The 109,579-nt window shown below is 64.7% G+C and carries 116 protein-coding genes and 1 tRNA gene (2 of these 117 only partly in view); 64 read left to right on the top strand and 53 right to left on the bottom strand.

Going from position 1 to position 109,579, the window contains the following annotated elements; translation table 11 throughout:
* Both I3J27_RS05595 and I3J27_RS05600 read right to left on the bottom strand, forming a co-directional pair.
* On the bottom strand, positions 1-493 hold the 5' portion of the coding sequence (locus I3J27_RS05595) for a pirin family protein (protein ID WP_270166205.1). The gene continues 206 nt to the left of window position 1, outside the view; the window shows 493 of its 699 coding nt (coding positions 1-493); it begins with the start codon at positions 491-493; its stop codon lies beyond the left edge, outside the window.
* 36 nt (positions 494-529) lie between these two features.
* On the bottom strand, positions 530-1,282 hold the full coding sequence (locus tag I3J27_RS05600) for an SDR family NAD(P)-dependent oxidoreductase (RefSeq protein WP_270166206.1): 753 nt from the start codon (positions 1,280-1,282) through the stop codon (positions 530-532).
* Between the two features lie 117 nt (positions 1,283-1,399).
* Here I3J27_RS05600 and I3J27_RS05605 point away from each other — a divergent pair, with 117 nt between their 5' ends.
* Positions 1,400-2,335, top strand: coding sequence for a LysR family transcriptional regulator (locus I3J27_RS05605; protein WP_270166208.1), 936 nt, complete (start codon positions 1,400-1,402; stop codon positions 2,333-2,335).
* Positions 2,336-2,457: 122 nt separating this feature from the next.
* On the opposite strand, the gene I3J27_RS05610 is transcribed toward I3J27_RS05605, so the two are convergent.
* Complete coding sequence (locus tag I3J27_RS05610) at positions 2,458-2,715, bottom strand: hypothetical protein (protein WP_270166210.1); 258 nt, start codon at positions 2,713-2,715, stop codon at positions 2,458-2,460.
* A gap of 160 nt (positions 2,716-2,875) precedes the next feature.
* Here I3J27_RS05610 and I3J27_RS05615 point away from each other — a divergent pair, with 160 nt between their 5' ends.
* Both I3J27_RS05615 and I3J27_RS05620 read left to right on the top strand, forming a co-directional pair.
* Positions 2,876-3,862, top strand: coding sequence for a tripartite tricarboxylate transporter substrate binding protein (locus I3J27_RS05615; RefSeq protein WP_270166212.1), 987 nt, complete (start codon positions 2,876-2,878; stop codon positions 3,860-3,862).
* Between the two features lie 95 nt (positions 3,863-3,957).
* Positions 3,958-4,302 carry a hypothetical protein gene (locus I3J27_RS05620; RefSeq protein ID WP_270166214.1) on the top strand — a complete coding sequence of 115 codons (345 nt, stop codon included), beginning with the start codon at positions 3,958-3,960 and terminating at the stop codon, positions 4,300-4,302.
* Positions 4,303-4,362: 60 nt separating this feature from the next.
* On the opposite strand, the gene I3J27_RS05625 is transcribed toward I3J27_RS05620, so the two are convergent.
* The 4 genes from I3J27_RS05625 to I3J27_RS05640 all read right to left on the bottom strand — a co-directional run bounded on the left by I3J27_RS05625 (position 4,363) and on the right by I3J27_RS05640 (position 6,935).
* Positions 4,363-5,196 carry an adenylate/guanylate cyclase domain-containing protein gene (locus tag I3J27_RS05625; RefSeq protein WP_270166216.1) on the bottom strand — a complete coding sequence of 278 codons (834 nt, stop codon included), beginning with the start codon at positions 5,194-5,196 and terminating at the stop codon, positions 4,363-4,365.
* A gap of 59 nt (positions 5,197-5,255) precedes the next feature.
* A complete protein-coding gene (locus tag I3J27_RS05630; RefSeq protein ID WP_270166218.1) occupies positions 5,256-5,723 on the bottom strand; it encodes a YbaK/EbsC family protein in 468 nt (155 codons plus the stop codon).
* 27 nt (positions 5,724-5,750) lie between these two features.
* Entirely contained in the window at positions 5,751-6,482 is a 732-nt protein-coding gene (locus I3J27_RS05635; protein ID WP_270166220.1) for a haloacid dehalogenase type II, read from the bottom strand.
* A 93-nt stretch (positions 6,483-6,575) separates the two neighbouring features.
* Positions 6,576-6,935: a winged helix-turn-helix transcriptional regulator gene (locus tag I3J27_RS05640; RefSeq protein WP_270172577.1), complete on the bottom strand. Its 360-nt coding sequence runs from the start codon at positions 6,933-6,935 to the stop codon at positions 6,576-6,578.
* Between the two features lie 159 nt (positions 6,936-7,094).
* On the opposite strand from I3J27_RS05640, the gene I3J27_RS05645 reads away from it, so the two are divergent.
* Positions 7,095-7,829, top strand: a complete 735-nt coding sequence (locus I3J27_RS05645; RefSeq protein ID WP_270166222.1) for an SDR family NAD(P)-dependent oxidoreductase — start codon at positions 7,095-7,097, stop codon at positions 7,827-7,829.
* A gap of 59 nt (positions 7,830-7,888) precedes the next feature.
* Here the strand turns inward: I3J27_RS05645 and I3J27_RS05650 are convergent, their stop codons facing one another.
* Positions 7,889-8,773 (bottom strand): amidohydrolase family protein, encoded by an 885-nt coding sequence (locus I3J27_RS05650; protein ID WP_246925392.1) that lies wholly within the window; start codon positions 8,771-8,773, stop codon positions 7,889-7,891.
* A gap of 340 nt (positions 8,774-9,113) precedes the next feature.
* On the opposite strand from I3J27_RS05650, the gene ykgO reads away from it, so the two are divergent.
* The 3 genes from ykgO (at position 9,114) to I3J27_RS05665 (ending at position 10,374) form a co-directional block, all read left to right on the top strand.
* Positions 9,114-9,239 (top strand): type B 50S ribosomal protein L36, encoded by a 126-nt coding sequence (ykgO, locus tag I3J27_RS05655; RefSeq protein ID WP_006611362.1) that lies wholly within the window; start codon positions 9,114-9,116, stop codon positions 9,237-9,239.
* A gap of 107 nt (positions 9,240-9,346) precedes the next feature.
* On the top strand, positions 9,347-9,988 hold the full coding sequence (locus I3J27_RS05660; protein WP_270166237.1) for a tetratricopeptide repeat protein: 642 nt from the start codon (positions 9,347-9,349) through the stop codon (positions 9,986-9,988).
* A gap of 125 nt (positions 9,989-10,113) precedes the next feature.
* Positions 10,114-10,374: a hypothetical protein gene (locus I3J27_RS05665; protein WP_270166239.1), complete on the top strand. Its 261-nt coding sequence runs from the start codon at positions 10,114-10,116 to the stop codon at positions 10,372-10,374.
* A gap of 15 nt (positions 10,375-10,389) precedes the next feature.
* Here the strand turns inward: I3J27_RS05665 and I3J27_RS05670 are convergent, their stop codons facing one another.
* A complete protein-coding gene (locus tag I3J27_RS05670; protein ID WP_270166241.1) occupies positions 10,390-10,572 on the bottom strand; it encodes a hypothetical protein in 183 nt (60 codons plus the stop codon).
* Between the two features lie 328 nt (positions 10,573-10,900).
* Between I3J27_RS05670 and I3J27_RS05675 the strand changes: the two genes are divergently transcribed.
* Positions 10,901-11,857 (top strand): alpha/beta fold hydrolase, encoded by a 957-nt coding sequence (locus I3J27_RS05675; protein ID WP_270166243.1) that lies wholly within the window; start codon positions 10,901-10,903, stop codon positions 11,855-11,857.
* Between the two features lie 119 nt (positions 11,858-11,976).
* Here the strand turns inward: I3J27_RS05675 and cycA are convergent, their stop codons facing one another.
* Positions 11,977-12,372, bottom strand: a complete 396-nt coding sequence (gene cycA / locus I3J27_RS05680) for a cytochrome c-550 CycA (protein WP_270166245.1) — start codon at positions 12,370-12,372, stop codon at positions 11,977-11,979.
* A gap of 276 nt (positions 12,373-12,648) precedes the next feature.
* On the opposite strand from cycA, the gene I3J27_RS05685 reads away from it, so the two are divergent.
* Positions 12,649-14,142: an FAD-linked oxidase C-terminal domain-containing protein gene (locus tag I3J27_RS05685; RefSeq protein WP_270166247.1), complete on the top strand. Its 1,494-nt coding sequence runs from the start codon at positions 12,649-12,651 to the stop codon at positions 14,140-14,142.
* A gap of 52 nt (positions 14,143-14,194) precedes the next feature.
* On the opposite strand, the gene I3J27_RS05690 is transcribed toward I3J27_RS05685, so the two are convergent.
* A complete protein-coding gene (locus I3J27_RS05690) occupies positions 14,195-14,530 on the bottom strand; it encodes a putative quinol monooxygenase (protein WP_270166249.1) in 336 nt (111 codons plus the stop codon).
* Between the two features lie 188 nt (positions 14,531-14,718).
* On the opposite strand from I3J27_RS05690, the gene I3J27_RS05695 reads away from it, so the two are divergent.
* The 4 genes from I3J27_RS05695 to I3J27_RS05710 all read left to right on the top strand — a co-directional run bounded on the left by I3J27_RS05695 (position 14,719) and on the right by I3J27_RS05710 (position 19,149).
* On the top strand, positions 14,719-15,957 hold the full coding sequence (locus tag I3J27_RS05695; RefSeq protein ID WP_270166251.1) for an FAD-binding protein: 1,239 nt from the start codon (positions 14,719-14,721) through the stop codon (positions 15,955-15,957).
* Positions 15,954-17,276 carry a glycolate oxidase subunit GlcF gene (glcF, locus tag I3J27_RS05700; RefSeq protein WP_270166253.1) on the top strand — a complete coding sequence of 441 codons (1,323 nt, stop codon included), beginning with the start codon at positions 15,954-15,956 and terminating at the stop codon, positions 17,274-17,276. Before I3J27_RS05695 ends, glcF begins: the two co-directional genes overlap by 4 nt.
* Positions 17,277-17,360: 84 nt before the next feature.
* Positions 17,361-17,738 carry a histone gene (locus tag I3J27_RS05705; protein ID WP_270166255.1) on the top strand — a complete coding sequence of 126 codons (378 nt, stop codon included), beginning with the start codon at positions 17,361-17,363 and terminating at the stop codon, positions 17,736-17,738.
* A 400-nt stretch (positions 17,739-18,138) separates the two neighbouring features.
* Entirely contained in the window at positions 18,139-19,149 is a 1,011-nt protein-coding gene (locus I3J27_RS05710; RefSeq protein ID WP_270166257.1) for a TorF family putative porin, read from the top strand.
* Between the two features lie 359 nt (positions 19,150-19,508).
* Here the strand turns inward: I3J27_RS05710 and I3J27_RS05715 are convergent, their stop codons facing one another.
* A complete protein-coding gene (locus I3J27_RS05715; RefSeq protein ID WP_270166260.1) occupies positions 19,509-21,269 on the bottom strand; it encodes an ABC transporter ATP-binding protein/permease in 1,761 nt (586 codons plus the stop codon).
* A gap of 313 nt (positions 21,270-21,582) precedes the next feature.
* Between I3J27_RS05715 and I3J27_RS05720 the strand changes: the two genes are divergently transcribed.
* On the top strand, positions 21,583-23,247 hold the full coding sequence (locus I3J27_RS05720; protein ID WP_270166262.1) for an L-lactate permease: 1,665 nt from the start codon (positions 21,583-21,585) through the stop codon (positions 23,245-23,247).
* A gap of 138 nt (positions 23,248-23,385) precedes the next feature.
* Positions 23,386-23,784 (top strand): META domain-containing protein, encoded by a 399-nt coding sequence (locus tag I3J27_RS05725; protein ID WP_270166264.1) that lies wholly within the window; start codon positions 23,386-23,388, stop codon positions 23,782-23,784.
* A 126-nt stretch (positions 23,785-23,910) separates the two neighbouring features.
* Here the strand turns inward: I3J27_RS05725 and I3J27_RS05730 are convergent, their stop codons facing one another.
* The 3 genes from I3J27_RS05730 to I3J27_RS05740 all read right to left on the bottom strand — a co-directional run bounded on the left by I3J27_RS05730 (position 23,911) and on the right by I3J27_RS05740 (position 27,301).
* Positions 23,911-25,122, bottom strand: coding sequence for a hypothetical protein (locus I3J27_RS05730; RefSeq protein ID WP_270166266.1), 1,212 nt, complete (start codon positions 25,120-25,122; stop codon positions 23,911-23,913).
* A 143-nt stretch (positions 25,123-25,265) separates the two neighbouring features.
* A complete protein-coding gene (groL, locus tag I3J27_RS05735; protein ID WP_270166268.1) occupies positions 25,266-26,894 on the bottom strand; it encodes a chaperonin GroEL in 1,629 nt (542 codons plus the stop codon).
* Between the two features lie 110 nt (positions 26,895-27,004).
* On the bottom strand, positions 27,005-27,301 hold the full coding sequence (locus I3J27_RS05740; RefSeq protein WP_270166270.1) for a co-chaperone GroES: 297 nt from the start codon (positions 27,299-27,301) through the stop codon (positions 27,005-27,007).
* Positions 27,302-27,616: 315 nt separating this feature from the next.
* Between I3J27_RS05740 and I3J27_RS05745 the strand changes: the two genes are divergently transcribed.
* Complete coding sequence (locus I3J27_RS05745) at positions 27,617-28,138, top strand: hypothetical protein (protein WP_007596953.1); 522 nt, start codon at positions 27,617-27,619, stop codon at positions 28,136-28,138.
* A gap of 202 nt (positions 28,139-28,340) precedes the next feature.
* Here the strand turns inward: I3J27_RS05745 and I3J27_RS05750 are convergent, their stop codons facing one another.
* Positions 28,341-29,126, bottom strand: a complete 786-nt coding sequence (locus I3J27_RS05750) for a protein phosphatase CheZ (protein ID WP_270166273.1) — start codon at positions 29,124-29,126, stop codon at positions 28,341-28,343.
* Positions 29,127-29,440: 314 nt separating this feature from the next.
* Between I3J27_RS05750 and I3J27_RS05755 the strand changes: the two genes are divergently transcribed.
* On the top strand, positions 29,441-30,253 hold the full coding sequence (locus tag I3J27_RS05755) for a L,D-transpeptidase (RefSeq protein ID WP_270166275.1): 813 nt from the start codon (positions 29,441-29,443) through the stop codon (positions 30,251-30,253).
* Between the two features lie 232 nt (positions 30,254-30,485).
* Positions 30,486-30,632, top strand: a complete 147-nt coding sequence (locus I3J27_RS05760) for a hypothetical protein (protein ID WP_027534250.1) — start codon at positions 30,486-30,488, stop codon at positions 30,630-30,632.
* A gap of 42 nt (positions 30,633-30,674) precedes the next feature.
* Here I3J27_RS05760 and I3J27_RS05765 read toward each other — a convergent pair whose 3' ends face one another.
* The 5 genes from I3J27_RS05765 to I3J27_RS05785 all read right to left on the bottom strand — a co-directional run bounded on the left by I3J27_RS05765 (position 30,675) and on the right by I3J27_RS05785 (position 34,303).
* On the bottom strand, positions 30,675-30,812 hold the full coding sequence (locus I3J27_RS05765; protein ID WP_014492018.1) for a hypothetical protein: 138 nt from the start codon (positions 30,810-30,812) through the stop codon (positions 30,675-30,677).
* Between the two features lie 310 nt (positions 30,813-31,122).
* Positions 31,123-31,545 (bottom strand): hypothetical protein, encoded by a 423-nt coding sequence (locus I3J27_RS05770; RefSeq protein ID WP_195800494.1) that lies wholly within the window; start codon positions 31,543-31,545, stop codon positions 31,123-31,125.
* A 325-nt stretch (positions 31,546-31,870) separates the two neighbouring features.
* Positions 31,871-32,797: a hypothetical protein gene (locus I3J27_RS05775; protein WP_270166281.1), complete on the bottom strand. Its 927-nt coding sequence runs from the start codon at positions 32,795-32,797 to the stop codon at positions 31,871-31,873.
* Between the two features lie 384 nt (positions 32,798-33,181).
* Positions 33,182-33,622 carry a nuclear transport factor 2 family protein gene (locus I3J27_RS05780; protein WP_270166283.1) on the bottom strand — a complete coding sequence of 147 codons (441 nt, stop codon included), beginning with the start codon at positions 33,620-33,622 and terminating at the stop codon, positions 33,182-33,184.
* A gap of 228 nt (positions 33,623-33,850) precedes the next feature.
* Positions 33,851-34,303: a nuclear transport factor 2 family protein gene (locus I3J27_RS05785; protein WP_270166285.1), complete on the bottom strand. Its 453-nt coding sequence runs from the start codon at positions 34,301-34,303 to the stop codon at positions 33,851-33,853.
* A 262-nt stretch (positions 34,304-34,565) separates the two neighbouring features.
* Between I3J27_RS05785 and I3J27_RS05790 the strand changes: the two genes are divergently transcribed.
* The 3 genes from I3J27_RS05790 (at position 34,566) to I3J27_RS05800 (ending at position 35,577) form a co-directional block, all read left to right on the top strand.
* Positions 34,566-34,799, top strand: a complete 234-nt coding sequence (locus I3J27_RS05790) for a hypothetical protein (protein WP_270166287.1) — start codon at positions 34,566-34,568, stop codon at positions 34,797-34,799.
* 96 nt (positions 34,800-34,895) lie between these two features.
* Positions 34,896-35,075 carry a hypothetical protein gene (locus I3J27_RS05795; protein ID WP_270166289.1) on the top strand — a complete coding sequence of 60 codons (180 nt, stop codon included), beginning with the start codon at positions 34,896-34,898 and terminating at the stop codon, positions 35,073-35,075.
* 115 nt (positions 35,076-35,190) lie between these two features.
* Positions 35,191-35,577: a hypothetical protein gene (locus I3J27_RS05800; RefSeq protein WP_270166291.1), complete on the top strand. Its 387-nt coding sequence runs from the start codon at positions 35,191-35,193 to the stop codon at positions 35,575-35,577.
* Positions 35,578-35,680: 103 nt separating this feature from the next.
* Here the strand turns inward: I3J27_RS05800 and uvrB are convergent, their stop codons facing one another.
* The 4 genes from uvrB to I3J27_RS05820 form a co-directional block, all read right to left on the bottom strand.
* The gene (uvrB, locus tag I3J27_RS05805) at positions 35,681-38,581 is read right to left on the bottom strand and encodes an excinuclease ABC subunit UvrB (protein ID WP_270166294.1); all 2,901 of its coding nucleotides are present in this window, start codon (positions 38,579-38,581) and stop codon (positions 35,681-35,683) included.
* Positions 38,582-38,674: 93 nt separating this feature from the next.
* Positions 38,675-38,905, bottom strand: a complete 231-nt coding sequence (locus tag I3J27_RS05810; RefSeq protein WP_270166295.1) for a hypothetical protein — start codon at positions 38,903-38,905, stop codon at positions 38,675-38,677.
* 47 nt (positions 38,906-38,952) lie between these two features.
* Positions 38,953-39,180: a hypothetical protein gene (locus I3J27_RS05815; RefSeq protein WP_270166297.1), complete on the bottom strand. Its 228-nt coding sequence runs from the start codon at positions 39,178-39,180 to the stop codon at positions 38,953-38,955.
* A gap of 104 nt (positions 39,181-39,284) precedes the next feature.
* Positions 39,285-40,199: a LysR substrate-binding domain-containing protein gene (locus I3J27_RS05820; protein WP_270172580.1), complete on the bottom strand. Its 915-nt coding sequence runs from the start codon at positions 40,197-40,199 to the stop codon at positions 39,285-39,287.
* Between the two features lie 265 nt (positions 40,200-40,464).
* Between I3J27_RS05820 and I3J27_RS05825 the strand changes: the two genes are divergently transcribed.
* Both I3J27_RS05825 and I3J27_RS05830 read left to right on the top strand, forming a co-directional pair.
* On the top strand, positions 40,465-41,244 hold the full coding sequence (locus I3J27_RS05825) for a sulfite exporter TauE/SafE family protein (RefSeq protein ID WP_270166299.1): 780 nt from the start codon (positions 40,465-40,467) through the stop codon (positions 41,242-41,244).
* Positions 41,241-41,471, top strand: coding sequence for a hypothetical protein (locus I3J27_RS05830; RefSeq protein ID WP_270166301.1), 231 nt, complete (start codon positions 41,241-41,243; stop codon positions 41,469-41,471). The genes I3J27_RS05825 and I3J27_RS05830 overlap by 4 nt, the downstream gene beginning before the upstream one ends.
* A gap of 27 nt (positions 41,472-41,498) precedes the next feature.
* Here the strand turns inward: I3J27_RS05830 and I3J27_RS05835 are convergent, their stop codons facing one another.
* Positions 41,499-42,323, bottom strand: a complete 825-nt coding sequence (locus I3J27_RS05835) for an outer membrane protein (RefSeq protein WP_270166303.1) — start codon at positions 42,321-42,323, stop codon at positions 41,499-41,501.
* A 280-nt stretch (positions 42,324-42,603) separates the two neighbouring features.
* On the opposite strand from I3J27_RS05835, the gene I3J27_RS05840 reads away from it, so the two are divergent.
* Positions 42,604-43,302, top strand: a complete 699-nt coding sequence (locus I3J27_RS05840; protein ID WP_270166305.1) for a glutathione S-transferase family protein — start codon at positions 42,604-42,606, stop codon at positions 43,300-43,302.
* A 173-nt stretch (positions 43,303-43,475) separates the two neighbouring features.
* Here I3J27_RS05840 and I3J27_RS05845 read toward each other — a convergent pair whose 3' ends face one another.
* On the bottom strand, positions 43,476-43,682 hold the full coding sequence (locus I3J27_RS05845) for a cysteine-rich CWC family protein (RefSeq protein WP_270166307.1): 207 nt from the start codon (positions 43,680-43,682) through the stop codon (positions 43,476-43,478).
* Between the two features lie 115 nt (positions 43,683-43,797).
* Here I3J27_RS05845 and I3J27_RS05850 point away from each other — a divergent pair, with 115 nt between their 5' ends.
* The 3 genes from I3J27_RS05850 to hmuQ all read left to right on the top strand — a co-directional run bounded on the left by I3J27_RS05850 (position 43,798) and on the right by hmuQ (position 47,063).
* Entirely contained in the window at positions 43,798-45,354 is a 1,557-nt protein-coding gene (locus tag I3J27_RS05850; protein ID WP_270166309.1) for a DUF1800 domain-containing protein, read from the top strand.
* 2 nt (positions 45,355-45,356) lie between these two features.
* Positions 45,357-46,574 (top strand): DUF1501 domain-containing protein, encoded by a 1,218-nt coding sequence (locus I3J27_RS05855; protein ID WP_270166311.1) that lies wholly within the window; start codon positions 45,357-45,359, stop codon positions 46,572-46,574.
* 165 nt (positions 46,575-46,739) lie between these two features.
* On the top strand, positions 46,740-47,063 hold the full coding sequence (gene hmuQ / locus I3J27_RS05860) for a heme-degrading protein HmuQ (RefSeq protein WP_270166313.1): 324 nt from the start codon (positions 46,740-46,742) through the stop codon (positions 47,061-47,063).
* Positions 47,064-47,075: 12 nt separating this feature from the next.
* Here hmuQ and I3J27_RS05865 read toward each other — a convergent pair whose 3' ends face one another.
* The 6 genes from I3J27_RS05865 to I3J27_RS05890 all read right to left on the bottom strand — a co-directional run bounded on the left by I3J27_RS05865 (position 47,076) and on the right by I3J27_RS05890 (position 50,969).
* Complete coding sequence (locus I3J27_RS05865) at positions 47,076-48,017, bottom strand: aldo/keto reductase (RefSeq protein ID WP_270166315.1); 942 nt, start codon at positions 48,015-48,017, stop codon at positions 47,076-47,078.
* Positions 48,018-48,269: 252 nt separating this feature from the next.
* Entirely contained in the window at positions 48,270-48,725 is a 456-nt protein-coding gene (locus tag I3J27_RS05870; protein ID WP_270166317.1) for a GNAT family N-acetyltransferase, read from the bottom strand.
* A 75-nt stretch (positions 48,726-48,800) separates the two neighbouring features.
* Positions 48,801-49,625: a PAS domain-containing protein gene (locus tag I3J27_RS05875; RefSeq protein WP_270166318.1), complete on the bottom strand. Its 825-nt coding sequence runs from the start codon at positions 49,623-49,625 to the stop codon at positions 48,801-48,803.
* 129 nt (positions 49,626-49,754) lie between these two features.
* Positions 49,755-49,913: a hypothetical protein gene (locus tag I3J27_RS05880; RefSeq protein WP_270166320.1), complete on the bottom strand. Its 159-nt coding sequence runs from the start codon at positions 49,911-49,913 to the stop codon at positions 49,755-49,757.
* A 73-nt stretch (positions 49,914-49,986) separates the two neighbouring features.
* Positions 49,987-50,163, bottom strand: coding sequence for a hypothetical protein (locus I3J27_RS05885; RefSeq protein WP_018318299.1), 177 nt, complete (start codon positions 50,161-50,163; stop codon positions 49,987-49,989).
* A 155-nt stretch (positions 50,164-50,318) separates the two neighbouring features.
* Positions 50,319-50,969 carry a glutathione S-transferase family protein gene (locus I3J27_RS05890; protein WP_270166324.1) on the bottom strand — a complete coding sequence of 217 codons (651 nt, stop codon included), beginning with the start codon at positions 50,967-50,969 and terminating at the stop codon, positions 50,319-50,321.
* Positions 50,970-51,533: 564 nt separating this feature from the next.
* On the opposite strand from I3J27_RS05890, the gene I3J27_RS05895 reads away from it, so the two are divergent.
* From I3J27_RS05895 to I3J27_RS05930, 8 genes are all read left to right on the top strand, one after another.
* Positions 51,534-52,736 (top strand): pyridoxal phosphate-dependent aminotransferase, encoded by a 1,203-nt coding sequence (locus I3J27_RS05895; RefSeq protein WP_270166326.1) that lies wholly within the window; start codon positions 51,534-51,536, stop codon positions 52,734-52,736.
* 386 nt (positions 52,737-53,122) lie between these two features.
* Positions 53,123-53,605 (top strand): DUF992 domain-containing protein, encoded by a 483-nt coding sequence (locus tag I3J27_RS05900; protein WP_270166328.1) that lies wholly within the window; start codon positions 53,123-53,125, stop codon positions 53,603-53,605.
* A 153-nt stretch (positions 53,606-53,758) separates the two neighbouring features.
* Positions 53,759-55,807, top strand: a complete 2,049-nt coding sequence (locus I3J27_RS05905) for an elongation factor G (protein ID WP_270166330.1) — start codon at positions 53,759-53,761, stop codon at positions 55,805-55,807.
* Positions 55,808-56,055: 248 nt separating this feature from the next.
* Entirely contained in the window at positions 56,056-56,328 is a 273-nt protein-coding gene (locus tag I3J27_RS05910) for a helix-turn-helix domain-containing protein (RefSeq protein ID WP_270166332.1), read from the top strand.
* Between the two features lie 109 nt (positions 56,329-56,437).
* Complete coding sequence (locus I3J27_RS05915) at positions 56,438-58,192, top strand: SulP family inorganic anion transporter (protein ID WP_270166334.1); 1,755 nt, start codon at positions 56,438-56,440, stop codon at positions 58,190-58,192.
* 85 nt (positions 58,193-58,277) lie between these two features.
* Entirely contained in the window at positions 58,278-59,117 is an 840-nt protein-coding gene (locus I3J27_RS05920) for a shikimate dehydrogenase (RefSeq protein WP_270172582.1), read from the top strand.
* 56 nt (positions 59,118-59,173) lie between these two features.
* Positions 59,174-59,800 carry a hypothetical protein gene (locus I3J27_RS05925; protein ID WP_270166336.1) on the top strand — a complete coding sequence of 209 codons (627 nt, stop codon included), beginning with the start codon at positions 59,174-59,176 and terminating at the stop codon, positions 59,798-59,800.
* A 76-nt stretch (positions 59,801-59,876) separates the two neighbouring features.
* Positions 59,877-60,503 carry a single stranded DNA-binding domain-containing protein gene (locus I3J27_RS05930; RefSeq protein ID WP_270166338.1) on the top strand — a complete coding sequence of 209 codons (627 nt, stop codon included), beginning with the start codon at positions 59,877-59,879 and terminating at the stop codon, positions 60,501-60,503.
* A gap of 125 nt (positions 60,504-60,628) precedes the next feature.
* On the opposite strand, the gene I3J27_RS05935 is transcribed toward I3J27_RS05930, so the two are convergent.
* Entirely contained in the window at positions 60,629-61,765 is a 1,137-nt protein-coding gene (locus I3J27_RS05935; protein ID WP_270166340.1) for an alpha-hydroxy acid oxidase, read from the bottom strand.
* 105 nt (positions 61,766-61,870) lie between these two features.
* Here I3J27_RS05935 and I3J27_RS05940 point away from each other — a divergent pair, with 105 nt between their 5' ends.
* The 12 genes from I3J27_RS05940 (at position 61,871) to I3J27_RS05995 (ending at position 75,017) form a co-directional block, all read left to right on the top strand.
* A complete protein-coding gene (locus I3J27_RS05940) occupies positions 61,871-62,038 on the top strand; it encodes a hypothetical protein (protein WP_270166342.1) in 168 nt (55 codons plus the stop codon).
* Between the two features lie 218 nt (positions 62,039-62,256).
* Positions 62,257-63,600 (top strand): phosphoglucosamine mutase, encoded by a 1,344-nt coding sequence (gene glmM, locus I3J27_RS05945; protein WP_270166344.1) that lies wholly within the window; start codon positions 62,257-62,259, stop codon positions 63,598-63,600.
* A gap of 254 nt (positions 63,601-63,854) precedes the next feature.
* The gene (locus I3J27_RS05950; protein ID WP_270166346.1) at positions 63,855-65,102 is read left to right on the top strand and encodes an MFS transporter; all 1,248 of its coding nucleotides are present in this window, start codon (positions 63,855-63,857) and stop codon (positions 65,100-65,102) included.
* A gap of 285 nt (positions 65,103-65,387) precedes the next feature.
* On the top strand, positions 65,388-66,218 hold the full coding sequence (locus I3J27_RS05955) for an outer membrane protein (RefSeq protein WP_270166348.1): 831 nt from the start codon (positions 65,388-65,390) through the stop codon (positions 66,216-66,218).
* Between the two features lie 168 nt (positions 66,219-66,386).
* Complete coding sequence (locus tag I3J27_RS05960) at positions 66,387-67,274, top strand: outer membrane protein (RefSeq protein ID WP_270166350.1); 888 nt, start codon at positions 66,387-66,389, stop codon at positions 67,272-67,274.
* 79 nt (positions 67,275-67,353) lie between these two features.
* Complete coding sequence (locus I3J27_RS05965) at positions 67,354-67,944, top strand: glutathione S-transferase family protein (RefSeq protein ID WP_270166352.1); 591 nt, start codon at positions 67,354-67,356, stop codon at positions 67,942-67,944.
* A gap of 16 nt (positions 67,945-67,960) precedes the next feature.
* A complete protein-coding gene (locus tag I3J27_RS05970; RefSeq protein ID WP_270166353.1) occupies positions 67,961-68,425 on the top strand; it encodes a GNAT family N-acetyltransferase in 465 nt (154 codons plus the stop codon).
* 173 nt (positions 68,426-68,598) lie between these two features.
* Positions 68,599-68,805: a hypothetical protein gene (locus tag I3J27_RS05975; RefSeq protein WP_270166355.1), complete on the top strand. Its 207-nt coding sequence runs from the start codon at positions 68,599-68,601 to the stop codon at positions 68,803-68,805.
* 79 nt (positions 68,806-68,884) lie between these two features.
* Positions 68,885-70,057: a phosphoserine transaminase gene (locus tag I3J27_RS05980; protein ID WP_270166357.1), complete on the top strand. Its 1,173-nt coding sequence runs from the start codon at positions 68,885-68,887 to the stop codon at positions 70,055-70,057.
* A 167-nt stretch (positions 70,058-70,224) separates the two neighbouring features.
* Positions 70,225-71,814, top strand: coding sequence for a phosphoglycerate dehydrogenase (gene serA / locus I3J27_RS05985; protein ID WP_270166359.1), 1,590 nt, complete (start codon positions 70,225-70,227; stop codon positions 71,812-71,814).
* A 212-nt stretch (positions 71,815-72,026) separates the two neighbouring features.
* Positions 72,027-73,199, top strand: coding sequence for a thiolase family protein (locus tag I3J27_RS05990; protein WP_211396606.1), 1,173 nt, complete (start codon positions 72,027-72,029; stop codon positions 73,197-73,199).
* Positions 73,200-73,487: 288 nt separating this feature from the next.
* Positions 73,488-75,017, top strand: a complete 1,530-nt coding sequence (locus I3J27_RS05995; RefSeq protein WP_270166363.1) for an FAD-dependent monooxygenase — start codon at positions 73,488-73,490, stop codon at positions 75,015-75,017.
* A 38-nt stretch (positions 75,018-75,055) separates the two neighbouring features.
* Here the strand turns inward: I3J27_RS05995 and I3J27_RS06000 are convergent, their stop codons facing one another.
* Positions 75,056-78,433 carry a PAS domain-containing sensor histidine kinase gene (locus tag I3J27_RS06000; protein ID WP_270166365.1) on the bottom strand — a complete coding sequence of 1,126 codons (3,378 nt, stop codon included), beginning with the start codon at positions 78,431-78,433 and terminating at the stop codon, positions 75,056-75,058.
* Positions 78,434-79,107: 674 nt separating this feature from the next.
* Between I3J27_RS06000 and I3J27_RS06005 the strand changes: the two genes are divergently transcribed.
* Positions 79,108-79,542, top strand: coding sequence for a phasin (locus I3J27_RS06005; protein ID WP_270166366.1), 435 nt, complete (start codon positions 79,108-79,110; stop codon positions 79,540-79,542).
* A gap of 319 nt (positions 79,543-79,861) precedes the next feature.
* A tRNA-His gene (locus I3J27_RS06010) sits at positions 79,862-79,938 on the top strand.
* Positions 79,939-80,011: 73 nt separating this feature from the next.
* Here I3J27_RS06010 and I3J27_RS06015 read toward each other — a convergent pair.
* From I3J27_RS06015 to I3J27_RS06025, 3 genes are all read right to left on the bottom strand, one after another.
* Complete coding sequence (locus I3J27_RS06015; protein ID WP_270166368.1) at positions 80,012-80,479, bottom strand: DUF4411 family protein; 468 nt, start codon at positions 80,477-80,479, stop codon at positions 80,012-80,014.
* A gap of 4 nt (positions 80,480-80,483) precedes the next feature.
* Positions 80,484-81,683, bottom strand: coding sequence for an XRE family transcriptional regulator (locus tag I3J27_RS06020; RefSeq protein ID WP_270166370.1), 1,200 nt, complete (start codon positions 81,681-81,683; stop codon positions 80,484-80,486).
* Between the two features lie 713 nt (positions 81,684-82,396).
* Positions 82,397-82,618, bottom strand: coding sequence for an AEC family transporter (locus tag I3J27_RS06025; protein WP_270166372.1), 222 nt, complete (start codon positions 82,616-82,618; stop codon positions 82,397-82,399).
* 279 nt (positions 82,619-82,897) lie between these two features.
* Here I3J27_RS06025 and tenA point away from each other — a divergent pair, with 279 nt between their 5' ends.
* Positions 82,898-83,560, top strand: a complete 663-nt coding sequence (tenA, locus tag I3J27_RS06030; protein WP_270166374.1) for a thiaminase II — start codon at positions 82,898-82,900, stop codon at positions 83,558-83,560.
* 41 nt (positions 83,561-83,601) lie between these two features.
* Here tenA and I3J27_RS06035 read toward each other — a convergent pair whose 3' ends face one another.
* Positions 83,602-84,006, bottom strand: a complete 405-nt coding sequence (locus I3J27_RS06035) for a nuclear transport factor 2 family protein (RefSeq protein ID WP_270166376.1) — start codon at positions 84,004-84,006, stop codon at positions 83,602-83,604.
* Positions 84,007-84,066: 60 nt separating this feature from the next.
* Entirely contained in the window at positions 84,067-84,402 is a 336-nt protein-coding gene (locus I3J27_RS06040) for a hypothetical protein (protein WP_270166378.1), read from the bottom strand.
* 25 nt (positions 84,403-84,427) lie between these two features.
* On the opposite strand from I3J27_RS06040, the gene I3J27_RS06045 reads away from it, so the two are divergent.
* Positions 84,428-85,195 carry an outer membrane protein gene (locus tag I3J27_RS06045; RefSeq protein ID WP_270166380.1) on the top strand — a complete coding sequence of 256 codons (768 nt, stop codon included), beginning with the start codon at positions 84,428-84,430 and terminating at the stop codon, positions 85,193-85,195.
* A gap of 233 nt (positions 85,196-85,428) precedes the next feature.
* On the opposite strand, the gene I3J27_RS06050 is transcribed toward I3J27_RS06045, so the two are convergent.
* Positions 85,429-86,388, bottom strand: coding sequence for an AEC family transporter (locus tag I3J27_RS06050; RefSeq protein WP_270166382.1), 960 nt, complete (start codon positions 86,386-86,388; stop codon positions 85,429-85,431).
* Positions 86,389-86,694: 306 nt separating this feature from the next.
* Positions 86,695-88,125, bottom strand: coding sequence for an IS30 family transposase (locus I3J27_RS06055; protein ID WP_370691966.1), 1,431 nt, complete (start codon positions 88,123-88,125; stop codon positions 86,695-86,697).
* 145 nt (positions 88,126-88,270) lie between these two features.
* Here I3J27_RS06055 and I3J27_RS06060 point away from each other — a divergent pair, with 145 nt between their 5' ends.
* The 3 genes from I3J27_RS06060 to I3J27_RS06070 all read left to right on the top strand — a co-directional run bounded on the left by I3J27_RS06060 (position 88,271) and on the right by I3J27_RS06070 (position 89,738).
* Positions 88,271-88,624: a hypothetical protein gene (locus I3J27_RS06060; RefSeq protein WP_270166384.1), complete on the top strand. Its 354-nt coding sequence runs from the start codon at positions 88,271-88,273 to the stop codon at positions 88,622-88,624.
* A gap of 26 nt (positions 88,625-88,650) precedes the next feature.
* On the top strand, positions 88,651-88,929 hold the full coding sequence (locus I3J27_RS06065; RefSeq protein ID WP_270166385.1) for a hypothetical protein: 279 nt from the start codon (positions 88,651-88,653) through the stop codon (positions 88,927-88,929).
* Positions 88,930-89,060: 131 nt separating this feature from the next.
* Entirely contained in the window at positions 89,061-89,738 is a 678-nt protein-coding gene (locus tag I3J27_RS06070; protein ID WP_151644041.1) for an AAA family ATPase, read from the top strand.
* A 78-nt stretch (positions 89,739-89,816) separates the two neighbouring features.
* Here I3J27_RS06070 and I3J27_RS06075 read toward each other — a convergent pair whose 3' ends face one another.
* The 5 genes from I3J27_RS06075 to trxB all read right to left on the bottom strand — a co-directional run bounded on the left by I3J27_RS06075 (position 89,817) and on the right by trxB (position 93,710).
* Positions 89,817-89,963 carry a hypothetical protein gene (locus I3J27_RS06075; protein WP_270166388.1) on the bottom strand — a complete coding sequence of 49 codons (147 nt, stop codon included), beginning with the start codon at positions 89,961-89,963 and terminating at the stop codon, positions 89,817-89,819.
* A gap of 123 nt (positions 89,964-90,086) precedes the next feature.
* Positions 90,087-90,233 (bottom strand): hypothetical protein, encoded by a 147-nt coding sequence (locus I3J27_RS06080; RefSeq protein WP_270166390.1) that lies wholly within the window; start codon positions 90,231-90,233, stop codon positions 90,087-90,089.
* Positions 90,234-90,459: 226 nt separating this feature from the next.
* Positions 90,460-91,368, bottom strand: a complete 909-nt coding sequence (locus I3J27_RS06085) for a 4-hydroxy-tetrahydrodipicolinate synthase family protein (protein ID WP_270166392.1) — start codon at positions 91,366-91,368, stop codon at positions 90,460-90,462.
* 447 nt (positions 91,369-91,815) lie between these two features.
* Positions 91,816-92,739 carry a LysR family transcriptional regulator gene (locus tag I3J27_RS06090; protein WP_027534296.1) on the bottom strand — a complete coding sequence of 308 codons (924 nt, stop codon included), beginning with the start codon at positions 92,737-92,739 and terminating at the stop codon, positions 91,816-91,818.
* Between the two features lie 5 nt (positions 92,740-92,744).
* Positions 92,745-93,710: a thioredoxin-disulfide reductase gene (gene trxB / locus I3J27_RS06095; RefSeq protein ID WP_270166397.1), complete on the bottom strand. Its 966-nt coding sequence runs from the start codon at positions 93,708-93,710 to the stop codon at positions 92,745-92,747.
* A 268-nt stretch (positions 93,711-93,978) separates the two neighbouring features.
* Between trxB and I3J27_RS06100 the strand changes: the two genes are divergently transcribed.
* A complete protein-coding gene (locus I3J27_RS06100; protein WP_027547667.1) occupies positions 93,979-94,458 on the top strand; it encodes an Lrp/AsnC family transcriptional regulator in 480 nt (159 codons plus the stop codon).
* Between the two features lie 305 nt (positions 94,459-94,763).
* Here I3J27_RS06100 and greA read toward each other — a convergent pair whose 3' ends face one another.
* From greA to I3J27_RS06115, 3 genes are all read right to left on the bottom strand, one after another.
* On the bottom strand, positions 94,764-95,237 hold the full coding sequence (greA, locus tag I3J27_RS06105) for a transcription elongation factor GreA (protein ID WP_007596674.1): 474 nt from the start codon (positions 95,235-95,237) through the stop codon (positions 94,764-94,766).
* Between the two features lie 226 nt (positions 95,238-95,463).
* Positions 95,464-98,928 carry a carbamoyl-phosphate synthase large subunit gene (gene carB / locus I3J27_RS06110; RefSeq protein WP_270166415.1) on the bottom strand — a complete coding sequence of 1,155 codons (3,465 nt, stop codon included), beginning with the start codon at positions 98,926-98,928 and terminating at the stop codon, positions 95,464-95,466.
* 143 nt (positions 98,929-99,071) lie between these two features.
* On the bottom strand, positions 99,072-100,241 hold the full coding sequence (locus I3J27_RS06115; protein WP_270166417.1) for an MFS transporter: 1,170 nt from the start codon (positions 100,239-100,241) through the stop codon (positions 99,072-99,074).
* A gap of 114 nt (positions 100,242-100,355) precedes the next feature.
* On the opposite strand from I3J27_RS06115, the gene I3J27_RS06120 reads away from it, so the two are divergent.
* A complete protein-coding gene (locus I3J27_RS06120; protein WP_270172584.1) occupies positions 100,356-100,727 on the top strand; it encodes an ArsR/SmtB family transcription factor in 372 nt (123 codons plus the stop codon).
* 248 nt (positions 100,728-100,975) lie between these two features.
* On the opposite strand, the gene I3J27_RS06125 is transcribed toward I3J27_RS06120, so the two are convergent.
* Positions 100,976-101,677: a class I SAM-dependent methyltransferase gene (locus I3J27_RS06125; protein ID WP_270166419.1), complete on the bottom strand. Its 702-nt coding sequence runs from the start codon at positions 101,675-101,677 to the stop codon at positions 100,976-100,978.
* Positions 101,678-101,781: 104 nt separating this feature from the next.
* Between I3J27_RS06125 and I3J27_RS06130 the strand changes: the two genes are divergently transcribed.
* A complete protein-coding gene (locus I3J27_RS06130) occupies positions 101,782-102,306 on the top strand; it encodes a Dps family protein (RefSeq protein ID WP_270166421.1) in 525 nt (174 codons plus the stop codon).
* 128 nt (positions 102,307-102,434) lie between these two features.
* On the opposite strand, the gene I3J27_RS06135 is transcribed toward I3J27_RS06130, so the two are convergent.
* Both I3J27_RS06135 and carA read right to left on the bottom strand, forming a co-directional pair.
* Positions 102,435-102,962 carry a hypothetical protein gene (locus I3J27_RS06135; protein WP_270166423.1) on the bottom strand — a complete coding sequence of 176 codons (528 nt, stop codon included), beginning with the start codon at positions 102,960-102,962 and terminating at the stop codon, positions 102,435-102,437.
* A 116-nt stretch (positions 102,963-103,078) separates the two neighbouring features.
* Complete coding sequence (gene carA / locus I3J27_RS06140; protein WP_270166425.1) at positions 103,079-104,269, bottom strand: glutamine-hydrolyzing carbamoyl-phosphate synthase small subunit; 1,191 nt, start codon at positions 104,267-104,269, stop codon at positions 103,079-103,081.
* 146 nt (positions 104,270-104,415) lie between these two features.
* Between carA and I3J27_RS06145 the strand changes: the two genes are divergently transcribed.
* The 7 genes from I3J27_RS06145 to I3J27_RS06175 form a co-directional block, all read left to right on the top strand.
* Positions 104,416-105,144, top strand: coding sequence for an alpha/beta fold hydrolase (locus I3J27_RS06145; RefSeq protein WP_270166427.1), 729 nt, complete (start codon positions 104,416-104,418; stop codon positions 105,142-105,144).
* 33 nt (positions 105,145-105,177) lie between these two features.
* Complete coding sequence (locus tag I3J27_RS06150; RefSeq protein WP_270166430.1) at positions 105,178-105,633, top strand: GatB/YqeY domain-containing protein; 456 nt, start codon at positions 105,178-105,180, stop codon at positions 105,631-105,633.
* A 98-nt stretch (positions 105,634-105,731) separates the two neighbouring features.
* Positions 105,732-106,871 (top strand): epoxide hydrolase family protein, encoded by a 1,140-nt coding sequence (locus I3J27_RS06155; RefSeq protein ID WP_270166431.1) that lies wholly within the window; start codon positions 105,732-105,734, stop codon positions 106,869-106,871.
* Positions 106,872-106,881: 10 nt separating this feature from the next.
* Positions 106,882-108,492, top strand: a complete 1,611-nt coding sequence (locus tag I3J27_RS06160) for an acyl-CoA synthetase (RefSeq protein ID WP_270166433.1) — start codon at positions 106,882-106,884, stop codon at positions 108,490-108,492.
* A gap of 9 nt (positions 108,493-108,501) precedes the next feature.
* Positions 108,502-108,969 carry a MarR family winged helix-turn-helix transcriptional regulator gene (locus tag I3J27_RS06165; RefSeq protein WP_306417052.1) on the top strand — a complete coding sequence of 156 codons (468 nt, stop codon included), beginning with the start codon at positions 108,502-108,504 and terminating at the stop codon, positions 108,967-108,969.
* A gap of 80 nt (positions 108,970-109,049) precedes the next feature.
* Positions 109,050-109,418, top strand: coding sequence for a YybH family protein (locus I3J27_RS06170; RefSeq protein WP_270166437.1), 369 nt, complete (start codon positions 109,050-109,052; stop codon positions 109,416-109,418).
* A gap of 2 nt (positions 109,419-109,420) precedes the next feature.
* A protein-coding gene (locus tag I3J27_RS06175) for a hypothetical protein (RefSeq protein WP_270166439.1) crosses the window boundary here: on the top strand, positions 109,421-109,579 show its start. The gene runs 285 nt beyond the window's last position; only the first 159 of its 444 coding nucleotides appear in the window; it begins with the start codon at positions 109,421-109,423; its stop codon lies beyond the right edge, outside the window.

Here is a 109,579-nt window from a genome sequence, read left to right on the forward strand (position 1 = left end):
CCCGCGCATCGGCACGGATCGGCAGTGCATCCGCGTCGCCTTCGATCCCGCTCGCGATGGTGACGAGCCTGCCGGAGCGGTCCGATTTCGGAAACGGTTTCGAGCCCCACGTCGGCTGTCCCCCGCGCGTCGTCGGCTCGATCCAGATCTGAAAGATCCGGGTCTGCGTCGGCTCCAGGTTGTACTCGGAGTGGCGGATGCCGCTGCCGGCGCTCATCACCTGCACGTCGCCCGCTTCAGTTCGGCCCTCGTTGCCGAGGCTGTCCTGATGGGTGATCGCGCCCTCGCGCACATAGGTGATGATTTCCATGTTGGCGTGGGGATGGGCGGGAAAGCCGGTGTTCGGCGCGATCTCGTCGTCGTTCCACACCCGCAAGGCGCCATGACCCATGTTGTTGGGGTCATAGTGGCTGGCGAACGAGAAATGATGCCTGGCCTTGAGCCAGCCGTGATCGGCGCCGCCGAGCTTTGCGAAAGGTCTGAGTTCGATCATCTGCGTAATTCCTTGTTTGAGCGGACGGCGCCTTGATCAGGCGCCGAACCCGCCGTCGACATTGAGCACCGTGCCGGTGACGAAGGAGGCTTCCGGGCTCGCGAGGAATACGACGCCCGCTGCGACTTCCTCCGGGCGGCCGAAGCGCTGCAGCGCGTGCTGCTTGCGCTGGGTCTCGGCGAACTCGCCGCCGTCCTTCGGGTTCATGTCGGTGTCGATCGAGCCGGGCTGCACCACGTTCACGGTGATGCCGCGCGGTCCGAGGTCGCGAGCCGCGCCCTTGGTGTAGCCGACCACCGCCGCCTTGGTGGCGACGTAGTCCGCAAGGCCGGGGAAGGAGGCCCGGTCAGCCAGCATCGAGCCGACGGTGACGATGCGGCCGCCTTCACCCATCAATTGCGAGGCGGCGCGGATCGCCGCGATCACGCCATGCACGTTGATCGAATCTTGCCGGGCCAGCGCTTCGGTGTCGGCATTGGCATTGTCGATCGCGCCGCCGGCCGCGACGCCGGCGTTGTTGACGAGGATGTCGAGATGGCCGAACTCCTTCGCCACGTCGTTGACGAGCTGCGTCACATCCTTGGCCGAAGCCTGGTCCGCTCGGAAGGCGCGGGCCTTGACGCCCCTGGCCTTCAATTCGGTGACGACGGCTTCCGCCTTTTCGGGCGAGGCGACGTAGCTGATGGCGACATCCGCGCCTTCTTCGGCGAGAGCGCGGGCCGAGGTCGCGCCGATGCCGCGCGAGCCGCCGGTGACGAGGGCAACCTTGCCTGAGAGCTTCCTGGTCATTTGGATTTCTCCATTCCTGAATGTCTGATGACCCCTTGGATATGCCTCCGCCCGTGGTATAGAAATAGAAACTGTTGAAACGCATTGTTTCCATAAATACCCGATTGGACCGGCTCCATGGCAAAACTCCCGGATTTCGAGGCGCTCGCGATTTTCGCAAAAGTCGTGGAATTACGGTCGTTTGCCGGGGCCGCGAGCGAACTCGCGACGTCGAAGGCGACGGTGTCCAAGGCGGTGACGCGCCTGGAGGAGCGGCTCGGCGCCCGGCTGTTCAACCGCACCTCGCGCCGCCTCGCGCTGACCGATGCCGGGCACAAGCTCGCCGAGCGCGCCACGCGCCTGCTCGCCGACGGTGAGGCCGCGGAGAACGAGGCGCTGGCGCAGTCGGTGGCGCCGCGCGGCCTGGTGCGGCTCGCGGTGCCCATGACATTCGGGATCAAGGCGGTGGCGCCGCTGTTGCCGGAGTTCTTCGAGACCTATCCGGAAGTCTCGGTCGATCTTCACTTGAGCGATGCGACCATCGACCTGATCGGCGAGGGCTTTGACATGGCGGTGCGGATCGCGCGGCTGCCGGACTCGTCGCTGATCGCACGACGGCTGTTCACCATGCCGCGCTTCACGGTCGCCGCGCCGTCCTATCTCAAAAAGCACGGCCGGCCGACGCATCCGATGCATCTGGCCGAGCACAAATGCTTTAGTTACGCCTATCTCTCCACACCCAATGTCTGGCACTACACCAATTCGGCCGGCGAGCAGGCCAGCGTGCGCCCGGGCGGGCAGCTTCGCGTCAACAATGGTGAAGCGGTGATGCCGGCGCTCATCGCGGGCCTCGGCATCGCCGAGCTGCCCGAATTCATCGTCGGCGAGGCGATTTCATCGGGTGAGGTCGAAGTGATCCTGAAGGACTGGAAGCAGGCCGAAGGCGCCGTTCATCTGGTGACCCCGCCCGGCGGCCCGCGCCCCGCGCGCGTCGAGGCGCTCGGCGACTTTCTCGCGGCGAAGCTGCCGGGCACCTGCAAGCGGCGGCCGAAGAAAGGTGCGAAGGTGTCGTGACTCTCTTGGTGGGCACGGCGCGCGAAGAGCGCGCCTTTGCCCACCCTACGGCATCTCGCTAGTCTATCGTCCGAGCAAACTATCGTAAGGTGGGCAAAGCGCTGCGTGCCCACGTCTTTGAACTACGACACCTTCACGCCATTGCGCACGACAACGCGCAAGCTCGGCCTCAGCGTCTCTTCGAGCTGCGACTTCAATTCATGCACGCGCGGGTCGGTCGATCGCGCCGCGCACACGCCGTATTGATGGACGGATTGCGCCAGCGCGTGGCGGGCTTCCGGCGTTCGCGTCATCTCGGGCTTTGACAGACGCAGCACGATCGTGGCGAGATTTACCAGCATCTCGTCCAGGGCGACGTCGATGGTCGCGAGTTTTCCCATAACGCACTCCCACGGCACAGTCCCCGCAAGGGCAACGGAGGGCCGAGGCATGCGTTCCGGACCGGGCTGAACATGGCTAACGCTTCGTAAACGTCTTGTTCTTGCCGACCGCCGCGTTAGGCTGGCCTCGAAACAAGAAAAAATCGGGGAGGGACCTGCCATGGATCGACGCGATGTTCTGCGCGCCGTTGCCGCACTGCCATTGTTGCGCGCAGCGTTACCCGACGAAGCCTTCGCGCAAACCTATCCTGCCCGCAACATCACGCTGATCGTGCCGTTTCCTGCCGGCGGCCAGGCTGATCTCGCCGCGCGTCCCGTCGCACAGGCGCTGGAGCGAATCCTGGGCAAACCCGTCATTGTCGACAACCGCGCTGGTGGCGGCGGCGGATCGGTCGGCAATGCCGCGGCGGCGCGCGCCGAGCCCGATGGTTATACGTTGCTGATGACGCTGTCCTCGCTAGCGGTGCTGCCTGAAGCCGACCGTCTGTTCGACCGTCCCGTCGCCTATGAGGTCTCGCAGTTCATGCCGATCGCGCGCGTGCTTGCCGACCCCACGCTGCTCGCGGTGCCGGCCTCGGCGCCATGGAAGACGGCACAGGAGTTCGTCGCCGACGCGAAGAAGCGCCCGGGCCAGATCACATACGGCTCGTCAGGTCCTTACGGCACGTTGCATGTGGCGATGGAGATGTTCGCGAGCAGCGCCGACATCAAATTGCTGCACGTGCCGTTCCGTGGCGCTGGTCCCGCGCTGACCGCGCTGCTCAGCGGCACCGTGCAGGCGATTGCAGCCGCGCCCGGCACGCTGAAGCCGCAGGTCGAGGACGGCAAGCTGCGCGTGCTCGGCAATTGCGGCGCGCAGCGCATCGCGAGCTTCCCTGACGTGCCGACCTTCCAGGAGCTCGGCTACAAGGATGTCGAGATGTACATCTGGGCCGGCCTGTTCGCGCAGAGCTCGCTGCCGGCACCGATCGCGACCCGCCTGCGCGAAGCCATGGCGCAGGTGATGACGAGTCCCGACGTGCTCAAGGCCTTCGACACCTCGGGCAGTCTCGTCGCCTATCAGGATGCGCCGGCCTTCGCGCAATTCGTCGCGACCGACAGCACGCGGCTGATCGCCGCGGTGAAGAAGATCGGCAAGGTAGAGTAGGTTCCCGCGGCGCTTTCACATTTTGTTGTTGGTCCAGAACCGGCTCCCGCCTCATTGATTGATGAGAATTCGTGGGATTCGAGAAGGATCGAGACATGCGAACAGAGCGGATTGCGCTGGGTGTGGCGCTTGCGATTGGCGGCATCGTCGCGCAGGGCGCCGCGTCCGCCGAAGAGTATCGCGGAACCATGGAACAGCAGATGGCCTGCACGCCGGATGTCTGGCGTCTCTGCAGCGACCAGATTCCGGACGTGAGCCGCATCACGGCTTGCTTGCGAGAGAATACGCCACAGCTCTCGAGCGGCTGCCGCGCCGTGTTCCAATCCAACAACCAGATGCCGCCGCAGCAGGCTCCGCGTGGTCGCGCCGCGCCGCCGCCGCGCTATTATAACGCGCCGCCTCCCGCGGCCCAGCCGCAGCCTTACGATGATGACGATTAGCGCTACCTAGACACGATCCGGAAAAGTGGTCGGCGCAATGATGCGATCGTATCGCTTCGTTCAGCGCTCTCCCTTGCTGTTCGACTCAGGTCGCTGTCGAAGCGCTGTCCGCAACAGCGCGCCGAAGAGAATGGCTGCGACCGGCCAGTGAAACCAGATCCTGTGCATGCCGCTGAAAACATTAATCAGAATCAAAAAGGCCGACACCGTGAGGGCCGCTGCAATGGGGCGGGGCAGCTTCGCCAGCGAATCCGAGACGACATGCGTCCACGAGGATGGCGCGTGCCTGTCGCTGATCCGCGGAGCACGTCTTTTCTCCGGGAAAGTTGGGCTTTCCGCGCTCGGGACGCTCCCTCGCCCGGCGGTTCGGCCGCCCAAGGTCACCCGATAACTGGTCTGGGGCGCGATGTTCTTCATGGGTTGTTGGCCGAGACAGTCGAAGCCAACGGATAATTTGTTGTGCACCTGATCGTAGACGGAGCTCGAGATCACGACGCCGCCGGGCTCGGCGAGCTCTTGCAGACGCGACGCGATATTGACCCCGTCGCCATAGATGTCGGAGCCGTCCACCATCACGTCGCCGAGGTTGATGCCGATGCGAAAGCGCATCGGGCTCGCTTGAGGCGGGTCCGAATCCTGACTGGAGATTTCCTGCTGAATCTCGACCGCGCATTGCACGGCCTCGACGACGCTGGCGAACTCGGCGATCACGGCATCGCCCCAGGTATTCACGATGCGGCCGTCATGGCGCTCGACCAATCGCGCAATGGCTGTGCGATAGCGGCGGAGCGTCTCCAACGTTCCGGTCTCGTCGGCTTCCATGAGACGCGAATAGCCGTACACGTCAGCGCACAGCACGGTGGTCAGTCGTCGTTTCACCTTGTCGTCGGTCATCCTCGCCATGCTAGCCTGCCTGATCGGTAAATGCATCAGGCATCGTACTCGGCGCCGCTTTACGGCCTGACCTCGCAGACATCGACCCACTCGGCGCCGGTCAGCTCGGCCATCCGCTCCGGCGTGATGCGCACGGCGCTGTGGGTCGACCCCGCGGCCGGCACCACCACGTCGAACGCTTTCAGCGACATATCGCAGTAGATCGGCAGCGGTGATTTCAGCCCGAACGGGCAGACGCCGCCGACCTCGTGGCCGGTGATGTCGGCGACTTCTTCCAGCCCCAGCATCTTCGGCTTGCCGCCGAATGCAGCCTTCACCTTCTTGTTGTCCATCCGCGAGGTGCCGGCGGCGACGATCAGGATCACGCGTTCGCCGACGCGCAAGCTCAGCGTCTTGGCAATCATTCCGGGCTCGACGCCATAGGCTTCGGCGGCCAGCGGCACGGTGGCCGAGCTGATCGGGGATTCGATGACGGAGATGTCGGGGGCATTCTCGGCGAAGAAGGCGCGAACGGATTCCAGGCTCATTCACTTCTCACGGGCGGGCAATGATCTCTAGGCAATCCCGGGCAGCTCGGAGAGCGCGCGGACGCGGTGGTCCGGCGCGAAGCCAAGCTCGTCCATCTGGGTGCGGATCGCCTTGAACATGGTGAGCGGTGCCACGAGTTCGTTCTCGACGCAAGCCAGCGCCATCGCTTCCGGTGTCACCCGCTCGATCCAGGCGACGTTCAGGCCGAACGATTTTGCGCCGACAGCGTCCCAGGGATTGGAGGAGACGAACAGCACCTCGTCAGGCGTAGTGTCGAGCGCCGCGCCGATCAGCTCATAGGCTTCCGGGCTCGGCTTGAAGATCTTCTTCGCATCGACGCTGAGCGTGGCGTCGAGCACGCGGTCGAGACCGGAATTGCGCACCAGCGCGTTCAGCATGTCCGGACTGCCATTGGAGAGGATGGCGAGTTTTCGCGGCTTCAACGCCGCGAGCGCAGTCGTCGCATCCGGATAGAGATCGAGATGCAGGTATTTCTCGATCACGCGCTCGAACGCCTCGCTGTCATAGGCGAGGCCGAGCATGCGCAGCGTATAGCCGAGCGAGTCGCGCGTCACGGCGGCGAAATCCTGGTAGCGCCGCATCAGCGAGCGCAACCAGCTGTATTCGAGCTGCTTGATGCGCCAGACCTGCGTGATGATCTCGCCATAGCCCGGAAACGCATCCTCGGTGATCTCTGCGACCGACTGGATGTCGTAGAGCGTTCCGTAGGCGTCGAAGACGACGGCTTTGATGCTCATTGAACGGTTTCCTTGATCGTTTCCTTGGATTTGTTTTCTTCGATCGTTTTCTTGGATCGTTGCAGGCGCGCGGACTATACCTGAACGGTCAGCTTATCGTCCTTTTGCATTCCAGGCCTCGCGCTCGGCGAAGACCCGGCTGACCTCCGCCATATGCTCCGTGCCCCACGAGCAAAGCGGCACGAGGGCCTGCGCCAGGCTGTGGCCCAAGGGGGTGAGGCTGTAGTCCACCCGAGGCGGCACCTCCTTGTAGTCGGTCCGCTTCACGAGGCCGTCGGCCTCCAGCTCCTTAAGCTGCTGGATCAGCACCTTGTCGCTGACGTCGCGTATGGCGCGCCGAAGTTCGCCATAGCGGGTCGGGCCGTCCTGAGCGACGAAGTACAGGATCAGCGGCTTCCACTTGCCGGAGACGACTCGCAAGGTCGCGTCCAGGCCGCAGGTGAAGCCGGGCAGGGTCGGCGTGCAGCTCTGGACCGTTGCTGACGTCCGCGCCGGCGAGGTGGTCGGGTCCGAATGATCTGTCGACATTTTTGGGCACTTACCAAAAGGTGCATACTTGTCGATAGGTGGGTACGCCGCCAGCTCAGTGCAACCCTAATGAAGGAGCACATCATGGGCAGACTACAAGGCAAGACGGCAGTGGTGACGGGCGGCGGAACCGGCATCGGATTTGGAGCGGCGAAACGGTTCGTCGACGAAGGCGCGTTCGTCTATCTCTTCGGGCGGCGGCAGGAGCCGCTCGACGCCGCCGTTGCGAAGCTGGGGTCCTCCGCGCGCGCCGTCAGGGGCTCGGTGACGGACCTGTCCGACCTCGACCGGCTCTACGAGACGGTGAAAGCCGAACGCGGCGGGCTCGACATCCTGTTCGCCAACGCCGGCACCGGCTTGTTCGCGCCGCTCGGCGAGATCACGGTCGAGCATTACGACCAGATCTTTGACGTCAATGTGAAGGGGTTGGTGTTCACGGTGCAGAAAGCCCTGCCGCTGATGAAGCAGGGGTCGTCGATCATCCTGACCGGCTCGAGCACGGGGGTGATGGGGACGCCGCAATTCAGCATCTACAGCGCGACCAAGGCCGCGATCCGCAATCTGGCACGGAGCTGGGCGCTGGACCTGCGCGGCACCGGCATACGCGTCAACGTGTTGTCGCCGGGGCCGACCAAGACCGAGCTGGCGCTGGAGATCGTCGGCGAGGAAGCCTTTGATGCGCTCGGAAGCATGACGCCGATCGGGCGCGTGGGCGACCCGAGCGAGACGGGGGCGGTGGCCGCGTTCCTGGCGTCGTCAGACAGCAGCTTCATGACCGGCGGCGAGGTCTTCGTCGACGGTGGCTTGGCGCAGGTCTGAGACTCGACCGCGTGAGCGCGAGGGCTTCGGTCATTCGATCGAAGCCCTCGATGCGTAGCCTAGATCCCCAGAATCTTCCGCGCGTTGGCCTTCAAGACCTTCGGCCGGATCTCGTCGCGGATGTCGATCTTGGCGAAGTCCGACAGCCAACGGTCCGGTGTGATCACCGGCCAGTCCGAGCCGAACAGCATCTTGTCCTGCAGGATCGAGTTGATGTAGCGCACCAGGATCGGCGGGAAATACTTTGGCGACCAGCCCGAGAGATCGATGTAAACGTTCGGCTTGTGGGTCGCGACCGACAGCGCCTCTTCCTGCCAGGGGAAGGAGGGGTGCGCGAGGATGATCTTGAGGTCGGGGAAATCGGCCGCGACGTCGTCCATGTACATCGGGTTGGAATATTTCAGCCGCATCCCCATGCCGCCCGGCATGCCCGAGCCGACGCCGGTCTGGCCGGTGTGGAACAGCGCGATCGCGCCGCCATTGTTGATCTCTTCGTAGAGCGGATAGGCCATGCGGTCGTTGGCGTAGAAGCCCTGCATGGTCGGGTGGAATTTGAAGCCGCGCACGCCGTATTCCTCGATCAGCTTGCGCGCCTCGCGCACGCCGAGCTTGCCCTTGTGCGGGTCGATCGAGACGAACGGGATGAGGACGTCGAGATGGTCGGAGGCGACCTCCAGCATCTCGTAATTGTTGTAGCGGCGGAAGCCGGTCTCGCGTTCGGCGTCGACCGGGAAGATCACCGCGGCGATGTTCTTGGAGCGGTAGTAGGCAGCGGTCTCCGGCACCGTCGGCGGATGCTTGTTCGGCGACTTGAAATATTCCGCCATCTGCGCCTGGAAATCGTCATAGCCATCGTCCGCGTGGCACCCGCAGGGCTCCTCGGCATGGGTATGGATGTCGATGGCGACGACGTCGTCGATGTTCGGCAGCTTCAGCTTCGGCATTGGTTTCCTCCCGACGGGTTGCCAAATTGATTATATGATATAACGAATTTGGCAAGCGTCGCTGGCGCCGAAACCGCAGCCCGCAAAAGTCTTTGCGGGGCTTGGCCGCGAAGGGACAGATCGGGCCGATCCGGCCGTTTCTACTGTGCATGGGGTTGTTTTCGCGAATTTGCTGGGTGGGAACCGGGCAGTTAACATTGACATGACCTCCTGCCATGCCTTAAGAACCGCCCCGTCCCGGGCGGTCGGTCCGCCAGCGGGAAAAATCTCATTTTGCCACATTCGCGCGTGCCGAAACGGTAGTGCCGAACACGGCCTTTCGAACGTTCAGGATTCTGCCATGAAGGTCCGTAACTCGTTGAAGTCGCTGCGCGGTCGCCATCGCGCCAACCGCCTGGTCCGCCGCAAGGGCCGGGTCTATGTGATCAACAAGGTGCAGCGCCGCTTCAAGGCTCGCCAGGGCTGATCTTTCGCCCTGCCGGACGCCTCACGCGCTCCCGCAATACCACGGTCACACGAGTTTGACGCCGCCTTTGCTTTGCAAGGGCGGCTTTGCGCGTTTAGACTTTCACCATGGCAGTGAGATTCCCGTTCGCACGCACCTTGTGTCTGGCCCTCGTGCTGGGTGCCGCCGGCTTGACGCCAGCCCTGGCTCAGAAAGTTCTGCCGGCCCCTCCCGGCAAGGAGCAGAAGAAGCTCCCCGAAGCGCCGGCCAAGCTGCCCAAGGTCGACCGCAGCAAGAATCTCGATTTCCTGTTCGGCGCGCTGAAGGCTGCGCCCGACGAGGCCAGCGCCAAGCATGTCGAGGCGCGGATCTGGGCGATCTGGATCCAGACCCCGAGCGACACCGCGTCGCTGTTGATGGCGCGGGCCAAGACCGCGGTCGACGCGCAGAAGGTCGACATCGCGATCAAGCTGCTGGATTCGGTCATCAAGCTCAGGCCCGACTACATCGAGGCCTGGAACCGGCGCGCCACGCTCTACTACATGCAGAATGACTACGCCCGCTCGCTTGCCGACATCCGCGAGGTGCTGATCCGCGAGCCCCGCCATTTCGGCGCGCTCGCAGGCCTCGGCATGATTATGCAGGAGGTCGGCGACGAGAAGCGCGCGCTCGACGCCTATCGCAAGGCGCTCGCCGTCAATCCGCACCTCGACAAGATTCCCGACCAGGTCAAGTCGCTGACCGAAAAGGTCGAAGGCCGCGATATTTAGCCTAGAACTCGATCTTTTCCCGAGCGAATGCGGCGCCTTCGGATTAACCAAGATCGGAAGCGCGGCATCTTGAGGGCTATTGCCGGCGCCGCCACAGGCCTACCTGCATGGCAGGAGCGAAAGCCATGAAGCGTCTGATCTTTGCAGGGATCCTGCTGCTCGCGTCGGGGACGGCAAGTCTCGCCGACGGACTGTTCTGGGTGGTCGGCAACCGCGCCACCGGCAAATGCAACATCGTGACCAGCAATCCCGTGATCATCGGCGACATCTGGTTCGGTGACGGCCCCTACAAATCCAAGGCCGACGCCAGGCTTGCCCGCTCGACGATCCGCGCCTGCCCCGCACCGACCCCCGATGAGGAAAAGGCCGAGGACGGCACGAACTAGATCGGCGTCCGCAAGTTAGTGCAGGGCGCTGCCGCCGCGCTCAGCGAGGCCGCGATCGGCGGCGGCTGCGTAAGCCTTCGCAAGTTCCGTCTCGAGATGCTCGTTGATCAGCAGCAGCGCGCGCACGGCGCCGCGCAGGTCACCGTTGCAGCTCGCCACGATCTCGTCGATCGCAGTGTCTTTGGATCTGAAGCTCATCGAAATTCTCCGGTTCAAATCAGGACAAATCCTGCCGGCCTTTCCCGCACCCCTGAGGTTGCGAGCAGGATCGGCGCCCACCCGCGTCTAAGAGGCGGAACCGACCGTGGCGATTATAAGGAAGCCGCGATGACGACCGCATGAAGCTGGTCCGAGGCTTGCGGGTCTTCGGATAATAATATTGATTTCATTGATGTTTTTGACTCGGCAAATATGCACATATCCACAGCCCCGCCATTTCCGGTGGAAATGCGGGAGCTCGCGGGGCGAAACTGCCGCCTGCCGAACCCGTAGCTGCGATGTGCCCTGGATTTCCCGGACCCTCTCCATGATCGTGATGACAGTCGTGACGGCGCTGGTGCTGCTGGCGCTGGTCACGCAGGCCGGAATTGTGGCCCTGCAACGCGCCTTTCCGCCCCAGGGCCGGATGGTCGAGGTCGACGGTGCCGTGCTTCACGTCGTCGATATCGGCCCGCGCGATGCGGGCGTGCCGATCGTGATGCTGCACGGTGCGAGCTCCAATCTCGAAGCGATGCGGCGCCCGCTCGGCGATCTCCTCGCCGGGGATCATCGCGTCATCCTGATCGATCGTCCCGGCCATGGCTGGAGCACGCGTGCACGACGGCAGGATTCGACGCCGCAGATCCAGGCGCGGATGATCGACGAGGCGCTGGGCAAGCTCGGGATCGAACGCGCGGTGTTCGTGGTGCATTCCTGGAGCGGCGCGCTCGGGGCGCGGATTGCGCTCGATCACGCGAGCCGCGTCGCCGGTCTCGTCATGCTGGCGCCGGTCACCCATCCCTGGCGCGGCGGCGTCGGCCGTTACAACGAGATCATCGCAACGCCCGTGATCGGCCCGCTGCTCGCCTATACCATCACGCTGCCGCTGGGTTATTTCGTCGCCGAGGCCGGCGCACGGAGCGTCTTCCTGCCACAAATCATGCCGGATGGTTTCGTGCGGGATTCGGCGACGCCGCTGCTGCTGCGTCCGCGCGAGTTCATCGCCAATGCCTATGATCTTGTGACGCTGAAGGAAGCGGTGATTGCGCAGGCTGCGCGCTATGGCGAGATCAAAGCGCCGGTCACGATCATCGCCGGCGAGCCCGACAAGACCGTGAAGACCGACATCCACGCGCGCCCGTTCGCCGCGACCGTGCCGAATGCAAAGCTGATCGTGCTGCCCGATCTCGGCCACATGGTGCAGAACGCGGTGCCGGATCTCGTGAAGACGGAGATCGAGACGATGATCGGTCAAATCGTCCCGGCGCAGGCGGTCGCCGATTAGAGCGTTTTCGAACGAAGCGGATGCCGGTTCGCGTGAAGACAACGCGTCAAAACAAAACAGCTACAGCGTCGGTTCCGAGTTGATCAGAACCGAAGCTGTAGCGGCCGCCGTTTGGGCGCTTACTGCTTGATTTTCCCGTCCTTGTCGAACTGCGAGACGTAGGTCCAGAGATTGTTGATCTCGGTCTCGTTCTTGATGCCGGCGAACGCCATCTTGGTGCCGGGGATCTTGGCCTTGGGGTCCTTGATGTATTCCTTGAACGTCGCCTCGTCCCAGGTGATGCCGGAATTCTTGTTCGCGTCCGAATAGCTGTAGCCCTCCGCGGTGCCCGATTTGCGGCCGTTGAGGCCGTTGAGCTCGGGGCCGACCTTGTTCTTGGCGCCTTCGCCGATCGCGTGGCAGGCCAGGCATTTGTTGAACGATGTCTTGCCGGCCGCGGCATCCTGCGCCATCGCGGCGGGTGCGGTGGCAATCGCGGTGAGGATCGTCAGTGCGCCAATAATCAGTTTTGTCATCGGGTGCTCTTCGTCTCTTCCCTGGTGGGTCTGGTCAGTCGCCTGCCTGGTCGGCAATGTCAGGACCTGCCCGTTTTGGCAGGCCTGCTCGACTTGGACAAGCGACCAATCCATGACAGGTTTCATGCCTTCCTACTTGTCCCAGAGCGAACTCGCCGCAGATCGCCGCTCCGACTTTCGGATGGCCTACCCAAACCACCGCGGACGTGGTTGATTTGCCGCGACAATTCGATTGTGCGGCGCGAGCCGGAAGGATAATGCCGTGAAGGACGTGTTATGGCCATCATGATGCCTGCAAGCGACCAGGCGGTGCTCGCGCGCCGCGCTGAGATCGTGGCTGCATTGCGCGCAATCGTGCCCGGCGAGGGCGTGATCGATACGCCCGCCGAGATGCGGGCCTACGAATCCGACGGGCTGACGGCCTATCGGCAGCCGCCGATGGTCGTGGTGCTGCCCGATACGACCGAGCAGGTCTCGCTCGTCCTGAAATATTGTGCCGGGCAGGGTATCAAGGTGGTGCCGCGCGGCTCCGGCACGTCGCTGTCGGGCGGCGCGCTGCCGCTCGAGGACGGCGTGCTGCTGGGGCTCGGCAAGTTCAAGCGCATCCGCGAGATCGATTTCGACAACCGCGTCGTCGTCACCGAGCCCGGCGTCACCAATCTCGCGATCAGCCAGGCGGTCGCGCATGCCGGCTTCTACTACGCGCCCGACCCGTCCTCGCAGATCGCCTGCTCGATCGGCGGCAATGTCGCGGAGAACTCCGGCGGCGTGCATTGTCTCAAATACGGCATGACCACCAACAACGTGCTGGGTTGCGAGATCGTGCTGATGAGCGGCGAGATGCTGCGCATCGGCGGCAAATCGGCGGAGAATTCCGGCTATGACCTGATGGGCGTCATCACCGGCTCCGAAGGCCTGCTCGGTGTCATCACCGAGATCACGGTGCGCATCCTGCAGAAGCCGGAGACGGCGCGCGCGTTGATGGTTGGGTTTGCGCAGGTCGAGGCGGCCGGCGAATGCGTGGCGCGCATCATCGGCGCCGGCATCATTCCCGGCGGCATGGAGATGATGGACAAGCCGGCGATCCACGCCGCGGAGGCCTTCGTCCATGCCGGCTATCCGCTCGACGTCGAGGCGCTGCTCATCATCGAGCTCGACGGTCCCAAGATCGAGGTCGACGAGCTGATCACGCGCGTCGAGACCATTGCGAACGCTTGCGGCTCGACCACCTGTCAGATCTCGACCTCGGAAGCCGAGCGCAATCTGTTCTGGGCCGGCCGCAAGGCCGCATTCCCGGCCGTCGGCCGCATCTCGCCCGACTATCTCTGCATGGACGGCACGATCCCGCGCGGTGCCTTGCCGAAGGCGCTCGCCCGCATCCGCGAGCTTTCGGAAAAATACCAGCTCGGTTGCGCCAACGTGTTCCACGCCGGCGACGGCAATCTGCACCCGCTGATCCTCTATGATGCCAACAAGCCCGGCGAGATCGAGCGCGCCGAAGCCTTCGGCGCCGACATCCTGCGCGCCTGTGTCGAGTTCGGCGGCGTGCTCACCGGCGAGCACGGCGTCGGCATCGAGAAGCGCGATCTCATGGGCGACATGTTCACCGAGATCGACCTCAACCAGCAGCAACGGTTGAAATGCGCCTTCGACGCGCAGGGCCTGCTCAATCCCGGAAAGGTGTTCCCGACCCTGCACCGCTGCGCCGAGCTCGGCCGCATGCATGTGCACGCGGGCAAGCTGGCATTCCCGGACATCCCGCGGTTCTAGGACTGATTGGGAGGGAAGGGCTCACGACGCGAGCGCTTCCCTCCGGGAGATGTTACAACAGGCCGTACTGCGCCCGCTCACGCTTGGCCAGCAGTGGCAGCGCTTCGCCAGCGATGTAGGTCTTGAAGTGTGCGCTCTCCTGATGCGCCTTGAAGGCTGCCTCGTCGCGGAACAGTTCGTAGAACAGGAACTGGGCCGGATTGTCCTTCGCCCGCGAGATCAGGAACAGCTTGACGCCGTCTTCGCGCTGCGCCTCCGGCAGGAAGCGGTCGAGGATCGCGGCGACCTTGTCGGCCTCGCCGGCCTTTGCCTCCCATTGTGCGACGACAAGCAGCCCGCCGCCGTCGACTGCGTCACTGAGGGATTTTTGCGTGGCATAGTGGTTCATGATGTGTGTCTCCATCGGTTGATCTCGACCGCGAGAACTGACTTGTAGCGATGGCCTGCCGGTTATGGTTCGCCGCGGATCGAAGTGTCGACGTCAGCATCGCGCCCCGGCTCAATCGCGACGGCAATGGGCGCCTGCCGACACGCCGCATTTGATTTTAGTGCCGAATTTCGCTACCGCCTTTTCCCGTGGATACGCTCAAGGTCAGAGACGCCAAAGACGTCGAAGAGGTGGTGCGCGCGGCGATTGCCAACGAGCAGCCGCTCGAGATCATCGGTCATGGCTCCAAGCGCGGCATCGGCCATGCGATGGCGACCAACGCCGTGCTCGACGTCTCCGCGCTCAATGCCGTCATCTCCTATGAGCCGAACGAATTGATCGTCACGCTCCAGGCCGGCGCGCCGCTGGGCGACGTGCTGGCGCTGATCGATGCCAAGAACCAGCAATTCGCCTTCGAGCCGATGGACACTGCGCCGCTGCTCGGCACGCCCGCATCGGGCACCATCGGCGGCATGATCGCGGCGGGGCTCGCCGGCCCGCGGCGCATCAAGGCGGGCGGAGCGCGCGATCATCTCCTGGGCGCGCACGCCGTCTCCGGCTTCGGCGACAGCTTCAAGACCGGCGGCAAGGTGGTGAAGAACGTCACCGGCTACGACCTGTGCAAGCTGCTGGCGGGCTCCTGGGGCACGCTGTCTGTCATGACCGAAGTCACGCTCAAGGTGATGCCCAAGCCCGAGGCCGAACGGACGCTGCTGCTGCGCGGGCTGGACGATGCCGTCGCCAACAAGGCGATGACCGCGGCGCTCGGCTCGCCCTTCGACGTCTCCGGTGCCGCCCACCTGCCGAAATCGGCGTTCCGGGCGAAGACCGAGGGACTTGGCGACGTCGCAGGCCAAAGCGAGGCACTGACGGTGCTGCGGCTCGAGGGCATCACCGCCTCTGCCACCCACCGCGCCGGCTCGCTGCGCGAATTGCTGGCGCCGTTCGGAACCGCGACCCTGATCGAGGATGCCGCATCGTCCGCGTTGTGGGCCACCATCCGCGACGTGCTGCCGTTCGCGGCAGGCGGCGCGCTTGGCGCCTGGCCGGTGTGGCGGATCGTCTGCCCGCCCGCCTCAGGCGCGGCGCTCGGGACCCAATTAGCGCGCGAGACCGGCGGCGACGTGATCTACGATTGGGGCGGCGGGCTGATCTGGGCGGCGCTGCCGCCGAAGGGCGATGCCCATGCGTCGGCCGTGCGTCAGCGCGCGGATGCCTTTGGCGGACACGCCACGCTGATCCGGGCGGCCGAGGATGTCAGGCGCGGTGTCGACGTGTTCCATCCGCAAGCGCCAGGTGTTGCCGCGTTGAGTGAGCGGGTGCGCGCCAGCTTCGATCCGAAGACCATTCTCAACCGGGGACGCTTGAGGCGGGGCGCTGCTGAATGAAGACCGAATTCTCACTGGCGCAGCTCGCCGACCCCGATATCGCGCAAGCCGACAAGATCCTGCGCGCCTGCGTCCATTGCGGCTTCTGCACCGCAACCTGCCCGACCTATGTGCTGCTCGGCGACGAGCTCGATAGCCCGCGCGGCCGCATCTACCTGATCAAGGAGATGTTGGAGAAGGACCAGACCCCGACGGCCGAGGTGGTCAAGCATGTCGACCGCTGCCTGTCGTGCCTCGCCTGCATGACGACCTGCCCCTCCGGGGTGAACTACATGCACCTCGTCGACCAGGCCCGGGTCAGGATCGAGCAGCGCTATCAGCGGCCGCTGACCGAGCGGCTGCTGCGCCAGGTGCTCGCCTTCGTGCTGCCGGATCCGCAGCGCTTCCGCATCAGCATGTGGCTGGCGCGGCTCGCCCGTCCGCTGGCCGTATTCCTGCCGACGCCGCGGCCATCGGCCACGCCCGGCCTGATCGAGCGCCTCAAGGCGATGCTGGCGCTGGCCCCGAACCGGCTGCCGGCGCCCGGCGCCCTGCCGGGCAGCGTGTTCGCGGCGCTCGGCAAGAAGCGCGGCCGGGTCGCGCTGTTGCAAGGCTGCGCCCAGCAGGTGCTGGCCCCGCGCATCAACCAGGCCGCCATCAATCTTCTCACCCGCCACGGCATCGAGGTTGTCCTGGTCCGGGACGAGCAATGCTGCGGCGCGCTGACCCATCATCTCGGCAACGACCAGGATGCATTGGCGCGCGCTCGCGCCAACGTCACGGCGTGGCAGAAGGAGGCAGCCCGCGAGGGGCTCGACGCCATCCTGGTGACGGCGTCCGGCTGCGGCACGGTGATCAAGGACTACGGCTATCTCCTGCGCGAGGATCAAGCGTTCGCGGCCGATGCTGCCAAGGTCTCCGCGCTCGCCAAGGACATCACCGAATACGTCGCCGGTCTCGAATTGGAGCAAGTCGCGCGACAGGACAACATCGTCGTCGCCTATCACTCCGCGTGTTCGTTGCAGCACGGACAGAAAATCACGGGCCTTCCGAAAGAATTGCTTTCCAAGAATGGATTCGTGGTGAAAGATGTGCCCGAGAGCCATTTGTGTTGCGGCTCGGCGGGGACCTACAACATTCTCCAGCCCGAGCTTGCGGGCAGGTTGCGCGATCGCAAGGTCGCCAACATCGCGAGCGTCAAGCCGGACATGATTGCCGCGGGCAATATCGGCTGCATGGTGCAGATTGCCAGTGGCACGTCAGTTCCGGTCGTACACACGATTGAGCTTCTCGATTGGGCTACGGGCGGATCGCGGCCGGCAATGAACGCGCAAGTTTGAGCTTTCAAAGCCTGAGCTTTCGTCCGGAGGTGACGGCTGAAGGCGCCCGATCGACCATTGTTTGGCGGCAACAGGAGGACCACGATGGCGAAAGCGAAGAAGAAAAAAAGCAAGAAGGCCAAAAAGGCCAAGAAGGTCGTAGCGGCGAAGAAGACCGCGAAGAAGGCAGCCAAGAAATCTGCGAAGAAGTCTGCCAAGAAGTCAGCGAAGAAATCGGCCAAGAAGGCCGCCCCGAAGAAGGCCGCCAAGAAGGCTGTAAAGAAGTCAGCCAAGAAGGCTGCGCCCAAAAAGGCCGCACCTAAGAAGGCTGCCAAGAAGGCGGCACCGAAGAAGGCGAAGGCAGCTCCCGCGCCGAAGCCGTCAGCGCCGGCGGCCGCTCCGGCTCCCGAGCCCGCCGCCGAGACGAGCTGGGCGATGCCTTCGTCTTCTGCGGAACCGACCCCGGCTGAGGGGCAAGGTTAGGCCCACAGTCAGGTTCGATCCAACGACCCTGATCGACAACAGGAAGGCCGCGGCGGTGACGCTGCGGCCTTTTTGCATCGTCACAATGGTCTTGGGCGGCTGCCGTTTCCCGCGTCAGCCTGATTCGTGGCGCGGGCACCACTGCACCGCTGCCGCCCGTATTAATCCGGGCGGCCCTGTGCACTTTGCAATGCAAATAATGTGCTCCAGAAGCAACACAGCCCGACAACCTTTCGTGGAATCGTCAGAACGCCTAAAAAGTCGGCAGATGCCCGTGATTTTTGCTTCACGGTTCTCATCCTCCCATACAGATTGTCGCAGTAACGAAATCTTGCGGACAGGTCGTGCGCCCGGGGGGCTTCCGGGGACCGACTGGGTAAAACTGGTGATGGGGATTGAAATGAAAAAAGTGACTTTGTTGGCAACGGCGCTGGCAATGGTGACGGGCTCGGCTTTCGCGGCAGACATGCCGGTCAAGGCCATGAAGGCCCCTCCCGTCGTTGCCTTTGATCCCTGGGATGTCGCCTTCGGCGGGGCGATCATGAGCGACTACGTCTTCCGTGGTATCACCCAGTCGAACCACAAGCCGTCGGTCACGGCCTATTTCGAGCCGCGCTACAACGTCACCAAGGACCTCCAGCTCTACATCGGCGTGTCCGGTGAGAGCATCTCCTTCCCGAACCGCGCCGCTGGCGAAATCGACATCTACGGCGGTATCCGCCCGACCTTCGGTGCGTTCGCCTTCGACATCGGCGTCTGGGGCTATCTGTATCCGGGCGGCACCTGCTACTTCGGCGGCACCGGCATCGACTTTGCCGGCGTGGATCATGGCGCTGGCTGCGCCGAGAAGGCCCTCCTGAACACCAATGTGATCAAGAAGGACCTGAGCTTCTTCGAAGTCTACGGCAAGGGTACCTACACGGTGAACGACAACTGGTCGTTCGGCTTCACCGAATACTACACCCCGAGCTATTTGAATTCGGGCGCCTGGGGCAACTACGCGTCGATCACCGGCAAGTATATCGCGCCCCCCACGATCTTCGGCGCCAGCGGCGTCGGCATGTACGTGTCGGGTGAGTTCGGTCGTCAGTGGCTCGGCACGTCCGACAGCTTCTACGGCACGCTCGCCTTCCCGAATGGCATCAAGTACGCCGACTACAACACCTGGAACGTCGGCATCGGCTTCACCTACAAGGTCGCTACGCTCGACCTGCGCTACTCCGACACCAACCTCTCCAAGGGTGATTGCAACGCCTTCACCAGCGACTTCGCGGCTCGCGGCAACATCACGGCTTCGAGCGGCACCTACCTGACCCCGATCAATCCGTCGGGCGTCGGCTCCAATTGGTGCGGCGCCACCGGCATCGCCAAGCTCTCGTTCGACCTGACGGCGATGAGCAACCTGAAGTAAGTTTCTTCCCGAGACGACTTCGAGGGCGGCAGGGCAACCTGCCGCCCTTTTGCTTTGGGGGCGCTGCGAACGTGCTCGGCCTTCATGGTTCACCCGGCGATGCGGAGCATCGTCCGGAGAAGCCCGCCTTTGGCGGGCTCCTCACCGTGAGGGTCTGGGATGTCGCCGCGTGATCAGACCTCATCCTGAGGGCCCGCCAAAGGCGGGCGTCTCGAAGGATGGCCGCAACGAAGGGCCTAGAGCATGATCCGGAAAAGTGCGGAGCGGTTTTCCGAAAAGATCATGCTCAAACAATAGCCTAAGGCGCGATGACGATCCTAATCTCATCGCGCCTTAGCTCCGCGGCACCTGCTTGCGCGTCAGCGCGCCGCGCTCGGCTCGGCCTGGGCGGGCTCGCCGCCCTTGCCGAGAACGTGGATCTCGCCGTCCTTCACCAGCGCCACCTTGCGGGTGTGGAAGGCGTCGAGCGTCGAGCGGTGGCCGATCGAGACGATGGTCGCCTGCGGCAGCTTCTCCGCCAGCAGCCGGTACAGCCGCGCCTCGGAAGGCTCGTCCAGTGACGCCGTGGCCTCGTCGAGGAACAGATAGTCCGGCGCATGCAGCAGCGCGCGGGCGAGCCCCAGCCGCTGCTGCTCGCCGAGCGACAGCATCCGGTTCCAGTGCGCGTCCTCGTTCAATCGGGCTGCAAGCTGCGGCAGGCCGACTGCGGCAAGGACGTCGCGGACCCGCCCCGCATCGAATTGCGCGGCCTCGCCCGGATAGACGACTGCGTCGTGAAGCGAGCCGATCGGCAGATAGGGACGTTGCGGCAGCATCATCAGCCTTGCGTTGGCCGGGACCTCGACCGCTCCACTGCCGAACGGCCAGATGCCGGCAATCGCGCGGAACAGCGTCGACTTGCCGGAGCCGGAGGGACCGATGACGAGCGTCGACTCGCCGGCACGGAAGCTGAAATGCTCGGCCGCAACGAGCGGCGCGCCGTTCGGCAGCTTGACCAGGAGGTGCGGCAGCGCGATCTCGCCATCCGCGGCCGGTTCGACCTGGATCGACGCGGGATCGTCCGCGAGTGTCCTGGCGTTCGCAATCGAGCCCTCGAAACCGTCGAGACGGGCGACGATCGAACGCCATTCCGCCAGGCTGCGATAGGTCGATACGAAGAACGACAGCGAGTCCTGCACGTTGCCAAAGGCTTCCAGCGTCTGGGTGACCGCGCCGAGCTGGATCTTGCCGGCGAAGTAAGCGGGCGCGCACAGGATCACGGGAATGACGACCGAAGCCTGGCTATAGCTGCCCGTGAATGCCGTCAATCGCTTGGTGCGCGTCATCAGCTCGTACCAGTTGCCCATGACGCGGCCGAAGCGCACCAGCAGCCGTTCGCGCTCGCTGGGCTCACCCTTCAAGAGCGCGATCTGTTCACCGTTCTCGCGGACGCGGACGAGGTTGAAGCGGAAATCGGCCTCGAGGCGCTGCTGCGCGAAATTGAGGTTGACCAATGGCTTGCCGATCCAGTGCGTCAGCGCCGTGCCGAAGATCGCGTAGATCAGCGCGGCCCACAGCAGGTATCCCGGGATCGTCAGGTCATGGCCAAAGGCGTGCAGTGGCGCAGCCTCGGACAGATTCCAGAGAATGAAGAGAAACGAGAAGATCGTGACGAGGGAGTTGAGCAGGCCGGTGCCGATCGACAGCGTCTGCTCGACGAACATCTTGACGTCGTCGCTGACGCGTTGGTCCGGGTTGTCGGCCGCATCGCCCCTCAGCTGCATGCGGTAGTGATTGGCATCTTGCAGCCAGCCGCCGAGATAGTGGGTGGTCAGCCAACGGCGCCAGCGGATCTGGAGCCATTGGTTCAGATAGAGCCTGTAGATCTGGAGCAGGACCAACCCGGCTGCAATCACGCAGAACACGACCAGCTCGCGGGAAAATCCGTTCCAGTCCCGGTCCTGCAAGGCGTTGTAGAAGCGGGCGCGCCACTGGTTGATCAGCACGCTGCCGCCGACCATTGCCAGCTCGATGACGATGATGACGGCGAGCAGGCCGCGGCCGGCCCATTTGTCCTCGGACCGGAAATAGGGGGCGGCGATTCGCCAGACGATCGCGAGCGTGGCGCTGATGTTCTTCACAGAGCTCTGTCTCCTGGGGGGATGTGCACAAATGCCCGGCGCCAAATGGCTGAGGCAATGGCGGAAATGGGCGCGCTTAGACTAAAGTCGCAAGCTCAGCAATTTGCGTTGGCTTGTCGCAGCTTGCAACCCTAGCATGGGCTTTAACGGCGCGGGGTGGGGTGCTCCGGGACTTCGCGGGCTTGTGAGCGGACGGGAACCGCTGCGTTCGCGGGGAATTCGCGTCCAGCTCGGGGGTTATCGCTTCCAGCGTCAAGCAGGCTCGGCTCTCCACGCGGGCCGCCTGCCGCAACATGCGTGGGGGAGGAAGACCATGTGGAATCAAGTCTATGATCCGTTGCACAGCCCGGTGCTGTCGACGATCGCGGCGGCGGTGCCTGTCGTCACACTGCTGGTCCTGATCGCGAGCGGCCGCGTCCAGGCTCATATCGCCGCAATCATCGCCGTGATCGTGGCCAATCTGATCACGATCTTCGTCTTCACGATGCCGGCGAACATGTCGATCCGCGCCTCGGTGCTGGGCATCGTGACCGGCTTCTTCCCCATCGGCTGGATCGTTCTCAACGTCATCTTCCTCTACCAGGTGACGGTGACCACCGGGCGCTTCGAACTGCTCAAGCGCGCGGTCGGCGGCGTCACCGAGGACCGGCGGCTGCAATTGCTGCTGATCGCGTTCTCGTTCGGCGCCTTCTTCGAGGGGGCTTCGGGCTTCGGCACGCCGGTCGCCATCACAGGTGCCGTGCTGATCGGCCTCGGCTTCTCGCCGCTCGCCGCTTCCGGCCTGTCGCTGATCGCCAACACCGCGCCGGTCGCCTATGGCGCACTGGGCACGCCGATCCAGGGCCTCGCCTCGGTCACCGGGCTCGATCCCTACATCCTCGGCGCGATGGTCGGACGGCAATTGCCGTTCTTCTCGCTGATCGTGCCGTTCTGGGTGGTGTGGGCGTTCGCGGGCTGGAAGGGCATGAAGGACGTCTGGCCGGCGATCCTCGTCACCGGCGTCTCGTTCGCGATCCCGCAATTCGTGATCTCGAACTACATCAATCCCTGGATCGTCGACATCGGAGCGTCGCTGATCTCGATGGGGGCGCTGATCCTGTTCCTGAAGGTCTGGCAGCCGAGGCAGCTCTGGCTGTCGCCGGCGTTGCGCGGCAACGATGAATCCGCCTCCACCATGGCGGCGGCAAAACCGCTCGACAAGACGCCGCTGACGCAAAGCGAGATGTTCAACGCGCTGCTGCCGTGGATCATCGTCTGCATCGTCATGCTGGTCTGGGGCAACGGCGGCTTCAAGGCCTGGGCGAACTCGATCTTCGTCTGGAACTATCCCGTGCCCGAGCTGCACCAGATGATCAACAAGATGCCGCCGGTCGCGCCAGGACCGACGAAAGAGAGCGCGGTGTTCGGCTTCACCTATCTCTCGTTCACCGGCACGGGCATGCTGATCGCCGCGATCATCTCCGGCTTCCTGATGGGCGTCGGTCCCGGCAAGCTCGTGACCGAGTACGGCCGCACCATCCGGCTGTGCGCGATCTCGCTGATCACGATCTCGGCGATGCTCGCGATCGGTACGCTGACGCGGCTGTCCGGCGTCGACGCGACGCTTGGTTTGGCGTTCGCCGCAACCGGCGTGCTCTATCCCTTCTTCGGCACGCTGCTCGGCTGGCTCGGCGTGGCGCTGACGGGATCGGACACCGCCTCCAACGTGCTGTTCGGAAATCTGCAGAAGATCACCTCCGAGCAGCTCGGCCTGTCGCCCATCCTGATGGGTGCGGCGAACTCGTCCGGCGGCGTGATGGGCAAGATGATCGACGCGCAGTCGATCGTGGTCGCCTCGACCGCGACCAACTGGTACGGCCACGAGGGCACCATCCTGCGCTTCGTGTTCTGGCACTCGATCGTGCTGGCCTGCCTCGTCGGCGTGCTCGTGACGTTGCAGGCCTATGTCTATCCGTTCACGGCGCTGGTCCTGAAGTAACGGCCGACGCCTCGCCCCAACGCAAATCCCCGCAGGGCTTCGCCTTGCGGGGATTTTTGTATCCGGCGTGCGCGAACCTTCTCAACGGCGCCGCCGTCTTATAGAAGGTGCCGCAAATCAGGTCGGTCGAGAGGTCTCATGGTTTCGCTCAAGCAGATGGTGTGTGTAGCGGTTGCAATGCTCGCGATGTCCACGCTCGCGCGTGCCGAGGATGGTTTTCCGTTCGGCACCGAACTGACGCTGGAGGCGCTGCCGCAAGCGGGCTCGAAGCGGATTCCGAACATCGAGATCGGCGACAATGGCGAAGTCGTGCTGGAGCTCTGGTGCAAGGGCGGCAAGGGCCAGTTCTCGGTCGCCGGCAACACCGTGATCTTCGTTCCCGGCCAGATCCAGGACCGTTCCTGCCCGCCGGCCAGAGCCCAGGCCGACGACGATCTCGTCGCAGCGCTCGGCAGCGTCGAGACCTGGAAGCGCCAGGGTGACGTGCTGACGCTGATCGGCCCGAAGTCGCTGCGCTTTCGTACGACCGGGAATTAGCGTCGCTGTCATTCCCCGCAAAGGCGGGGAATCCAGTACGCCGCGGCCTATCGATTCAATCACTTCCGTCTCGGAGTACTGGATCGCCCGGTCAAGCCGGGCGATGACACCGAGTAGGTGGCTACGTCACTTCCACACTGACTTGTCCGCGTCCCAGCGCTGGCCCTTCAGCTCTTTGACGAGCGCCTCGATCGAGCCGTTGTCGTCGGGCTGATCGCCTTCCTCGTCGGCCGTCGCGTCGTCGGACAGGCGGAGCTTGGCGCCGCTGCTCTCGTCCGCGGTCGTGGTCGCGGGGCTGCCGATCCAGAGCATCAGCTTGTCGGTGGTACCGGGCTTGTCGGGCGAGACGAGCCCTGCGACCTCGATCGTGTCGGTGAGCTCGAGTGCCGGGAAATCCTGGTTCGGCCGCTTGAAGACCAGCTTGAGCTTGCCGGTGGCGGGATTGAAGTTTTGCGAGACCGGCTTTGCACTGAGCGTCCTGCTCAGCACGCCGGCGACCGCGGTCGCGAGCTTGTCGCGGTTGAGCTTGTCGCCGTCGCGCCAGTCGGCGGCGGCAAAGCGGATGGTGCGGTCCATCTCGGTCATGCCCGCGGTCCAGCCCGCGGCGGTGACGCCCGGCATCGCCTTGAATTTGGCCAGCAGCGCGCCGGCCCGTTCCGGATCGACCGACATGTTGATGGTCTGCTCGCCGGCGCGCAGCGCATCGCAACCGACCGACAGGCTCGCCAGCGTCACCTCGACGTCCTGGCCCTTCAGGCTCTTCAGGAACTCGGTCGCAGCATCCAGCTTGACCTTGACCGCGATCGCCTCCGGCGAGACGTCGGTGAAATCCTTCGGCTGCGGCGTGATGCCGTCGTCGGAGGTCTGGTTGTCCTGAAATTCCTTCTCGCTGAGATCGGAATTGTCGGGCGAGGTGACCTCGGTCACCACCGAACCGATGCTGATCTGGCCGCGGAATTCGAAATTGTCCCCGGACTGCTTGCGCAGCAGCTTGACGCTCACCGGCGACTTCTCACCGAGGCTCTGCGTCGTGCCCGTCAGGTTCTGGCCCGCGACCTGGAGATTGACGACGAAGCGGTCCTTGCGGTCGGAATTCTTCGCGACAGGATAGCAGACATCGAGCACGGCCGCCGTCACCGTCTTGCCCTGCCGCGTCTCTTTCAGGATCACGTCGGCATTGCCGTCCATCAACCCGTCGATCGAGGTGAAATAGCGCGTTTCCGGCCCGCCCGGCGCCGTGGCCTTGGGCGACAGCTTCATCTGGGCGGATGCGGGATGCGGGGACACGGCGAGCAGGGCGGCCAAAAGAGCTGTCGGGCAAACCAGAAGCGCGCGCATCGACGAAATCCCCAAGCAATCGAATCTGGCGCCACCGTAGTGGGTTTTGGCCGCCGGTTGAATCGGAAAGCGAAAGGGCAGGGTCGGCAAAAAAGAAGGCCGCCCGGAGGCGGCCTTCGCAACATTGTCACGGAACGGACGGCTCAGAAGCCGCCCATGCCGCCGCCGGGCATCGCGGGCGAAGCTTCCTTCTTCGGCATCTCGGCGACCATGGCCTCGGTGGTGACCAGCAGGCCGGCCACGGAGGAGGCGTCCTGAAGGGCGGTGCGGACCACCTTGGCCGGATCGATGATGCCCTTCTCGATCATGTCGACATAGTCCTCGGTCTGGGCGTCGAAGCCGAAGGTCTCGGACTTGTTCTCCAGGATCTTGCCGACGACGATCGAGCCTTCCACGCCCGCGTTCTCGGAGATCTGGCGAATCGGAGCTTCCAGCGCCTTCAGCACGATGTTGATGCCGGCCTGAACGTCGGCATTGGCGTTGGTGAGACGGCCCACCGCCTTCTTGGCGCGGAGCAGCGTCACGCCGCCGCCGGGGACGATGCCTTCCTGCACCGCGGCGCGGGTGGCGTTGAGCGCGTCCTCGACGCGGTCCTTCTTCTCCTTGACCTCGATCTCGGTGGCGCCGCCGACGCGGATCACCGCGACGCCGCCGGCCAGCTTGGCGAGGCGCTCCTGGAGCTTCTCACGGTCGTAGTCCGAGGTGGTCTCCTCGATCTGCGCCTTGATCTGGCCGACGCGGGCCTCGATCTCCGGCTTCTTGCCGGCGCCCTTGACGATCGTGGTGTTCTCCTTGTCGATCACCACCTTGCCCGCGCGTCCCAGCATCTTCACCGTGACGTTCTCGAGCTTGATGCCGAGATCTTCGGAGATGAGCTGGCCGCCGGTGAGGATCGCGAGATCCTCAAGCATGGCCTTGCGGCGGTCGCCGAAGCCCGGCGCCTTGACGGCGGCGACCTTCAGGCCGCCGCGGAGGCGGTTGACGACCAGGGTGGCCAGCGCCTCGCCCTCGACGTCCTCGGCGATGATGACGAGCGGCTTGCCCGACTGCACCACAGCTTCGAGCACCGGCAGCATGGCCTGCAGACCCGACAGCTTCTTCTCGTGCAGGAGGATGTAGGCGTCCTCGAGCTCGGCGGTCATCTTCTCGGCGTTGGTGACGAAGTAGGGCGACAGATAGCCGCGGTCGAACTTCATGCCCTCGACGATGTCGACCTCGGTGTCGAGCGACTTGTTCTCCTCGACGGTGATGACGCCCTCGTTGCCGACCTTCTGCATCGCCTGCGCGATCATCTTGCCGATGGCGGCATCGCCGTTGGCCGAGATGGTGCCGACCTGGGCGACCTCGGAGGACGCCGCAACCGGCTTGGCGCGCTTCTCGATGTCCTTGACGACGGCCGCGACCGCGATGTCGATGCCGCGCTTGAGGTCCATCGGGTTCATGCCGGCGGCAACCGACTTGGCGCCTTCGCGCACGATGGCCTGGGCCAGCACGGTCGCGGTGGTGGTGCCGTCGCCGGCGAGGTCGTTGGTCTTGGAGGCGACCTCGCGCACCATCTGGGCGCCCATGTTCTCGAACTTGTCCTCGAGCTCGATCTCCTTGGCGACGGTGACGCCGTCCTTGGTGATGCGGGGCGCGCCGAAGCTCTTCTCGATGACGACGTTGCGGCCCTTCGGGCCGAGCGTCACCTTGACGGCGTTGGCGAGAATGTCGACGCCGCGCAGCATGCGATCGCGCGCGTCTCCGGAAAACTTGACGTCTTTGGCAGCCATGTCTGCAATTCCCTGTGTTTCGTGATGTGTCTGACGCTGGTTCGGAATGATGGATGCCCGGACCTCCGCGATCCGGGCATGACATTCAGCGGCTGTTCAGGCAGGCGGCCTTAGGCCAGAACGCCCATGATGTCCGACTCCTTCATGATCAGGAGATCTTCGTTGTCGATCTTGACCTCGGTGCCCGACCACTTGCCGAACAGCACGCGGTCGCCGATCTTGAGGTCGATCGGGATCAGCTTGCCGGCTTCGTCACGGCCGCCGGGGCCGACGGCGACGATTTCGCCCTGGGACGGCTTTTCCTTGGCGGTGTCCGGAATGATGATGCCGCCCCTGGTCTTTTCCTCGGCGTCGATACGTTTGACCACGACACGGTCATGCAGCGGACGAAATTTGGATTTAGCCATGACGTTTCCCTTTGGAGGCTCGCTTCGGAATTAGTGGAAGTGGGTGGGGCGGCGCTTCCGTCCACCCCCTTTCCGAGGATCGAACGGCGCGCTTAGCAATCGGGCTTTCCGAGTGCTAATAGTGCGCCCGGAAATATGGCTTGGCCGCGATCCTGTCAAGCAAAGGTGGTTAAGCGATTGGTGAGGCGGATATAGGATGGTGGCATTGGAAACTCGATCGGGGCGCCGGCGTATCAAAGGACGTCATTGCTCCGGCGGCGGTTTTGCGCTTGGCTGCGGGAGGGGTGCGGCCATGGTCTTGTTCGGGGGAATGCCATGATCAGTTCGGCTCACGCGCGCACGGTCGCCAATCTGGCGGCCGCTTCTTGCCTGGCGCTGCTGCTGGGCGCCTGCGGCGGCGGCATGAGCCTGCCGTCGTTCTCGTCGTCTTCGCCGCCGCCCGAGGCCGAGCCCGGGACCGGTCCGGAAATGCCGGCGAGCATCCGTGCCGACGAGATCGTCGGCCGCTGGGGCCTGGCCTCGTTCCAGAACCCGGCCGACCGCGCCCGGACCGAGGCGGCGGCCCGCGCCCAGTGCAAGAATCCCTACGTGATCACCGCAGGTTCCTCCGGCGGCGTGATCATGCATCTCGCCGACCAGGCGACGCCGCAGGAACTGCGGCTGAAGGGCTCGCCCAGCGGCAAGAACTATATCGGCCCGGCCGGTCCCACTCCCGGCGAGCAGGACCGTGAGATCGTCTCCTTCGACGGCCGCGTCCTGATCACCCGCTTCATCGACAAGGACGCCGCCACTCGCTACGGCAACATGGTCTACGTCCGCTGCGCGCCGAGGGCGTAGCCTCTCTTTCGTCATGCCCCGCGTAGTGCGCAATTGCGCACGGGGGCGGGGCATCCAGTACGCCGCAGCTTCTCGGCTCAATCACTGCCGTCTCTGGAATACTGGATCGTCCGCCTTCGCGGACGATGACAGCGGAGGGGGCTCAAAAACAAAAAACGCCGGCTCTCGCCGGCGTTTTGTTTTTCTGTCTGTCGCCGTCCGATCAGTCGAACAGTGCGTCGATGTCGTCCTGCGAGGCATGGCCGACGTCGCCGGCGAGCTTGGGGCCGTTGAGGAGCTTGTCGTCCTCGCTGCGGTTGTCGACCTGCGGCTGGACGTGAGACTTGATCGCGTCGACGCCGCCCCAGATGTCCATCATCGCATTGATGTGCTGCTCGATGAACTTCATCGTGGTCATGACCTTGCTGATGCGCTGGCCGGTCAGGTCCTGGAAGTTGCAGGCTTCGAAGATCGAGATGACGCGTTCCTGGATGTCGTCGGCGAGCCGCTTCTGCTGGTCGGCCGATTGCACCTTCGACATCGCGCTGGCAGCCTGGTCGATCGACTCGGCAGCTTCGAGAATTTGCTGGGTGGCCTGCTCGGTGCCGCCGACGACTGCGCCGAGCTCGCCATTGACCTTGGCCATCTCCGCGCCATCGAAGCTTTTGCCGTGCAGCGTCGCGATTTCGCGCTTGGTGCGGTCGATGGCGTCGTGGATCAGATCGAGCTCGATCTTCAGTTTCTCGCACTGCTCGATCTGCGCCCGGTACGTCTCGAGCATCGTGCGTGCGTCGGAAAGCTCCTGGGCCGTGGAAGCGTCGATCGCCGCCATCGCTGCGCTGCCGGACAGGGGCACAGGTGCGCCACCCTTCGCCATCTGGGCGCGGATCGCACGCAGCTCTGCCATGATTTCACTATGCATGGGCGCAGCCTCCTCAATCATTTCGGGGCTGGGCATCTCGCCGACAATAGCCTCTTCGACACGAAAACGTTTGCGGTGAATAGCCATCAGGAACTCCCCCCACCTCACTCACGCGTCTTTGTAGGCAGAAGCGATTTAACACGAAGTTCACAGCAGGAACTGTTGTGCGGCCGCGCGCGACGGCTTGAAAAGAAGCGATTAACCATGGGTGCGCGTCATTCATCGAAAATAAACGCTGATCGCCAAATTGCACCCTCGCTCGCGACGTGGTGAATCCAAACGCCCGATACGTTTACCAAACAAAACGGCTTTTGCTCTTTATTGACCACGTCGCGGACGCCGATCAATCGTCGGCTCTGCACGACGCATGTGATCTAGACGAAACAGTACAGAGTACGTCGATGTTCAAGAAAATGTCTGTCGCGCTGCTCGGCAGCGCTTGCACCTTCATTGCCGGCGCGAACAGCGCCAGCGCCTTCGACAATAGCGTGCCGAACGATCCGCCCGCGGTGCTTTACCAGCCGCAGGTGCCGCCGGCGCCGGTGCGCGTCGCCTCCAATGCGAACATGGGCGGCGGCTTCATCGAGTTTCTGTTCGGCGACGGTCCCGGCCGCGGCCCGGCCTACGCTCCGCAGCAGCCGGTCTATCAGCAGCAGCCCGGCTACTACGACCAGCGCCGCCTGCCGCCGATGGGCGAGCCGCAAGTCCAGGGTGGATATCAGCAAGGCGCGGTTCAGCAGGAGGCGATCGATCCGCGGCAGCGTCAGTTCGATCCGAGATTCGAGAAACAATCCGTTGACTATAGCGGCAAGGAAGGCGCCGGCACGATCGTGGTCGATACGCCGAACAAGTTCCTCTATCTCGTCGAGGGCAACGGCCGGGCGATGCGCTACGGCATCGGCGTCGGCCGTCCCGGCTTCACCTGGTCGGGCGTGAAGTCGATTACGGCCAAGCGCGAATGGCCGGACTGGACGCCGCCGGCGGAAATGATCGCGCGCCGCCCCGATTTGCCCAGGCACATGGAGGGCGGCCCGGAGAATCCGCTCGGCGCCCGCGCGATGTATCTGGGCTCGACGCTCTACCGTATCCACGGTTCCAACGAGCCCTGGACCATCGGCACCAACGTCTCCTCCGGCTGCATCCGCATGCGCAATGAGGATGTCATCGACCTCTATGGCCGGGTCAATGTCGGCACCAAGGTCGTGGTGATGTGATCGGCCGTTTTTTCCCCTCTCTCACGAGCGGGAGAGGGGGAAACCGGACCTGACCGAATTGAAGCCGAGTGTTGCCCGCGCGCAATGGACGCGCTTCCGGACGGCTGCCATAAGCCTGCCCAACACGGCTGGGCCGCGAAGCACTTCGCGGAACCATCGAGTTGCTAACCAATTATGAACCTGTCGCTGTCTATTTGAAACCAATTGGGCAGAGTACAGGGGAACGAGGACCATGGCAGACCGCGGCGCACTCAAGCTGGTGGGATTTATCTTCGCGACCGCGACGCTGGCAGTGATGCTGGTCGCCGGCATGGTGGTGAAGGGCTATGCCGACGGCGCCTACACGCTGGAAGCCTCGAGCGTCGACGCGAGCCGTTAAGGGCTCGTTAACTCTTCAGGGGCCGCCAAGCGGCCTCCGCCGTCAACGGCTATAGACGAACGCCAGCACCGCGATCGCAACCGCCAGCAATCCCACAAAGCGCAGCATGATCGTGCCGAACTGGTTCGGCGCGGGCCGCAGCGGGATAGGGTCCGTGTTGTCGGGCCGGATGCTTTCCATCTGAAATGTCCCCAGGCCCGCGTAACACCGACGGGCGCTTGGCATTGGTCGCCGGGATGGGGTGGTGGGTTCAAACCGCACCCGTCGCTGTCATGCCCCCGCAGGCGGGGCATCCAGTACGCCGCAGCGTCTCGGCTCAATCACTACCGTCTCGGAGTACTGGATCACCTGCTCCAGTGCACAATTGCGCCCAAGGCGGGTGATGACACCTGTAATGACGGGACAGTTGTGCCCGCGTCACATGCACCCCGAATCAAAACCGCCGCGCCCCTTGCGGAACGCGGCGGCCGGTGATGCTTGACGTCGGTGCTTAGCTGTTGCGCAGGCCGTCGGCGGCGCGCTTCCACTGCGCGACGTTGTCGGCGATCATGCGGGTCGACTTCATCGCGGCCTGGCTGAGCTGGGCGTAGCCGGAGATCTCGCGCTGCACGCGCTGGCCTTCGGCATGGAGCAGGTCGCGCAGGCTTTCGAGCTCGGAGATCAGGTTCTCGATCTCGGCGAGCGAGGTGCCGGCGACGCGCTGGATCAGCGAGTTGACGTTGGTGACGGTGGCTTCCGCGCTCGGATCGAGCGGCGGCGCGTCGGTGGTCGTCGCGGCCGGGCGGCGCAGATAGGCGATGTCGTTGCGGACGAAGTCACGGATGCCGGCTTCGACTTCCGTCACGGCGGCGAGGTTGGTGTCGACCGTCTCGGTCTCGGTGGTCTCGGTCTTTTCCGGACGCATGGCGTTCATCGTTATTCCCCTGTTCGCGTTGAGCGCAGCGCGAGTGTCCCCCGCACGACGACGTCTGTAAGGCGACTAGGGCGCCGGATTTTGACCGCAACTGGGCAGAGCTGCGGCAAGGGCGGACCAATTGGGGGCTTTGCAGTGGCGTATGGTTAGGGAAGTCTGAATGCGGTCGCGGCAATGAACCTCCATCCCCTCATGGTGAGGAGCGCGCCCTTCGCGCGCGTCTCGAACCATGAAAGGCCCGGCTCTCGCACCGGGGGCCTCGATCCTTCGAGACGCGCTCCGTTGGAGCGCTCCTCAGGATGAGGGGAGGGGTGGCGCGCTGGGCTCACCAGCTCTTCTTGAAGCCCGCGCTCAGGCTCTTGTTGATCGCGCCTTGCGAGGTCTCGCCGACCGAGCCGGAGACGGTGACGTTGTCGAACAGTTTTTGCTCGGCGCCGAACTTGCGCAGCCATTTGTCGTCGGTGGTCGACAGCGCCTGGCCGGCGCTGATGCTGGTGCCGGTGTCGGTGAGGGTGACCTTGGCGGTCTGGTCGGTCTCGTAATTGCGCGTGATGTGGCCGCCGATGCCGGGGACGGCCGTGGTGCCCTGCTGGTTGACGCTGTAGCCGTTCTGGAGCGTCAGCGAAGTGTCGCCCGACAGCGGCACCGACTTGATCAGCGAGGCCCCGATCTTGCTCTGCTCGGAGCCGGGATCGACGCGGGCTTCCACGGCGGTCTTGTCCCAGATCGAGCCCGCGCCCGGCGCGGTCGCCGCTGCCCAGGCGCTGCCGGAGGATTGCGGCACGCTGCCGCCATTGGTGGCCTTCTGCGCCAAGAGCTCGGACATCGTCCTGGGCTCGCTCGTCACCGTCATGTCGGCGCCGATCCGCGCATCCCAGAACGAGAACACGGACTGCTTCACCGTGACCGCCGCGGAGCCGTTCGCATTCTGGTTCGACGACCAGTTCATCCCGTCATTGGCAGCGGCCTGGGCGCGCTTCTTGGCGGCCATGGCGTCAATGCCGGTGCCGGCATCGACCGCGAGCTGGCTCCAGTCGAGCTTGTCGACGTCGATGCTCTTGAGCACGTCGGGATCGTTGACGTCAGGGGTCGCCTCCGCGGTCTCGGCGGCCTCGGCCTCATCGTCGGGCACTGCTGCGGGTGAGGAGAAGGGCGGGATGATCTGCGCCGAAACCGTCAGCACCGAGCCCAAAATGAACATGGCCGCCAGTGCCGGGAGCCTGGTCCAGCCAAAACCTGTCGAGAATTCCATCGTCCTGCCCGCGAGCCCTGGTGCATGCGTGCCGCCAATATAATGCGGCTCTCGGTGATGACCATGCGCCATTCGGTCCGTTCAAACCATGGTGATCTATCGTTGCGAAATTGTGGCGGCTCGCTCCGCCCTGAGCATGATCCGGACCCGAAGGGCCGCGCTGGTGCAAAAGTGTGCAGCGGTTTTCGCTTGCGACAAACGCGGAGCGCGTTTGCGCGGAGATCATGCTCGAACAACTAGAATGATGAACCAACGGGCCGCGCGAAAGGCGCGCGCCCGGCGACGAGCTTCTGACACGATGGCGTCCGGCGGGGCTGGAGGCCGGGACGCGTCGCGGCGAGCATCAGTCGTCGGTCCCGACAAGCGGGGCCCGTTGGTGTCCCCTCAGCCGACGCGCGTCATCTTTGGCAGATGAATGGCGCGGCCAAGTGCCTGCTCGACCAGGTCGAAGGTGTCGACCAGCACGCGCATGCTGATCAGCTTGCCGGCCCTGAACTGGGCGAACTGCGCCACGCGCAGCGAGATCGGCTTGTCGGAATCGAGCGCGGTGAGCGAATAGCGCAGCATCGAGGCGGCGGAATCGACGCCCAGCATGATGCTCTCGCGGTCAAAGCGGCGGACGCGGAAATTGTCGGCGAGCTGGTGGATGACGTCGAGCACGGCATCCTTGCCCTGGCGCGCGCCGAGGAACGGAAACATGTCGATCGGGCCGTAGATCGCCCATTCGACGTCCTCGTCGATCAAGGCCTCGATATCCTCGAAATGCCGGTCGTTCACCGCGCGGTGCAACGCGCGCGAGAAACGCCAGAGGCTGTGCTCTGTCATTTTGGGGGCGTCCTGAAACTGGCTTTGCAAAAAAAACGAGAGCAGCCCCATGCACAATCTGGTGCCCCGGGGTTGCTCAACTCATTTGTGTGCGAACAAATACGCGATTTCGGTCAAGACGCAATTCACGATTTCGCAATGCACAATTGAGCGCAGATTGTGAGATTTGCAACAAAACCCCGTAATTTCCCGGTCCCGCCCGCGCGGGTTCCCGCGGGATCGGGCCTCCTACCTCCCGTCCAGCCCCGCGCTGGTGATCAACGGCCCGATCTCGCGCTCCAGCACCTGCTGCACCAGATCGTAGGAATCGATGATCTCGCGGATCTGCGCCACGAGGCCGCCGCGGAAGCTGTAGAACACCGCCATGTCGACCTGCACGATGCGGTCGTTGCTGCGCTTCTTGAAGAACACGCGCAGATAGGCCGCGACGACGTCGCCTTCGGCGACGATCTGCGGCGCCTGATAGCGGGTCTCGGAATAACGCGCCTGCACCGTGCGCCACAGTTCGCGCAGCCCGGCCTTGCCGTGGCGCGGCCCCATGTGCGGCAGCACGTCGATCGGCGCGTGGGTGAGGAAGTCGACGTCGTCGGTGCAGCACGCCAGCGCGGCCTCGATGTCGCCGCGCGTGAAGGCGTCGAGCAGATGCAGCACGCGTTGCCTGTTCAGCGATTCAACCGTCATGCTACGCCCGCCTTCATCGGCCATGGAATGCAACGCTATCGCGCGGCACGTTTGTCCATCAATCCGCGACATCGCAGGGTGATGCAGGTTATGACGCGCGAGGGCTATGCCCGGTTCATGGGATGCAATTGCGGGTTGTCGAGCGGGCTCTCCGCTCATGCGGTGCCGCGGCCACACAGGCGCGGGCTTGCCGTCCGCCGCCATGGAACCGCAGCCCGCAGGTGCTCGTTGAGACGCCGACATCGCATCCGGAGACATCGATATGAAATCCCCGCTTCTTACCGTCGCCGCCGCGCTTCTGCTGCTTGGCGCGACCTCCGCCGCCAACGCCAAGGGCTGCATCAAGGGCGCCGTCGTCGGCGGCGTCGCCGGCCACTATGCCGGCCATCACGGCGTGTTGGGCGCTGCCGCCGGCTGCCTCTACGGCCGGCATCATGCCAAGGAGCAGGAGCGGCAGCGGCAGCAGAGCCAGGTGAACGGGCAGGGCAGGCTGTAGGCGGACGCGCCAAGCCCCGCCCTGTCGCCTTTTGCCCGGCACGCCGAAATGGTAAGTTCCCTTCGTGAAGGCTGGGGTTGAGGCGGGCGAGGGACGATGGACGTCGGGAAGTTCTTGTGGGGTCTGGTCCTCGCAATCGTGTTCTTGTGCTTCGTCGTCGCTTTTGCGAGGCGCGCCTTCCGGTCGCCGGGCGTCAAATACAACTGGCTCGGCGTCCTGCTGTCGTTCTCGACAATCGGCCTGGCCATCTACCTGGTATTCTTCCGTCAGCTCTGAGATCGATCGCCGGTCTGCGGCCGCCGCACGGCCTCCAGGCACGACGTGACCCACCTCACATCACGCCTCCCACGGCGCGGCTAACGTCATCGGCATGTCATCAGGGAGACGTGCCATGGCCACCATCGCCACCGCAAGAAAGTCCCGCCTGCACAATGTGCTCGAAGGCCTCGCGCTGACCGCGACCCTGCAGAGCTTCCCGACCTTCGCCGCCGCCGCCTTCCTGCTCAAGCTGGCCGGCAATCACGACCTCTCCGGCGACCCCGGCGTCGCCATCTTCGTCGTCATCGCCTCGCTCGCCCACGCGATGCTGGCTGTGATCCTCGGCCCGAGCTTCCCCGCCGTCTTCAAGACCGTCTACGAGCCGAAATTCTTCGAGGCCCATCTGTCGCTGTCCGACAAGATCACGGCCTGGCGCACCCAGCCCGTCGCCTCACTGCAACTGGTGACCATCGTGCTGCTGCTGTCGGTGATGGCGGTGGTGACGGCGAGCGTGGGGTGATAGAGCCCTCGTCATTCCGGGGCGCGCGAAGCGCGAGCTATGATGCGCAATTGCGCATCTGAGAATCCATAACCACGACTGGCGCGGATGAAGCTGCGCCGCCCTACCTCTTCTTCCACCCGCCCCTTCGCCCCGGCATCCCGCCCGTCGACTTCGGTGCGGGCCCGAACTCCGGCCCCGACTGCCGCGAGTCCGTCGGCTGGATGATCCGGCTCTCGCCGCCGAACGGCTTTGACGGCAGTGGGCGGTTTTCGCGGTAGGGCAGCGATTCCGGGCCGTGCATCTCGTCGAGATGCGGCTTGTGCACGCGTGAGCCCTTGCCGCTGCCGGCCTTGAGCGCGGTTGCGGCGCTCTTGTTCTTCATCGCGCTGACCGGCAGGTTCGCGGCGTCGCCGTACTTCTTGGTGCCGGCATAGGCGCCCGCCTTGCCCGCAACAGTGCGCTGCTTGACGGTGGGGTCGTCGACGACCGCGAGTTCGGTCGCGCGCAGGCGCTTGACTTCGTCGCGCAGGCGGGCGGCTTCCTCGAAGTTCAGGTCGGCGGCGGCCTCGCGCATCCTTGTTTCGAGATCGGCGAGCACGGCTTCGAAGTTGTGGCCGATCGAGATGACGTCGTCGGTCATGTCGTGGCCGCCGACCTCGACAAGCACGTGGTCGCGCTCGTAGACCGAGTTGAGGATGTCGCCGATCTGCTTCTTCACGCTCTCCGGCGTGATGCCGTTGGCGGTGTTGTACTCGACCTGCTTCTCGCGGCGGCGGTTGGTCTCGGCGATGGCGCGCTCCATCGAGCCGGTCATCTGGTCGGCATAGAGGATCACCTTGCCGTCGACATTGCGCGCGGCGCGGCCGATGGTCTGGATCAGCGAGGTCTCGCTGCGCAGAAAACCTTCCTTGTCGGCATCGAGAATGGCGACCAGCGCGCATTCGGGAATGTCGAGGCCTTCGCGCAACAGGTTGATGCCGACCAGCGCGTCGAACGCGCCGAGGCGCAGATCCCTGATGATCTCGATGCGCTCGATGGTGTCGATGTCGCTGTGCATGTAGCGGACGCGAATGCCCTGCTCGTGCAGGTATTCGGTGAGATCCTCCGCCATGCGCTTGGTCAGCACCGTGATCAGCGAACGATAGCCGGCCAGCGCGGTGGCGCGGACCTCGCCGACGAGATCGTCCACTTGCGTGCGGGCGGGGCGGATGTCGACGGGCGGATCGATCAAGCCCGTGGGGCGGATCACCTGCTCGACGAACACGCCGCCGCTCTCGTTGAGCTCCCAGCCGCTCGGCGTCGCCGACACCGCGACGGTCTGCGGCCGCATCATGTCCCACTCCTCGAAGCGGAGCGGGCGGTTGTCCATGCAGGAGGGCAGGCGGAAGCCGTATTCGGCCAGCGTCGCCTTGCGGCGGAAGTCGCCGCGGAACATGGCGCCGATCTGCGGGATGGTGACGTGGCTCTCGTCGGCGAAGATCAGCGCGTTGTCGGGCACGTATTCGAACAGCGTCGGCGGCGGCTCGCCGGGGCGGCGCCCGGTGAGATAGCGCGAATAGTTCTCGATGCCCGCGCAGCTTCCCGTCGCCTCCATCATCTCGAGGTCGAAGGTGGTGCGCTGCTCCAGCCGCTGCGCTTCGAGCAGGCGTCCCTGGTCGTGGAGCTGGTCGAGCCGCTGCTTCAATTCCGACTTGATCGACTTGATCGCCTGCACCAGCGTCGGACGCGGCGTCACATAGTGCGAGTTGGCGTACATCTTGATGAATTCGAGCTCGTCCTGCTTATGGCCGGTGAGCGGATCGAATTCCTCGATGGTCTCGATGCTGTCGCCGAACAGGTTCACGCGCCAGGCGCGGTCCTCATAGTGCGCCGGGAAGATGTCGATGACGTCGCCGCGCACCCGGAAGGTGCCGCGGGTGAAATCGGCCTGGGTGCGCTTGTACTGGAGCGCGACGAGGTCGGCGATGAGCTGGCGCTGGTCGATGCGCTCGCCCTTCTTCAGCGCGAACGTCATCGCGGTGTAGGTCTCGACCGAGCCGATACCGTAGATGCAGGACACCGACGCGACGATGATGACGTCGTCGCGTTCGAGCAGCGCGCGCGTCGCCGAATGGCGCATGCGGTCGATCTGCTCGTTGATCGACGAATCCTTTTCGATGTAGGTATCCGTGCGGGGGACATAGGCTTCCGGCTGGTAGTAGTCGTAATAGCTGACAAAATACTCGACCGCGTTGTCCGGGAAAAAATTCCTGAACTCGCCATAGAGCTGGGCGGCGAGCGTCTTGTTCGGCGCCAGGATCAGCGCAGGGCGCTGCGTCGCCTCGATCACCTTGGCCATGGTGTAGGTCTTGCCGGAGCCGGTGACGCCGAGCAGCACCTGCGAGCGGTCGTTGCGATCGATGCCCTCGACCAACTCCTTGATCGCGGTCGGCTGGTCGCCGCGCGGCTCGTAGGACGATTTGATCTCGAAGCGCACGCCGCCTTCGGACTTTTCCGGGCGGGGAGGGCGATGCGGTGTCCACACTTTCGTAGAGCCGTCGTCCTTGCGGAACTCCGGACGGCCCTCGCGGATCAGCGATTCCAGCGCTTCGGCGGTGGCCTTGACGCCGAGCGCCTCCATCTTGTTGCGCGGCGGACGCGCCAGCGCCTCCGCATCGTCCTCCTCGGTGGGAAGGCCGAGCTGTCGCGCCAGTTCCGGATCGAGCGTCGGGATCGTGGCCGCGGTGCCGTAATTGGCCTGCGGCGCTTCGTCGAGGCCGGCCGGGCGGTCGCTGGGAAAATCCCTCGGCGTCGAAGCGCGCGCGCGATGCGCGGCGGCCTCGCCCCCGGCGCGGCGGTCGCGCGAATTGTCCGGCGGCGGCTGCAGCCCAGTGCCCGAACCCAGCCCGGCATCGCCGCGATTGATCGCAGGATTCAGCAATTCGGCCAGCGCGGGCCCGATCGGCTGCACGTCAGGCCGATGGGCCTTCGAGTTCGGCGTCTTGGTTTTGGGGGATTTTGGGGGAGCAGGTTTCTTCGCCATGGGGCGAATATGGGACGAGTCAGCCCCGCAATAAAGGGCGAAGGTACGTCGCTATGCAGCATGCTGACAGCAGGTTGGCAGCAGGCTGGACCATCACGCCGCCGGCGGCGAGCCCTCGTCGTCCACGGCCGCCCGATGCGGCTTGAGGATGTCGAGATGGATCCCGCCGCAATCGGTGCAGCGCATGGTCCAGTACTCGCATCCGGCGCGGCCGCCGATCACGCGCAGCACGCTGAGCTCGCCGTCGCATTCGGGGCATTCCGACAGCACATCGCGGCTGTAAATCCGCGGCCGCGATGCGTTGTCGAATTCGATGACTGACATGACCGGTCCCCCCTGTTCCGCGCCGCCTGTCCTGAAGTCCCGCTCGCTTATTCGTCGTCGCTGTCGTCGGCCCGTCGGCGGAAGCGATCGATGTGGTGTTTGGCATCGCGGATCGCCGCGTCGCGGTCGGGCCAGGCGAAGCCGACTTCCATGGCCGGAAACAGCACGCCGTCGATGGCAACCGGGCTGAAATCGGCACGGCGGATGCGGGCGTGCCAGAGGCCTTTGCCGGCCTCGAAGGATTCAATGTCAAAGCCGTCGTAGAGGGTCGTCATTCTTGTCGGTCCCACGTTTCTTTTCGGAGGGTCAGGGGACCATGTTTGCGGATTTCTGGATGTGAAGCCGTTCACAACTCGCCGGGCTTTTTTGCCCGTCGGGTTCAGTTCCGCCCGGCGCTGCGGCCGGTTCGCCTGACGGGGCGGGCCGGTTCCGAGGCCGCGCGCATGATCCAGCGGCGGAACGCGGCGAAGTCGCGCTGCTCGGTCTGGAAGCTGCGATAGAGCAGGTACCAGCGCATGCCCTTGGGAACCGAGAGATCGAACGGCGCGACCAGCCGGCCGGCGGCGAGGTCGTCGTCGATATAGGGCCGGATGCCCATCGCGATGCCGAGCCCGTCGGCGGCGGCCTGGAGCGCCTGACCATAGAACTGGAACTCCGGCCCGCGCGCATTGATGCGCGTCAGGCTCGCGGCCTTGAGCCAGATCGGCCAGTCCTCCGGCGAATGCGCGACGCGGATCAGGCTGGGTCCCCTGAGGTCGGCCGGACGCTTCAACGAGGCGGCGAGGCGAGGCACGCAGACCGGGGTGAGGTCGCCGGCGAACAGCGGCTCGGCGACGAGTCCCGGCCAGTCGCCGGTGCCGAGCTTGATGCCGCAGCTCCAGTCCTCGCCGAACGGCACCGACGCGCCGCCGGTGGTGAAGCGCACCTCGATGTCGGGCTCCTCGCTGCGAAACTCCGAGAGCCGCGGGATCAACCAGCGCATCGCAAACGTATGCCCGACGCCGATGGTCAGCACGCGCACGCCGGAGGGCGCCGTCACTTGCGCCGTGAGGCTCGCCAGCGCATCGAAGATCGGCGTCAGCCCGCCTTGATAGGCGCGGCCGGCCTGCGTCAGCACGAGCTTGTTGGCCTTGCGCTCGAACAGCGCGACGCCGAGCCGCTGTTCGAGCAGATGCACCATGCGGCTGACGGCGGCCGCCGACACGCTCAGCTCGAGCCCGGCCGCAGCAAAGCTGCCGGTCCGCGCCGCCGCCTCGAATGCCTTGATGCCGTTGAGAAACAGCAGCCGCCGCAAATGCCCGACCCTCAGGAAAGCTGATGCCAGGCCAAGATAACTCAGTTTGCGCGAGGGGAGCAAGCGGGGCACGTTCTCCTTCGCCTCTCCCAGCGTGCGGGGAGAGGCCGACACGCGCAGCGTGGCGGGTGAGGGGGAGTCTGCGCGAGTCCGGCTGCCACCGTGATTGCTGAAGCAGCCCCTCACCCCACCCGCTCCCCGCAAGAACGGGGCGAGGGAGTGCAGGCAGTTCGCGTCCCTTACCGTCCCACAGGAGAATCCCCTCGTGACGCCCATCATGATCGCTGCCCTTGGATTGCTGATGGTCGCCACCGCGTTCCTGTCGGGGCTGTTCGGCATGGCGGGCGGGCTGATCCTGATCGGCGTGCTCCTGGCGCTGATGCCGCTGCCGACCGCGATGGTGCTGCATGCGATCACGCAGATGGCGTCCAATGGCTGGCGCGCGTTCCTGTGGCGCGCGCATATCCGCTGGCGGCCGGTCGCGAACTATATGGTCGGCGCTGCCGTCGCGCTGGCGGCCTGGTCGCTCACCCGCTACGTGCCGGACAAGCCGATGGCGCTGCTGCTGCTCGGCGTCACCCCGTTCATGGCGCGGCTGCTGCCGTCAGGCATTAAGCCGGATCCCGACCGTCTCTGGCAGGGCACCGTCTACGGCACGATCTGCATGGGCCTGATGCTGATGACCGGCGTGTCCGGCCCGCTGCTCGACACCTTCTTCCTCGGCGGCGATTTCGGCCGGCGCGAGAAGGTCGCGACCAAGGCGATGTGCCAGCTCGTCAGCCATTTCACCAAGCTGATCTATTTCGGCGGCATCATCGACCAGGCGGCAACGCTCGATCCCGTGCTTGCAGGCGTCGCGATCGCAGCCTCGATGCTCGGCACGACGCTGGCGCGGCGCATCCTCGAAGCCATGACCGACCAGCAATTCGTGGCCTGGTCGAACAAGCTGATCACCACCATCGCCTGCTACTACATCGCCTATGGCGGCTGGCTCATGGTTCGCACGCCGGTCCTGGCCGCCTTCGACAAGGGAGGTTTGCAATGAGCGAGACTGCCGATCCGCTGGTGCTGGATTTCGTCGAATGGGTCGCGCGCGAGCCGCGCGCCTATGCCGAGGTGATTTCGACCTGGAAGACCTCGTGCCCGCGCCTCACCATCTGGGAAGACGCTGCCGAGCGCGGTTACGTCGCCCGCGAGACGCTGCCCGGCATCGGGCTGGTCATCGCGGTGACGGAAGGCGGCGAGAGGCTGCTGCGCACCAACGGGCGGTGACCTGCGCTCATCTCGCTGTGGAACAGATCAGAACTTGTAGGCGAGGCCGAGGCGCCCGATGTCACTGCGCAGCTTGGTCGAGACGTTGAATGTCGCGGTGGCTGCGTTACCGGTCGTGACCAGAGCGGAGGTCGAGACGGAGCCGAGGTCCACATGCAGATATTCGCCGCTCACGATCCAGTGCGGCGTGATTGCATAGTCGATGCCGGCGCCGACGGTCCAGCCGACCCGGGTCTGGCTGACCGTGGCTGCCTCGAATTCGAAACCGGCTCCGAGTGGGGAGAACCCGACATAGTTGTTCGAATACCTGACGTCGCCGATGGCGACACCGCCGGTGGCGTAGAACAGCGCCTTGTCGACTGCATAGCCGACCCGGGGGCGAATGGTGGCGAGCCAGTTGGTCGAAACGCTGGTCGAGAAGGCCGCGGTGCCGGCGGGGAAGGTCAGGAACGGACTGCCTGATGTCGCCGCCGTCCTGGCGAAATGGAACCACGAAATGTCGCCTTCGATGCCGGCGACGAAGCTGCCCCATTGCTGATTGTAGCCCGCCTTGGCGCCGACGATCGCGTTGGTCGCCGACAGGCCGGGCGAACCGATGGCAGTCAGTCCGGGGATGTCGGCGGGAAAATAGAGCGGGGCCGCGCCATTGACGGCGCTGAGCCCCGTATCAGCCTTCGTCCAACCCGCACCGGCGGTACCGCCGATATAAAAGCCCGTCCAGCTGAACGGAGCGATCGCCGGCGGGGCCTTGTAGATCGGAGCTCGCATGTCCGCAGCCGATGCTGCGGTAACCGACGCCATCCCGCCCATGGCAGCCAGAACCGCGAGCCGCGAAAAGCCAAGTCGTGCCATGGGGAAGCTCCAAACGATAAATCTAAATCTTGGGCTTTCATACCAAGTCTCTCGCTCGCTGCGTGTACCTCGAATGCCACATCGCGCCTGAAGCGAGGCGCTCGTGGCGACGCGGAGAGGGGCGTGACCGTGCTTATGACGACATCGTCATTGCGAGCGTTAGCGAAGCAATCCAGAATGTCGCCGCGGAAGCAGTCTGGATTGCATCGCGGAGCCTGTGATCGGGCCGCGCTTCGCGCGGACCCGTTGGCTCGCAATGACGGAATATGCGGAGACGCCTTTGTCGCTCAAACTCTACGAACTCGTCGGCACCGACGCTTCGCGCCCGTTCAGCCCGTATTGCTGGCGCACGCGGATGGCGCTGGCGCATAAGGGGCTGGCGGCGGAATCGCTGCCCTGGCGCTTCACCGAGAAGAGCACGCTTCAACCGCATGGCTCGGAGAAGGTCCCGGTGCTCCTGCACAACGACAGGCCGGTGGCCGATTCCTGGGCGATCGCGACCTATCTCGAAGACAATTTTGCGGACCGGCCGTCGCTGTTCGGCGGCGAGGGCGGCCGCGCCATGGCGCGCATGATCAATGCCTTCGGCGACATCGCGATCGTCGGCGGCATCTTCCCGCTGATCGTCGCCGACATTCCGAACAATCTCGCCGAGGTCGATGCCGCCTATTTCCGCCAGTCGCGCGAGGCGCGCTTCGGCGGCAAGACGCTCGAGGAGCTGATGGCGAGCCGCGACACCGGCGTCGTCGCGTTCCGCAAGTCGCTGGAGGTGATGCGGCAGACGTTGAAGAGACAGCCCTTCATCGGCGGCGCTGCGCCGAACTATGCCGACTACATCGTGTTCGGCGGCTTTCAGTGGGCGCGCGTGACGAGCCCGTTCAGGCTGCTGGAAAGCGATGATCCCGTTTATGCGTGGCGCGAAAAACTGCTCGACGCGTTCGACGGCATGGCGCGCAAGTCGCCGGGTCATGCGGTGTAGGGCACGATCTTGCCCCACTGTCGTCCCTGCGAACGCAGGGACCCATACCGCGTGATCTATCGGTTGCGGATGGTCGAAGTACCGATCGGCGAGTCTTCGCCAAACCGCTCCCTGTGGTTATGGGTCCCCGCGTTCGCGGGAACGACAGTGAGAATGTAGCTACGCTCTCCCGCTTAACGGGCAGCAGCGCTGGCCGCTTCCGCCGCCTTGCGCAGACACTCCCGGCACAAGCAATCCTCACCTTTGACCGGCATCGGCAGGCGCGCTGTTTCCTCAGCGCACCAGCACTTGCCCGAGAGGTCGCAGCCGAACTCGGTGCCGCAGCGGGAACAGGCGAGGCGGCGCGCTTCCTGCAATGGAAACTCTTTCGAATTTGTCATGATCTTTGCCGAAGCTTCGCCGTCATTTTAATGTCGGGTTCATGTCCCGCCGCCGTATATTATGCGGCATGCGTGAGATCGGAAAGCGCTTCAGGACGGCGCGAAGGACAAATCGATGGCCCGCGATTCGCAAGCCGCCCTCGTCGCACTCAACCGTTTTGGCTTCGGCGCCCGCGGCGGCGCGTCCGGCGATCTCGTCAACGCCGCCTCCGATCCGCGCGGTTTTGTGAAGGCGGAACTGGCGCGCCCCAACGGCGTGCTGCTTGAGGCGCCCGGCCTGCAGTCGACGCCGCAGCTCGGTCAGGCCGTGTTCGCCTATCAGGACCAGGTCAAGCAGGCGCGCGAGGCCGCGAAGGCGGCTGCGCCCACGGAGCCGCCGCAACAGGCGCCAACCGATCAGAAGCCGGGCTTGCGCCGCAATCTTTCGCTGAATGCGGTCGCCACCGGGATCGCCGGCCAGATGAGCGATGCGAAGCCGGCGGACAACGCGGCCAAGCCGGATACGATGCAGCCGGGCGCATCCGCGCCGCCTGCCGCGAAGCCCGCGCCGCAACCACTCAACGTGATCCAGAAAACGTTTCGCGCCGAGGCGCTGGCGCGGCTGCAGCGCGCGACGCTGGTCGAGTGCGGCTTCACCGAGCGGCTGGTCGTGTTCTGGTCCAACCATTTCTGCATCTCCGCCAGCAAGGGCGAGCTGGCGCGGATCTGGGCCGGCGCATTCGAGCGCGAGGCGATCAGGCCGCATGTGCTCGGGCGCTTCGCCGACATGCTGAAAGCGGTCGAGCAGCATCCGGCGATGCTGTTCTTCCTCGACAACCAGCAATCGCTCGGACCGGATTCGCGCGCGGGCCAGAACCGCAAGCGCGGGCTCAACGAAAATCTCGCGCGCGAGATCATGGAGCTGCACACGCTCGGCGTCGGCGGCGGTTACACGCAGGAGGACGTCACTTCGCTCGCGCGCATCATCACGGGCTGGACCTTTGCCGGCCGGCAAGGCCAGCTCGGCACGCCCGGCTCCTTCGCGTTCAACGCCAACGCGCACCAGCCCGGGCCGCAAACGCTGCTCGGCAAGACCTATGAGGCGACCGGCCTTGCGCAGGGCGAGGCCGCGCTCGCCGACATCGCGCGCCATCCGTCGACCGCGAATTTCGTCGCCGCCAAATTCGCCCGCCATTTCGTCGCCGACGATCCGCCGCCGGCGCTGGTGGCGCGGTTGCGCGATGTCTTCGTCAAGACCGACGGGGACCTCAAGGCCATGGCGATGGCGCTCGTCGATTCCGACGAAGCGTGGAAGGCGCCGCTGACCAAGATGCGCTCGCCCTACGACTTCCTGGTCGCGAGCGGCCGGCTGCTCGCGCGCGTGCCGGAGGATCCCGGCGCCTACATCAACAATCTCAATCTGCTCGGCCAGCCGCTGTGGACGCCGGCCGGCCCCAATGGTTTTCCCGACACCAGCGCCGCCTGGGCTGCGCCTGAAGGTATGAAACTGAGGCTCGACATCGCCGCGCAGATGGGCGCGCGGCTCGGGCCCAACATCGATCCGCTCGACTTGCTGGAGTTTGCCGCTGCGGATGCGGCCTCGATCGAAACGCGCAGAACCATCGAGCGCGCGGAGTCGCGGCAGCAGGCGCTGGCGCTGCTGCTGATGTCGCCGGAAATGCAGAGGAGATGATCATGATCGACTGCGTCGAGAGCCGGCTCCTCACCTCGCGCCGCAGCCTGCTGCTCGGCGGCGCCGTCTTTGCGGCCTGGGCCTATTTGCCGAAATTCGCGCACGCGGCCGATGGGCGCGACCCGCGCCTGATCGTGGTGATTCTGCGCGGCGCGCTCGACGGGCTTTCAACGGTCGCCCCGGTCGGCGATCCCGACTATGCCGGCCTGCATGGCTCGATCGCGCTCGCCGCCGACGGCGCTCATCCCGCGATCATGCTCGACAGTTTCTTCGCGCTGCATCCTTCGATGCCGGAGTTCGCGCGCATGTACCGCGATCAGCATGCCGCGGTGATCCATGCGGTGGCGACGCCCTATCGCGACCGTTCGCATTTCGACGGCCAGGACGTGCTCGAAAGCGGCTATGCCGGCCCCGGCCGCGTGCAGTCCGGCTGGCTCAACCGCGCGCTGGAGGCGCTGCCGCGCGGCGAGCGCGTATCGAGCGGGCTTGCGGTCGGCCCGACCACGCCACTGGTGCTGCGCGGCAATGCGCCGACCGTCGGCTGGGCGCCGGTCGCGCTGCCGCAGGCCGATGACGACACCGCGATGCGTCTGGTCGATCTCTACCGTCACCGCGATCCGGTGCTGGCATCCGTGCTGTCGCAGGGCCTTCAGTTAGAGAAGGCCGCGAGCGGCGACGACATGAAGCCGAAGCCCGGCAATCAGGTCGCACAGATGCGCCAGGTCGCGCGCGGCGCGGCAAAGCTGATGGCGGCCGATGACGGCCCGCGCATTGCCGCGCTCGCCTTCGACGGCTGGGACACGCACGCCAATGAAGGCGGCCCGGTCGGGCGTCTCGCCTTCCTGCTCGGCGGCCTCGACGGCGCGCTCGCCGAATTCGAAAGCGGCTTGGGGGATCGCTGGCGCGATACCGTGGTCGTCGTCGCGACCGAGTTCGGCCGCACCGCGCGCATCAACGGCACCGACGGCACCGATCACGGCACCGGCACGATCGCGCTGCTCGCCGGCGGCGCCGTGAAGGGCGGCCGCGTCATCTCGGACTGGCCGGGCCTCAAGCTCGCCAACCTCCATGAGGCCCGCGACCTCAAGCCGACAACGGATCTGCGTTCGGTGATCAAGGGCGTGCTGCAAGGCCAGTTCGGCTTGTCCGATCGCGTGCTCGCGGAGACGGTGTTCCCGGACAGCGCAGCAGCGCGGCCGATGAAGGGGCTGGTGGCTTAACCCAAAAAACTCCGTCATTCCCGGGCGCGCGTAGCGCGAGCTAGGATGCGCAATTGCGCATCCGAGAATCCATACTCCCGATCGTGGCTATGGATTCCGGGCCCGCGCCTTGCGGCGCGTCCCGGAATGACGACATGATGGGCCAAGCATCAGGAGACCACCCGCATGTACATCGCCATGAACCGCTTCCGCGTCACCAAGGGCTCTGAAGCCGCTTTCGAACAGGTCTGGCTCACGCGCGACACGTTTCTCGACGGGGTGCCGGGCTTCGTCGAATTCCACTTGCTGAAGGGCCCCGAGCTCGAGGATCACACGCTGTACGCCTCGCACACGGTCTGGGCGAACCACGCCGCGTTCGAGGCGTGGACCAAGTCGGATGCGTTCCGCGCCGCGCATCAGCGCGCCGGCGACAACAAGCCGCTCTATCTCGGCCATCCGCAGTTCGAGGGTTTCGAGGTGATGCAGACGGTCGGACGCGGCGCGAAGTAGCCGCGCCGTAGATCAGCCCAGCGTAATCTTGTCGATCTCGGCGAGATCCTCCGCGCTGAGCTTCCACGCGATCGCCTTGACGTTCTCCTCGATCTGCTCGACGCGGGTCGCGCCTGCGATCACGCTCGACACTTGCGGGCGTGCGGCGAGCCAGGAGAAGGCGAGCTCGAGCATCGAGTGCCCGCGCGCCGTCGCAAACGCCATGAGCTTCTCGACGATGTCCTCGTTGCGCGGCGTGACATAGCGGTCGCGTAGCCGCGGCGTTTGGCCGAAGCGGGTGTCGCCGGGCGCGGTCTCGCCCTTCCGGTACTTGCCGGTCAGAAGCCCGCTGGCGAGCGGGAAGAACGGCAACAGGCCGAGCTTGTATTCCTGTGCTGCCGGCAACAGATCCTTCTCGATGTCGCGCACGACGAGCGAATATTCATCCTGGCAGGAGACGAAGCGGCCGACATTCATCGCGCGTGCGACGTACTCCGCTTCGGCGATCCGCCAGGCCGGAAAGTTCGAATTGCCGATGTAGCGGACCTTGCCCTGGCGGACGAGATCGTCGAGCGCGCGCAGGCTCTCCTCGATCGGCGTCAGCGGGTCATAATCGTGCTGCTGGTAGAGATCGATGTAGTCGGTCTTCAGCCGCTTCAGGCTCGCTTCCACGGCGGCCATGATGTAGCGGCGCGAGGCGCCCTGCCTGGTGCCGTCCTCCGCCATCGGCTTGGAATATTTCGTCGCCAGCACGATGTCCTTGCGGCGGTCGCCGAGGACAGTGCCGAGCACATTTTCCGAGCCGCCCATGTTGGAATAGATGTCGGCGGTGTCGAACAGCGTGATGCCGAGATCGAGCGCGCGATGGATCACCTTGCGCGAGGCCTCGAGGTCGATGCGCTGGCCGAAATTGTTGCAGCCGAGCCCGACCGCGGACACGCGAAGGCCGGAGGCGCCGAGATTACGAACTTCCATGGGAGATCCTGTCAGAGATGAGCAGCGGTGCATTGTGAGCGCCGCCCGCCACGGCAGCAAGGCGCTGCCTGCGTTGCTGCCATGCCGACAAGGAACCGCGGGCAAAAAAATGCGGCCCCTGTCAGACGCGGCGACTGACGGGGACCGCTTTGGGGCGCTTGATCGGTGACGGGGGGCCTGATCAGACGCAACTGCAACCTAGTCCCGGTGTGTTACGCGCCGGTGACAGCCAGAGTTATCCACAGGCGCCGATCAGAAGATCTTGCGATAGACGATGAAGCCGGAGCGCTCGGCGACCTTGTCGTACAGGCGCTGCGCGGTGACGTTGGTCTCATGCGTCTGCCAGTAGACGCGGGGCGATCCCGCCAGCTTCGCCCGTTCATAGACGCCGTAGATCAATGCCGAGGCGACGCCCTTGCCGCGCGCGGCCTCCAGCGTGAACAGATCCTGCAGATAGCAGGACGGCTCGATCGCGGTGGTGCTGCGATGAAACAGATAGTTCGTCATGCCGAGCAGCTTGCCGTCGTTCTCGGCGACCAGCCCATGCACCGGCTCATAGGCGTCGAAGAACCGCTGCCACGTCACCCGCGTGATTTCGGGCGCCAGCGCCGTCGGACCCGAGCGGCCGTAGAAGGCGTTGTAGCCGTCCCACAGCGGCAGCCATTGATCGTAGTCCTGCCGCGTGACGGGGCGAATGGTGAGTGACATGTGAAGATCCCGCGAACGATGAAGCGTCCTTCATACGGGATGATGGGTGAGTGGATCAATCGCGCAAGTGCCGCCTCACTCCGCGACGCGCAGATACCGGATCAGCTTGCGGTTCGCGGGATCCCGCAGCGAGCGGTAGTAGTCGGCGCGTGCGGGCGCGTCGGTGTGGCGCACGAGGTCGGTCACCGGCGTGTAGCTCAGCATGCGCCCGCCGTCGGGCAGCGCGGCACAGACGAAGCGCAGCACCTCGCCGTTGCGTAAGGCGATGTTGATCGGCGTGGCATCGCCGGTCCGCACCATCTCCATGCGCTGGGCGATGAAGGTGCCGAGCTCGTCCTCGGGCAGCTCGAACGCGCCGGTGTCGCGGCCGTGGTACATCAGTGCGATGAAGGGCGGCTTGCCGTCGGCCACTTCGTCCGGCAGCGCAAAATAGTCGCGGAACGCACGGTTGATGAATTCGGCGCGCGTCTCGGCATCGAGCAGCACGATGCCGATATCGACCTGGTCGAGCGCCGCCGACAGCCGCGCGGCGGTGGCGTGGCTCTGGCGCTCGGCGGCAAAGGAGCCGAGCAGCCGCTCGCGCATCAGGCCGGTGATGCCTGCGGTGCCGATCGCCGTCGCAGCCAGGAGGCCGAGCTGGACAAGATCGCCCGGCGCATGGAAGGGAACGCCGCTGCGGTTGAGGACGATCAGCGCCGCTCCGATCACCGCGAGCGCTGCACTGGTGATGGCGGAGGCGAAACCCGACAGCGCGCCGGCGAGCGCTACGATGCAGACGAACAGCGGCGCAAGTGACGGAGCTAGTGACGGCGTGGGGATAAAGCGATCGAAAAGCATCGCCAGCAGCGGGGTCGCTGCCGTCAGCACGGGACCGGAGATCGCACGCCATCCGAACCGCATGGGCCTGTCTCGTTCCTCCCCGAACGAGGTAAGGCGGCAACACTGACTGATCGTTGCGCTGGTGGCGTGCGAATTCGTGCGGAAGACTTAAGCGGCGGCTGCGACGACCTGCAAAGCTTTCAGATGATTTTAGACCAAATGCACGTGCCTGACGCGCTGCTGAAGCGTTGGTGCATTCAACGTCGATGTTCCCGAGGTCTTGCGCATGCCGGTGAAGATCAGCAGCGATGCCGCGACCAGGATGGCCGCAGTCAGGGTGATTGCAACGACGACCACAGGTGATTTCATCGATGTCCCATCGCGATGCCGTCAGGCGCGGGGCCGCGCGGCACCTTGAAGGTTATTCAGGATGAAACGGGGATCAGACCGGCAGACCCATCGCCATGGTCGCCTTGGTCGACAGCACCGTCAGGGTGACGATTAGGCACAGCGAGAGTGCAGCGACGGCGAGCGAGGCCGCGACCGCATTGGTCAGCCGGGAAGACGCGACGGTAGCGGGGTGGCCTTGAAAGCCTGCCGTGCCGGACGCCCGAATCATGGTCTAAATCCTTCAACGTGCGAGCGAATCACCCGCGACATTGAACAATTTCACCGTTTCAACCGGCAATATTGCGGCGGCCATTCCGCTGAAAGTGGCGGGATTGCGGCGAAAGGGAACGTTATGCCCGTTATTAACCAGAACGGGATTGCCGGTCAGGCGCTTGCTGCGATACTGGCGGGGTCGTCGATGTCGGCCGGGCGCCAGTCCATCGAGACGAAGCCGGGCGCGGCTTCGACCCGCTTCAGCCAGTCCCGGATCGCCGGGAACGGCGCCAAGTCGAAGTCGCAGCGGTCGGCGAGGTGGGTGTAGCCGTACAGCGCGATGTCGGCGACCGTCAGCTGGCGGGCGGCGAAATAGGCGTTGGTCTTGAGGTGGTTCTCCATCACCTGAAGCGCGCCGTAGCCGCGCTCCATCCAGTCTTCCAGCGAGTGGGTCTGGAGATCGCGGCCGCCCCTGACCAGCGACAGCCAGAAATAGGCCGCGCCGATGTTCGGCTCGAGCGCGTGCTGCTCGAAGAACATCCATTGCAGCGCGTCAGCGCGGTCGATGCGGTTCTCCGGCGCGAGCGGCGTGCCGACGGCGACGTACCAGAGGATGGCGTTGGACTCGGCGAGATAGCGGTCGTCGCCGACCTCGAGCAGCGGCACCTGGCCCGACGGGTTCTTGGTCAGGAAATCAGGCGTGCGGCTCTCGCCGCGCAGAATGTCCACCTCGACCGCTTCGTAGGGCACGTTCAAAAGCGCCAGCGCAAGGCGGACCTTGTAGCTGTTGCCGGAGCGTTGCATCGAATAGAGCTTGTACATTCTGGGAGTCGATTCCGGGTGCGGGAAGGCGCGGCGCATCCTGCCCACGCGCCGCGGCTAAACAATGATGCCGATGCGAATCCGCCGCAAGGGCCGGCCAATAGAAAAACTCGAAAACCCTACCGCACTGCAATGCCGAGGAAGATCATTTCCGTGCGACCATGCAACTCAGTTCACGCTTGCGTCAACGCGCGGACGCGTTGCGCCGTGCATTGATGCGAGACCGGTTGAGCGGCGCTGATCGCGCCGGGCGCCGACGATCTGGTCACGGCTCTGAAGCACCCCTCGCAAGCGTCAGCCTGCCGTCAGTCTCGTGGTCGGTTCTTGGCGCTCGAACGGCTTAAAATTGCTCCGAGGACAAGCCTTGCCGGATATGAGGGGTTTGCGAGGCAAAGTTGCGGAAAATTGCGAGGAATCCTGCCTTGAACCGCTCCAGATCCCTAAACTTTTGCGCGATCGGGCCGAAGTTTCTTGCGATGCAGGGACACACGTTTTAGGGTGTCTGCATTCCCACAATCAGAGTCGTGAGGCCCAGGGCTTCACGACGCTTGTCAGGAGATGACGATGTCCTTCCTTGCCGCTGCGCTCGACCGTGTGAAGCCGTCCGCAACCATCGCGGTCACGGATAAAGCACGTGCGCTGAAAGCGGCGGGCCGCAACGTCATCGGCCTCGGTGCCGGCGAGCCCGACTTCGACACGCCTGCCAACATCAAGCTGGCCGCGATCCACGCCATCGAAGCCGGCAAGACCAAGTACACCGCGGTCGACGGCATCCCCGAGCTGAAGGAAGCCATCATCGGCAAGTTTCAGCGCGAGAACGGCGTCGTCTACAAGCCGAACCAGATCATCGTCGGCACCGGCGGCAAGCAGGTGCTCTACAACGCGTTGATGGCGACCATCAATCCGGGCGACGAGGTGATCATCCCGGCGCCGTACTGGGTCAGCTATCCCGAGATGGTGGCGCTCGCCGGCGGCGAGCCTGTGTCGGTGGTCTGCACCGCCGCGACCGGCTTCAAGCTCCAGGCCGATGCGCTCGAGCGCGCGATCACGCCGAAGACCAAATGGGTGATCCTGTGCTCGCCGTCGAATCCGACCGGCGCTGCCTATACCAAGTCCGAGCTGAAGGCGCTCACCGACGTGCTGGTCAGGCACCCCCACGTCTGGGTGATGACCGACGACATGTACGAGCACCTCGTCTATGACGACTTCCAGTTCACCACCGTCGCGCAGGTCGAGCCGAAACTCTACGACCGCACGCTCACCGTGAACGGCGTGTCGAAAGCCTATTGCATGACCGGCTGGCGTATCGGCTATGCCGGCGGCCCGGCGCAACTGATCAAGGCGATGGCGACGATCCAGTCGCAGTCGACCTCGAACCCGTCGTCGATCGCGCAATGGGCCGCGGTCGAAGCGCTGAACGGTCCGCAGGACTTCATCCCCGCCAACAACAAGGTGTTCAAGGAGCGCCGCGACCTCGTCGTCTCCATGCTCAACCAGGCCAAGGGCATCGAGTGCCCGCGTCCCGAAGGCGCGTTCTACGTCTATCCGTCCTGCGCCGGCACCATCGGCAAGACCGCGCCGTCGGGCAAGGTGATCGATAATGACGAGACCTTCGTCACCGAACTGCTCGAGACCGAAGGCGTCGCGGTGGTGCAGGGTTCGGCCTTCGGCCTTGGACCTGCGTTCCGCATCTCCTATGCGACCAAGACCTCGGACCTCGAAGACGCCTGCAAGCGCATCCAGCGCTTCTGCGGCAATCTGCGGTAAGCCTGTCGCGACCGACGTTGAAAAGGCCCGCTTCGGCGGGCCTTTTTTGTGTCGGAGTCGGATGGACTTTTGACGGAGGCGGCATCGTGCCTTGCCCCTCACCCGGATCGCGCCGAACGATTGCTGCGCATCGCCGCGACGATCCGACCTCTCCCCGCAAAGGACGGGGAGAGGTTGAGAAGCTCGGCGACGCTGCTCGCATGTAAGGGACGCACCGCTCGCGCACTCCCTCGCTTCGTTCTTACGGAGAGGGTGGGGTGAGGGGCTTCTCTCCGCGAATTCCATATGTCCGATCTGGTCCCCACAACACTCTTGTGGCATAGACCATCGCGCGGCGTGTGCCGCGCCCGCTCTGCCCGCATTCCATTCATCGCCGGAGATCTTTCATGCGCCGCTCACTCCTCCTCGCCGGACTCACAGTCGCGAGCCTCGTGGCCTCCGTCGCGAACAGCGGCGCGCAGCAGCAGCGGATGGCGCGGGTCGGCGTGCTCGAATGCCGCGGCGGCGCCAGCGTCGGCTTCATCGTGGGATCGGTGACCCATCTCGGCTGCGTGTTGCGCGCCGACGGCTTGCCGGACGACCGCTATGTCGCGACCATCCGCAAAGTCGGTCTCGACATCGGCATCACCCAGGAGACGGCTCTGGCGTGGGGCGTGTTCGCACCGGTCGACCGGCTCGGCCCCGGCGACCTCTCGGGCAATTATGCGGGCGCGCAGGGCAGCGCCTCGGTCGGCGTCGGTCTCGGCGGCAACGTGCTGGTCGGCGGCTCCAACAATTCGATCGCGCTCCAGCCGCTCAGCGTGCAGGGCCAGGTCGGCCTCAACGTCGCCGCTGGTCTGGAGAGCCTGGAACTCCGTCCGGGCCGTTAACAAGTTCGCCTGTGCGGATCGCGTCGCTCCGACGCGATTCCGACAACGACGCACCGCAGCGACGTTTGATGCTTGCCAAATCTCGGGGACGGGCAGAGCATCTGCGGTTGCCGACCCAATCATGGGCCGAGCTCCACACCAAGGAGGCGGCGAATGGGACAAGACGTCAGAAGTCCCCGAGGTCCACGGTGCATCGCGCTGGTGGGCCCATTCCAAAGCGGTAAAACCACACTTCTCGAAGCAATATTGGCGCGAACCGGCGCCATCCCGCGCGCCGGCAGCGTCGACGCCGGAACTTCCGTCGGCGACGCCACGCCGGAGGCCCGTCATCACAAGATGACCGTCGGCCTCACTGCTGCCACCACGAGTTTCATGGGCGACAGCTATACCTTCCTCGATTGTCCCGGTTCCGTCGAATTCGCCCACGACATGCGCGCCGCGCTGCCCGCGGTCGACGCCGCGATCGTGGTCTGCGAGGCCGACGAGAAGAAGCTGCCGCAGCTTCAGATCATCCTGCGCGAGCTGGAGGAGCTGAAGATCCCGCGTTTCCTGTTCCTCAACAAGATCGATCGCGCCAACAACCGCATCCGCGAAACGCTCGCCATGCTCCAGCCCGCCTCGCGCGTGCCGCTGGTGCTGCGCCAGATCCCGATCTGGAAGGACGAGCTGATCGAGGGCTTCGTCGATCTCGCGCTGGAGCGCGCATTCGTCTACCGCGAGCACAAGGCCTCCGAAGTGGTCGCGCTCGAAGGCGGCAATCTCGATCGCGAGAAGGAAGCTCGCTTCTCGATGCTGGAGAAGCTCGCCGACCACGACGACGCGCTGATGGAGCAGTTGCTCGAAGACATCCAGCCGCCGCGCGATGCGGTGTTCGACGATCTCGCCCGCGAATTGCGCGAGGGGCTGATCTGCCCCGTGCTGCTGGGCGCTGCCGCGCGCGAGAACGGCGTGCTGCGTTTGATGAAGGCGCTGCGTCACGAGGCGCCGGGCGTTGCGGAGACGGCAAAACGTCTCGGCGTTCCCGAGACCAGGGACGCGCTCGGTTTCGTCTTCAAGACGCTGCATTCGCAGCACGGCGGCAAGCTGTCGCTGACGCGGCTGCTCGCCGGCCGTCTCGACGACGGTGCGACCGTGCAATCCTCCTCCGGCGGAGCGGGCCGCATCTCCGGCATCCTTGCCGTCAACGGCGCCTACGACACCAAGCGCGCGGCGGCGGAAGCCGGCGACACGGTGGCGCTCGCCAAAGTCGATCCGATCAAGACCGGTGACACGGTCTCGAACGGCAAGACCCCGCCGGCGGCGCTCGCAGCCAGCGAGCCGACGCCGCCTGTGCTCGCGATCTCGGTTGCGGCCACCGATCGCAAGGACGACGTCAAGCTCGGCCAGGCGCTGACGCGGCTGCACGAGGAGGATCCCTCGCTCGTCATCGTGATGAACGCCCAGACCCACGACACCGTGCTGTGGGGGCAGGGCGAGATGCACTTACGCGTCGCCAGCGAGCGGCTGCGCGACCGCTTCGGCGTCAAGATCGCCTCGCATCCGCCTGCGATCGGCTACCAGGAGACCATTCGCAAGCCGATCGTCCAGCGCGGCCGCCACAAGAAGCAGTCCGGCGGCCACGGTCAGTTCGGCGACGTCGTTCTCGACATCAGGCCGCTGCCGCGCGGCGAGGGGTTCAAGTTCGCCGAGAAGGTCGTCGGCGGTGCCGTGCCGCGCAATTACATCGGCGCGGTGGAAGAAGGCGTCGTCGACGGATTGACGCGCGGTCCGCTCGGTTTCCCCGTCACCGATGTGCAGGTGACGCTGACCGACGGCTCCTATCACAGCGTCGATTCCTCCGACCTCGCCTTCCGCACGGCGGCGCGGGTCGGGCTCAACGAAGGTCTGCCGCACTGCCAGTCGGTGCTGCTGGAGCCGATCCACGTGGTCGAGATCGTCTGCCCGACCGACGCCACCGCCAAGATCAACGCGATCCTGTCGGCGCGGCGCGGCCAGATCCTCGGCTTCGACACCCGCGACGGCTGGAGCGGATGGGACTGCGTCCGCGCCATGATGCCGGAAGCGGAGATCGGCGAGCTCATCGTCGAGCTGCGCTCGGCCACCGCCGGTGCTGGCAGCTTCACCCGTCAGTTCGACCACATGGCCGAAGTCACGGGACGCGCCGCCGACCAGATCATCGCCGCGCACCAGCACGCGGCGTAACCGGCGTCGCATAGTAAGGGAGGCACCACTCTCTCTCTCCCTCTCCCCGTTCTTGCGGGGAGAGGGTGGGGTGAGGGGGTATCTCCGCGCGTGCGGTGGTTTCCATGGGCTGAGCCTCTCTCCACGCGGCAATGACGGGGAAACAATTGGGGCCTCGTGAAGCCCTTGCGCTCAGCCCTAGATGATGTATTTTACATCATTGTATATGGGTGAAATATCACTTATAAGCTTTAATACGTGAGGCCAAGGTGATCACGTCATTCCAGATGCGGGCAGCCCGCGCGCTGCTCGGCATTGACCAGAGGACCTTGGCGGAACTTGCAGGCGTGTCGCTGCCGACCATCCAGCGGATGGAGGCGAGCACCGGCAACGTTCGTGGCGTGGTCGAGACCTTGATGAGGGTGGTCGATGCGTTCGAGCGGGCCGGCGTCGAGCTGATCGGCGAACAGGCGCGCAGCGACAGCGGCGGACGCGGCGTTCGGCTGAAAGAGCCGGGGCCGCCACGCCGGGGTGGGGCGTGATCCCGCGATGATCATGCCCGGAAGCAGGTTGAACTAACGCACCGTCGCGCCGAAGCACGCGGCCGCACGATGCATCGGAGCGTTGTGGGCAGCGGAGCACTTTGCTGAAATGAGCATCACGGGCGAACACGCAGGCAAGCTGCACCAGCTTCGTCAGCCGACCTTTGCCGAACTGTATTTGCCAAAGCTCGTCACCGTCTGGCGCGAGGGCTACGGCGTCGCGGATTTCCGCGCCGACGTCTTCGCCGGCCTCACGGTTGCGATCGTCGCGCTGCCGCTGTCGATGGCGATCGCGATCGCTTCTGGCGTGACGCCGGATCGCGGTCTCTATACTGCGGTCGTCGGCGGCTTCATCGCCTCGCTGCTCGGCGGCAGCCGGTTCCAGATCGGCGGGCCTGCCGGCGCGTTCATCGTATTGGTCGCAGCGACCGCGGAGCGGCACGGCGTCGATGGCGTCATCCTCGCCACCCTGATGGCGGGCCTGTTCCTGATCGCCGCGGGCCTGTTGCGGGTCGGCACCTACATCAAGTTCATTCCCTATCCCGTCACGGTCGGATTCACCGCCGGCATCGCCGTGATCATTTTTGCGAGCCAGCTTCATGATCTCGGCGGGATCACGCTGGTCGGGAAGGAGCCCAGCGAGTTTGTTCCGAAACTCGTCGCGCTCGCCGGGGGTCTGCACACCATCAATCCGTCCGCCGTCGTCGTGGCCATCGTCAGCATCGCCATCATTGCCGTCTTGCGGCGCTGGCGGCCGTCCTGGCCCGGCATCCTGATCGCGGTCGTGCTGGCGGCGGTCGCGTGTGCTGCATTGTCGCTGCCGGTCGAGACCATCGGATCGCGCTTCGGCGGCATTCCGCGCGAATTGCCGTCGCCGGCCTTGCCGGCGTTCTCGCTTGCGAAGGTGCGGGCGGTGCTGCCCGACGCGATCTCGTTCGCACTGCTGGCGGCCATCGAATCGCTGCTGTCGGCGGTGGTGGCCGATGGCATGACCGGACGCCGCCACCGTTCCAATTGCGAACTGGTGGCACAGGGCGTCGCCAATATCGGCTCGGCGCTGTTCGGCGGCATCTGCGTCACCGGCCTGATCGCGCGCACCGCCACCAACATCCGCGCCGGCGGGCGCGGGCCGCTGGCGGGCATGCTACATTCGGTCTTCCTGCTGCTGTTCATGCTGATCGCAGCGCCCCTCGCCAGCTACATCCCGCTCGCCGCGCTCGCTTCCGTGCTCGTGGTGGTGGCCTGGACCATGGCGGAGAAGCACGAATTCGCGACGCTGCTGCGCTCGTCATGGGGCGACGCAATCGTGCTGCTCGCGACCTTCCTGCTCACCATCTTCCGCGACCTGACCGAAGGCATCCTGGTCGGTTTCGCGCTCGGCGCGGTGCTGTTCATCCATCGCATGGCGGAGATGACGGGCATCGAGGAGCGCTCGCCGCTGGTGGCGGACGACCGTCCCGACGACGGCAATGGCGAGCGCGTACCTTACGATCCCGCGCTCGCGGTCGACCGCGACGTGCTGGTCTATCGCATCACCGGCGCGTTCTTCTTCGGCGCCGCGTCCGCGATCGGAAACGTGCTCGACGGCATTGCCGGCCAGCGCAAGGGTCTCGTGGTCGACTTCGCCGCGGTGCCGTTCCTGGATTCGACCGCGGCCAACGTGCTCGGCCGCGTCGCCGCCAAGGCCCACCGCCAGGGCATCCGGCTGTTCATCACGGGGGCGTCGCCCGCGGTTCGCCGTGCGCTGCTCACCCACGGCGTGACGCCGCCGCGTGCCCGCTACCGCGAGACGATCGAGCGCGCCGTCGCCGACATCAAGGGCGGCGCGGCGCGGCCCGCAGCCGACGATCCAGCCAGGACCTGACCGCCGCCGCGACGCGACGCTCCGCGCGCTTGACAGAGCCGGCCGGACGCGAAATGGATCGCCTTCGACGCGCCCCGAAGGAAGGATCACCGTGACCAAGACTCCCGCAGCCTGTCTGATCGGATGGCCGGCCGCGCATTCGCGCTCGCCGCTGATCCATCATTACTGGCTGCGCACGCTCGGGATCGAGGGCGGCTATGTCATCGAGGCGGTGCCGCCCGAGGATCTCAGAGATTTCGTGCTGCGGCTGTCGCTGCGCGGCTTCGTCGGCGCCAACGTCACCATCCCGCACAAGGAGGACGTGCTGGCGCTGTCGACGCCCGACGCGCGCGCCAAGGCCGTGGGCGCTGCCAACACGCTGTGGTTCGCGGACGGCGAGCTGCGCTCGACCAATACCGACGTCGAGGGTTTCATCGGCAATCTCGATGCCGCCGCGCCCGGCTGGGACGAAGCGGAAGAGGCGCTCGTGCTCGGTGCGGGCGGCTCCTCGCGCGCGGTCGTGTTCGGCCTGCTCGAACGCGGAATCAAGCGCATCCATCTCGTCAATCGCACCATCGCGCGGGCCGAGACGCTTGCAGGACAGTTCGGATCGAACGTGCATCCCATGACGTGGGACGCCGTCAACGACGTCCTGCCACGGGCAAAAATTCTCGCGAACACGACCTCGCTCGGCATGCACGGCCAGCCGGCACTCGATATCGACGTGGCGCGACTGCCGGAGGCCGCCGTCGTCGCCGATCTCGTCTACGTTCCCCTGGTGACGCCGCTGCTGGCGGCCGCAAAGGCGCGCGGCCTGAAGACCGCCGACGGGCTCGGCATGCTGCTGTACCAGGCGGTGCGCGGCTTCGAGCTGTGGTTCGGCCAGCGGCCGCAGGTCACGGCCGAATTGCGCGCGCTGGTCGAAGCCGATCTCACAAAGACTTGAGAGAATAGTGCGCGATCTCCGGCGTTCTCTCTTCGTGGGGACAATCGGAGACTGTCATGACCATCCAACGCGCAACTTTCACACGTCCGCTCATCGCCGTCGCGATGGTGGCCACTTCCACTCTTTGTGCCTTCGCGCAGAAGGCGCCGGTGCCGACGCGCGTGCGCGGCACGATCGAGAGCGTCAACGGCGACACGATGCAGGTCAAGTCGCGCAGCGGCGAGGACGTCAAGCTGCATATCGCCCCTGACGTGAACGTGTCGGGGATTACAAAAATTTCACTCGCCGACATCAAGGTCGGCTCCTTCGTCGGCGCGACGACGGTGCCGGGACCGGACGGCGGCCAGAACGCCGTCGAGGTGCATGTGTTTCCGGAAAGCATGCGCGGCACCGGCGAGGGCTCGCGGCCCTATGACCTGAAGCCGAATTCGAGCATGACCAACGCCACCGTGTCGGACAGCGTGGTCGGCAATGACGGCCATACGCTGCTGGTCAAGTACAAGGACGGCGAGAAGAAGGTGTTCGTCGCCGACAGCACGCCGGTGGTGACCTTCGTGCCCGGCGACAAATCCGATCTGAAGGCCGGCGCAAAGGTGATTGCGTTCCTGAAGCCGTTGCCGGACGGCTCGTTCGAGACCAACCGCGTCAGCGTCGGCCGTGATGGTCTGACCCCGCCGATGTGATCGGCGGGACGGGGAATAGCGGCGATCGCACGGGGTTGCCGTGTTTGATCGCCGCAACGCCCTGGAGGGGACCGTCATGTTGAAGCTGAATAATCTAGCGCCACGCCTTGCCGTCGCCGCATTCGTCGCCTGCATCGTGACGTCTTCCGTCCAGGCGCAACAGGCGCCGACGGTCCGCATCCGCGGCACCATCGAGAGCGTCGACGGCAACATGCTCGGCATCAAGACGCGCGAAGGCAGCGACGTGAAGGTGAAGATGACCGACAACGTCGCGGTCTTCGCCGTGGTGAAGACGCAGTTGTCGGAGATCAAGGACGGCTCCTATATCGGCGTCACCGGCATGCCCGAGCCCGACGGCACCCAGAAGGCGATCGCGGTGCATATCTTCCCGGAGAACCAGCGCGGCGCCGCCGAAGGCTTCCGGCCCTGGGACGCCCGCACAAATTCGACCATGACCAACGCCACCGTGGCGCAGACGGTCAAGGGCACCGACGGCCAGAACATCACGGTCAAGTACAAGGACGGTGAGAAGAAGGTGGTGGTGCCGCCGGACACGCCGATCGTCACCTTCATCGCCAGCGACAAGTCGGAAGTGAAGCCCGGCGCCAAGCTGATCATCTTCGGTGCGGCGAAGAAGGAGGATGGCTCGCTTGAGGCCAACCGGGTGAATGTGGGGCGGGACGGGATCACGCCGCCGATGTGAGCGATCGAGCGCTGAACTCATAGGGTGGGCAAAGGCGCACTTGCGCCGTGCCCACCACTTTCCTGCGTTTCGCGAAATTGGTGGGCACGCTCCGCTTTGCCCACCCTGCGGCACCGCTGCTGCGGCTACATCGCAATGATGTGGTCGTCGATCTCGTCGATCGTGTTGACGCCGCACAGGCCCATGGTGGTGAGCAGCTCTTTCTGGATGATGTCGATCGCCTTGGCGACGCCGGCCTGGCCGCCGGCGCCGAGGCCGTAGGCGTAGGCGCGGCCGATCATGCAGGACTTTGCGCCGAGCGCGAGCGCGCGCATCACGTCCTGGCCGGAGCGGATGCCGCCGTCGAACATGACCTCCATCTTGTCGCCGACCGCGTCCGCAATCTCGGGCAGCACCTCGATCGAGGACGGCGCGCCGTCGAGCTGACGGCCGCCATGGTTGGAGACGACCAGCGCCTGCGCGCCGGTCTTGGCGGCTTCCTCGGCGTCCTCGACGTCCAGAATGCCCTTGATGATGAGCTTGCCCGGCCAGATGCTGCGGACCCATTCGACGTCCTTCCAGCTCAAGGACGTGTCGAACTGCGAGGCGGTCCACTCGGCGAGGCGGTTGAGGTCCTCGGTGTTCTTCACGTGGCCGGCGATGTTACCGAAGGTGCGGCGCTTGCCTTGCAGCACGCCGGAGACCCAGGCGGGCTTGCTGGCGAAATCCAAGAGTTTCGACAGCGACCATTCCGGCGGCACCGTCATGCCGTTCTTGATGTCGGCATGGCGCTGGCCGATCACCTGGAGGTCGACGGTGAGCACTAGCGCGCTGCACTTCGCCGCCATCGCGCGCTGAATCAATTCCTTGATGAAGCCGCGGTCCTTCATCACGTAGAGCTGGAACCAGAACGGCTTCTCGACATTGGCGGCGATGTCCTCGATCGAGCAGATCGACATCGTCGATTGCGTGAACGGGATGCCGGCGGCCTGCGCGGCGCGGCAGGCGTGGATCTCGCCGTCGCCATGCTGCATGCCGAGCAGGCCGACCGGCGCGAGCATCAGCGGCATGGTCGAGCGCTCGCCGAGAATCGTGGTCGAGGTGTCGCGCCTGGAGACGTCGACCAGGATGCGCTGGCGGAATTTTATTGCCTGCATGTCCTCGCGGTTGGCGCGCAGCGTTTCCTCGGCATAGGAGCCGCGGTCGCAATAGTCGAAGAACGCTTTCGGCACGCGCCGCTGATGCAGCGTGCGAAGGTCGTCGATACAGGTGATATGCTTCATGAACGTTCCCCCGGCCCGTCTTGTCTCAAGAGTCTTGCATCAGAAGATTGAGTGGTCATCTAGCATGGTTGGATGCACAGCCAAATCGTTTGAGAGGAGGGCGTCATGACCAGGCGGCACAGCGAGCCGACGCCGGAAGAGATCAAGGAGAAGCAGGACCTCGAGGACGCCCTCGAAGAGGGCCTGGAAGAGACCTTCCCGGGCTCCGATCCCGTCAACGTCACCCAGCCGCCGCCGAGCCGCGCAGACGGCCATGTGAAGCGCTCCGGTTAGGTCGGGTTCCGCACCGTTCCCCGGCATCAGGTGGAAATATAACGTTAACAATGAGTTAGCGGCGCGCGCTGTCCCCGGTTCCGTAATGATTCATCATATTTTTTGAAGCCAAGTTAGCCGCGATGGCTTTATAACAACTCAGCAAATCAGGGATGCGGGGCCCGCCCGGGCACCCGGAGGTTGTCGTGGGGATTCCTGGTTGTTGCTCGGGGGACGATATGAGCCGCAAATATTTCGGGACGGACGGGATTCGGGGCCGCGCCAACGGACTGATCACGCCGGAGCTCGCGCTCAAGGTCGGCCAGGCCGCAGGCCTTGCGTTTCAGCGTGGTGACCACCGCCACCGGGTCGTGATCGGCAAGGACACGCGCCTGTCCGGCTACATGATCGAATACGCGATGGTCGCGGGCTTCACCTCCGTCGGCATGGACGTGCTGCTGGTCGGCCCGATGCCCACGCCGGCGGTCGCGATGCTGACCAAGTCGATGCGCGCCGATCTCGGCGTGATGATCTCGGCCTCGCACAATCTGTTCGAGGACAACGGCATCAAGCTGTTCGGCCCGCAAGGCTTCAAGCTGTCCGACGACGTCGAGAAGCAGATCGAGCAGTTGCTCGACGAGCCGATCGACAAGCGTCTCGCACAAAGTGCGAGTCTCGGCCGCGCCCGCCGTATCGACGGCGTGCACGACCGCTACATCGAATTCGCCAAGCGCACGCTGCCGCGCGACCTCTCGCTCGACGGCCTGCGCGTCGTGATCGATTGCGCCAATGGCGCCGCCTACAAGGTGGTGCCGGAAGCGCTGTGGGAGCTGGGCGCCGACGTCGTACCGATCGGCGTCGAGCCCGACGGCTTCAACATCAACAAGGATTGCGGTTCGACCTCGCCGGAGGCGCTGTCGCGGAAGGTGCGCGAGATGCGCGCCGACATCGGCATTGCGCTCGATGGTGACGCCGACCGCGTCATCCTGGTCGACGAGCGCGGCCATGTCGTCGACGGCGACCAGCTGCTGGCGGTGATCGCGCAGAGCTGGAAGGAAGACGGCCGCCTCTCGCGTCCCGGCATCGTCGCCACCGTGATGTCCAATCTCGGCCTCGAGCGTTTCCTCAAGGGGCAGGGGCTTGATCTCGTGCGCACGCCGGTCGGCGATCGCTACGTGCTCGAGCAGATGCTGAGCGGCGGCTACAATCTCGGCGGCGAGCAGTCCGGTCACATCATCCTCTCCGACTACGCCACCACCGGCGACGGCTTCGTCGCCGCACTTCAGGTGCTGGCCGTGGTGCAGAAGTCGCGCCGGCCGGTGTCGGAAGTCTGCCACCGCTTCGACCCGCTGCCGCAGATCCTCAAGAACGTCCGCCACAAGGGCGGCAAGCCGCTCGACGATTCCGACGTCAAGTCGGCGATCTCGGACGGCGAGAAGCGCCTCAACGGCCACGGCCGCTTGCTGATCCGCTCGTCGGGCACCGAGCCGGTGATCCGCGTCATGGGCGAGGGCGAGGACCGCATCCTGGTCGAGGACGTCGTCGACACCATCGTCTCCGCGCTCGGGCACGCGGCGGCTTGAGGTTTTCAAGCGCGAGCGGCGTGGGGTGATCTCACCCCACGTGCAGTATCGTAGGGTGGGCAAAGCGCAGCGTGCCCACGCGTCCGTCGCCATATCGGAAAGATGGTGGGCACGGCGCAAGGGCGCCTTTGCCCACCCTACGATTCCGGACTCGCTGAGCTGCGCATCCCAGCCATAAGCGATTGGCGGTGGTTCCGTCGCCGCTGGCATCGTAATCAGCAGGTCGCGGCAATCTGCCGCGCCGGGATGCTGCATTGAACAAGCCTGTCGTCGTCTCAGAGGAAACGCTGACCGAGCCCGTCGTCGTCGCCGAGGTTGCACCCGCCGCCAAGGCTGCGGGCCCCGCTTATATCGTGCTCGCCGGCATCAGCGTCTCGCACTTCCTCAACGACACCATGCAGTCGCTGATCGCCTCGGTGTATCCGATCCTGAAGGACACCTACGCGCTCGACTTCGCGCAGATCGGCATGATCACGCTGGCCTTCCAGTTCACGGCCTCGCTGCTTCAGCCGGTGGTCGGGCACTACACCGACAAGAAGGCGCAGCCTTATTCGCTGGCGATCGGCATGGCCTCGACCTTCTTCGGCCTGCTGCTGCTCAGCGTCGCCCACCAATATCTGATCATCCTCGTTGCGGCGGCCTTCGTCGGCCTCGGCTCGGCGGTGTTTCACCCGGAGTCGGCGCGCATCGCGCGGCTCGCCTCCGGCGGCCGCTACGGTTTTGCCCAATCGGTGTTCCAGCTCGGCGGCAGTTTCGGCACCTCGATGGGACCGGTGCTCGCGGCGCTGATCGTGGTGCCGTTCGGGCAGGGCAGCATCGCCTGGTTCTCCTCGATCGCGTTCCTCGCGATTGTCATCCTCTGGCGCATCGGCCGCTGGTACGCGCCGCAGATCAAGGCGAAGAAGACGGTCGCGGTTCAGGCCCATCCTGATGCGCCGAGCTCGCGCCGCGTGACGGTCGCGCTGCTCGTGCTCATCGCGCTCCTGTTCTCCAAGCAGCTCTACGTCTCCAGCCTGTCGAGCTACTACATCTTCTATCTGATCGACCGCTTCGGCGTGTCGACGCAGGCGGCGCAGATCTATCTCTTCATCTTCCTTGCGGCGAACGCGGTCGGCGCGTTCCTCGGCGGACCGCTGGGTGATCGCTTCGGCCGCAAGATCGTGATCTGGATCTCGATCCTGGGCGCGCTGCCGTTCACCCTGGCGCTGCCCTATGCCGGGCTCTATGCGAGCGCTGTCCTGTCCGTGATCATCGGCCTGATCATCTCCTCGACGACGTCGTCGATCATCGTGTTCGCGCAGGAGCTGGTGCCGCACCGCTTCGGCATGATCTCCGGCGTTTTCTTCGGCGTCGCCTTCGGCATCGGCGGCCTGGGCGCCGCCGTGCTCGGCAAGCTCGCCGACCACACCTCGATCGCGTTCGTCTATCAGGTCTGCGCTTACCTGCCGGCGATCGGGCTGCTCGCGGTGTTCCTGCCCAAGCTGCCGCGGCACGCGCGTTAACACTTCCTCATTTGTTGCGCTGCAGCTTCATACATCGTTAGCAATTGCGGCGGCAAAGCGTTTTCCAGCGAAGTGGACGCCGGTTCGCGTCGAGAAAACGCGTCAAATCGAAAATCACCGACGCATTTTTGCAACGCTTCGGCCGCATCCGCGTGTGCTGTCAGAAAAAATCAACCTTAAAAATTAGGGTTAAGTGGCGCTTAAACATTTGGTGCGATCGTCCCCCGTGAGTTTCCAGAACGTGAGGCCTGCGTATTTGCCTCACCGGCCAAAAGGACGAAGCCAATGCGTAGCGTTAAGTCTCTCCTTGCCGCGGGTGCGGCATCCCTGATCTCGTCGATGGCGTTCGCCGCCGATATGCCGATCGCGGTTCCCCCTCCCATGTACGCGCCGCCGGCTCCGCCCGCCGATTTCGGCGGCTGGTATCTCCGTGGCGACGTCGGCATGACCAACCAGAGTGCCAAGCGCATCGACAGCGCCCTGCCGGCTGGCTACTCGAAGACGACGGAAGGCCTCGGCTTCGACTCGGCCGGGCTGTTCGATCTCGGCGTCGGCTATCGCTTCAACAACTGGTTCCGCGCGGACGTGATCGGCCAGTACCGTGGCAAATCCAATCTGCACGGCAGCGACAACGTCGTTGGACCGGGCTTCGTCGGCGTCAACAATTACAGCGGCAGCAAGTCCGAGTGGGTCGTGATGGCCAACGCCTATGTCGATCTCGGCACCTGGTGGTGCATCACCCCGTTCATCGGCGCCGGTGTCGGCGGCTCCTACAACAAGATCAGCGGCTTCCGCGACGACGGCGTGTCGTACAGCCCCGGTCTCAACAACAGCGTCGCCTACTTCGCCGACAACGGAAAGTGGAACTTCGCCTGGGCCGCACATGCCGGTCTCGCCTACAAGGTCAACCCCGGCTTCACCGTCGAACTGGCCTACAGCTACATGAACCTCGGCGACGGCGCGCCCGGCAACTACCGCCTGTTCGACAACAGCGCTTCGGGCCCGACCTCGATCAAGGTCAAGGAAATCACCTCGCACGACATCAAGCTCGGCGTGCGCTGGGATCTCAACAGCCCGCCGGCCTACATGCCGCCGCCGCTCGTCACCAAGGGCTGATAGCAAGCCTCATCGCTTAAGATGTCTTAACGGCGCGGGATCATCCCGCGCCGTTTTGCTTTGCGTATTTTTCATGCCGAGTGGCGATGAAAGGCCCTCACGCAACCATTGGTTAAGGTTAACGAGCCATGATCAGCATCGAAAGTTCGAGTTCGATGGAGCGTTGCGATGCGTGGGCTTTTGTTGGCGGCGGTGATGTTGGGGACGGTGTCTGCCGCGCACGCGGCCGATATGCCGGACCTGCCCGTGCTGCGCGGGGGCTTCACCGACGGCTTGTCGAAGACATCCCACAACTGGGACGGCTTCTACGCCGGCGGCAACTTCGGCTACACCACAGACTCGAGCGATTTCGGCCAGAGCGTGGTCGGCCTGACCAACTACATCTTCCGCGACTCTGTGCTGCAAGGGCCGACGTCGACGTGGTCGCTCCTCAAGACGAACACCACGCAAGGCACGAATTTCGGCGGCTTCGTCGGCCGCAATTGGCAATGGTATGATGCCGTTCTCGGCCTCGAAGGCACCTACACCTATTTCAACAATCTCAAGACGTCGTCGTCCGGCTACAACTCGCTCGATATCGTCAATCCGCCCGGTGACGTCCAGCCCACCGGCGTGACCAACCACTATCTCACGACATTGACCGGCACCGCTTCGGCGCAGGTGAAGGACATGGTCACACTCCGCGGGCGCGTGGGCTGGGATGGCGGCGATTTCATGCCGTACATGTTCGCCGGCGCCGCCGTCGGCCGGATGGACGTCTCCCGCACCGTGACCAGCGATGTGAAGCTGCGCCAGGATGCAACCGTTACGGACGGGTTCGGCAACGTCATCACCGTCACCGGCACGCCGATGCAGGTCGACGCGCAGTCGCAGACGCAAAGCCAGCACAAGACCAACGCTTTCGTGGCCGGTTGGGTCGCCGGCCTCGGGTTCGAATACTGCCTGTGGAACGGGCTGTTCGCGCGGGTGGAATACGAATACGTGAAATTCTCGCCCGTTATGAACACCTCGGTGACGCTGAACAATGCGCGCGTCGGGCTCGGCTACAAGTTCTGACGCCGTTCATCCGCTGCGCGATGGTTGACAGGCCGGCGCCGTCCTGATGCTCTGTCGCTCCAAAAAATGGGCGGCGGCGATGAAGATCTACGGCGATAGCAATTCCGGCAATTGTCTCAAGGTGAAGTGGGTCTGCGACAAGCTCGCGGTGCCCTATCACTGGATCGAGATCGACACCCGCAAGGGCGAGACGCGCACGCCGCAATTCCTGAAGATGAACGGTGCCGGCCAGGTGCCGACCGTCGCCTTCGACGACGGCCGCACGCTGGCGCAGTCCAATGCCATCATCCGTTATCTCGCCCGCGACAGCGCGCTCATTCCGCGCGATGCCTTCACGGCGGCCAAGATGGACGAGTGGCTGTTCTGGGAGCAGTACAGCCACGAGCCCTATATCGCGGTGTGCCGCTTCGTCCTCGTCTATCTCGGCAAGGACGCATCCGAGCTCGATCCCGACAAGGTCAAGCGCGGCTATGCGGCGCTCGACCACATGGAGCAGCATCTCGCCGCCAGCCGCTTCTTCGCGGGCGAAGAGGTTTCGCTCGCCGACATCTCGCTGCTCGCCTATACGCGCGTGGCGCATGAAGGCGGCTTCGATCTCGGCCGCCATGCGTCCATCCGTCGCTGGATCGGCGAAGCCGAGGCGTTTCTCGGCCTGCCGCCGGCGCGCTGAGGCCGGAGTTTCCAATATGAACGACAAGTCCGTGTCCATTCGTCCCGCACGCCGCGAGGACGTCGCGGCGATTGTCGCGATGCTCGCCGACGATCATCTCGGGCGCGCCCGCGAGCGTGTGGAGGATCCGCTGCCTGCGTCCTATTACGCGGCGTTCGAGCGGGTCGAGCGCGATTCCAATCTGACGCTAGTGGTCGCCGAGAGCGAGGGCAGGGTGGTTGGCTGTTTGCAGCTCGCGGTGCTGCCGGGCCTCAGCTCGCAAGGCGGCATGCGTGGTCTGCTCGAAGACGTCCGCGTTGCCACCGATTGTCGCAGCCGCGGCATCGGCGAGCAATTGGTGCAATGGGCGATCGCGGAAGCGAAAGCGCGCGGTTGCAATCTGGTCGAATTGTTGACGCATCAGACGCGAACAGATGCGCAGCGCTTCTACAAGCGGCTGGGATTCGCTGCGAGCCATGTCGGCATGACTGTCCGCTTTTGAGGCGGCGCGTTTTGAGGCAGCTCATTGCGAGCGTTGCGCGATCAGCGGAATCGGATCGCGCATTCGTTCATCTTAAGAGCTGATAAACTACCCGTTCGTCGTTCACGTTGATTGGGGAACGAACGGTGCTACGCAGCGTCAGGACACCGGGCTCGGTCGGTTCGGGGATTTCGATGACAAATTATTCGATGATCAAGGTCGGCAACGACTACGTTGTGCAGGCCAACGACAAATGCATTTTGAAGGTCGGCAGCCGCCGCCGTGCGGCGCAATTGATCAGCGATGCCACGGGCTTGCTGAATGCGCTCGCTAACGTGGAATCCCCCGATGTCGCGCCGGAATTACCTTCACGCCGCCGTGAGCCGCCGGAAGTTTCTTGACTGGTCTACCCGATTCCCGTATCAGCCGCGGCGGGACACCTCCCCCCAACGGGAGGCTTACTATCTGGAAGGGTAGATCATGACTGTAGCGAAGCCCGCTTCGCGGCCGAACGTGCCGCATTTCTCCTCCGGCCCCTGCGCCAAGCGCCCCGGCTGGAACGCCCAAAATCTCAAGGACGCAGCGCTCGGCCGTTCGCATCGCGCGAAGGTCGGCAAGACCAAGCTCAAGCTCGCGATCGATCTGACGCGCGAAGTGCTTGAAGTGCCGGCCGATTATCGCATCGGCATCGTGCCGGCGTCCGATACCGGCGCGGTCGAGATGGCGCTGTGGTCGCTGCTCGGCGCACGGCCCGTCACCACGCTCGCCTGGGAATCCTTCGGCGAAGGCTGGGTCAGCGATATCGTCAAGGAATTGAAGCTCAAGGACGTCACCAAGCTCAACGCTCCTTACGGTGAAATCCCCGACCTCTCCAAGGTCGATCCCAAGAGCGATGTCATCTTCACCTGGAACGGCACGACTTCAGGCGTGCGCGTGCCGAACGCCGATTGGATCAAGGCAGACCGCGAAGGTCTCACGATCTGCGACGCTACGTCTGCCGCCTTCGCGCAGCCGCTCGATTTTTCAAAACTCGATGTCGTCACCTTCTCCTGGCAGAAGGCGCTGGGCGGCGAAGCCGCGCACGGCATGCTGATCTTGTCGCCGCGCGCTGTGGAGCGGCTCGAGACCTACAAGCCGGCCTGGCCGCTGCCGAAGATTTTCCGCATGACCAAGGGCGGCAAGATCAACGAAGGCATCTTCGTCGGCGAGACCATCAACACGCCGTCGATGCTCTGCGTCGAGGACTATCTCGACGCGCTGAACTGGGCCAAGTCGATCGGCGGCCTCAAGGCGCTGATCGCACGCGCCGACGCCAACACCAAGGTGCTCGCCGACTGGAAGGCGAAGACGCCCTGGATCGACTTCCTGGCCAAGGACGCGGCGATCCGCTCCAACACCTCGGTGTGCCTGAAGTTCACCGATCCCGCGATCACCTCGCTCTCGGACGACGCGCAGGCGGAGTTCTCCAAGAAGCTGGTCGCGCTGATCGAGAAGGAAGGCGCCGGTTACGACTTCGCGTACTATCGCGATGCGCCGGCCGGCCTGCGCATCTGGTGCGGCGCCACCGTCGAGGCCAAGGACGTCGAGATCCTGACGCAGTGGATCGACTGGGCCTTCGCCGAGACCAAGGCCGCGCTCGCCAAGGCCGCGTAAGTTCTTACCCTCCCCTGGAGGGGGAGGGTCGACGCACCGCCAGGTGCGGCGGGGTGGGGTGATCTCTCCACACGGCGCACCGGCGATTATCTTTTTGCAGCTTCACCCCACCCCGGCGCTTCGCGCCGACCCTCCCCCTCCAGGGGAGGGTGTGAAGGACAGATCCCATGACCAAACCCAAAGTTCTCATCTCCGACGCACTTTCTCCCGCTGCCGTGCAGATCTTCAAGGATCGCGGCGTCGAGGTCGACTTCCAGCCCAACCTCGGCAAGGACAAGGACAAGCTCGCCGAGATCATCGGCAATTACGACGGCCTCGCCATCCGCTCGGCGACCAAGGCGACCGCGAAGATCCTCGAGAAGGCGACCAACCTCAAGGTGATCGGCCGCGCCGGCATCGGCGTCGACAATGTCGAGATCCCCGCCGCCACGGCCAAGGGCATCATCGTGATGAACACGCCGTTCGGCAATTCGATCACGACCGCCGAGCACGCCATCACCCTGATGCTGGCGCTCGCCCGCGAGATCCCGCAGGCCGACGCCTCGACCCAGGCCGGCAAGTGGGAGAAGAACCGCTTCATGGGTGTCGAGATCACCGGCAAGGTGCTCGGCGTCGTCGGCTGCGGCAATATCGGCTCGATCGTCGCCGACCGCGCGCTCGGCCTGCGCATGAAGGTCGTCGCGTTCGATCCGTTCCTGTCGCCCGAGCGCGCCAAGGACATCGGCGTCGAGAAGGTCGATCTCGACGATCTCTTGAAGCGCGCCGACTTCATCACCCTCCATACCCCGCTGACCGAGAAGACCAAGAACATCATCGATGCGGCCGCGATCGCCAAGATGAAGAAGGGCGTACGCCTGATCAACTGCGCGCGTGGCGGCCTCGTCGACGAGCAGGCGGTGGTCGATGCGCTCAATTCCAAGCACATCGCCGGTGCCGCCTTCGACGTCTTCGTCGAGGAGCCTGCCAATGCGAACGTGCTGTTCGGCCATCCCAACGTGATCTGCACGCCGCATCTCGGCGCCTCCACGACCGAAGCGCAAGAGAACGTCGCGCTCCAGGTCGCCGAGCAGATGTCGGACTATCTTCTCACGGGTGCGATCTCGAATGCCGTGAACTTCCCCTCGATCACGGCGGAAGAGGCGCCGAAGCTGAAGCCGTTCATTGCGCTCGCCGAGAAGCTCGGCTCGTTCGCCGGCCAGCTCACCGAGAGCGGCATCCTCAAGGTCGAGATCACCTATGAAGGCCACGTCGCCGAGATGAAGATCAAGGCGATCACCTCGGCCGTGCTGTCGGGCCTGCTGCGGCCGATGCTGGGCGAGGTGAACGTCGTCTCTGCGCCCGTCGTCGCCAAGGAGCGCGGCATGGTGGTGGACGAGATCGTCCGCGCCGCGCAGAGCGATTATGAAAGCCTGATTACCGTCACGGTGGCGACGGAGCGCCAGGAGCGCTCGGTCTCCGGCACCGTGTACCATGACGGCAAGCCGCGATTGGTCGACGTCAAGGGCATCCGCGTGGACGCCGAGTTCGGCAAGTCGATGATCTACATCACGAACGAGGACAAGCCGGGCTTCATCGGCCAGTTCGCAAGCCTGCTCGGCGACGCCAAGATCAACATCGCCACCTTCCATCTCGGTCGCGTCGCGCCCGGCAGCGATGCCATCGCGCTGGTCGAGGTCGACGGCGCGGTGCCGGCCGACCTGCTCGCCAAGGTGCAGGCCCTGCCGCAGGTCAAGCAGGCCAAGGCGCTGACGTTCTGAGACGCGATCAATCCGCGGCGCGCACCACGGAATGACGGGCATCATATATTCCGACCTGCGGAACAACGCCGCCCTTCTCGCGAGGGCGGCGTTTTTGTTGATGCAGCGCCGCGCGTTATTTTCCCCGCTCCCGCCAAACTTTGTGTACCAATGGCGCCCAGAACGCTTCGTATCAACGCTCCGTTCAAAATCGTTCGACAAGGGAGAAAACAATGCGTGAAGCCGTCATCGTTTCCTATGCGCGCACGGGCCTCGCGAAATCCGGCCGCGGCGGGTTCAACATCACGCCGCCGATGTCGCTCGCGGCCCATGCCATCCACCATGCGGTCGATCGCGCCGGTGTCGAGAAGGACTATGTCGAGGATTGCTATCTCGGCAATTGCGCCCATGGCGCGCCGAACATCGGTCGCCAGGCCGCGCTGCTGGCCGGCCTGCCGACGACCACCGCCGGCGTCTCGGTGAACCGCTTCTGCTCCTCGGGCCTCCAGACCATCGCGATGGCCGCCAACTCGATCCGCTCGGACGGTGCCGATTGCATCGTCGCCGGCGGCGTCGAGAGCATCTCGATCCCCGGCGGCGGGACGCCGAAGGAATCGATCGATCCCGAATTGCTCAAGGTCGCGCCCGATATCTTCATGGCGATGATCGACACCGCCGACATCGTCGCCGAGCGCTACAAGCTCAGCCGCGAATACCAGGACGAGTTCTCGCTGGAATCACAGCGCCGCATGGCGGCGTCGCAGCAGGCCGGCAAGTACAAGGACGAGATCGTCCCGATGAAGACGAAGATGAAGGTCGTCGACAAGCAGACCAAGGCGGAGTCGATCGTCGATTACGTCGTCGATCGCGACGAGTGCAACCGCCCCGAGACCACGCTGGAGGGCCTTGCCAAGCTCGAGCCGGTGAAGGGCCCCGGCAAGTTCGTCACCGCCGGCAATGCCAGCCAGCTCTCCGACGGCGCCGCCGCCGTGGTGCTGATGGAAGCCAAGGACGCCGAGAAGCGCGGCCTCAAGCCGCTCGGCCGCTTCGTCGCCTGGGCGACCGCGGGCTGCGAGCCGGACGAGATGGGCATCGGTCCCGTGTTCGCGATCCCGAAGCTGCTCAAGCGCACCGGCCTGAAGATCGACGACATCGATCTGTGGGAGCTCAACGAGGCCTTCGCCAGCCAGTGCCTCTATTCGCGCGACAAGCTCGGCATCGATCCCGCCAAGTACAACGTCAACGGCGGCTCGATCGCGATCGGCCATCCCTTCGGCATGACCGGCGCCCGCCTCACCGGCCACCTGCTCCAGGAAGGTGCGCGCCGCAAGGCCAAATGGGGCGTCGTGACCATGTGCATCGGCGGTGGCCAGGGCGGCGCCGGCCTGTTCGAGATCTACAGCTGATCAAAGAGCTGATCTGAGCCCACGTGAAAGTGAAAGGCACGGCGCCGCAAGCGCCGTGCCTTTTTCGTTGCGCATCGAACACCGCAAACCTATAAGCCTTCCGTCGGAAAAGGCAGATTTGGTCTGGTAAGCCCAAATCCTTTCGGTAACGAAAGCTCTGGTCTTTGGCCTTGTGCACGAGATCCCCGCGACGAACATCGGACGCCACGCAGGCGTCCCATCGTTCGTCCGTGTGATTCTCGAAGTCCTGGGAACGCTCCGGTCGAACATCGACCACAGGAGCGTCTCGTGCAAAATCAATCCCCTGATATCTACGACGTCGTCATTGCCGGTGCCGGTCCTGTCGGCCTGTTTCTGGCCTGCGAGCTGCGGCTCGCAGATCTCTCGGTTCTGGTGCTGGAGCAGGCACAGGACCCGTACTCGGCCCTGAAGCAACTCCCGTTCGGCCTGCGCGGCCTGTCGATCCCCACGACCGAAGCCTTTCACCGGCGCGGCCTGCTGGACGAGATCGTCGCCGCGCAGCGCGAGCGTTCCGGCGCGATCAAGAGTGCGGCTCACTGGATGCAGCAGACGCGGCGGCCCGCAGGTCATTTCGCCGGCATCCAGTTTTATCAGGACAACATCGATGTCGCGAAGTGGCCCTGGCGCCTGCCAACGCCGGCTGATGCCGGCTTCGCGATCGACATGGAGACTCTCGAATCCATCCTGACCGCGCGCGCATGCAGCATGGGCGTCGAGATCCGGCATGGCTTCGGCGTCGATGCCATTATCGTTTCAGACGAAGACGTGACAGTGCAGGCGGCCGGTGAGATTTTTCGGGGACGCTGGCTCGGCGGCTGTGACGGCGGCCGCAGCACGGTGCGCAAGCTGAGCGGATTCGATTTCGTCGGCACCGACCCCGAATTCACGGGCTATTCCGTCGACGTCGAGCTGGCCGATCCGGACAAGCTTGGTCCGGGCCGCAACGACACGCCGACCGGCATGTACACCTATACACAGCCCGGGACGATCGCGATGGTCGATTTCGACGGAGGTGCTTTCCACCGGACCGAGCCGATCACGCGCGAGCATGTGCAGAGGGTCTTGCGCCGCGTCTCCTGCACGGACGTCACCATCACGGCGCTTCGCCTTGCCGCCACCTGGACGGATCGGGCTCATCAGGCAACGACCTATCGCAAAGGGCGCGTGTTTCTCGCGGGCGATGCCGCCCACATCCATTCGCCGCTCGGCGGCCAGGGCCTCAATCTCGGCCTCGGCGATGCGATGAATCTGGGTTGGAAGCTGGCTGCTGCGATCCGCGGCCATGCGCCGGCTGACCTGCTGGATACCTATTCGCGCGAGCGGCATCCGGTGGGCGCGCAGGTCCTCGATTGGTCGCGTGCGCAGGTCGCGATCATGCGGCCGACGCCGAGCAGCCGCGCGCTCCAAGTCATCATTCGCGATCTCATCGAGACCTCGGATGGCGCGACTTACTTCGCCGAGCGTGTCCGCGGCGTGTCGCTCCGTTACGATCTCGGTGGCAGCCATCCGCTTGTCGGGCGAAGTGCTCCCGATTTCCAGTTGCTTGACGGGACGACGGTGGGAGCTCTGCTGAGAGCTGGGAAGGGACTATTGCTGGACTTCGACGCGCGCGCACCGCTTCGCGCGCTTGCGAGCGGCTGGGCTGACCGGATCGATTATGTCGCTGATGAGCCCAGGGACCGGCTGGGCGTGAGCGCGTTGCTGCTGCGCCCCGATGGTTGTGTCGGGTGGGCCAGTGACGGTGTCCCTGACCAAGGTGAGGCCGCCCAGGCTGCGTCTCGATGGTTCGGCGGCTAGGCGCAGCGCTCTCTCACCACTCGCAATGACGGCGGAGACTAAGCCCCTGCCACCACCGGTGCGAACACCACTTCGATCAGCGTGCCTGAATTCGCTGCGCTCTTGATGTTGAACCGGGCGCGGTTGGCTTCGACCAGCGCCTTGGTCAACGACAGGCTCAGCGCCGAATTGTCCGCGGCATCGCCGGGCGGCGGGGTGCGGAACGGCTCCATTGCGGCCGCGACCTCGCGCTCGCTGAGGCCATGGCCGGTGTCGCGGATGCGAAGCGCGATCTCGCCGCGGTCGGACAGCGCGGTCGAGACGATGACCTGGCCGCCGGCGCTGGCGAGCCGGATCGAGTTCGAGATCAGGTTCACGGTGATCTGCCGCATCGCGCGCGCGTCGACCGTGACCTGCGGCAGCGCGTGCGCGAGCGAGGTGCGGATGATGATGCGCTCGCGATTGGCCTGCGGCTGCATCACCACGACGCAGGCTTCGACCAGATCGTTGAGGTTGAGATTGGCGAAGTTGAGGTCGAGCTGGCCGGTCTCGATCCGCGACAGCTCGAGCAGATCGTCGATGATGGCGATGACGCGCTCGCCGGAGGCGCGGATGTCCTTCATGTACTCGCCGTAGCGCTCGTTGCCGAGCGTGCCGAAGCGCTCCGAGATCATCACCTCGGCAAAGCCGATGATGGCGTTGAGCGGCGTGCGGATCTCGTGGCTGATCCGCGCCAGCATGTCGGCCTTGGCATTGGCGGCGCCGCTGGCGAGATGGCGCGCGTGCTTCAGCTCGCTCTCGCCCTTCTTGCTCTGCGACAGGTCGCGGAACACGGCGAAGAAGTTCGGGCCGTCGGGCCGCGTGCGGCCCATGATCATGGCGAGCGGAAGCACGCCGCCCTTCTTCTCGCGGCCCAGCACCTCGCGGCCGTGGTCGAGCAGGCTCGCGATGTCCTGGCTCTTGAGGTTTTCGAGATAGTCGACGACGATCTGCTGGCTCTCCGGCGCGAACAGCGTCATCAGATTCTGCTGCATCAGCGCTTCGCCGTCATAGCCGAACAGCGCCTCCGCGCTGCGGTTGCAGGCGTGGATGTTGCCTTCGGCGTCGAACATGACGATGCCCTCGGCGGTGGTGTCGAGGATTGCGGCGAGATCTTCCGCATCGGCGTCGCCGGCCTCGGGCTCGAGCTCGGGCGCGGAGGGGAAGGACTCTGCAACGACAGTCTCGGTGACCACGGGCGGCGCGGCAGCGGCAGGCGCAACGGCGACAGCTTGCGGCAGTGCGCAGATCAGCGCATGCGCGCTCTCGCCGTCCCAGTCGATCGTGTGCAGATGCGCTTCGGTGGTCGGCAGCGGCTCTTCGCCATTGGCAACGGTCGCGCTGATCGTCACCGGCGTGCCGGCTTGCGAGGTGCTGCTGGCCGAGGACACGCCCGGCTCGACATAGAGCGCATCGAGCCCGCCGGCATCCTCCAGTGCATTGATGCTGGCATAGCCCATGCGCGCGAGGAAGGCGGGGTTGGCGTAGAGCAGGCGATCGAGGCGATAGATCAACATGCCCGTCGGCACCAGGTCGAGCAGCGCGCGATCGCGCACGCTGTGGCCGTGCGCGGGCGGTGCGGGTTCGCTCAGCCATTCGACTGCGGCTTGCGGCGCCTCAGGCTCCGGCTGCAGTGGTTCGGGCGCATGCTCCGCGTCCGGCGGCTCTGCCGCGCCGGATGCGATCGTCTCGCGCTCGCGTTCGAGCCGCTCGGACAATTGCCGGGCCAGCTCGTTGAACGCGCTGTTCTCGACCGGCGTCAGCGTCGGCGATCTCTGATCACCGAGTGATCTGACATCGCCGGCGGGGCGGAACGGTACGACATTGGGAGGCGTTTCCACGGGCGTTTCCGGATCGGTTGGGTGTGAATTCTCGAAGGTTGCGGGTTCGGACAGTTCAGCGACAGGCTCGGGCACGGCCTCGGGCGGCTCGATCGGCGGAGGCGGCGCCTCTGCCACGGGCTCTCTCTCAGATTTGGCTTCCGGCTCCGGCTCGATCACGTCGGCGGACGGGCCGTGCTGTGCGGGCGCTTCGACAAACAGCTCAAAGCGCCTGAGCGCATCGAGCCGGTTGAGGCTGTCGAGATCGCGGCAGACGCCAAAGCCCCTGAAGCCCGCAAAATTGCGCGCGTGGTCGTAGACGGGCAGGCCCGCCAGCTCGACCGGTAGATGCTCGCCGCCATCGGCCGGCCAGTTCACGGTGACGCCGGCCCAGGTGTCGTGGCTTTCCAGCGCCTGCGCGACGCGCCCCCCGGGATCGAGCGAAAATTCGGCGGCGATCGCGCCCCAGGGCCGGCCGAAGCCTGAGGCCGTGTGCCTGCCGATCAGGCCAATGAATTCGTCGGAGAGAAGCACAAAGCGGCCCTCCGCATCCATCTGCCACAGGAAGCGCAGCGGATGCTGACGCGGTGCGGGCGGCTCCGCTGACGGCGGTTCGACCATGTGTGAGGTGATCGGCGCGGCCTGCGGCGACACGATGGCCGCGGCCAGGTTTTCAACCGGAGATTCGACGGTTTGCGCGGCCGGTGCGACCTCGGGCGTCGCCTCGCGCGCAGGCGGTGCGGGCATCTCGACCGGCTCGGCAAAGGCGTCGAACAGCGAGAATTCGGACAGCGCCTCGCTCGCCAGCGCAGGCTGCACATCGTCCGGCTCCGCGGCCGGCACAGCCTCAGGCTGAGCGGCCTGTTCGCGCGCGATGTCGTCAACGGCTTCCGGCGCAACATCGCTCGTGGCGGGCGCGGCCTGCTGCACGGCCGGTTCGATCAGCGCGACCAGGCCGACATCGGCACCGAGGCCAACCCGTTGCAGCACCATGTGGCCGATGCCGATCGGCATCTCGGCGCGCCCCTGGCGAAGCGCATCGCTGCGCGCCCGGTCGAGGCCAGCCTCAGTGAGGTCGCGAAAGCCGAGCAGGGAACGGGCGGCTTCGCTGGCGCCGGCGAACAGGCCGTCGGGCGCGAACGCCGCCATCGGTACCTTGGCGCCGTCGACGAGACGATGCAGCCGCTCGACCAGCGGCATGCTGCGCAAGGCCGGATCCATCGCGGTGACGAGCACGCCGGTACCGCCATCGGCAAAGTCCAGCCGCGCGCAGGCGCAGGTCATCAGCGTGCCGAGCCGGGCGCCGAAGCCGCGGAGACGTTCGAGCCGGATGGCGCCGCCTGCGGGCAGAAGGCGCGCGAGCCGTACGATCTGGCGGCGATGGCTGTCGGCGGGGCCGAAGGTCTTCTCCGCAAGGGCCGTCGCGTTGGCCGCGCCGAACAGCTTTGCGCCGACCGGATTGGCCCACAGCACGCGCGTGCCGTCGGGCGACCAGAGCCAGGCGGGCAGGGGCGAGGTCGCATGCACGGCCAGCCGCGGATCGCCGACACCTCGCAACTGGAAATCCGAATGGCTCATCCGACCGGCTGTGTCTCACGCATCAAGTTGGCGGCTGCCGGAATGGCAGCCTTAAGAAAGGGTTAGTATCGCCCGAGAGGCGCGGGCAGGTCCACGGCCACAGCCCGAAAGAGATGGCTCAAGCCGCGATAACCTTAATGGTGCCAAACCCGCAAGCCGCAGCCGGGGTCATCCAAGGGATTCGAACAAGGGATTCGAAGGGGGCGGCGGGCAGGCCAGGCGGCATCACCGGTGCCCATCCTCCCCTGGAGGGGGAGGATCGGTTCGCATGGAGCGAAGCGACATGCGAACCGAGGTGGGGTGCCAGCCCCTCCACGCGGGCAGTGCCGGTGCGGAGAGATCACTCCACCCCGCTCGCGCTGCGCGCGATCGACCCTCCCCCTCCAGGGGAGGGTAAGCGCCGCCGCCGCCAGGCACGCAAATACCCTCAACCACCGGTTCCCCCGCCGGGGAACATCACCCTGGCCGGGATTAAATTTTACCGCCCACCCCGGGATCGCATTGCGCTGCACAATGTTGACATGTTAGGCGCGGATAATGCTGGGCGCTGGGCGAGCCAACTCATTCGTTTCGCGTTTCCAGTCTTCGTACCCGCTGAATTGAAGGCCCAGACCGGGGGCCGGCGGGCGCGCCAGAAGGCTCACTCCATTTTTCATTATCGTGAGGGACCAACCATGACAGGTGCGACTGACCCGTTTTCTGCCTCGATCATCCCGTTCGAGGTTCCCGAGCAGATGCGTGCGTTCGCCGAAAAGGGCGTGTCGCAGGCCCGCGAGAGCTACGCCAAGTTCAAGGACGCGGCCGAGAGCCACAATGGCGCGGTCGAAGCCGTGTTCACCACCGCCAGCAAGGGCGCGAGCGAATACACCGCCAAGCTGATGGAGTTCATGAAGGCCAACACCACGGCGCATCTGGACTTCGCCCAGGAGCTGCTCGGCGTGAAGTCGCCGTCGGAGGCGCTGGAGCTGTGGACCGGCCACACCCGCACCCAGCTCGAGACCTTCCAGACCCAGGCCAAGGAGCTGGTCGAGCTCGGCCAGCGCGTCGCCAACGAGACCGCCGAGCCGATCAAGGCCAACGCCTCGAAGTTCTACAAGCCCGCCGCCTGATCAAACCGGCGGATCGATCCAGTTGAGAAACCCGGGCCCCCAAAGGGTCCGGGTTTTTCTTCACCTCTCCCATAGGGAGAGGTCGGATCGCCCCGGCGATGCGCAGCATCGTCCGGACCGATCCGGGTGAGGGGCTCAGGTCCCACGAGGTAAACCGCGGACAGCCCGATCAAATCTCCGGATTTATCGCGCTGAAGAGGGGCAAATAACGGGTTTTGCGGCCTTGCCAAAAGCGGCCGTTGCACCTAGTTTCCGGCCCGTCCAGCCCCCTTTGGAAACGGCCCGTTCAGGGCGCCCGTAAGGCGCGGCTCGCAAGGATGCAGTTGTAGCTCAGTTGGTTAGAGCGCCTGTCTGTGGAACAGGAGGTCGGTGGTTCGAGCCCACCCAACTGTACCAAAGCTGGCTACATTCAGCAGACATCATCGGGTGACAGCCAGACGGCTTAGCCGAGGCTCAAGACCTATCTCGCCTAGCTCGTCCAGTCTTCTTTCTCGATCAAATCGGCAACGCCGCAATAGTCGATATTCTGGGCATTGCACACGTCAGGAATGCGCTCTTTCCCGGGATGCTCCTCAGTGACGACCCACATCTGCGGATTGGTGCTTGCGGCGAGAGCGATCACGAAAGGGTCGGCGCCTGACCGGCCCTTCACAGTATCGACCAACTTGGGATGTGCACCCATGATCTTCGCGACGATCGCCTGTGTCGGATCGTCGATCTCGACGAACATAGTCCCCTTGCGATCCTTGCACCACTCGAAGAGTTCATCGTCTTTCTTCTGAAGCTCGTTATAGACCTCGATCGACGACTTGAATCGGCCTTCGGCAATGAGCTTGTCGAAGCCATCCCAGACAAATCCAAAATTCTTCGGTCGATAAATCCGGTGCCAAGCGTGGATCAGCGCGCTGCTGTCGATGCTGTACACCAAGCCGGCCATTCGACTACCTGAGCCCCGCCGCCTTCGCCAGCTTCGGGATGTGCTTCACCTTCAGCCCGAGGTAACCAGACACTGCACTGAGCGTCATGCGATCTTGCCAGTAGTTGCTCAAAAGCATCCGGACCAACGGCTTGCCGAAATGGCTCACCGTCTCTTGCGGCATGTTCCGCTTGATGTCTGTAGTTTGCTCTCGCTGCCGCGCGCGCTGAGCTTGGTACTCAGCGATGTATTGGCCGCGTTTGCGAGCATAAAATGCTTGTGTGGTGCGATCGAACGTCAACAGCCTGCGAAGGAGGGCTTCGCGGCTCACATTGAAGCGCCGTGCCATTTCGCTGATTTGCCCATCGGTCCAGCCTTCAGAGCGCGCGCCCTGTTCTGCGACGCCCGAATAGGCGAGCACTGCATCCTTTGGCATCAACGCGGCAGCCGCGACCTGATTGCAAAAGACTTCGATGGCTTGATCTTCCGGCGGTCGCTTCTCGTCCGTTTCAAGATCGGACACGCCACTAACGTGCAACATAAGATGCGCGAATTCGTGGAGCAAGCTGAAGGTTCGCCGTGTCAGTGCATCCTTCCGATTGACGGAGATGACTGGTGACACATCGTTGAAGATCGCAAAGCCGGATGCTTCCTCGCTGCCGATAGCTGCTGACTGAAACACGAGCGTGCCGGTGTCTTCGATCCTCCCGCGCCAAGCATTGAAGCCGGTGCGCCCGTCAGCGTCCCGCCACTCCCTTTGCAGATCGTCAGTCACGCCGAGTGCTTTACGTATCCGCTGCCCGACCACTTCGGGGTCTTCCTTCAGGTCGGCCTTCAGGCTGAATTTCGGTAGCTCTTCGTCAAGGTCGTCTGCGAGATCGAGCGCGAGTTCACGCCGTTCGGCCGCTGCGCGAATTTCTAATTGCAAAGCCGGCGAGTAGTGACGCAGCCCGGTCCCGGGAAGCCGGCGGAGGTCGCGCATTACTTCAAACTTGGTCGGGGGACTAGGCAGATAAAAGACCGCCAGAGGTCGCTTAAACAGCGTTGCTAGCTTGCGCAATTGGGGGATCGACGGCGATGCGTCGCTGTCGGAGTTTTCCCAATCTGCGAGCACATCGGCATCAATGTCGAGTTTGTCGGCGGCTTCGGCAATCGAAAAGCCAGCCGTCTCCCGCGCCCAAGTAACGAGGGCCGGGGTGATCAGGGCTTTTACGCGAACTGCCATTGGTCTGCCTTTGTCAGAGCAGGTATCATATAATGGTAAACAGCCGACCGACCTAGACTAGGGTCTCAGGCCCGGACGCTTGGATATCTTATAGTCCAGCGGGAAAACGTACCACGAGTTTCTACGGAAGGTAGAAGAACTCGCCTATGGTGGTCTTGGTAGAGACTTGTAGTGAGTCGCGACCAACCTAAAGGTGCTCCAATGGGAAAGAACGAGAAGACCGGCTCTCGCGTCGGTCACATTGCGTGTCAGGGTCTTCGGGATCCCGGTTCGCTGAACAACAAGCAGATCAGGGCGCTGGCAGCGTCAGCTCTTGCTCAACGGCCTGACCATAAGCGGCCTCCATCGAAGCTGACGAAGAAGTAAGCCGCTCAATACGAGCGATCGAGACACTCGGGATCGTAAACAGTCCCGCCGCTTGATCCCATTCGTGGTCACCGCCGCTTGATCCTAAGTTCGGCGCGAGAACTTTCGTTTGTTCGTCATCTTGAACAAGAAAACCGACCGAGACGCACTTGTGCGCCCGACGCTTGTCCAGCTCTGATAGCCATCGCCAGCCTGGTGTCGGCTGACCGCTACAACCCATTCGATGAGAACCAAATCAGGAGTCATGGCGAATCTTCACTGGCCCACGTTAACGAGGCTTTAAAGGCGTAGTTCCGAAGGGATTCAAATTCGCCTTCGGAGGAGCGCGCACGCCGCTCTCGTCGCTCCTACCTCACCCGCATCACTACCACCGGTAACGTTACCGCCGCCGGCAGCGTCCCCAGCGCCACCGCGCCCGACACCGGGTTCACCAGCCGCTTGTACTGCGCCGCGAAGATGTAGGTGTTGGCGCCGGTCGACATCGCCGCGAACGGCTCAATCACGCCGGCCGCGACCGGCGGCAGGCCGAGCAGCTTCGCGAGAACGAAGGCGACGGCCGGCATTGCCACAAGCACGAGTCGCGCACATCACGAGGATGCTGAGCTTGTCGCTCTTCACCTCGAACCGAACGGGTTGATGCCGAGTGCGATCAGCGCGGGCGGCGAGCCCGCCTGCGCCAGCAGCTAGATGGTGCGAATGACGGTGCCAGTGCAGCAACTTTCGACACGGGGGGCCCTATTCGCAACGCTGCTCACAGTCAATTTTACGCCCCGTCACCGTAGCTCCCCCGTTCGCAATGCGATATCGGTAGCGAACCAAAGACGAAAAACCAGCCAGGCGGAAACATCGTGAGTTTCTTCGAGCGTCTCAAGACAGCAGCATCCGCCGAGTGGCGGGCCTATACCGAGCATCCCTTCACGAACGGATTGGCGGACGGCTCGCTCCCTGAAGCTGCGTTTCGTCACTACCTCGTTCAGGACTATTTGTTCCTGATCGAGTTTGCGCGCGCCTACGCGCTCGCGGTCTACAAATCGCCCAAGCTTGCCGACATGCGTGAGGCCGCGGCCGGCCTGTCGGCCATCCTCGATGTCGAGATGAACCTGCATGTGAATCTCTGTGCCGATTGGGGCCTATCCCCGGCCGATCTCGAGCAGGCCCCTCCGGCGGCCGAGATGCTGGCCTATACGCGCTACGTGCTCGACGCGGGAATGCGCGGCGATCTGCTGGCACTCAAGGTGGCGCTTGCCCCCTGCGTGATCGGGTACGCGGAGATCGCAACGCGGCTCGCCTCGCGCCCCGATGCGGACGCTGCGACGAACGCCTATCGCGTCTGGATCGCCGAGTACGCCGGCGTGCCGTACCAGGAGGTCGCTGCCAAAGCGCGGACGCATCTGGAGCATCTCGCCGATCTCTACGCGACGCCGGCCCGCGAGGCCGAGCTGCTTGCGATCTTCAAGGAAGCCACCCGGCTCGAGGCGGACTTCTGGGAGATGGCCTGGCGCGCGGGCTAGCGTGTTGCCGTGCACGAAACTCCCACGGAGCTGCGTCCCCCTCACGCAATCATTGCCTTGATCTGCGCCGTATCCGCAAACTCGATCAGCTCGGCGATCTTGCCGTCCTGAAACCTGAACAGGTCCAGGATCTCGGTGCTGACCGCTTTCCCCGTTGGGTGGTACCGAACGACGACGCGGGAATGGACGGCGACACGATCTCCGTCGACCAGCTCGGCCAGGATTTCGCGGCCTTCGAAGCCGAAGTCGGCGATCAATTGACCGAACGCGCCGCGCAGGGTCGCGTGGCCCTGCATGCTTCCTGTCAGCTCCAGCGCGCTCTTGTCGCCCATCAAGGTGAACGCGCCCTCGGGATGGAAAGCCGTCACCAGGCCCTCGACATCACCGTCGCCGCGCGCGGCGTAGGCGGTTCTGATCAATGCGAGCATCTCTTCGCGCTGTGTCATGTACCCCTCCCTGCATCATGTATCAGGGCAGACTAGCCACCTTTGCGTGCAAAGGCAAAATCATCCAGGCCATGGTCCGAGTGCTCGTCCCGCCATCGTCACCGCCATCGCCGGCAGCCCGAGCGCGCCGGCGGGACGCCGGAGTGTCCGCGCAATCGTTTTGCTGCCACCAATCGCGAGCGCCTCGTCCGAACGAATGACCTGATCGGTCAGAAATAGCTGAAGCCCGAACGCGATCTGCTGCTCGGCGAGAGCAGCCGTGTCAATTCTGCAACGCGACCGAAGATTGCTGCGACCTCCTGCGTTCGCACGACGCGCGTGGCGCGATTTTTCGGCTTCTTCTCCGCGCATTGGACGAGAGGGTTTTGAAGTCCGCGCGTCCGCCACCAGAGCCAAACACATGTCCATTTGGAGACTGACGATGAGAAATACATTTGCGGCTGCGGTCGCGCTGTTGCTGGCTGCTACGGCCGCGAGCTCCGCGGCCGATATCGGCGCGATGCGGTTCAAGGCTGCGCCTGCGGCCACCGTGTACAGCTGGACCGGCTTCTACATCGGCGGCAATGTCGGCGGCGGCATGGCTTCATCGCATTTCGACGATCCCTGCTTCTACTGCTCATCTGCGACACCCACGGGCGGCTTTTTCACCGGCGGCGCCCAGGTCGGTTACAACTACCAGTTCGGTCACGGCCTGGTCGGCATCGAAGCAGACGTCAACGGCAACAGCGGCTTCAAGGGCTCCCTGCTTGGCGGTGATGATAGCAGAGCCATGAATGTCGGTCTCAAGGCGGATCTCAGCGGCACGATCCGGGCCCGCGCAGGCCTCGTCGTCGACAACGTTCTGGCTTATGTGACGGGCGGCGCAGCCTGGGCCGATGTCAGGCAGACCGGGGTAGAGTTCAACAATCTCACCCAATTCGCGGCCTTTGGAAGCCCGACCGGAGTTACGGCCAATGGCAGCGGCGTTCTCTGGGGTGGCGTGGTCGGCATAGGCGTCGAGTACGCGCTCGATTCGAACTGGATTGTCGGCGGCGAATTCCTGCATACGATGTATCAGGATCGCGATGCGACCATCCGCCTTGCTGACGGCAGAGGGGCCTGCCAGGGCAGACCCGATTCCGGTTGCGTCATCCGCGGCCAGCTCACCACCGACGTTGCGCGCGTCAGGTTCAGCTACAAATTTCAGTAGTTTCGAGATCGCTTTTGCCGTCAGGAAGCCTCGGCCCGGGCCGGGGCTTCTTCAGCTTGTTCACCTCTCCCGCAAGCGGGAGAGGTCGGCGCGTCCCGGGCGATGTGAAGCATCGTCCCGCGCGCCGGGTGAGGGCTTTCTCCTCTTGGCGATTGTCCCATTGCGGAAACACCCCCGACCCTCTCCCGCAAGCGGGAGAGGGAGCCCACCTCCGCCGTTGCAGCAATCAAATCTCATCTCATGACGCTTTCGTTCAATCCGGCCACGATCACCACCACCACCGGCAACGTCACCGCCGCCAGCAGCGTCCCCAGCGCCACCGCGCCCGACACCGGGTTCACCAGCCGCTGGTACTGCGCCGCGAAAATGTAGGCGTTGGCGCCGGTCGGCATCGCCGCAAACAGCACGATGACGCCGGCAGCGATCGGCGGCAGGCCCATCAGCTTGGCGAGCAGATACGCAGCGGCCGGCATCGCGGCGAGCTTGAGCGCGCACATCACGAGGATGCCGAGCTTCTCGCCCTTCACCTCGAAGCGGAACAGGTTGATGCCGAGCGCGATCAGCGCGGCCGGCGATCCCGCTTGCGCGAGCAGCTCGATCGTGCGGTCGACGACGGGGGTGAGGCCGAGGCCGGTGAAACGCCAGACCACGCCAAAACCGATCGCGAGCATCAGCGGATTGCGCGCGAGATCTGCGAGCACGGGGCGGATCACCGACAGGGGCGAGCCGCTCCGCTTGCGGCTGACCAGCTCCATTTGCAGGATGCCGCAGAGCCAGAGCAGCGGCGTGTTCACCGACAGGATCAGCGCCATCGGCCCCGCGGCCTCGTTGCCCAGCGCCGAGAGGGTGAGGGGAATGCCGAGCATCACGATGTTGCCGTAGACCGAGCCGATCGCGAACACGACGCCGTCTTCGTGATCCTCGCGCCGTTCCCGCAGCAGGGCGGAGAGCGCCAGCGCCGCGATCCAAATGAGGGCCAGCGCGCCGTAATAGGCGCCCCACATCCTGTAGGGGCTGACGTCGGGGAATTCCGACACCACGATGGTGCGAAACAGCAGGGCCGGAATCGCGATGCTGAAGGCGAATTCGGAGATGCCCTTGTGCGCGCTCTCGGTGACGAAGCGAAACAGCACCGCGGCGTAGCCGGCCGCGATCAGCGCAAACACCGGCGCGACGATCAACATTGTGGCCATGCGACCCTCACCTCACGGGGAGACAGCCGACCACCCCTCGCAATTCCGAATGATGCCATTATGCCCCTGTTTTGCCCGACGAGTCAAAGCGGTTTCGTAAAATCCGTAGGAGCCCCCTGGAATTCCCGAGTGTTTGCCTGGACATGGCTACTGTGCATGGGGTTGTTTTCGCGGTTTTGGTTTTGAGCGGGCGGCGACCGGCCCCGATCCATCCCGCCCACAACCGTCAGCCCCCGCGGAGGCGGGGGATCCAGTACGCTGCGGCTTCTCGGGGGACGTTCGGCGCTGGTGGAATACTGGGCGGATTCAACCGCTCGTCGCAACACCCTGTGTATCGTTCACTTGTAGCAATTGGTCGAGAGTTTCGGCCGGTGTTTTCCAGCCGAGGGTTTTCCTGGGCCTGGTGTTGAGTGCGAGAGCCACGGCCTCGAGATCACCAGAGTTGTGCAGGCTAAGATCGGTCCCTTTTGGAAAGTACTGGCGCAGCAACCCATTTGTGTTCTCGTTGGTGCCGCGCTGCCATGGGCTATGAGGGTCACAGAAGTAGACCTGCAGGCCTGCATCGATCCTCAGGCGTGCATGCTGAGCCAGTTCAGCTCCTTGATCCCAGGTCAGCGATCGACGCAGCTGTTCGGGCATGCTGACGATTGCGCGGGTGATGGCGTCGCGCACTGCCTCAGCGCCATGTCCGGCGAGTGCAGGTCCGTTCTTCACGCGAGCTTCCTGTTCATGGCCTGTGATACGCGGCAGATGCAGCAGAATGGTAAAGCGGGTCGTGCGCTCCACCAAGGTGCCGATCGCGGAACTTCCAAGACCCATAATGAGATCACCTTCCCAGTGGCCCGGCACAGCTCGATCGGCGGCTTCCGCCGGACGTTGACTGATCATGATCTCGGAAGGAATGAAGCTTCTGCCTTTGCGGACGCGCGCCCTCGGCATCCGCAACACCCGCCCGGTGCGCAAGCAGGCCGTCAGTTCGCGGCGCAAAGCTCCTCGACCCTGCACATAAAGTGCCTGATAGATCGCCTCGTGACTGATGCGCATCGTCTCATCCTCGGGAAAGTCCAGCCGAAGTCGCCGAGAAATCTGTTCCGGGCTCCATGCCCTGGCCCAGCGCCGGTTTTGCCGATGCACAGCCCGGCGTCCCTTCCACACGACCTTCGGGCCAGCCAGGAGCTCCCCGTCCGGCTTGGCGATCATACCGGCAAGCCTGTCCTGCACGTAATCCCGCAGGGGCGGATTGATCGCCAACTTCGCCGGCTTGGGCCGTCGGGCGGACCGATCAGCGTGCCATTGTGCCGTGGTTGCTCGGTACTGTGGGGCGCCGTGGCGGCGCGCCACATTACGACGGAGTTCACGAGAGATCGTGCAGGGAGCTCGATCAAGCTGACGAGCGATGGCTCGCACCCCATGACCCTGCACACGCAAGATGGCGATCTCCTCGCGCTCGGCGAACGAGAGATAGCGCTCCGATGGAAGCCTTGACGACGGTGACAAATGTGTTGGCGGCATGCCGCCCGCCCTCCGGAACCAGCGCACTCCAACCGAAGGCGATACCCCGGCCTCAACCGCAGCATCTTCGCTCGATCGCCCCGAGGCAATCGCAGCCCAGAACCGTCTACAATCCTCTCGTCGGGCCTCTTGAGGACGACTTGCTCGCGCACGGCTCTCCATCGCAACCTCCTTGTTCAGGGTGTTGCGACGAGCGGTTGAATCCGCCCTGGGGCGCCCGGTCAAGCGGGGCGACGACAGCGGAGAACGTGGCAGGCCGCCCTCCCTGTTGCCGAGACCGCACAGCGCGCCGTATTCGCCTTGGCCCTCGTTGCCAATGAACCTGGGTTCACCCACTATTCGCTTTCAATCGTCACCCTGGGGGGAATCGATGCCGGCGTTCCGCTTTCCAAGATCCTTGGCTGCTGCAGGCCTCGCGCTTGCCATGGCCGTTCTGGTCCAGCCCGGTGCTGGCTTTGCCTACACGCAGGAGGAGCAGCAGGCCTGCACGCCCGACGCGATGCGGCTGTGCGGCGAGTTCGTGCCGAATGTCGACGCCATCACCGCCTGCATGATCCAGAAGAAGTCGCAGCTCTCGCCGCAGTGCCGGGCGTTCTTCCGCCCCGGTCCGGAGCCCGGCGAGGCCCGCGCCGGCAAGCCGACCAGCATCGCGCCCAAAGCCGCGAAGAAGAGCAGCAAGCCGGCGCCGAAGGCGGCCAAGAAGAAAAAGACCGAGCCAAGCTGAGCGCGTACCGTTTCCGAAACTCCGTCATGCCCGGGCTCGTCCCGGGCATTTGCGTTTCCATGCGCGAGCGCGTGCGAACGGATCTGGGCGCGACCGGGCATCAGCCACGCAACAGCCGCCGGACTCCTTTTGTTCGCCTGATGGTGCGGACGCCTGCGACAATGACGAAGGCGCGCGATGGCGAAGCGTTGCAAGATGGTTTGCGCGGCGAAGTTGCATTCCGTCTGGTCCTGCGTGTTGCCCGGAAAACGCACGATTGCCCCCGTGAAGGGCGGTTCATTGCAGTTTGTATCTTCGTCGCATGAGACAGTGTGACTCAAAAGCCAACACGCCTTGTTATTTCGTGACTGTGACGCAACTCCCGATAAATTTTTCTTTCACGAATCAGCGCGGTGATTCATTTTCGCGCCACGGGGTCAATCTGGAGGCGGAAGGTATGAACGTTATTGTTTTCGCATCACGTAAAGGTGGCTCGGGCAAGAGTACCCTGGCCGCGCATCTCGCCGCGCAGATCAAGGCGAGCAAGCAGGTCATGCTGGTGGACGCGGATCCGCAGGGCTCGCTCACGCTGTGGCACAAGCTGCGCGGCACCAACGAGCCGCCGATCAAGGCTGCCGTGAATTCCGTCAGCGGCATCGTCTCCGCTGCCAAGCGCGACGGTTATGAATGGGTGTTGATCGACACGCCGCCGAATCTGTCGGCCGTCGTCGACGACGCGATCCGCAACGCGACGATGGTGGTCATTCCCGCCCGTCCCGGCGTGTTCGACGTCAACGCGGTGCAGGAGACGATCCAGATGTGCCGCGCGGCGCGCAAGCCCTACGCGGTCGTGCTCAACGGTGCGCCGGCGCGCCGCGACGAGTCCGAAAGCCCGATCGTCACCATCGCCCGCGAGGCGCTGGCGAAATTCCGCGCCCCGGTGTGGGGCGGCCAGATCACCAACCGTTCGGATTTGCTGATGGCGCTGAGCCACGGCGAAGGCGCGCGCGAGTATCAGGCCGAGAGCCGTGCAGCCCAGGAAATTGCAAGGCTGTGGGCGGCGATCGAGCGTTCAGTGAAGGCTATTCGCGGCACGGCGTCGGCATCCGGCGCAATGCACAAGCAGGCGGCATAATTTTCATTATTCATTCCCCCGGACGAAAAACGCGCGGACAAGCCGCGCGTTTTGCGTTTCCAGGGATGGCTGCGGACGTTACGCGACCATCAGCATGTAGAACACGATGACCGGCGACAGCGTCAGGATCACCGACCAGATGCCGGCGGCCCAGAGAATGTCCTCGGTGGTAAAGCTCTGCTGTCGGGCGTCGTAATGCGACGCCACTTCGTTCCGGCTATTCATAAAACGCCCCCGCGATTTCTTCGCTTATGGACGTCGAGGATAGGCGGGATGTTTTAAAATTCCGGGTCGCAGTCTCGTGCGCATTCGAACACAAGTGCTACGACGGATTAACCATCCGCCCTGTCAGCTGAGCCAGACGCGAAACACCAGCACCGGCATCAGGCCGAGCATCACCGCCCAGAACCCGAATGACGATACGACCAGAATTCCCTGTAAGAGATCGGCGGGCGCGAACTGGCTCGCGGCCGTCGGCCGGGTGCGATGCCCCATGGATATTCCCCCTCTGGAAGACCTTTGAGAAAACGATAGGGGTGGATGCGTAAACGAGACGTGGATGCGCCATGCGGCAGCTGCGAAGGGAGTTGGGGCGCGGTTAACCACGGTGACGCTCTCACGCTCCCTCGCCCCGTTCTTACGGGGAGAGGGTGGGGTGGGCTGTCTGGCCAAACCGAGCGCGTCGGCCTCTCCCGCAAGCGGGGCGAGGCGAAGAACGCGACTACGCCGCGACTTTCATCCGCCGCTCGATCTCGCGATCGATCGTGGCCGCCAGCTCGCTGCCGATCTCGACCATCGGCAGGCGCACTTCGGGGCTGTCGATCAGGCCGCATCGCCACAGCCAGTACTTCGCCGGTGCCGGGCTCGGCTCGGTGAACAGCAGGCGCGTCAGCTCGGCGACCTCGTGCCAGCGCGCCAGCGCCGCATCGTGGTTGCCGCGCTTGTGCTCGGCATGGATCGCCGCAAAGGTCGCGGTCTCGACATGGGCCGACAGCACGATGCCGCCGTCGGCGCCGTCGGTGAGTGCCTCAAGGTAGTTCGCATCCTCGCCGGTCAGCACGCGAAAGCCCTTCGGCCGGTCGCGCAGGAGCGCGATGGATTGCTCGCGGCTCGCGCCGCAATCCTTCAGCCCGACGATGTTCCTGTGCTCGGCGAGCCGCAGCATGGTCTGGTTGGTGATGTTCACCGAGGTGCGATAGGGGATGTTGTAGAGTGCCAGCGGCCAGGCGGCGTGATCGGCAAGCGCCTCGAAATGCGCCAGCAGCCCGCGCTGCGAGGGGCGCACGTAATAGGGGCTCGCGATCAGATAGCCTTCGATCGGCCAGTCCGCCGTCTCGTCGAGACGATCCTTCAGCCGCGACGTATCCGCGCCCGACAGTCCGAGGCAGATCGGGATGCTGCGGCGGCCCGCCGCAATCTCGTCGCGGACGACGGCAACGAGTCGTTCGAGCTCGTTCTCGCGCAACGTCATGCCTTCGCCGGAGGTCGCCCCCAGGATGAAGCCGTCGATGTCTTGCGTGCAGTAGTGCCGCGTCAGCCGCCGCAGCGACGTCTCGTCGAGACGGCCGTTCCGAAACGGCGTCACCAGCGGCAGCCACAGCCCATGCAAATGATCTTCAAGACCGGTCATGTTCGTATCTCCTTCTCTTCAAGAACCTGAGACGGAGGGCACATGAAAAAACCCCGTCCAGGCGGCGGGGTTTTCGGGATTTGTCGCGATGACGAAGCCAGCTAATGCGCGCAAAAATCCGAGGCCCCGGAATGGGGGCCTTTTTTCGAGACAATTGCGCACGACTTCGTGATCATTCGCAAATGATGCGTGGTAGGCCTGGAACTGTCAATACACGCGGAACGCGAAAGCCGAATGGGACAGAAAAAAAGCCGGGCTCGAACGAGCCCGGCTTAAGGTATTGGCCACGTGAGGCCGACACAATCACCTTCCAAGAGGGATTACTGAACTCCCGCGCCACTGGAGGAGGGGGACAAATGCGCAACGCGAAGGCTCAGCGTGCAAGCAGTATGGGCTTGACGAGCGCCATGCAGCAAGCGTCGAGGCCGCATGTCAGTCATGCGGAAATCAGGACGGCCAGCGCTGCGCCTTGCTCACCACGAAGTCGCGGAACACCTGCACGCGCGCGACCGTCTTCAGCTCCTCCGGGTAGACGAAATAGGTGTCGAGCTGGATCGAGTCGGACTCACCGAACAGTTGGACGAGGCGGCTCTGTTCCTCGATCAGGTAATCCGGCAGCGCCGCGATGCCGAGGCCCTGCTGGCAGGCGCGCACGAGGCCGAGGATGTTGTTGACCCTGAAATAGGCTTCGCGCGGACCCGAGCCGTTGCGGCCGGCTTCGACCAGCCAGTTGCGGTTCTGAAGATGCGGCGCGAAGTTGCCGTCGGAGAGCGTGATGATGCGGTGGGAGTCGAGCTCCTCCAGCGTGCGCGGCGTGCCGAAGCGCTTGATGTAGTCAGGCGAGCAATAGGCGTGGAAGCCCATCGCGAACAGCTTGCGCTGGATGAGATCCGGCTGGGTCGGCTTGCGGGTGCGGATCGCAACGTCCGCTTCGCGCATCGACAGGTCGAGCTCCTCGTCGGTGACGATCAGCGAGATGCGGATCTCCGGATAGAGCGCGGTGAACTCGCCGAGCCGGGGGATCAGCCAGTTGATGCCGACGCCGGGCGTGGTGGTGATCTTGAGGTCGCCGCTCGGCCGCTCGCGGCTGTCGGTCAGCTTGGCGCGCGCCGCCTGGAGCTGCATGAACACGTCATGCGCCGTGCGGAACAGAAGGTCGCCCTGCTCGGTGAGGATCAGGCCGCGGGCGTGGCGGTGGAACAGCGAGACCGAAAGCTCCTGCTCCAGCGCCGAGACCTGACGTGACACCGCCGATTGCGACAGGCCGAGTTGCTCGCCCGCATGCGTGAAGCTGCCCGCTTCCGCCGCCGCGTGAAACACCTTCAGCTTGTCCCAGTCCATATCCGTAAATCCGTCGCGTGTTCGAGGCATGATCTTTATTCCGCTGCGGCGCGTTCGCTGGCGCGCAAGGCCAGGAAACGTTCGGCTTCGAGTGCTGCCATGCAGCCGAGGCCGGCGGCCGTGACGGCCTGGCGATAGGTTTCGTCGGCGACGTCGCCGGCGGCGAACAGGCCGGGCACCGAGGTGGCGGTCGAGTTCGGGGCGACCTCGACATAGCCCGACGGTTTCAGCTTGATCTGGTCTTTCACCAGCTCGGTTGCCGGTGCGTGTCCGATCGCGATGAAGACGCCGTCGGTCTTCAAATCCGTGAGCGCGCCGGTCCTGACGTTCTTCAGGCGCACATGGGTGACCTTGTTCGGGTTCTCAGTGCCGCAAATCTCGTCGACGGCTGAGTCCCAGACCACCTTGATCTTCGGATGCTTGAACAGGCGCTCCTGGAGGATGCGCTCGGCGCGGAAGTGATCGCGACGATGCACGATGGTGACCTGCGAGGCATGGTTGGTGAGGTACAGGGCTTCCTCGACCGCGGTATTGCCGCCGCCGACCACCACGACCTCCTTGTTGCGGTAGAAGAAGCCGTCGCAGGTGGCGCAGGCCGACACGCCGCCGCCCTGGAATTTCGCCTCAGAGGGCAGCCCGAGCCAGCGCGCTTGCGCGCCGGTGGCGAGGACGACGGCGTCGGCGAGATAGACATCGCCGCTGTCGCAGGTGAGGCGGAACGGCCGCTGCGAGCTGTCGAGCTTGATCACGAGGTCGGAGACGATCTTGGTGCCGACATGGACCGCCTGCTTCTCCATCTGCTCCATCAGCCAGGGGCCCTGGATCACGTCGGCGAAGCCCGGATAGTTCTCGACGTCGGTGGTGATGGTGAGCTGGCCGCCCGCCTGGATCCCCTGGATCAGGATCGGCTCGAGCATGGCGCGCGCGGCATAGATCGCCGCGGTGTAGCCGGCGGGGCCGGAGCCAATAATCACGACCTTTGCATGAACAGGAGCGGACATTTCGATGGACGCCTTTCACGGGGGATTTGCAGCGCGGGCGCGGAACGTGCCGGGAGGCCTCGCGGAGGCGCTGAAATATCAGAGCTAATCTAAGCCTTCTGGTGAGCTATGCAAGAATTGCATTCCCTATCGGCGGATTTTTCCAACAAGGAACAAAAGTCGATTGCGCTGCACGCGCAATAAAATTGCGCATCCGGCCGAGATTGGGCTATGAGAATTGCGAACAGACCCCACCCGATACCGCCTTAAGGCCAGGAGTTCCAATCACGTGTCGCGGAACCTAGACGAGATCGACCTGAAAATTCTCACGGAGATCCAGGCCGACGGTCGAATCACCAATGTCGAGCTGGCCAAGCGCGTCGGCATCTCGCCGCCGCCCTGCCTGCGCCGGGTCCGGGCGCTGGAGGAGGAGGGATATATCCACGGCTATCGTGGGCTGCTGGATGCCCGCAAGCTCGGCTTCGACGTCACCGTGTTCGCCGCCGTGCACCTGTCCAGCCAGGCCGAGGCCGATTTGCGCGCCTTCGAGGAATTCGTCCGCGCCGAGCCGCTGGTGCGGGAGTGCTGGATGCTATCCGGCGAGGTGGACTTTATTCTCAAATGCGTCGCCCCCGACATGGCGACGTTCCAGGATTTCGTCACCCACCTCACCGCCGCGCCCCATGTGCGCAACGTGCGGACCTCGCTGGTGCTGCATAATTCCAAATACGAAGCTGCCGTGCCGCTAGACGTGAAGGGGCGGAGGTAGGGCGCGCTGAACGTCCTGCCAATCCCGTCATCCTGAGGCGCGAGCATCGGGCGCAAAGCGCCCGATGGGGAGCCTCGAAGGATGCACGGCCCGCATGCAGCAACGCGCGGCGACAGTTGGGCCGTCGCCCTTCGAGGGCGGCCGAAGAAGCGGCCGCCTCAGGGTGACGGTGATGGAGTGGGGCGCTGCGCTCTCAATGACGAGTGGTGAGTGCGTGCTTCCCCCACACAACCAGCAGGCAGCAACAAAAAGGCCGCGCTATGCGCGGCCTTTTTCAATTCGTCAGTGGGTGCAGCGGCAAATCCCTACCGCCACTCCACCTTGGTGATCTCATACGCCTTGGCGCCGCCGGGCGCGTTGACCTCGACGGTCGAACCTTTCTTCTTGCCGATCAGCGCGCGCGCGAGCGGCGAGGTGATGGAGATGCGGCCCTTCTTGGCGTCGGCCTCGACCTCGCCGACGATCTGCCACACCGTCTTCTTCTCGGTGTCCTCGTCGACCAGCGTCACGGTGGCGCCGAACTTGATGGTGTCGCCGGAGAGCTTCGAGATATCGATGATGTCGGCGCGCGCGAGCTTGTCCTCGAGCTCGGCGATGCGGCCTTCATTGTGGGACTGCTCTTCCTTCGCGGCGTGATATTCCGCGTTCTCCGACAGGTCGCCGTGCGAGCGCGCTTCCGCAATATGCTCGATGATGCGCGGACGGTCCTCCGACTGGCGCTTCTTCAATTCTTCCCCGAGCGCGGCAAAGCCGCCCGCTGTCATCGGAACCTTTTCCATCTCTTCTCTCGTCCTTCGGTCGTGCGCGCCCCGAAATGTCAGCGCGCACGCAACTTGATTCGTCAGTCTATCCGGGGCTCAACTCGCCCGCCGCCGGACGTTCATATGGGCTTGGCGCCGGAACAGAACAACCATATGGCCGGAACAGTTCCTCCGGCCATTGTGGCTTCATCGCCAATCACTTAGCGGAAGGCTGACCCCTGAAGGCCTGGCCCGCCGCGCGCGATCAGGTTTCCGAAAAGTAGCTCTGCAGGGTACGAACCTCAAGGTCCCCGCCGAGATAGGCGCGGATGCCCTGCGCGGCCGCCACGGCGCCAGAAAGAGTGGTGTAATACGGCACTTTATGCAAGAGGGCCGCGCGCCGCAGCGAACGGCTGTCGGCGAGCGCCTGCGGGCCTTCGGTGGTGTTGAGGACGAGCTGGACGTCGCCATTGGTGATGGCGTCGACGATGTGCGGCCGCCCCTCCAGCACCTTGTTCACCTTTTCGGTGGGGATGCCCTGGTCGGTCAGGAAACGCTGCGTGCCCGATGTCGCCAGCACTTTGAAGCCGAGCGAGTGCAGCTCGCGAACGGCCTCGGCGATCCGCGTCTTGTCGCTCTCGCGCACCGAGACGAACACCGTACCCTTGCGCGGCACCCGCGTGCCGCCGCCGAGCTGGCTCTTGGCGAATGCCACCGCGAAGGAGCGGTCGATGCCCATGACCTCGCCGGTCGAGCGCATCTCGGGGCCGAGCACGGTGTCGACGCCGGGGAAGCGGGCGAACGGAAACACCGATTCCTTGACGCCGACATGCTTGAGGTCCGCCTTCTTCAGCCCGAAGTCGGCGAGCTTCTCGCCGGCCATGACGCGCGCCGCGATCTTCGCAACCGGCGTGCCGACCACCTTGGCGACGAACGGCACCGTGCGCGAGGCGCGCGGATTGACCTCGAGCACGTAGATGTCGCCGTCCTTGATGGCGTATTGCACGTTCATCAGGCCGACGACGTCGAGGCCGAGCGCGAGCTCGCGCGTCTGCCGCTCCAGCTCCCCGATCATCTTCGCATCGAGCGAGTGCGGCGGCAGCGAGCAGGCGCTATCGCCGGAATGAATGCCGGCTTCCTCGATGTGCTCCATGATGCCGACGATGAAGGTGTCCTTGCCGTCGCAGAGGCAGTCGACGTCGATCTCGGTTGCGTCCGACAGATAGCGGTCGAACAGCAGCGGGTTCTTGCCGAGCACGGTGTTGATCTGCCCGGTCTTGTCATTCGGGTAGCGCGCCTTGACGTCGGCGGGCACCAGCTCCGGCAGCGTGCCGAGCAGGTAGTCGCTGAGCTGGTTCTCCTCGCGGATGATCTGCATGGCGCGGCCGCCGAGCACGTAGGACGGGCGCACCACCAGCGGCAAACCGAGATCGGTTGCGACCAGGCGGGCCTGCTCGACCGAATAGGCAATGCCGTTCTTCGGCTGCTTGAGACGGAGCTTGTCGAGCACGCGCTTGAAGCGGTCGCGGTCTTCGGCAAGGTCGATGGCGTCGGGCGAGGTGCCGAGGATCGGCACTTCGGCGGCTTCCAGCGCGCGCGCCAGCTTGAGCGGCGTCTGGCCGCCGAACTGCACGATCACGCCATGAAGCGTGCCGTTGGTGCGCTCTTTGGCGATGATCTCCAGCACGTCCTCGGCGGTGAGCGGCTCGAAATAGAGCCGGTCGGCGGTGTCGTAGTCGGTCGACACCGTTTCCGGGTTGCAATTGACCATGATGGATTCGTAGCCCGCGTCATGCAGCGCGAAGCAGGCGTGACAGCAGCAATAGTCGAACTCGATGCCCTGGCCGATGCGGTTCGGCCCGCCGCCGAGGATGATGACCTTCTTCTTGTCCGACGGCGCGCTCTCGTCGGCCGGCGCACCCGCGAACGGCGCCTCATAGGTCGAATACATGTAGGCGGTCGGCGAGGCGAATTCGGCCGCGCAGGTGTCGATGCGCTTGTAGACCGGGCGAACGTCGAGCGCGTGGCGCTTCGCCGTCACCTCGGCTTCCGTCGTCTGGACAAGCACGGCGAGCCGCGCATCGGAGAAGCCCATGGCCTTGAGCGTCCGCATGCCGAAGGCGTTGCCCGGCAGGCCGTTCTTCCTGACCTTCTCCTCCATGTCGACGATGCCGCGCATCTCGCTGAGGAACCACGGGTCGATCTTGCAGGAGTTGAAGATGTCCTCGTTCGACCAGCCGAGCCGCATCGCCTGGGCGACCTGAAGCAGCCGGTTCGGCGTCGGCGTGCCGAGCGCAGCGCGGATCGCGTTCTTGTCGTCGTCGCGCCCCAAACCCTCGATCTCGATCTCGTCGAGGCCGGTGAGGCCGGTCTCGAGCCCGCGCAAGGCCTTCTGAAGGCTTTCCTGGAAGGTGCGGCCGATCGCCATGACCTCGCCGACGGACTTCATCGATGTGGTCAGCGTGGTGGACGCGCCGGGGAATTTCTCGAAGGCGAAGCGCGGCACCTTGGTGACGACGTAGTCGATGGTCGGCTCGAACGAGGCCGGCGTCGCGCCGCCGGTGATGTCGTTGGCGATCTCGTCGAGGGTGTAGCCGACCGCAAGCTTGGCTGCGACCTTGGCGATCGGGAAGCCCGTCGCCTTCGAGGCCAGCGCGGAGGAGCGCGACACGCGCGGATTCATCTCGATCACGACCATGCGGCCGTCTTCGGGATTGACGCCGAACTGCACGTTGGAGCCGCCGGTCTCGACGCCGATCTCGCGCAGCACCGCCAGCGAGGCGTCGCGCATGATCTGGTATTCCTTGTCGGTCAGCGTCAGCGCCGGCGCGACCGTGATGGAGTCGCCGGTGTGCACGCCCATCGGATCGAGGTTCTCGATCGAGCAGACGATGATGCAATTGTCTTTCTTGTCGCGCACCACCTCCATCTCGTACTCTTTCCAGCCGAGCACGGATTCCTCGATCAGCACCTCGTTGGTCGGAGACGCGTCCAGGCCGCGCTCGATGATGTCGAGGAACTCTTCCTTGTTGTAGGCGATGCCGCCGCCGGTGCCGCCCATGGTGAAGGAGGGGCGGATGATCGCGGGCAGGCCGATCTCGGACAGCGCCATCAGCGCCTGTCCCAGCGCATATTCCTGATAGCGCTTGCGGCGGTCGCCTTCGCCGAGCGTCCACTGCCGCTCGAGCTCGGCGAGCGCAGCACCGGACGCCTTCTCGCGCTCCGCCTGGTACTTGTCGCGGAACGACTTCTTCAGGTCGGAGGCGTTGGCGAGCCGCGACTTCGGCGTCTCGAGCCCGATCTTGGTCATGGCCTCGCGGAACAGCTGGCGGTCCTCGGCCTTGTCGATCGCGTCGGCGGTGGCGCCGATCATCTCGACGTCGAACTTTTCCAGCGTGCCCTGCCGGCGCAGCGACAGCGCGCAGTTCAGCGCGGTCTGGCCGCCCATGGTCGGCAGCAGCGCGAAGCCGCCGGGAATGACGTGACGTTCCTTCTCGATGATCTTGGCGACGATCTCGGGCGTGATCGGCTCGATATAGGTCGCATCGGCCAATTCCGGGTCGGTCATGATAGTGGCCGGATTGGAATTGACGAGGACGATGCGATAGCCCTCTTCCTTCAGCGTCTTCACCGCCTGCGTGCCCGAATAGTCGAACTCGCAGGCCTGGCCGATCACGATGGGACCGGCGCCGATGATCAGGATGGTGGTGATGTCTGTACGTTTGGGCATCAACTCTCGCCGGACTGGAATTTGGGCACAAAAAAAGGGCGCGCTGCTGCGCGTCCCTTTGGCCGAGAGCGCGGTGGTCTCCCTCGCGCGCGGGGTGGGTCTTAGACCAGATTCCGGGGCGGCGAAACCCCGAAAAATGCCCATCAACCGGCAATTTTGACGGGTTTTGGCCGGGCCTGCCAGCCACGGGCGAGATGCACCAGCAACGAGGCCGCGACGCTCGTTCCGCCGATCCAGCCGAGGTCGGTCGGCGAGAAGGTGGCCAGCACGGCACCGCCCAGGGCACCGCCAATGGCGAAGCCGAGATACATCGCGGAGGCGTTGAGCGAGAGCGCGATCATCGAGGCCTGCGGCTCGATCCGGATGATGCTGGCGATCTGGGCCGGATAGAATGCCCAGCCCGAGATGCCCCAGAGGAAGATCGCGCCCAGCACCGCATAATGGGCTTGGCCCGACATCAGCTTCAGGACCAGCGAATGCAGGATCAGCGCAGATGCCATGCCGGCGAGCCCGAGGGCTGCGGTGGTGAGCGTTCCGAGCCGGTCCGCCAGAACGCCGCCGAGCATGTTCCCGATCGCCGCCGCACCGCCAAACACCAGCAGCGCAAGGCTGATTTGCGACGCATCGAAGCCGAGGCCGCGCAGCGGCACGGCGAAATAGGTGAACACGGTGAAGCCGCCGAGCGCCCATAAAATCGTGATCAGAAGCGCGGTCAGGACATTGCTGTGACGCGCCACCGCCAGACGGTCGCCGAGTGAGGCGGTGTTGCGCGGCAGGCCGCGTGGCAGGCCCAGCAGTAGGCCGGCGAGCGCGACAGCGCCGATCAGGGCTACCATGGCAAAAGTCGCGCGCCAGCCGAACAGGCTGCCGATGAGATTGCCGACGGGAACGCCGATGACGGTCGCGACCGTGAGGCCTGAGGTGACCAGTGCCACGGCGCGGCCGCGCCGCTCCGGCGAGGCGACCGCCACGGACACCGCGAGCGCCGTCGGCATGCACAGCCCGGAGCCCAACGCCATCAGCATGCGCGAGGCCAGCAGCAGCGCGTAGTTGGAGGCCACCATGGCCGCGAGATTTCCGGCGATGAAAGTGGACAGCGCCAAAGCCAGCACGGTGCGGCGGTCGATGTTGTTCAGCGTCACCGCTAGGATCGGCGAGCCCACCGCATAGGTGAGGGCGTAGGCGGTGACCAATTGGCCCGCGGCTGAGACCGAAATCGACAGGTCGGAGGCAATCGACGGCAAAAGCCCTGCAATCACAAAGCCTTCGGTGCCAATCGCAAAGGCCGCCAAGGCCAGCCAGAACACGCTCATTGGATATGATCCCTATGTTCAACGTTTATTGAACTATTGAATGCCGGAGCTGTGGTGTCAATTGGTTCAAGAACTATTGAACATTGCGGCCGCTTCGCTATGATTCCGCCTGTCATGAGCCGCACACCTCTCCACCCCACCCGCGAGCAGATCGAGCTGCCGATGGTTCTGGATTGCCTGAGCGATCCGATCCGGTTGGCGATCGTCTACCAGCTCGCCCAGCTGGAACGCGTCAGCAGCGAGCTGTGCTGCGGCGACTTCAACGCGCTCAGCGGCAAGTCGAATCTCGCCTATCACTTCGCCAAGCTGCGCGAATGCGGCCTGATGCAAACGCGCGTTGCCGGAACCAACCGCTTCATGCGGCTGCGCCGCGAGGATCTGGACGCGCGCTTTCCGGGCTTGCTCGACGCCGTCATCAGCTCCGCAGCCAAGGACGCCGACCGGCTCCAGCTCTTGCCTGAATGTGAAGTGGCTGACGTGGATTGAGGTTTTGGGCGGATAGCCCGTCTTCGCTTTCGCTTTGCTCCGGCTACGCCGGACACGCTTGGCGCCTGTGGGCCTTTGCGTGGCTGCGCCACGCGTAGCCCCGAGAGGGGGCGAAGCGTGGAGACCCGGCCTGGATTTGAACCAGGATAAAGAGCGATGCACCGCCCTCGCGTAGACGCTTCCGCCACCGGGCCGCGCCGATCATTACCGATCGAGGTGCGCGGGGCTACCTCAGGTGGTCTTTATGCTTAACGCACCAGAGGCGGCCGCGCGATGAATGTCATGCGCCAGCGATTATGGCCGATATTGGTGTGCGCACGCTGGACCGCAAAGCCGGCCGCGGTGAGCTTGGCGGTGATCTCGTCCTCGCTGTAGCGCTGGAGCCCGATGCGTGTGCGCAGATGACGGTAATCTGACAGCGCGGTGCTGATCAGCCCGACCAGCGCGTCTTTCAGGAAGCCGTGACGCAGGCCGAAGCTGAGCAGCGCCATCACGTCCCTGAACATGCCGACGTCAGGCCGCAAAATATCTCCGAGCACCAGCTTGCCTGATGGCGTCAGCAATCGCCGGACGTTGACAAGCGCGGCGTCGAGCTCGTCCGGTGCCATGTATTGCGCGACCGAGTTCATCACGACGAGGTCGATGGACTGGTCCTGCATCTTGCGGACGTCGTCGAGCGAGCGGACGCGGATCTTGGTGTTTGGCGCAAACCGCGCGATCAGCCGGCCGCGCACGCCGGGGGCGGGCTCGGCAAGGATCAGCTTGCCACAAGCCGCTGCGACCTGGCTCGCCGACAGCGCCTCGCCGCAGGCATAGTCCAGCACCGTCGCCTCGGGCGAGGAGATGTAGCCGATGATGTCCCGCGCAATGATCTGGAAATGCAAGTCGCGATGCAGCTTGCTGACATAGATCGTATGCGTCGAGTCGTAATAATCGATCCAATCGTCCATGGTATCCCGCCCGGCGGTTCCTATCTAGGAACCGCGCTGCCCACCTTGCGTTAGGGGTGCGACGGCGCGCCGTCAATGTCCGCGTCCTAACAGGAAGGTCTCCCGTGAGCAAAACCAACAACAAGGTCTCGCCCGATCTCGACACCCCCACCGATCTGCCGCCCGATGGGGTCAAGAAGGTCTCCGAGGCGCTCAACGTGCTTCTGGCCGATGCGTTCGCGCTGTACCTGAAGACCAAGAATTTCCACTGGCACATCAGTGGCCGGCATTTCCGCGACTATCATCTGCTGCTCGACGAGCAGTCGGATCAGATCTTCGCCACCACCGACCAGCTTGCGGAGCGCGTCCGCAAGATCGGCGGCACCACGCTGAAGTCGATCGGCCAGGTCGCAAAGCTCCAGACCATCAAGGACAACAACGAGGACTACGTCCCGCCGCGCGAGATGCTGCGCGAGCTGATGCAGGACAACAAGCAGGTCGCAGCCGCGATGCGCAAGGCGCACGAGGTCTGCGACGAGGCCGGCGACGTCGCCAGCGCCAGCATTTTGGAAAACTTCATCGACGAGACCGAGCGGAGGACGTGGTTCCTGTTCGAGGCCACAAGGCAGGAGGGCAGCAACGCGGCGTAAGGGCACGGCTGCCGTAGTTGCGTAGGGTGGGCAAAGGAGCACTCTTGCGCGCCGTGCCCACCATCTCTCCTTGCGGCACAAATCAATTGGTGGGCACGCTTCGCTTTGCCCACCCTACGGCACCGCCTTTATGGCTGGCTCCATAACCGCATCAACGCCCCGTCCTTCCCCGTCACCGGATCGGCCGGCGGCAACGCGACCTTCGGAATCGTCTTCAACGCCCTGGCGTGATTCTCCGCCGTCGCCCGCGTGATCTCCATCTTGCTGCCCGGCGGATAGGCGCCGATCACGCAGAAATCGCCGCTCGCCTTGATGCATTGATGCCCGGTGCCGGCGGGGAGGATCGCGACATCGCCCGCCCTGATCTCAAGCTCCTGGCCGTGGTCGCCGCCGAAGCGGACCCGCGCATTGCCGCGTGCGACGCCGAGCACCTCATGCACCGTCGCGTGATAGTGCAGATAGTCGTAGACGCCGTTGCGCCACGTGCCGCCCCAGCCGTTCGCTTCGAACAGGTTTTCGACGGTCTCTTCCGGATGCTCGGGATCGAGCTTCACAGCAACCTGGTAGACCAGGAAGGGAAGAATGTTGTTCGGCACGAGCCCGTCATCCTCGAACACGATGGCGAGCGGCTCGGCCTTGTCGCGGACGACGGACATAGCGGGGCTCCTGCACGAATGTAGCAGGGATCAACGAGGGGTGTGAGACGACGTTCCTTCGACGAAAAAGCCCGGGACGAGCCCGGGCTTTTCTGAATGCGTCGCGATAGTTCGCCTTACGCGCTCTTCTTCTGCCGCATCAGGTCGGCGAAACGCTGGAACAGATAGTGCGAGTCGCGCGGGCCGGGTGAGGCCTCGGGGTGGTACTGCACCGAGAACACCGGCTTGCCGTCGAGCTGGATGCCGCAATTGGAGCCGTCGAACAGCGAGATGTGGGTCTGCGTCGCGCCCTTCGGCAGCGTGCTCTCGTCCACGGCAAAGCCGTGGTTCATCGAAGTGATCTCGACCTTGCCGGTGGTCTCGTCCTTGACGGGATGATTGGCGCCGTGATGGCCCTGATGCATCTTCTTGGTCTTCGCGCCGACGGCGAGGCCGAGCATCTGGTGACCGAGACAGATTCCGAAGGTCGGCGTACCCGACTTGATCACGTCCTTGATGACGGGCACGGCATATTTGCCGGTCGCGGCCGGATCGCCCGGACCGTTGGACAGGAACACGCCGTCCGGCTTCATCGCCAGAATGTCTTCTGACGAGGTCGTCGCCGGCACCACCGTCACGTTGCAGCCGACACCGGCGAGCAGGCGCAGGATGTTGCGCTTGATGCCGTAGTCGATGGCGACGACGTTGAACTCAGGCTTCTCCTGCCGGCCAAAACCCTTGTCCCACAGCCAGGGCGTCTCGTCCCAGGTGAAGCGCTGGCCGGAGGTGACCATCGGCACGAGGTCCATGCCCTCGAGGCCGGGCCATTCGCGCGCTTCTTCCTTCAGGCCATGCAGGTCGAACTCGCCGTCCTTGGCGTGCGCGATCACGGCGTTGGGCATGCCCTTGCTGCGGATCAGCGCGGTCAGCGCCCTTGTGTCGATGCCGGACAGGCCGATGATGCCGCGCGCCTTCAGCCACTGGTCGAGATGCCTGGTGGCGCGGTAGTTCGAGGGATCGGTGATCGCGGTGCGCAGGATCACGCCGCGCGCGCCGGGCGTCGCGGCCATGTTCACCGTCTCGATGTCTTCGTCGTTGGTGCCGACGTTGCCGATATGCGGGAAGGTGAAGGTGATGAGCTGGCCGGCATAGGAGGGATCGGTGAGGATCTCCTCGTAGCCGGTCATCGCGGTGTTGAAGCAGACTTCACCGACGGCTTGGCCTTCGGCGCCGAGACCAAAGCCTTCGAGCACCGTGCCATCGGCAAGCACGAGGAGCGCGGTCGGTTTATGGTCCGGCCAGGCGGGATCGTTGTCATGTTGTGTCATGAGCGCGTTTCATAAGCCTCGCGCGGGCTGCCGTCAAAGCGCAGAATCGCCGATTCACATGCGTTTTTGCATATTTGACAGCCCATCCCGGGCACTTAAGCTCGGCCGCACAATTTCCGGCAATTCTTGGGGCTTGCGAGGCAATAATGGACCAGACCACCCCCATCGTGCTGGTTCCGGGGCTGGCCTCCTCGGCCCGGATCTATGCCCCGGTCATCCCGGCGCTCTGGCGGTTCGGCCCGGTGATGGTTGCCAACCATATCCGTGACGACAGCATGGCGGCGATCGCCGCCCGCGTGCTGCGCGAGGCCCCGCCGCGTTTCGCGCTCGCCGGCCATTCCATGGGCGGCTACGTCGCGCTCGAGATCATGCGCCAGGCGCCCGAGCGGGTTTTGAAGCTCGCTCTGATCAACACCCAGGCCCGGCCCGATACGGTGGAGGCAACCGAACGCCGCCGCGGGCTGATGGAACGGGCAAAGCGCGGTGAGTTGCGTGCCGCGCGCGAAGAAATGTTTCCCGAGCTGGTGCACACCTCGCGCCGCGACGACGCCCGCCTTCGCCAGCTCGTACATGAGCAGGGCGAGGACGTCGGCATCGAAGGCTATCTGCGGCAGCAGACCGCGATCATCGCGCGGGTGGATTCACGGCCGACGCTGGCCACGATCAAATGTCCGACGCTGGTGCTGACCGGCGATCAGGACAACACCATTCCCAACGCGTTCTCGAAGGAGATGGCGGCGGGCATTCCCGGCGCGAAGCTGGTCGTCCTGGCCAATTGCGGGCATCTGCCGCAGCCGGAGCAGCCCGAGGCAACGGCGCGGGCGCTGGTCGAATGGCTGGGAACCCCGGTTGTCTCGGGGCCGCGAACGGCCTAGATCAGGCACCGGATATTCCAGAGGATCACGATCATGCTGCGCGACGACATCAACAATGCGGTCAAGGAGGCCATGAAGGCCAAGGACGAGCGCAAGCTGTCCACGCTGCGCATGGTCAACTCGACCATCAAGAACGCCGACATCGACGCCCGCGGGCAGGGCAAGCCGCCGCTGAGCGATGCCGATTTGCTCGGTGTCTTTCAGAAGATGATCAAGCAGCGCCAGGAATCGGTCGAACTCTACGACAAGGGCGGCCGCGCCGAGCTCGCCGCGCAGGAGCGCGAGGAGATCGCGGTGATCTCGGCCTATCTGCCGAAGCAGATGTCTGAGGACGAGGTGAAGACGGCGATCGCGGACGCCATCGCCGAAACCGGCGCCGCCGGCATGAAGGACATGGGCAAGGTGATCGCGGTGCTGCGCGCGAAATACGCGGGACAGATGGATTTCGGCAAGGCGTCTGGCCTCGTGAAGGCCGCGCTGTCGGGCTAGCGCTTTCTAAGCCTCCCCCTTCAGGGGAGGATGGGCACCTTTGATGTGGCAGCCGTTCGGTCTACTGTCTCCCGACAGAAACAATCGGGAGCCAACCGATGACCGGCGCCATCAAGCCGTTCCGCATCGCCATCAGCGACGACATCCTCTCCGATCTCAAGTCGCGCCTGGCCCGCACGCGCTGGCCGGAGGCGGAGCTGGTGGACGACTGGAGCCAGGGCGCGCCGCTGAAATGGATTCAGGAGATCTGCACCTACTGGGCTGATGGCTATGACTGGCGCGTCCGCGAGGCCAAGCTCAACCGCTTCGCGCAGTTCACCACCGAGATCGACGGGCTCGACATCCACTTCATCCACGTGCGTTCGAAAGAAGCAAGCGCGCTGCCGCTGATCATCACCCATGGCTGGCCCGGTTCGATCGTCGAATTCCAGAAGGTGATCGCGCCGCTCACCGATCCCGCCGCGCATGGCGGCAATCCCGCCGATGCGTTTCACGTGATCTGTCCCTCGCTGCCGGGCTTCGGCTTCTCGTCAAAACCTGGGAACACCGGCTGGGGCGTCGACCGCATCGCTGCGACCTGGGCCAAGCTGATGGACCGGCTGGGCTATGCGCGCTACGGCGCGCAGGGCGGCGACTGGGGCTCGGCGGTGACGACCTCGCTCGGCGCGCAGGACCGGGAGCATTGCGCCGGCATCCACATCACGCTCGCCTTCAACGCAGCACCGAAGGTCGAGGGCGAGCCGACAGCAGAGGAGAAGCGGGCGCTCGCTGGCCTCAAACATTACGTCGACCTCGACTCCGGCTATTCCAAGCAGCAATCGACGCGGCCGCAGACGCTCGGCTACGGCCTGACGGATTCGCCGAGCGGGCAGGCGGCCTGGATTCTGGAAAAATTCTGGGCCTGGACCGATTGCAACGGCCATCCCGAGACCATTTTCAGCAAGGACGAGCTGCTCGACAACGTCATGCTGTACTGGGCGACCGAGACGGCGACCTCTTCGGCGCGGCTTTATTGGGAGAGTTTTGGCAAGCGCCGCACGACGCCCAAGGTCAACGTGCCCACAGGTGTCGCCGCGTTCCCCAAGGAGATCATCACGCCGGTGCGGCGCTGGATGGAGCCGAACTTCCACAATATCACGCATTGGAGCGAGATGGAGAAGGGCGGGCATTTCGCCGCCTTCGAGCAGCCGGAGCTGTTCGTGCGCGATGTCCGCAAGTTCTTCGCGACCGTGCGGTAGGATCAAATCCATGCTGACCGAGGCCAAGACCTACGACGAGCTCAACCGCAAGTTCCGCTGGGACATCCCCGCGCGCTTCAACATGGCGGAGGCGTGCTGCGACCGCCATGCCGATGGCACGGGCCGTCTCGCGCTTGTTTATGTCGACGAGAACGGCGCCACCACGCGCACCTCCTTCGACGAGGTCGCGGAGATGTCGCGCCGCTTCGCCAACGTGCTCAAGGCCGATGGCCTTGCGCGCGGCGACCGCGTCGCGGTGTTCCTGTCGCAGTCGCTCGAATTGCCGATTGCGCATATGGCGGCGTTCCGCTCAGGCCTGATCTCGATCCCGCTGTTCGCGCTGTTCGGCGAGGACGCGCTGGAATTCCGCCTGTCGAACTCGCAGGCCAAGGCGATCGTCACCGATGAGGGCGGCTGGGAGAAGCTCGCGAAGATTCGCGACCGCCTGCCGGATCTGAAGAACGTCTATGTGGTCGGCGAGCGCGCGCCCGCGGGCACGACATCGTTCTGGGATGCGGTCAAGGCGGCCTCGCCCGATTTCGCCTGCGTCGATACCTCGGCCGACGATCCCGCGCTGATCATCTACACCTCGGGCACGACGGGCAATCCGAAGGGCGCGCTGCATGCGCACCGTGTCGTGCTCGGCCATCTCCCCAATGTCGAGATGTGCCACAATTTCCTGCCGCGCCCCGGCGATCTGATGTGGACGCCGGCGGACTGGGCGTGGATCGGCGGCCTCGTCAACGCCCTGTTCGCATTCTGGTACCACGGCATTCCGCTGGTCGGTCACCGCGCGCGTAAATTCGAGCCGCATGCGGCGATGCAGATGATGGCCGATCTCGGTGTCCGCAATGTCTTCCTGCCGCCGACCGCGCTGAAGCTGATGCGGCAGGCCGGCGTGAAGCATCCGGGCGTCAAGCTGCGCAGCATCTTCACCGGTGGTGAATCGCTCGGCGGCGAGTTGCTCGGCTGGGTGCGCGAGACCTTCGGTATCGATGCGCATGAGGTGTTCGGCCAGACCGAGTGCAATCTCGTGATCGGCAGCAACTCCAACCTGTTTCCGATCCGCCCCGGCGCGATGGGCAAGGCGACGCCGGGCTTCGACGTCCGTATCGTCAACGACAAGGGCGAGGAGCTGCCCACGGGCCAGCGCGGCATCATCGGCGTGCGCCAGCCGTGCCCCGTCACCATGCTCGAATATTGGCGCAATCCGGAGGCGACGGCGAAGAAATATGCCGGCGAGTTCTTGCTGACCGGCGATCTCGGCGTGCAGGATGAGGACGGTTATTTCTGGTATGTCAGCCGCGAGGACGATGTCATCACCACCGCGGGCTACCGCGTCGGCCCTTCCGAGATCGAGCACACGCTGATGAAGCATCCCTCGGTGGCGATGGCGGCCGTGGTCGGCATCCCCGATCCGATCCGCACCGAATCGATCAAGGCGTGGATCGTGCTGCGCCCGGGTTTTGCGCCGGGCGATGCGCTCGCGCGCGAGATCCAGGAGTTCGTCAAGGTGCAACTCGCCGCCCACGAATATCCGCGCTTCGTCGAATTCGCGGAGGCGCTGCCGATGACCGCGACCGGCAAGGTGCTGCGGCGCGAGCTACGGGCGAGGGGCTAGCTTCTTCCGATGCCAAAGATGTCTCAAGCCGCCGGGCTTCACCGCGCCTCGCTCGACAAGCTGCACGATCTCGATGCGGCGCTGGAGCTCATGTATTACGGCTGGCGCGGGATGACGCTCCAGGCCGACGCATATCTTGCGAAGCAGGGCCTGTCGCGTCCGCACCATCGTATCCTCTACGTGGTGGCGCGCCGGCCCGACATCGCGATCGGCGCGCTGATCGAGATCCTCGGCATTTCCAAGCAGGCCCTGAACCGGCCGCTCAATTTGCTGCTGGAGCGCAAGCTCCTGACGGCGAAGCGCTCACCCGAGCAGCATCGCTCCAAGCTGCTGCGCCTGACGGCTGCGGGGCAAAAGGTCGAGCAAACGGCTTCGGGGCACGAGCGCAAGGTGATGCGTGAGGCGTTCGACCTCGTCGGGGCGCCGGGTGCAGCGGCGTGGATGGCCGTCATGGGAACAATCGCCGACAACACCTGACGCGGCTTCAAGTCAACATAGTTGACATTAGGCGCGGGCTTTGCCACTTTCCTAGCTAATGAGCCGGGGAGGGCCGCGTCATGGGCAGGCATAAAATGGACCGCGCCGCCGCCGAACGCTTTGTCGCGGCATGGTGCGCGAGCTGGTGCCGGGTCGACATCGACACGGTCGTCGCGCATTTCGCCGACAACGCCCAGATGCGCAGTCCTCTGGCGCTCACGCTGACGGGGTCTCCCACAGTCACTGGGGCCGAGAACATCCGCGCCTACTGGCGGAAGGCCTATGGCCACATCGAAAGCGCCGACCTGAAGATCCTGAGCTGGAGCTGGGACGAGACGATCGCGCGGCTGACGGTGTGGTGGCAGCTCGGCGACACCCGCGCCAGCGAATTCATGGATTTCGACGATGCGGGCCGTGTGGTGCGCAGCGAAGCCTTCTACGGAAAATGATCATGCACCTTTCTGATTTCGTCCTGCTCCTCAATACGCTCTGGTTCGGCGGCGCCTTCATCCAGTTCAGCATCGCGCAAGCCAACACGCTGAAGATCCTCTTGCCGCGAGAAGAGCGCAGCAATCCGATCGCGCCGACGCTTGCGGCCAGCGTCGCGTTC

This window comes from Bradyrhizobium xenonodulans, assembly GCF_027594865.1.
In the GTDB taxonomy this organism is placed as follows: domain Bacteria; phylum Pseudomonadota; class Alphaproteobacteria; order Rhizobiales; family Xanthobacteraceae; genus Bradyrhizobium; species Bradyrhizobium xenonodulans.

Bases quoted from the DNA above. Each gene is read 5' to 3' on its own strand.
- I3J27_RS05600 (WP_270166206.1), bottom strand. From the start codon at position 1,282: ATGACCAGGAAGCTCTCAGGCAAGGTTGCCCTCGTCACCGGCGGCTCG.
- I3J27_RS05605 (WP_270166208.1), top strand. From the start codon at position 1,400: ATGGCAAAACTCCCGGATTTCGAGGCGCTCGCGATTTTCGCAAAAGTC.
- I3J27_RS05610 (WP_270166210.1), bottom strand. From the start codon at position 2,715: ATGGGAAAACTCGCGACCATCGACGTCGCCCTGGACGAGATGCTGGTA.
- I3J27_RS05615 (WP_270166212.1), top strand. From the start codon at position 2,876: ATGGATCGACGCGATGTTCTGCGCGCCGTTGCCGCACTGCCATTGTTG.
- I3J27_RS05620 (WP_270166214.1), top strand. From the start codon at position 3,958: ATGCGAACAGAGCGGATTGCGCTGGGTGTGGCGCTTGCGATTGGCGGC.
- I3J27_RS05625 (WP_270166216.1), bottom strand. From the start codon at position 5,196: ATGACCGACGACAAGGTGAAACGACGACTGACCACCGTGCTGTGCGCT.
- I3J27_RS05630 (WP_270166218.1), bottom strand. From the start codon at position 5,723: ATGAGCCTGGAATCCGTTCGCGCCTTCTTCGCCGAGAATGCCCCCGAC.
- I3J27_RS05635 (WP_270166220.1), bottom strand. From the start codon at position 6,482: ATGAGCATCAAAGCCGTCGTCTTCGACGCCTACGGAACGCTCTACGAC.
- I3J27_RS05645 (WP_270166222.1), top strand. From the start codon at position 7,095: ATGGGCAGACTACAAGGCAAGACGGCAGTGGTGACGGGCGGCGGAACC.
- I3J27_RS05650 (WP_246925392.1), bottom strand. From the start codon at position 8,773: ATGCCGAAGCTGAAGCTGCCGAACATCGACGACGTCGTCGCCATCGAC.
- ykgO (WP_006611362.1), top strand. From the start codon at position 9,114: ATGAAGGTCCGTAACTCGTTGAAGTCGCTGCGCGGTCGCCATCGCGCC.
- I3J27_RS05660 (WP_270166237.1), top strand. From the start codon at position 9,347: ATGGCAGTGAGATTCCCGTTCGCACGCACCTTGTGTCTGGCCCTCGTG.
- I3J27_RS05665 (WP_270166239.1), top strand. From the start codon at position 10,114: ATGAAGCGTCTGATCTTTGCAGGGATCCTGCTGCTCGCGTCGGGGACG.
- I3J27_RS05670 (WP_270166241.1), bottom strand. From the start codon at position 10,572: ATGAGCTTCAGATCCAAAGACACTGCGATCGACGAGATCGTGGCGAGC.
- I3J27_RS05675 (WP_270166243.1), top strand. From the start codon at position 10,901: ATGATCGTGATGACAGTCGTGACGGCGCTGGTGCTGCTGGCGCTGGTC.
- cycA (WP_270166245.1), bottom strand. From the start codon at position 12,372: ATGACAAAACTGATTATTGGCGCACTGACGATCCTCACCGCGATTGCC.
- I3J27_RS05685 (WP_270166247.1), top strand. From the start codon at position 12,649: ATGGCCATCATGATGCCTGCAAGCGACCAGGCGGTGCTCGCGCGCCGC.
- I3J27_RS05690 (WP_270166249.1), bottom strand. From the start codon at position 14,530: ATGAACCACTATGCCACGCAAAAATCCCTCAGTGACGCAGTCGACGGC.
- glcF (WP_270166253.1), top strand. From the start codon at position 15,954: ATGAAGACCGAATTCTCACTGGCGCAGCTCGCCGACCCCGATATCGCG.
- I3J27_RS05705 (WP_270166255.1), top strand. From the start codon at position 17,361: ATGGCGAAAGCGAAGAAGAAAAAAAGCAAGAAGGCCAAAAAGGCCAAG.
- I3J27_RS05710 (WP_270166257.1), top strand. From the start codon at position 18,139: ATGAAAAAAGTGACTTTGTTGGCAACGGCGCTGGCAATGGTGACGGGC.
- I3J27_RS05720 (WP_270166262.1), top strand. From the start codon at position 21,583: ATGTGGAATCAAGTCTATGATCCGTTGCACAGCCCGGTGCTGTCGACG.
- I3J27_RS05725 (WP_270166264.1), top strand. From the start codon at position 23,386: ATGGTTTCGCTCAAGCAGATGGTGTGTGTAGCGGTTGCAATGCTCGCG.
- I3J27_RS05730 (WP_270166266.1), bottom strand. From the start codon at position 25,122: ATGCGCGCGCTTCTGGTTTGCCCGACAGCTCTTTTGGCCGCCCTGCTC.
- groL (WP_270166268.1), bottom strand. From the start codon at position 26,894: ATGGCTGCCAAAGACGTCAAGTTTTCCGGAGACGCGCGCGATCGCATG.
- I3J27_RS05740 (WP_270166270.1), bottom strand. From the start codon at position 27,301: ATGGCTAAATCCAAATTTCGTCCGCTGCATGACCGTGTCGTGGTCAAA.
- I3J27_RS05745 (WP_007596953.1), top strand. From the start codon at position 27,617: ATGATCAGTTCGGCTCACGCGCGCACGGTCGCCAATCTGGCGGCCGCT.
- I3J27_RS05750 (WP_270166273.1), bottom strand. From the start codon at position 29,126: ATGGCTATTCACCGCAAACGTTTTCGTGTCGAAGAGGCTATTGTCGGC.
- I3J27_RS05755 (WP_270166275.1), top strand. From the start codon at position 29,441: ATGTTCAAGAAAATGTCTGTCGCGCTGCTCGGCAGCGCTTGCACCTTC.
- I3J27_RS05760 (WP_027534250.1), top strand. From the start codon at position 30,486: ATGGCAGACCGCGGCGCACTCAAGCTGGTGGGATTTATCTTCGCGACC.
- I3J27_RS05765 (WP_014492018.1), bottom strand. From the start codon at position 30,812: ATGGAAAGCATCCGGCCCGACAACACGGACCCTATCCCGCTGCGGCCC.
- I3J27_RS05770 (WP_195800494.1), bottom strand. From the start codon at position 31,545: ATGAACGCCATGCGTCCGGAAAAGACCGAGACCACCGAGACCGAGACG.
- I3J27_RS05775 (WP_270166281.1), bottom strand. From the start codon at position 32,797: ATGGAATTCTCGACAGGTTTTGGCTGGACCAGGCTCCCGGCACTGGCG.
- I3J27_RS05780 (WP_270166283.1), bottom strand. From the start codon at position 33,622: ATGACAGAGCACAGCCTCTGGCGTTTCTCGCGCGCGTTGCACCGCGCG.
- I3J27_RS05785 (WP_270166285.1), bottom strand. From the start codon at position 34,303: ATGACGGTTGAATCGCTGAACAGGCAACGCGTGCTGCATCTGCTCGAC.
- I3J27_RS05790 (WP_270166287.1), top strand. From the start codon at position 34,566: ATGAAATCCCCGCTTCTTACCGTCGCCGCCGCGCTTCTGCTGCTTGGC.
- I3J27_RS05795 (WP_270166289.1), top strand. From the start codon at position 34,896: ATGGACGTCGGGAAGTTCTTGTGGGGTCTGGTCCTCGCAATCGTGTTC.
- I3J27_RS05800 (WP_270166291.1), top strand. From the start codon at position 35,191: ATGGCCACCATCGCCACCGCAAGAAAGTCCCGCCTGCACAATGTGCTC.
- uvrB (WP_270166294.1), bottom strand. From the start codon at position 38,581: ATGGCGAAGAAACCTGCTCCCCCAAAATCCCCCAAAACCAAGACGCCG.
- I3J27_RS05810 (WP_270166295.1), bottom strand. From the start codon at position 38,905: ATGTCAGTCATCGAATTCGACAACGCATCGCGGCCGCGGATTTACAGC.
- I3J27_RS05815 (WP_270166297.1), bottom strand. From the start codon at position 39,180: ATGACGACCCTCTACGACGGCTTTGACATTGAATCCTTCGAGGCCGGC.
- I3J27_RS05830 (WP_270166301.1), top strand. From the start codon at position 41,241: ATGAGCGAGACTGCCGATCCGCTGGTGCTGGATTTCGTCGAATGGGTC.
- I3J27_RS05835 (WP_270166303.1), bottom strand. From the start codon at position 42,323: ATGGCACGACTTGGCTTTTCGCGGCTCGCGGTTCTGGCTGCCATGGGC.
- I3J27_RS05845 (WP_270166307.1), bottom strand. From the start codon at position 43,682: ATGACAAATTCGAAAGAGTTTCCATTGCAGGAAGCGCGCCGCCTCGCC.
- I3J27_RS05850 (WP_270166309.1), top strand. From the start codon at position 43,798: ATGGCCCGCGATTCGCAAGCCGCCCTCGTCGCACTCAACCGTTTTGGC.
- I3J27_RS05855 (WP_270166311.1), top strand. From the start codon at position 45,357: ATGATCGACTGCGTCGAGAGCCGGCTCCTCACCTCGCGCCGCAGCCTG.
- hmuQ (WP_270166313.1), top strand. From the start codon at position 46,740: ATGTACATCGCCATGAACCGCTTCCGCGTCACCAAGGGCTCTGAAGCC.
- I3J27_RS05865 (WP_270166315.1), bottom strand. From the start codon at position 48,017: ATGGAAGTTCGTAATCTCGGCGCCTCCGGCCTTCGCGTGTCCGCGGTC.
- I3J27_RS05870 (WP_270166317.1), bottom strand. From the start codon at position 48,725: ATGTCACTCACCATTCGCCCCGTCACGCGGCAGGACTACGATCAATGG.
- I3J27_RS05875 (WP_270166318.1), bottom strand. From the start codon at position 49,625: ATGCGGTTCGGATGGCGTGCGATCTCCGGTCCCGTGCTGACGGCAGCG.
- I3J27_RS05880 (WP_270166320.1), bottom strand. From the start codon at position 49,913: ATGAAATCACCTGTGGTCGTCGTTGCAATCACCCTGACTGCGGCCATC.
- I3J27_RS05885 (WP_018318299.1), bottom strand. From the start codon at position 50,163: ATGATTCGGGCGTCCGGCACGGCAGGCTTTCAAGGCCACCCCGCTACC.
- I3J27_RS05890 (WP_270166324.1), bottom strand. From the start codon at position 50,969: ATGTACAAGCTCTATTCGATGCAACGCTCCGGCAACAGCTACAAGGTC.
- I3J27_RS05895 (WP_270166326.1), top strand. From the start codon at position 51,534: ATGTCCTTCCTTGCCGCTGCGCTCGACCGTGTGAAGCCGTCCGCAACC.
- I3J27_RS05900 (WP_270166328.1), top strand. From the start codon at position 53,123: ATGCGCCGCTCACTCCTCCTCGCCGGACTCACAGTCGCGAGCCTCGTG.
- I3J27_RS05905 (WP_270166330.1), top strand. From the start codon at position 53,759: ATGGGACAAGACGTCAGAAGTCCCCGAGGTCCACGGTGCATCGCGCTG.
- I3J27_RS05915 (WP_270166334.1), top strand. From the start codon at position 56,438: ATGAGCATCACGGGCGAACACGCAGGCAAGCTGCACCAGCTTCGTCAG.
- I3J27_RS05925 (WP_270166336.1), top strand. From the start codon at position 59,174: ATGACCATCCAACGCGCAACTTTCACACGTCCGCTCATCGCCGTCGCG.
- I3J27_RS05930 (WP_270166338.1), top strand. From the start codon at position 59,877: ATGTTGAAGCTGAATAATCTAGCGCCACGCCTTGCCGTCGCCGCATTC.
- I3J27_RS05935 (WP_270166340.1), bottom strand. From the start codon at position 61,765: ATGAAGCATATCACCTGTATCGACGACCTTCGCACGCTGCATCAGCGG.
- I3J27_RS05940 (WP_270166342.1), top strand. From the start codon at position 61,871: ATGACCAGGCGGCACAGCGAGCCGACGCCGGAAGAGATCAAGGAGAAG.
- glmM (WP_270166344.1), top strand. From the start codon at position 62,257: ATGAGCCGCAAATATTTCGGGACGGACGGGATTCGGGGCCGCGCCAAC.
- I3J27_RS05955 (WP_270166348.1), top strand. From the start codon at position 65,388: ATGCGTAGCGTTAAGTCTCTCCTTGCCGCGGGTGCGGCATCCCTGATC.
- I3J27_RS05960 (WP_270166350.1), top strand. From the start codon at position 66,387: ATGCGTGGGCTTTTGTTGGCGGCGGTGATGTTGGGGACGGTGTCTGCC.
- I3J27_RS05965 (WP_270166352.1), top strand. From the start codon at position 67,354: ATGAAGATCTACGGCGATAGCAATTCCGGCAATTGTCTCAAGGTGAAG.
- I3J27_RS05970 (WP_270166353.1), top strand. From the start codon at position 67,961: ATGAACGACAAGTCCGTGTCCATTCGTCCCGCACGCCGCGAGGACGTC.
- I3J27_RS05975 (WP_270166355.1), top strand. From the start codon at position 68,599: ATGACAAATTATTCGATGATCAAGGTCGGCAACGACTACGTTGTGCAG.
- I3J27_RS05980 (WP_270166357.1), top strand. From the start codon at position 68,885: ATGACTGTAGCGAAGCCCGCTTCGCGGCCGAACGTGCCGCATTTCTCC.
- serA (WP_270166359.1), top strand. From the start codon at position 70,225: ATGACCAAACCCAAAGTTCTCATCTCCGACGCACTTTCTCCCGCTGCC.
- I3J27_RS05990 (WP_211396606.1), top strand. From the start codon at position 72,027: ATGCGTGAAGCCGTCATCGTTTCCTATGCGCGCACGGGCCTCGCGAAA.
- I3J27_RS06000 (WP_270166365.1), bottom strand. From the start codon at position 78,433: ATGAGCCATTCGGATTTCCAGTTGCGAGGTGTCGGCGATCCGCGGCTG.
- I3J27_RS06005 (WP_270166366.1), top strand. From the start codon at position 79,108: ATGACAGGTGCGACTGACCCGTTTTCTGCCTCGATCATCCCGTTCGAG.
- I3J27_RS06015 (WP_270166368.1), bottom strand. From the start codon at position 80,479: ATGGCCGGCTTGGTGTACAGCATCGACAGCAGCGCGCTGATCCACGCT.
- I3J27_RS06020 (WP_270166370.1), bottom strand. From the start codon at position 81,683: ATGGCAGTTCGCGTAAAAGCCCTGATCACCCCGGCCCTCGTTACTTGG.
- I3J27_RS06035 (WP_270166376.1), bottom strand. From the start codon at position 84,006: ATGACACAGCGCGAAGAGATGCTCGCATTGATCAGAACCGCCTACGCC.
- I3J27_RS06045 (WP_270166380.1), top strand. From the start codon at position 84,428: ATGAGAAATACATTTGCGGCTGCGGTCGCGCTGTTGCTGGCTGCTACG.
- I3J27_RS06050 (WP_270166382.1), bottom strand. From the start codon at position 86,388: ATGGCCACAATGTTGATCGTCGCGCCGGTGTTTGCGCTGATCGCGGCC.
- I3J27_RS06060 (WP_270166384.1), top strand. From the start codon at position 88,271: ATGCCGGCGTTCCGCTTTCCAAGATCCTTGGCTGCTGCAGGCCTCGCG.
- I3J27_RS06065 (WP_270166385.1), top strand. From the start codon at position 88,651: ATGCCCGGGCTCGTCCCGGGCATTTGCGTTTCCATGCGCGAGCGCGTG.
- I3J27_RS06070 (WP_151644041.1), top strand. From the start codon at position 89,061: ATGAACGTTATTGTTTTCGCATCACGTAAAGGTGGCTCGGGCAAGAGT.
- I3J27_RS06075 (WP_270166388.1), bottom strand. From the start codon at position 89,963: ATGAATAGCCGGAACGAAGTGGCGTCGCATTACGACGCCCGACAGCAG.
- I3J27_RS06080 (WP_270166390.1), bottom strand. From the start codon at position 90,233: ATGGGGCATCGCACCCGGCCGACGGCCGCGAGCCAGTTCGCGCCCGCC.
- I3J27_RS06085 (WP_270166392.1), bottom strand. From the start codon at position 91,368: ATGACCGGTCTTGAAGATCATTTGCATGGGCTGTGGCTGCCGCTGGTG.
- I3J27_RS06090 (WP_027534296.1), bottom strand. From the start codon at position 92,739: ATGCCTCGAACACGCGACGGATTTACGGATATGGACTGGGACAAGCTG.
- trxB (WP_270166397.1), bottom strand. From the start codon at position 93,710: ATGTCCGCTCCTGTTCATGCAAAGGTCGTGATTATTGGCTCCGGCCCC.
- greA (WP_007596674.1), bottom strand. From the start codon at position 95,237: ATGGAAAAGGTTCCGATGACAGCGGGCGGCTTTGCCGCGCTCGGGGAA.
- carB (WP_270166415.1), bottom strand. From the start codon at position 98,928: ATGCCCAAACGTACAGACATCACCACCATCCTGATCATCGGCGCCGGT.
- I3J27_RS06115 (WP_270166417.1), bottom strand. From the start codon at position 100,241: ATGAGCGTGTTCTGGCTGGCCTTGGCGGCCTTTGCGATTGGCACCGAA.
- I3J27_RS06120 (WP_270172584.1), top strand. From the start codon at position 100,356: ATGAGCCGCACACCTCTCCACCCCACCCGCGAGCAGATCGAGCTGCCG.
- I3J27_RS06125 (WP_270166419.1), bottom strand. From the start codon at position 101,677: ATGGACGATTGGATCGATTATTACGACTCGACGCATACGATCTATGTC.
- I3J27_RS06135 (WP_270166423.1), bottom strand. From the start codon at position 102,962: ATGTCCGTCGTCCGCGACAAGGCCGAGCCGCTCGCCATCGTGTTCGAG.
- carA (WP_270166425.1), bottom strand. From the start codon at position 104,269: ATGACACAACATGACAACGATCCCGCCTGGCCGGACCATAAACCGACC.
- I3J27_RS06145 (WP_270166427.1), top strand. From the start codon at position 104,416: ATGGACCAGACCACCCCCATCGTGCTGGTTCCGGGGCTGGCCTCCTCG.
- I3J27_RS06150 (WP_270166430.1), top strand. From the start codon at position 105,178: ATGCTGCGCGACGACATCAACAATGCGGTCAAGGAGGCCATGAAGGCC.
- I3J27_RS06155 (WP_270166431.1), top strand. From the start codon at position 105,732: ATGACCGGCGCCATCAAGCCGTTCCGCATCGCCATCAGCGACGACATC.
- I3J27_RS06160 (WP_270166433.1), top strand. From the start codon at position 106,882: ATGCTGACCGAGGCCAAGACCTACGACGAGCTCAACCGCAAGTTCCGC.
- I3J27_RS06165 (WP_306417052.1), top strand. From the start codon at position 108,502: ATGCCAAAGATGTCTCAAGCCGCCGGGCTTCACCGCGCCTCGCTCGAC.
- I3J27_RS06170 (WP_270166437.1), top strand. From the start codon at position 109,050: ATGGGCAGGCATAAAATGGACCGCGCCGCCGCCGAACGCTTTGTCGCG.